Here is a 114,837-nt window from a genome sequence, read left to right on the forward strand (position 1 = left end):
TGAGCACCGCGGCGTTCCGCTGGCTGGAGGATCGCTTCAACCCCACCGCCCAGAAGCTCCAGCCGGTCAGGGATGGCACGGACATGTCCGAGCTCTACTGCCAGGTGCTGGAGCACAAGTGGTTCCTGTCCGAACGGGCGAAGAAGGACGTGGGCCTCCAGCCCGCCATTGACGACTATCTGGAGCTGCGCAAGCGCCAGAAGGATCCCTCCATCGCCGTGCTGCTGATAGGGGGGCCTTCCTCACCCACGCTTCCTCGGCCGGTTCCCCCGATAAGCGCAGCCGATGGGAAGCAAGAGCCAGCGCCCGCTCCCGAGCCCCGCCCCGTCGACAGCCCCTCGGGAGGCCGTTAGTTTGACGGCATGTCCCGCACCTCAATTGATACCCCGCTGGCCGTCGAAGTGGCCATCCGTCAGGAGAAGGCCGGGGCGCTGCGCCGTGTCGGAGACACGCTGGAGAAGATGCTGGTCGAGCTGAAGACGCTCGAGTCCGAGCTGCGCACGCTCAACGGCCCTCCTCGGACGAAGCGGCTCACGCTCTACCAGCAGATCCGCGCGGACGCGGAGTATCAGCGCTGGTGCCTGGTGGTGCAGCGCGAGGCCATGGGCCTGTTCGACCACTCAGAAGTGGATCTGATGTATCCGGTCCCGCCGCAGTTGAAGTGAGCCTCAGCTGCCCGAGCGCCAGACGGCCGCGGCCAGCAGGGCCCATCCTGTCAGGAAGCCCACTCCCCCAATCGGGGTGATGGCTCCCAGCACCCGAACCCCTGAGAGCGCCAGGGCGTAGAGGCTGCCGGAGAAGAGGACGATCCCGGCCAGCATGGCCCAGCCCGAGGCGGAGAGCAGGACAGAGGGCCGGGACTGGGCCACGAGCCCGATCGCGATGAGCCCCAGCGAGTGGTACATATGGTAGCGGGCGCCCGTTTCGAAGATGGTGAGGAGATCGGCGGGGAGCCGGGCCTTCAGCGCATGGGCGCCAAAGGCCCCCGCCGCCACCGAGGCGAACGCGCTCACCGCACCCAACACAATCCATAGCCGCATCGTCGAGCGCCTTTCCATCGAGGGTCCGAGTGCGGCAAGGTACACCGGCTTGGGCGAGGCGTCTCGTCCCAGGTGTTCCTCCATGATTGTCTCCTGCTCGCGATGACCGACTCCACCTCGAAGAAGCCGACTGCCTCCTCCTCCAGCACCGAGAACTCCCAGCCATTCGAGCTGCGGGAGTCTCCCATCCAGGGGAGGGGCGCCTTCGCTACGCGCCGTATCCGCAAGGGCTCGCGCATCATCGAGTACACCGGCGAGCACATCACCCAGGACGAGGCGGACGAGCGCTACGACGACGAGGCCATGGGCCGTCACCACACCTTCCTCTTCACGCTGGACGACAACACGGTGATCGACGCCGCGGTGGACGGCAACGATGCCCGCTTCATCAACCACAGTTGCGATCCCAACTGCCAGGCGCTCATCGAGGGCAAGAAGATCTTCATCTACGCGCTGAAGGACATCGCCCTGGGTGAGGAGCTCGTCTACGACTACGCCTACGAGCGCGCCGAGGGCATGGATGAGGAGTCCGAAGCGCTCTACCTCTGCCGCTGCGGTGCCAAGGACTGCCGGGGGACGATCCTCGCGCCGCCCAAGCCTCCGGCCCGGGCTCGGAAGGCGAAGACGGCCAAGAAGACGAAGCAGGTGAAGAAGGCGAAGCAGACGAAGAAGGCCCCCTCCGCGAAGAAGGGGACCCGGACCCAGCGCAAGACGCGGGGAGGCGCCGGGAGCCGCAAGCGGGCATAGCCCCCGCGGAGCGCGGGTGGCCCCTCGCGGCTACTCGTAGCGGAGCGACTCGATGGGCGTGAGGCTCGCCGCGCGCCGGGCGGGCCAGATGCCGAAGAACACGCCCACGCCTCCAGAGAAGGCGAAGGCGAGCACGATCGACTCGGGCGATACGGCGGTGTTCCACCCCGCCAACTGCTGCAGGGCATACGAGCCGCCCACGCCCAGGATCAGCCCGAGCGCTCCTCCCACCAGACAGAGCACCAGCGACTCGATGAGGAACTGGTACATGATGTCCTGGGGTCGGGCGCCCAGGGCCTTGCGCAGGCCGATCTCTCGGGTGCGCTCCGTCACGGACACCAGCATGATGTTCATGATGCCGATGCCGCCCACTATCAGGGAGATGGCCGCGATGCCCGCGAGCAGCATGGTGAATGTCTGCGTCGTCTCCTGCATGGTGGTGAGCAGCGAGGCCTGATCGCGGATGTTGAAGTCCGCCTCCTGGCCGGCACGCAGCCGGTGCTCGCGCCGGAGGATCTGGTTGATCTCGACCATGGCGTCATCCATCTTGTCCTCGCTCACGGCCTGCACGCCGATGGAGCGCACCCGATCGCTCCCCATGATGCGGAACTGCGCGGTGGCCAGCGGGACGTAGATGCTCTCGTCCGGGTTGGAGAAGCCCTGGGCGCCCTTCTCCGTGAGCACGCCGATGACTTCGAAGGGCACGCCGCCGATGCGGATGCTCTGCCCCACGAGCGAATCGGCCGACACCCCGCCAAGCTGCTGGCCCACCAGCGCGCCCAGCACGGCGATGCGCCTGCGGCCGCGATCCTCGGTGTCCGTGAAGAGCCGCCCGGCGGCCGTCGAGTAGTTGTTGATGCTGAAGTAGGCGGGCCACGTGCCCACGATGGACAGGTTGGCGTTGCTCGCGCCGTGCTCGACCTGGGTCCGGCTCTCCATCTCGGGGGCGACGGCGAGGATGTCCTGGGGATTGGCGCGCAGCGCCTCCGCGTCGTCCACCGAGAGCAGCGCCTGCCCTCGGCCCACGCCGCCCATGAAGGACTGCCCGGGGCGCACGGTGAGCACGTTGGCGCCCAGCGTCTGCAGCCGCGCGGCCACGTTGCGCTGAGCGCCCTCACCCAGGGCCACCATGGCAATCACGGCGGCGATGCCGATGACGACGCCCAGCATGGTGAGCAGGGACCGCAGCTTGTTGGCGATGATCGCGTCCAGCGCGACCCAGAGGATCTCGGCGATCAGCATGGCGCGTTACCTCCCGCCGCCGCGACCGCCACCACCGCCACCGCCGCCACCGGCTCCGGGGATGACTCCGCCAGCGCGCTGCCGCATCCGATCCAGGCTCTGCTGCTGCTGCTGCTGGAGCTGGGCGACGGAGACCAGGTACACCTGCTCGCCCTCCTGGAGGCCGCTGAGCACCTCTGTGTTGTCCCAGTCGCTCAGGCCGAGCATGACGCGCCGGGGCTGGGGGGCTCCGTTCTCCTGCACGAAGATGACGCCCGGCCGCCGGTCCGCGTTGCCTCCGCCCTGGCCTTGGCCACCCCCGCGGCGGGAGCGGAAGCCCCCTTCGCCCGCGGGCCGGCATGCGCGGAGCTTCTCGCGATCCTCATCGGATAGCGCGGCGAAGCCCCCATCGCCCCGGACTTTCTCGAACATCGCCTTGCACTCCGGGGAGGGCTCCGCGGCCGGAGCCTCCGAAGGAGTGGCACCGCCCGAGCCGGCAGGAGCACCTTCGCCCGAGGAAGCGCCCGCACCGGGAGGACCACCTGCGCCCATGCCAGCCCCCGCGGGCCGAATCTGCGCGCGCACGGTGGCCTCATCCAGTCCCAGGGCTGCCGCCGCGCTGGCGGCCTCGCGCATGGCCACCACCGCCGAGTTGGGGATGGCGACGACGCCGTTCCGGCTGGAGATCTCGATGGACACCTCCGCGTTCATCCCGGGCCGGAGCAGCCCATCCTGGTTCTTCAGGTGGATGAGCACGGGGAAGAGGGTCACGTTCTGCTCGATGACGGCCTGCGGCTCGATCTTGATGACTTCACCGGTGAACGTCCGGTTGGGATAGGCCTCCAGCGACACGTGGGCCTCCATGCCCGGCTGGATCTTCCCGATGTCCGTCTCGTCGATCTTCGCGCGGACCTGCATCTCCGACAGGTCCGCCATCTTGAACAGCGTGGTGCCGCCGGACACGTTGGAGGTGGCGGACGCGATGATCTGTCCGGGCTCGATGGTGCGCTCCAGGATGGTGCCAATGACGGGAGCGCGGATCGTCACGTCCTGGCGGCGGATCTTCGCCAGTTGCAGGTTCGTGTCGGCGCGCACCAGGGCCGCGCGGGCCGTCGCCGACGCATCGATCGAGCTCTCCAGCTCCTCCTGCGTGACGACACCGGAGGCGCGCAGCTCCTCCATGCGCTTGCGCTGGGCCTCGACGGTCTGCAGGCGCACGCGAGCGGACTCGAGGTCCGCCTCGGCCTGGGACAGGGCATTCTGGACGTCTCGGGGATCGATCTCCGTCATCAGATCGCCCTGGGCGACGCGCGTTCCCGTCTCGACGAGCACGCGCAGTACCTCGCCGGAGGCCTTGGACTTCACCTCCACCACGCGGATGGGCTCCAGCAGGCCGGAGGCATCCGCCGAGATGGCCAGGTCCATGCGCTTGGCCGTGGTGGTGGGCAACTGCTTGTCAGTCGTCTTCGCGCTGGCGCGGTTGCGCAGGAAGACGACCCCGGCACCGATCAGGGCCAGCACAGCAACGACGATGATCACCTTTTTCAAGTTCACGAGCGCCTCTCCCTCCGCGCCAACTCGCCATGTGGAACCGGCCGGATCATGACTGCCTCCGATCGTCCCGTTCGATCACGCCATCCTTGAGGAAGAGGATCCTCCGGGCGTGCTCGGCGATGTCCTGTTCGTGTGTCACGAGCATCAGGGTTTGTCCCTGGGAATGGAGCTCGCCAAAGAGTGCCATGATCTCCTCGCCTGTCTTGCTGTCGAGCGCACCCGTGGGCTCGTCCGCCAGCAGGAGGGCCGGGCGTGTCACCAGGGCGCGGGCGATGGCCACGCGCTGGCGCTGTCCGCCCGAGAGCTCATTGGGCCGGTGGTCCTTGCGAGACCCCAGGCCCACCTTGTCCAGGAGCACGGCGGCCCGTTCGCGGCGCTCGCGCTTCTTCACGCCCGCGTAGACCAGGGGCATCGCCACGTTGTCCAGGGCGGAGGCGCGGGGCAACAGGTTGAAGCTCTGGAAGACGAAGCCGATCTCCCGGTTGCGGATGCGCGCCAGTTGCTCCTCGCTCAAGCCCGCCACCGGCTGTCCGTTGAGCCAGTACTGCCCGGCGCTCGGGATGTCGAGGCAGCCGATCAGGTTCATGAAGGTGGACTTGCCGGAGCCGGATGGGCCCATGACGGCCACGTACTCGTTGCGGCGGATCTCCAGGTTCACGCCGCGCAGGGCGTGGACCGTCTCGGAGCCCAGCTTGTACGTCTTCGTCAGGCTCTCGACGCGGATGACGACGTCGGCGAACGAGCGTTCTCCCGAGGAGGCTCCGGGCGCTGCCGCGGCGCTCACAGCTCCCTCCCGAGGATGGATTGGAGCTCCGCGCGCGAGAGCAGGTAGTCGAAGCGCAGGCTCACGAGGCTGTTCTGGGCCTCCACGAGGGCGGCCTGGGAGGTGAGCAGCTCCAGGATGGTGGTGGCGCCCAGGCGGTAGCGCTCCTGCTGGACGCGGAGATCCTCCTGGGCCACGGCCACGGCCTGCCGGTTCAGCTCGAGCCGGTCTTCGATGAGCTGGAGCTGGCTCAGCACTCGCTCGGCCTCGGAGCGTACGGAGCGCCGGGTGTCGGTGAGCTGGGCCTGGGCGACCTCCGCCTGGGTCCGTGCGCGCACCATGCTCTCGTCGCGCTGGAAGCCATCGAAGATGTTGTAGGACAGGCCCAGGCGGATGGACCAACTGTTGCGGCTGCCGGTGATCTCGAAGTCCTCGTTGGACCAGTCGTAGCCGCCGGACAGGCGGATGGAGGGATAGTACTGGGAGCGCGCCGTGCCGATGCCCGCCTCGGCTGCGAGCACGGAGGCCTCGGCGGCCTTCACCGTGGGGGCCTGGGCCACGAGCTGGTTCACCACCTCCTCGCGCGACGCCTTGATGGGCGAGGGCTCGAGGGGACCCGAGGGGGCTGGATCCACGGGCCCCTCCACGCCGACGAGCCGGCCCAGGCTCAGGGCGGCGGTGAGGCGCTGGTTCTCCTGCTGGAGCAGGGACTCGCGCGCGGTGTTGAGCTCGAGCTGGGCCCGGAGCAGGTCCGAGCGCGTCGCCGAGCCCACGGAGAGCCGCTTCTCGGCGAAGCCCACACCCTCCTGGGCGCGCTCGATGCGGGCCTTGGCCACGGCCATGAGCTCCTCGGCGCGCAGTCCATCGAAGAAGGAGCGCTCGACGGACTGCTCGACGGAGAAACGCTGGGCGACGAGCTGGGCCTGCGCGGACTGGGTATCGGCCTGGGTGCGCTGCCGCTCGGAGCGGCGGCGGAAGCCGGTGAACACGTCCCACGACGCGGAGAGGCCCGAGCTGTACGAGTCGTTGAAGCCACTGGAGTCGGGACGGTTGATGGTCGTCGAGTAGCCGCCGCCCGTGCTGGCGCTGGCGGAGAGGCTCGGCAGGTAGGCCCCGTAGGCGCTGCGCTCCGCGGCGGCTGTCGTCCGGATGGCGCCTTGCGCCTGGATGAGCTGGGGACTGGTCTTGGCGGCTCGGGAGAGCGCCTCTTCGAGCGTCATGCTCACCCAGGGAGTTTCCTGCTGGGCCTCACCGTCACGCGGAGTGAGTGCCATCGCCAGCAGCGTGGCGAGCAGGGCAGGGAGGTGAGCGCGCGGCCTTTTCCTGGAGGAGGTGGGCATCTTCGGATGAACGTGCAGTTCCAGACGGAGAACCCCTAGACGATGCACAGGTTAAATTTCCCAATTATTTCCGCCTAGAGTGCACACGTGGACGAAATCCTCCAGCACCTTCTTACGACTCCTCCCCAGCCGGGTGCGCTCACGCTCGAGGACTGGTGGCGCGAGCACCTGGGGCTCTCGTCGCGCTTCGCGGTGCCGGTGGACGTAGCGCTGGCGGGCGGGTTCCGGGCGGATCGGCTCGGGTTCGCGTTCGCCTCGGGGTACCACGCGGCCTTGCGCAGTCTCTTCCCGCGAATGCCCGCGAACCACCGCGCCGCGCTCTGTGCCACCGAGGCGGGCGGAGGCCACCCGAGCGCCATGCAGACCCGGCTCTCCGGCGGTGGCGAGGGCCCGCTGCGCTTGTCGGGGACGAAGGCCTTCGTCACCCTGGGCACGGCCGCCGAGACACTCTTCGTGGTGGCGAGTGAAGGGCAGGACGAGCAGGGCCGGAACCGGCTGCGGATGGTGATGATCGACGCGCGGCGTCAAGGCGTGCACCTCCACGCGCTGCCGCCCACGCCCTTCGTCCCGGAGGTTCCCCACGCCGAGCTGGAGCTGCGTGACGTGGCTGTGACTTCGGATGAGGTGCTGCCGGGGGATGGCTACACGCGCTACCTCAAGCCGTTCCGGACGGTGGAGGACTGCCACGTCCACGCGGCGTTCCTGGGCTGGTTGCTCCAGGTGGGGCGTCGCTCGGGTTGGCCGGAGCGCATCCTGGACGAGACGCTCGCGCTGGTGGTGACGGTGCGGGGCCTGGCGCAGGCAGAGCCCTCCTCTCCCGCGGTGCATCTGGCGCTCGGAGGCGCGCTGGATCTCTGCCACCGGCTGGTGAGTGGGCTGGAGGAGTGGTGGCCTCGGGTGGACGCTTCCACGCGTGAGCTGTGGGAGCGGGACAAGGTGCTGCTCGGAGTGGCCGGCAAGGTCCGGGCGAAGCGGCGCGAGGTGGCTCGTGAGCGGCTCGCGGGCGGCTGAGCTCCCAGCATCATGAGCCCTGGGGCATTCCCCTGGCTCGCGCGCTGCGTACCAGGATAGACCCACGGTGTCCTGGCAGATGGGCCCCTGTCGCCCGTTCCTCGGAGCGCTCGGCTTGTTCTGGCTGCGCGAACAGAGCGCCAGTGTGCGGATTACGACGACATCGGCATCAGAGGAGCTCGTGACGCGAGGGCTGCCTCGGGGCGAGGCGCTGGCGGTGGTGGGGGTCTCCTTTCCGAGGGATTGAGCGGTTTCTGCACGAGGGCTGAAAGGTTTCTGGCCGAAGTGGGCTGAGCAGGCGTTGACGAGCGTGGCCAAGACCGCGGCGCAGGCCGAGCAGGCAGAGGTGCTGGGGGTGGCGGAGGTGTTCCGCCGCCATGGGGGAGATGTTGCGCGCTGGGCCTCGCGGCTGGGCGGGCCTGGGGTCGAGTTGGAGGACGTGGTGCAGGAGGTCTTCCTCAAGGTCCACCAGCTTCTGCCGGGCTGGAGCCCCGAGCGTGCGCAGGTCACCACCTGGCTGTACCGCATCACCGAGAACGTCGTGCGGCACCGGCGCCGCAAGGAGCGGATGCGCCGCTGGCTCGGCGGTTCGGCCGTGGACGTAGGACGGGACGTGCCCAGCCCGGCGCGGACCGCCGAGGAGCAATTGGTCGGCCACCAGACGCAGGCGCGCTTCTATCGTGCGCTCGAAGGGATGAACGAGCGCTACCGCGCCGCGTTGATCCTGTTCGAGCTCGAGGGCCTCTCGGGCGAGGAGATCGCCGCGCTGATGGATGCGAAGACGGCCACGGTCTGGGTATGGCTGCACCGCGCGCGGGCCGACTTCCTCAAGAGGCTCCAGCGCATCATGGAAGAGGAGGGCGGGTGATGTCCGACGCTCCGTTCCAGCGCTGGAGTGAACAGCCTCCTTCCTCGGATCCGGTGGAGGCCGAGGCTGCGCGGCTCGCCCGGACGATGCCTCCCGCCGAGGCGCTCTCGCCGGAAGTCTCCGCTCGCGTCCTGTCGAAGATGGGCACGCTGCCGCCTCCTCTGCCTCTTGGGGGAGGACTGCTCAAGGTCCTGTCGTGGCTCGGAGTCGCCAGTGTGCTGGTGGCGGGTTCGGTGCTCTCCCTCCACCTGAAGGGACCGATGGAACCGCCGCCCTCGGCACGCGTGGAGCCCGACTCCAGCCCGGCCCTGGTGGCAGAATCCACGCCTCCCGCGCTCGAGGCTCCTCCCGTGCCAGCTTCACCGCCTCCTGCGCCACCGGCGAGTCCCGAGGTGGCGCCCGAGCCGGCCCCTGCGCCAGCGCCCGGGCCGCGAGAGCCGCGTCCGGCGAATGCGCTCCTGGAGGAGGCGAAGCTGCTCGGCAGGGCAGTGGAGCAACTCCGGCGCGAACAGGATCCGAAGGCCGCCCTCGAGACGCTGCGGCGCTACTTCAAGCGCTACCCCCGAGGAGAGCTCAGCGGAGAGGCGGAAGTCACCCGAGTTGAGGCACTGCTCCGGGATGGACGAAAGGCAGAGGCGCTGCGCCAGTTGGAGCGGCTCTACGGTTCGGGCTTCGAGGGACTCCCGCGTCCGGCCGAGCTTGCGCTCCAGCGTGCCGAACTCCTGGCGGATGCGCGGCGGCACGCGGAGGCCATGCAGGCCTTCTCCGAGGTGCTCTCCGGACACCCGGCGCCAGCGCTCGAGGAGCGTGCGTTGTTCGGCCGCGCTGTGTGCCGTGCACGGGGAGGGGACGAGGCGGGGATGCGCGCGGATCTCGAGGCGTATCTCCAGCGCTTCCCGGACGGACGGTTCGCCCAGGAGGCGCGTGAGCGTCTTTCTGCGGGGGGCCCGTAAGGTTTCAAGGCCATCCGTCCTGAGCGGGCCAGGAATGCGGTCCGCATTTCACTCAAAGGAGAGACGATCATGTCGAACAAGCTCATGGGGATGTGCCTGATGGCCTCGCTGGCCCTGGCGTGCGGTGCGACGCACGAGGTGGGCGAGCAACTTCGCGCGGAGTTCCTGGACGACGGAGGCGCTCAGGACGATGCCGGAAAGCCGAACAACGCAACTCCGCAGGACGCTGGCTCGCTGAAGTCGTGCACGGACTACTCGGACTGCGATCAGGCCACGGAGATCTGTGACACGGGGCTGTGCCGCCCAGGATGTGGCCCCAACTATCCCAACAACGTCTGCGGACAAGGGACGACCTGCGACGACTATATCTGTCGTCCGACATGCGCGGCGGGATGCCCCAGCGGATGGTCGTGCGATTCCCAGAGCGGGATCTGCCGCCCCAGCACGACCTGCTCCGCGCAGAACCCGTGCCCGGCGAACTACGGCTGCGCCAACGGGACCTGTGTTCAGACCGGGACCGCGTGCACGACCCAGAGCCAGTGTCCGTCGACGGAGACCTGCTTCCAAGGCTTCTGCCGGCTGTGGTGCGGCCCGAACTACCCGGGCCACATCTGCCCCAGCGGCACGCAGTGCTGGTCCAACGCGACGTGCAGCTGAGCTGAGGTGACGAGGGCGCTCCCTCGTCAGGATGACCGAGGCTCGCCCCGAAGCGCATGGGGCGAGCCCGTTCCCTGGCGGAGTTCCGCTTCCAGCTCAGGCATTCAGTGCCTGGGCGTGGTGGCGCAGGTGGTCCTCCATGAAGGTGGAGACGAAGTAGTAGCCGTGGTTGTAGCCCTCCTGCTTGCGCAGGGTGAGGGGCTGGCCCGCGGCGGCGCACGCCTGCTGGAAGAGTTCCGGACGGAGCTGCTCGGTGAGGAACTTGTCCTGCGTGCCCTGGTCCACGAGCAGCGGGGGCAGGGGCTGGCGCAGCGTGCGCACCAGCTCGCTGGCATCCCACGCGCGCCACGCCTGCTGATCCGGCCCCAGGTAGCCGCCGAAGGCCTTCTGTCCCCAGGGCACCTGCATCGGCGCGCAGATGGGCGCGAACGCGGACACGGAGCGATAGCGTCCCGGCTGCTTCAGCGCGCAGATGAGCGCCCCATGGCCTCCCATGGAGTGGCCGAAGATGCCCTCCCGGTTCGTGAGTGCGGGCAGGTGCTCGGCCACCAGCGCGGGCAGCTCCCGGGTGACGTACGAGTACATGCGGTAGTGCGAGGACCAGGGCGCCTGCGTCGCGTCCACGTAGAAGCCCGCCCCCACTCCGAAGTCCCAGGAAGCCGTCTCGCCGGGAATGCCGGCGCCCCGAGGACTCGTGTCGGGGGCCACCAGCATCACCCCCAGCTCTGCTGCCACCCGCTGCGCGCCGCCCTTGATGAGGAAGGTCTCCTCGGTGCACTCGAGGCCGGCCAGGTAGTAGAGCACCGGCACCTTGCGCGTGGCCGCCTGGGGAGGAACGAAGACGCCGAAGCGCATCTCCCCCCCGCAGGCCTCCGAGGCATGGCGGTAGGTGGCCACCGAGCCCCCGAAGGATCGGTGCTCCGACACCCGGGTCAGCGCAGCTGTCATGAGTACTTCACCACGCTGCGGATGGCCTCGCCCTGGTGCATCAGATCGAAGGCCTTGGAGATGTCCTCCAGCGGCATGACGTGGGTGATGAGCGGATCGATCTGGATCTTCCCCTCCATGTACCAGTCCACGATCTTCGGCACATCCGTGCGCCCACGCGCGCCGCCGAACGCCGAGCCCTTCCACACGCGCCCGGTGACGAGCTGGAAGGGGCGGGTGCGGATCTCCTGCCCCGCGGCGGCCACGCCGATGATGATGCTCTCGCCCCAGCCCTTGTGGCAGCACTCGAGCGCCTGCCGCATGACGTCCACGTTGCCAATGCACTCGAAGCTGTAGTCCGCGCCGCCCTTGGTGAGATCGACCAGGTACTTCACCAGATCGGTGCCCACCTCGCGCGGGTTCACGAAGTGCGTCATGCCCAGCTTCTCGGCCAGGGCCTTGCGCGCGGGGTTGATGTCCACGCCGACGATCATGTCCGCGCCCACCATGCGCGCGCCCTGCACGACGTTCAGGCCGATGCCGCCCAGGCCGAACACCACCACCTTGCTGCCGGGCGTCACCTTGGCCGTGTACACGACAGCGCCAATGCCCGTCGTCACGCCGCAGCCGATGTAGCAGACCTTCTCGAAGGGAGCGTCCTCGCGAATCTTCGCCACGGCGATCTCCGGCAGCACCGTGAACTGGGCGAAGGTGGACGTGCCCATGTAGTGGTGGATGCGCTCCTTGCCCAGCCGGAAGCGGCTGCTGCCATCCGGCATGAGCCCCTGGCCCTGCGTGCTGCGGATGGCCTGACAGAGGTTCGTCTTCCGGGACAGGCAGTACTCACATTGCCGGCACTCGGGCGTGTAGAGCGGGATGACGTGGTCGCCCTTCTTCACCGAGGTGACGCCCGGTCCCACGTCCACCACCACGCCGGCGCCCTCGTGGCCGAGGATGGCGGGGAAGAGCCCCTCGGGATCCTTGCCGGACAGCGTGTAGTCGTCGGTGTGGCAGACGCCGGTGGCCTTCAGCTCGACGAGCACCTCGCCCGCCTTGGGGCCCTCGAGCTGTACCGTCTCGATGCGCAAGGGCTTGCCTGCCTCGAACGCGACCGCTGCACGAACGTCCATGTCCTCTCCCGTGACGAGGGCCCTCCCAGGAGGGGAGGTGCCGCGGGCGGACTATAGGGGAGCCGAGGCTCAGGCGGTGGTATCGAAGTACACGCCGCGCAACCAGCGGGCGCCGGTGAACGCCGTGCGGGCGTGGAGCATCCGCCAGTTGTCATAGATGAGGAAGTCGCCGGCCTGGAGCTGGAACCGGTACTGGTGGCGCTCGTCGCGCACCAGCCGGGCGAAGCGGTTGTAGGCGCGGTACCAGGCCTCCATCTCGGCGAAGGGGCGCTTGTGGGGCGCGAGCGTGAAGTAGCTGTAGCGGATGCGAAAGCCGCCCGGTGCGTCGAAGTCCAGGATGGGCGAGACGAGCACGCGCTCGAAGGACTTCTGCTTGCGGTGGAACGTCACCGGCACCGAGCGCAGCAGCTCGAAGGCAGGCCGGTCGAGATCGGCCAGGTAGTGGGCCGCTGCCAGCGCATCCACCACGGCGTTGGCGCCGCCTCCGTTCGCGGCGGGCTGCTGGCAGTGCAGGAGCTGGTAGCGCGGCGGCCGGTCCAGGAAGGGCTGGTCCGTGTGGAGCTGGATGGCGCTGTCCGTGTAACCGAGCTGATCGGTGTTCTGGTTGGTGGTGTTGTCGGTGCGCAGATCCTCGATGCGGCCGAAGTGGGTGCCGATGACGGACAGCCCCTCCTTGCCGATCAGATCGATGAGCGCCTCCGTGTCGAGCCCGAAGCCGCGAACGACGAGCAGTCCGGTCCGCGCCAGGGTCTTCACGACGGTGCGCCCGAGCGGCTCCTCGAGGCGGGCGGCGTCCACGGCGATGGTGCTGACATCCGAAGGAGGCGGAGGCGCATGGGCCCGGTCCGCCGCGTACGCGTGGGTGAGCAGCCAGTCCGAGGCGTAGCGGCTCACCTGCCCATCGGCGCGGTCGCCCCAGTCGATGTCGAGCGCCTGCGTGTCCTCGGCGATGCGCACGGTGCGCGGCTGGGGATCCAGGGGCAGCTCGGACGAACAGACGATGCGCTCACGGGTGAGCGGATGACGGTCGAGCTCCGAGTTGTGCCGCAGCCAGAACCAGTGAAAGTCAGCGTGGCGGGGGCTCTCACCGGGGGTGAAGTGGACGCGAAGAAAGTCGTCGTGCGGCTCGATACGGGCGATGGACATGGATGCTCCGGGACGGGGTGTGGGGGAGCCGCGACGAGCACGACCGGACGCGCGAGGGACAGCGGTCAGGCGAAGGCAGCCTTCACGTGCTCAGCGCGGGACGACGAGGACAGTCTCTTCGCGCCAGCGCTAACAACAGACGCCGCGACAACAACAGCCGCGGGCGAAAGTCGTGGAGCGGGCACGGAAGGAGCGCATCGTTGGAACGGAACGGTAGAGAGACGCTCCGTGCGAGTCAAGCGCTCACTCTCGCAGTGGGGGGAACCCAGGAGTACGCTCCCTTCAGCGTGTCCGAGAACCCCCAGACCGACGTGGAGGCCGCGCTCACCCGGGCCAGCGAGGAGCTCGGGCTCCCCTCCTATTATCGCTCCCTGGTCCGCACGCTCCTGCGCGATCCCGAGGGGCGCTGGCCCCGATGCTGTGGTGGAGGCTGTGAACCCTGCGCGCAGACGCTCGTGCGCGTCGCCGCGCGAACCCTGGAGCTGTTGGGCACTCCGCGCCAGGCGCCGCTTCCGGACTGAGCAGGGCCAGGTTCCTCACGCCATCGCCGACTGCTCGGGCTGCGGGGCGGGGATGCGCGGCAGGCGGATGAAGAAGGTGGTGCCCTGGCCCTCGGCGGTCTCGAAGCGGATCTCTCCCCGCATGCGCTCCACGAGGATGCGCGTGAGGTACAGGCCCAGGCCCGTGCCGCGCTGACGGCGGGTATCGGAGCTGTCCGCCTGGGAGAACTTGCGGAACAGCTGCGGCTGGAACTCCACAGGGATGCCGCTGCCATGGTCGCGCACGGACACCTCCAGCCAGTCCCGCTCCACCGTCATGCCCAGCTCGACGGCGCCGCCGGTGGGAGAGAACTTGATGGCGTTGGAGAGCAGGTTGTTCATCACCTGCGCGAAGCGATCCACGTCCACCTCGGCCCAGGTGCCGGCCGTCACGCTCGACAGCAGGGTGAGCGACACCTGGAAGCGCTCGGCATAGCCGCGATTCTCCTCCTGGCTGCGGGCCAGCAGGGGCGCCAGCTCAGCCGGCCTGCACTGCAGGGCCAGGTGCCCGGCCTCCATCTTGTCCACATCGAGCAGATCGTTGATCAGCTGTAGCAGGCGCTGGGCGTTGTTCTCCGCGATGCTGAGCAGCTGTCCGAGCACCTCGGGTTGGGCCACCAGTCCACCTCGGGTGATGAGGCTGAGCGCTCCCAGGATGGAGGTGAGCGGGGTGCGCAGCTCGTGGCTGACGGTGGAGACGAACTCGTCCTTCATGCGGTTGACGCGGGTGCGCTCGGACAGATCGTGCAGCAGGCACACGTATGTCCGCACGCCGCTGGCGGAGGCATTGCTGAGCGCCAGTTCCACAGGTACCTCCGTGCCGTCCCGGCGGCGGGCGGAGCTCTCTCGCCGGAGGCCTGGAGATTCGGGAGGGAGCTGATCCAGCTCGGCGCGCAGCGTGGGCCAGTCCAGGGAGGGCAGTACCTGGGTGAGCGGCAGCCCCTCCCACTCGGCCGTGGTCAACCCCAGCAGCCGGCCCGAGGCCGGGTTGGCGCTGAGTACGCGGCCTCGTTCATCCAGGGTCAGCAGTCCGTCCAGCGCGGACTGCAGGACCGCGCTGAGGAACTGCTCGCGCTGGTGCAGCGTCTGGGTGCGTTCAGCCACCAGTGCCGCCACGCGCGCCTTCTCTCCGCTCTGGTCCAACAGCAGCACCGCCAGCAGCCCGGTGAAGAGCAGTCCGCCGGCCAGCACCGCCCAGGTCTGCCAGCGGCGGGTGGAGTTGGCGAAGCCCTCTTGCGTCTCGTGCACGCGGACGAACCAGGTGCGGTTGCCCACCTTGACCGGCAGCGAGAACATTCGCTCTTCGCCCCAGCTCTGGGGCGCGGCATCGCCGTACATGAGCTGAGGGGCCTGCGGCGCCGTCGCGTCCCAGATGGTGAAGCGGATCTCCGACGAGCGATCCGGGTCCAGGCTCTGCCGGACGATGTCCTCCAACCGCAGCACCATCGTCACCACGCCTACGGTGTTCCCGCTGGGGGGATCCTGGACCGGCAGGATGGCGAGGACCGACCACTGCTCGGGCGTGTCCGAGAGCAGGTGGAGCCGCGCCGTGAGCGCCAGCTCATTCCTGGCCAGGGCAGAGCGCAGGGCCTCTCCGCGGATCGGCTCGGAGAGGATGTCTGCTCCCATGCCCTTGGCAGTGGACGAGCGCAGCTCGATGAAGGTGAGCGGGTAGTACTCCGCACGAGGCTCTACGGGATGGCGCAGGCCATCCTCGGGCCAATCGATGAGCCGGGCTTGTGGGCCGAGGCGGGCCTGCAGACGGGCCTCGTAGGCGGCCACCTCCGACGGAAGCACTCGGGGTGCCCAGCTCACGGCGTGCAGCGCTGGCTGGCGATCCATATCGCCCCTCACGAAGTGATGGAAGTTCTCCTCTCGGTTGCGATCCGTCACCTCCATGAAGCGGCGGGTGGCCTGGGCGGCCTGCAGGTTGCGCGTCAAGTTGGCTTCGACGCTGCGCGCGGCGCGCTCGGCATGGCGCTCGAACTCGGTCTGGGTGCGGTGCTGCTCGGACTGGCTGACCCTCACGAAGAGGAACACGGTGATGGTCAGACACACGAGCAGGGGCCACAGCACGGTGTGGCGGCGGCCCTTCCAGGTCTCCTCGGGCCAGTTGCACGCGGCGAGCGTCATCGGCAGCACGACGAGAACACCCAGCCCATCTCCCACCCACCAGATCAGCCAGCTGAGCGGCCACTCGGCGCCCGAGATGGCGCCCACTCCGAGCAGCACGGAGGTGCCCACGGTGGCGCTGATCAGGCAGGCCACGGGCCCCCCGAGCAGCAGGATCCGGAGGATCTCGTCCAGCTTCTGGAGCAGGGGCCTGGGGCCGGACACCGGGCGGACCAGGAAGAGACCGGCCGCGGCTTGCAGCGCGGCGCCCGTGCCAAGGCAGGCGGAGACCAGCAGGAGCTTGAGCGGGTCCTGGCTGCTTTGCCCCCAGGAGACCCAGAAGTTCATGGCGGTGGAGCCCAGCCAGATCGCGGGCACCATGCGATAGCCGCCCATGAGCAGGCCGGCCAGGGCGATGCCCGCGGAGGGGAAGATCGCCGTGGCGTAACCGGGAGGAATGGCGAGCAGCAGCCCCGCTCGGCCGGAGAGGACGTAGGCCAGTGCCAGCAGCAACGTCGAGAGCCAGTAGGGCAGGGGACGGCGTTGCAGCCAGGTTCTGAGCACGCGCCGCAGCCCCTCAGAGGAAAAGGACTTCCTCCCTATATCACAGACGGCCGTCTGCTCTTTCGTCCCGGTCCCTGTGCTTTCCTCGAGGCGCCCCCACTCCAGGAGAGCGGGGGGAGTGCGAGGTCAGGGCGTCAGTCCGTGAACCCCAGGCCGGGACCACCGCGCCTCGCGATCGAGGCCAGGGCGGCTCAGGGCGAGCAGCCGGCGGACGCGGTCCTCGGTGCGAGGGTGCGTGGAGAACAGGGCGAGGATCCGCTCCGTGCCGGCAAAGGGGCTGACGATGAAGAGGCTCGCGGTGGCGGGCTGGGCGGCGGTGGGGTGCTGCTCCGCCCCGCGCTGGAGCTTGTCCAGGGCGCTGGCCAGCGCCTCGGGGTCTCCGGAGATCTGCGCTCCCGTCTTGTCCGCCAGGTACTCGCGGCTGCGCGAGATGCCCAGTTGGATGAGCGTCGCGGCGATGGGCGCCACCAGGGCCAGGGCGAGCGTCTGGAGCGGAGAAGGGCCCTCCTCGTCGTCCTGCTGACCCCCAGCCATGGCGGACAGCCACCCGGCCGCATGGGCCAGATACGTCACCGCGGCGGCCACGGTGGCGGCGATGGTGGACAGCAGGATGTCCCGGTTCTTGATGTGGGCCAGCTCGTGGGCGATCACGCCTCGCAGCTCGCGCGCATCCAGCAACTCCATGAGGCCTCGGGTGACGGCGACCACCCCCTTCTCGGGGTTGCGTCCGGTGGCGAAGGCGTTGGGCTGCGGATCCTCCATGAGGAAGACGCGCGGCTTGGGCAGGCCCGCGGCCTGGGAGAGCTCCTCCACCATCCGGTGCAGGGTGGGCTGTTCCTCACGGGACACCTCTCGCGCCCCGTGCATCTTGAGGACGAGCTTGTCCGAGAAGAAGTACGCGCCCACGTTGAGCAGCAGGGCGAGCGCGAGCGCGGCATAGGGGGCAATGCCACCCAAGGCGCTCCCGATGCCCACGAGCAGCGCGGACAGTATACCCAGCAACAAGACGGTCTTCAGTTGGTTCTTCATGGCAGAGAAGATGTGCGCCCTGGGGCATTCATCGGCAAATAGATAGTTCGAGCGGAAAACCGGCACGAAAACCGATAGGTACTCTGAGATGGAATGGCTCAACTACCACCACCTGCTGTACTTCTGGACCGTGGTCCGCGAAGGCGGAGTGATGCTGGCGAGCAAGAAGCTGCGGTTGCGCCAGCCCACGGTGACGGGGCAGATCCGGGAGCTCGAGCGTTCGCTGGGCGAGAAGCTGTTCGAGCGTGTGGGCCGCAAGCTGGTGCTCACGGAGGTAGGCGCCTATGTCTACCGCTATGCCGATGAGATCTTCACGCTGGGCCAGCAACTGCAAGACGGTCTCAGGGGGCGTCCCTCGGTGGCGCCTCGCAAGCTGGTGGTGGGCGTGGCCGAGGTGATGCCCAAGCTGATTGCCCACAGGTTGCTGGAGCCAGCGCTCCGGTCGCGCGAGGACGTTCGGCTCATCTGCACCGAGGGGCCGGTGGAGCATCTGCTGGCGGAGCTCGCCCTGCACGAGGTGGATCTGGTGCTCGCGGACTCGCCGGTGCCTCCGGCCTCCAGCGTGCGGGCCTACAACCACCTGCTGGGCGAGTGTGGAATGACATTGTTTGCCGTTCCAAAGCTGGCGGCAGCCCTTCGCCGTGGCTTTCCGAAGTCGTTGGACGGCGCGCCCTTCCTCATGCCATCGGACGCCACCTCTGTGCGGCGGGCGCTCACGCAGTGGCTGGCGGAGGAGCAGGACGTGCGCCCTCGCATCCGGGGCGAGTTCCAGGACAGTGCCCTGATGATGGCCTTCGGGCAGGCGGGGGAGGGGGTGTTTCCGGGTCCCTCGGCCATCGAGGGCGAGATTCGCACCCAGTACGGGGTGGAGGTGGTGGGCCGGGTGGAGGCCGTGCGCGAGCACTTCTACGCCATCACCGCGGAGCGGAGGCTGCGGCACCCGGCGGTGGTGGCGATATCGGAGGCTGCGAGGACCCGGTTGTTCCAGCGCGCATGAGCCCTGCTGGCGCTCCACTGATATGGTTCGCGCGCCGCCAGTCCGGGCTTCCGAGTGCTTCCAGTCCGGTGGGACACCCTCATGAGTTCCTCACCTCTTCCGCTCCTCCTCGTCGACGACGATTCCGCCTTCCGCAAGATCTACGGAGGCCTGCTGCGGGACGCGGGCTATGAGGTCCTCGAGGCCGCGGATCGTTCCTCGGCTCGCGCGGCCGTGGAGGCCCGTGCCTTTCCGCTCGTGCTGCTCGATCTGATGCTTCCACCCGATGGGAGCGTGTCCGCGGGGCTGGAGCAGTTGGGGGCGTTGATCGCCGCGCGGCCGGGCACCAAGGTGATCGTCGTCTCCGGGGCGGGGGACACGCGCCACTCGCTGGAGGCCATCCGCCTGGGGGCCTACGACTTCCTCACCAAGCCCGTGGATCCGGATGTGCTCCTGGTGGTGGTTCAGCGTGCCATGGCCCGTGTGGCGCTGGAGCGCCAGGTGGAGGCCCTGCAGTCCTCGCTGGCCCACGCAGGCGGTGACACCGCCATGGTGGGGCAGAGCTCTCCGTTCCTCGCGGCCGTCTCGCTCGCCGAGCGCATCGCCGCCAGCGATCTGCCGGTGCTCGTTACCGGAGAGAACGGCACCGGCAAGGAGCTTCTCGCACGTTCCATTCACCTCAAGAGCCGCCGCCGCGCGGGCCCCTTCATCCCCGTGAACTGCGGGGCGCTGCCGGAGAACCTGCTGGAGAGCGCGCTCTTCGGTCATGTGAAGGGTGCCTTCACGGGAGCTACGCGCGACCACAAGGGCCTCTTCGCCGAGGCCGATGGCGGCACGCTCTTCCTGGATGAGATTGGCGACATGACGCCTTCGCTCCAGGTGAAGGTGCTGCGCGCGCTGGAGACGGGGGACATCCTCCCGGTGGGAGCGGATCGGCCCTCGCATGTGGACGTGCGCTTCCTCTCCGCCACGAACAAGGATCTGGGCGCCATGCAGCAGGCTGGCACCTTCCGGGAGGATCTCTACTGGCGCATCAAGGGCGTCCAGGTGCACCTGCCGCCTCTGCGCGAGCGCACCGCGGACCTGCCGCTGCTGGCCCGGCACTTCCTCAACCAGTGTGCCCACCTGTGTCCGGATGGCCGCGCGAAGCTGCTCTCGGACTCCGCCACCGAGGCGCTCCTCTCGCACGGCTGGCCCGGCAACCTGCGCGAGTTGCGCCACGAGATGCAGCGAGCCACGGTGCTCGCGGGAGATCGGCGAGAGGTCCAACCCGAGGACCTCTCCTTCACCGGCAGCGAGCGCCCGCGAGCCCCCGCTCCCGGCGCCAGCACGCTCCAGCAGAAGGTGGAGGCGCTGGAGCGCCGAGAGATCGAAGAGGCCCTGCGCCGCTTCAATGGCAACCGCACGCACACCGCCGAGGCACTCGGCCTCTCACGCCAAGGTCTGCTCAAGAAGCTGGAGCGCTACGGGATGACGTGAGCGTCTGGACGGGCTCAGAACAGCCGCGTGCCGATGCCCAACTGGATCTGGTAGCCCAGCCGCGTCACGGAGTCCTCGCGCGGGGCCTTGAAGGTCTCCACGCCCAGTTGCACCGCGGTCAGCAGCGAGATGCCCGAGCCCAGGTAGAGCTCCACGCCGCCGCCGGGGAGCGCCTGGAAGCGCCGCGCTCCCGTGGGGTCCAGTCCGAGATCGATCGGCAAGTCCAGCAACCCCACCACCGCCACTGTCTCCGCCACCTTCCACGTCGCGAGCAGTCCGGGGGTGATGCGCAGCAGCACGCCGCCGAAGTTGTCCGCATCCAGGTACGCACTGCCGGAGTTGAGCACCAATCCCAGCCCCAGCGTCGGCGCGAGTGTCATGGCGCCATCCTTCAGGATGATCCGGCGAGCCCTCGCCTCGAAGATCCCCGCCAGCCGCAGGTAGTCCAGGCGCGCGCGGCCCTCGATCTCGAACTCGGAGAGGCCCTGGCGGTAGCCCATGCCCATCTCGGGCACGCCGATATATCCATATAAGGAGCTGGCTCCCTCGGGCAGGGCCGCTGGCGCCAGCACCGTCCCGAATGCCCCGTCCTGACGAGCCGAGGACGCGGCCCCCTGGGCAGCCACGGGGACCGGGAGCGCGAACACGAGGGTGAGCAGCAAGACGGGACGCGTCATGCGGCCACCTTACGCGTCTCCTACATGTCGTCGATCTTTCCGCCCCGGTTCGCCAGATTCCAGACATCCCCGTGTTTCTTCTAAAAAAAGCGACCCGAGGACTTTCTTAAAAGGTGAGCCTGAGGCAGGATGTGAAGCAAGTTCTACTATTCCGGATTATTACCGCTTGAGCTGACAGTCGACCCCCAGTCCTCCTGCCTGGAGCCCCCGCCCCATGGTTGCTCGCTCTCCTCGCGCGACCATTATCGAGCCAGTCTGCACCGCCACCGGGCTGAGTCCCCGGGCCCGGCGTGGCAAGCGCCTGCGCGTGCTGCTGGTGGAGCCGGACGAGCGGTACCGGAGCTCGCTGGGGACGAAGCTGGCCGAGGCGGGCTTCGAGGTGGTGGTGGTGCCCACGGCGGAGGATGCGCGGGAGGAACTCGCCGCGTCGCCGACTTTGCCGCACCTCGTCGTAGCGGAGACGGAGCTGGCGGGCATGGACGGCTTCTCGCTCTGCAATCAGCTGCGGGCGGAGCTGCGCACGGCGGAATTGCCGGTGTTCCTGATCTCGAGTCGCCGGGAGAAGTTCCACCCCGAGCTGGCGGCGAGTGTGGGTGCGGACGACTACCTGGCCAAGCCGGTGATGGCGGAGGACGTGGTGGCGCTGGCGCGGCTCAAGGCGGGCCGGCGCTCCACGGAGCCGGAGTACGAGGCGCACTCGGCGCGGCTGCCGCTGACGGACATGGTCCGGGCGTTGTTGGCTGGGACGCGGTCGGGGCGGGTGGTGCTCAAGGAGGGGGATGGGTTCTTCGCCTTCCGGGACGGGCGCGTGGTGGATGCGGGCTACCTGGGCGAGCGCGGGGTGCTGGCGTTCCGGCGGCTGCTGAGCTTTGGCAGTGGGGTGTACGGGGTGACGTTCGGCCCCGAGTTGCACCGCGGCACGCTGCTGATGGATCTGGCGTTCCTGCGCCACCAGGTGCTGCCGGGCCTGGAGCGCTTCGCGCGGCTGCGTGAGGTGGGAGTTCCGCTGGCGGCGCGACTGACGGTGGACTTCCAGCGGTTGGCGGAGCAGTTGGCGAAGCTGCCGGATGAGGTCATCTCTCTGGTGCGCCTGTTCGATGGGCGGCGCACGGTGCGCATGGTGCTGCTGGAGTGCCGGCTCACGGAGGTGGTGGCGCTCGAGACGGTGATGCACCTGTTCGTGCTGGGGGTGCTGGGGCCGGCCTGCCACGTGGAGGAGCGCGAGCGGGTGCAGACTGCGCCGCGCTTCTTCGAGCCGGAGACCGAGGCCCTGAGGGTGGCACGTGCACAGGAGGCGCATGACGCCGAGCAGCGTGCGGCCGACGAGCACGAGGCTCGTTTGAACCCGGTTGAGGAGACTGCGGCCCAGGCGCCCGAGGAAGAGCCGACCGAGCTCGAGGTCAGCCTGGCGGACGCGGCGGAGGCTCAGGCTCCGGTGGAGGCCGAGGCGCCGAAGGCAGAGGCCCAGGCTCCAGTAGAGGCCGAGGCGCCGAAGGCAGAGGCTCAGGCTCCGGCAGAGGTTCAGGCTCCAGTGGAGGCCCAGGCTTCGGCTCCAGTGGAAGCTCCTGCTCAGCCCCAGGGTGATACGGCGCAGGCCGCCGCCGAGGCCGATCTGGAGGACGTGGAGATCGTCGTGGAGCCGGAGCCGAGCGCCGAGGAGTTGATCTCCCGGATGCCGATCCCGGTCATCCTGTTCCACCCGAAGCAGAAGGCCCGTCGCCGGGACGACGAGAAGGCAGCGCGGGCGCACTGAGCGCGGACAGTGTTTGACTCGGCGGGTCCGGTTAAGGGACAAGGCGCGGCACTGCCATGTCCGGTCACAACCGTTGGTCGAAGATCAAGCGGCAGAAAGCCGCGATGGGCGCCTCCAAGGGCAAGCTCTACACGAAGGTCATCAAGGAGATCACCGTCGCGGCTCGGCTGGGCGGTGGGGATCCCGCCGGCAACGCCCGTCTCCGCGCCGCCATCACCGCGGCCCGTGAGGCGAACATGCCCAACGACACCATCCAGCGGGCGGTGAAGAAGGGCACGGGAGAGCTGGAGGGCGAGAGCTACGAAGAGGTGATGTACGAGGGCTACGGCCCGGGCGGCGTGGCGGTGCTGGTCGAGTGCCTCACGGACAACCGCAATCGCACCTCGAGCGAAGTGCGCATCAGCTTCAGCAAGGGCGGTGGCAACCTGGGAGCAGAAGGCGCGGTCGGCTGGATGTTCCACAAGAAGGGCGTCATCGCGGTGAAGCCGGGTCCCACGGAGGACCAGGTGATGGAGAAGGCCATCGAGGCGGGCGCCGAGGACGTCATCAACCACGGTGACGAGGGCTTCGAAGTGCGCACCTCGCCGGCCGACCTGCACACCGTGGCCGCGAGTCTGGAAACGGCGGGGCTGAAGCTGGGGGAGCAGAAGTGGAGCTTCTTCCCGCAGACGACCGTGAAGCTCGAGGGCGAGAACGCGAAGAAGATGCTCAAGCTGATGGACGCGTTGGAAGAGAACGACGACGTGCAGAACGTCCACGCGAACTTCGAGATCGACGAAGCGCTGATGGAGTCCTTGCAGTAGCTCGGCCGCTCGGCGGGGGATCGACAGGGGCGGGCTCGCGCGTTACAAGGCTGAACACCCGTCCCGGTGTCGGGGACGGCGTCGGAGTGGGAGAGGCACGTGCGCGTCCTTGGAGTCGATCCTGGCAGCCGCTTCATGGGGTATGGCGTGGTGGAGGAGCGGCGTGGCCGGCTGGCGCACATAGCGCACGGGGTCATCAAGGTGGATCCGGATGCGCCGCTGCACCACCGGTTGATGGTGCTGCACGCGGAGCTGACGGGTCGGCTGAAGCAGTACCGGCCGGAGGCCGTGTCGGTGGAGGGCGTGTTCACCTTTCGCAACGCGCGCAGCGCCCTGGTGCTGGGGCACGCGCGAGGGGTGGCCCTGCTGGCGGCGGCCCAGGCGAACCTGCCCGTGTTCGAGTACCCCCCTGCGAAGGTGAAGCGCTCGGTGGGAGCGGGCGGAGGGGACGGCAAGGATGCGGTGGGCCGGATGGTGTGCTCACTCCTGCAACTCGAAGAGATTGAACGCGCGGACGCGAGCGATGCCCTCGCGGTGGCGCTCTGTCACCTCAACCAGGGACGGGCCGCGGCGCTGGGGGTGGGGAGCTCCCGAGGCGCTCGGGCCAAGCGAAGCAAGGGTGCGGCTGCGCTGCTCGCGGATCGGCTGAGCCCGTCCTATCGGCGCCCGGAGGCGCGATGATCGCGGGACTGCGCGGAACGCTGGCGGAGAAGAGCCTCGAGGAGGCCATCATCGACGTGGGAGGCGTGAGCTACCGCGTCGCCATGTCGTCGCTGGCGGTGGGCAAGCTGCCGGCGGAGGGCCAACCGGTGCAGGTCCGCGTGCGTACGGTGGTGCGAGAGGACGCCCTGGACCTGTTCGGCTTCCTGACCCGCTCCGAGGAGGAGATGTTCCAGCTGCTCAACTCGGTGTCGCAGGTGGGGCCGCGGCTGGCGCTCACGGTGCTGTCGGGGATGGAGGTGGGGGAGCTGGTGGTGGCGCTGAGCAAGGGCGAGGTGGCGCGGCTGACGAAGATCAAGGGCATCGGCAAGAAGACCGCCGAGCGTCTGGTGCTGGAGCTCAAGGACAAGGTGAAGGAGATGCACCTGGAGGCGGTGGCGCAGGGGGCAACGGCGGCGCCACCGGCCGCGGGGCCGATGGCGGATCTCGTCTCGGCGCTGTTGAACCTGGGCTACAAGGAGCAGCAGGCGGAGAAGGCGGCAGAGGTGGCCGGGGAGCGGCTCGGAGCGGAGGCCGCCTTCCAGGCCCTGTTCCGCGAGGCCCTCAAGGTGCTGCGCTCGGGGGCCTGAGTCACCGGTTCAGCGGATCTCCCAGCGGGAGGAATCCTCCGAGCCTCGGGAGTAGACGCCCCCGTTGGGCAGGGCGGTGTAGAAGAGGACGTCTAGCGCGCCTGTTACGGAGACTCCGTCGAACAGCCCCAACTCGCCGTCCTGTGGAATCGTAAAGCCGAGCTCCTTGGGAGCGAGGCGGACCGTGCCGTGAGGCGGCACCACATGCTCGGTCAGCACGGTGCTGGTGCTGGGATCGCGCAGAGAGGAAATCGTCCGCCGCAGGTCCACCGTGAGGACGAGCCCGGCCGTGGAGAGCGCCTGGTCAGTCGGGTTGCGCAGCTCCACCCAGCCCTCGCGAGGGCTGACGGCGTTGAGCTGCAGGGTGGTCGGAGCGGTCCGGAATCGACCCAGTTCCCCGCGCACGAAGGAGGTCCGGCCGCGAGCGTAGGCCTTGAGGAAGGGGACTCCCTCGTGGAACTTGGCCATTCCGTCCGGGTCCGACGGCATGGACTCATCGGGGCCGAGCAGCAGGTACGGGTCGGCGTCCATGTGCGGAGCAATCAGCGCGTACATCGCATCCACCCGAGCGTCGAAGACCTCGGGAGCGAGCAGGTCTTCCAGGCCCTTCTCGACGAGAGCGAACAGGCGCTCGCGCAGCTCGGGGTTGTAGATGATGCGGGTGTTGAGGTTGGAGAAGGCGGGGAGGAAGCCAGGGCGGGTGGCCCGCTTGGCGTACATCTTCGCCACCCAGCCGTCCGAGAGGCTGTAGCCAAACAGCGGGTGATCAACGACGGGCTTCATCCCCAGTCCATAGGTGGGCCACCAGCGCGCATCATTGTTGTTGAGATCCCAGGGCACGTAGGTCCACTTACCGGTGGTCGCGTCGTGGACGAGGTAGCTCTGCGAGTCCTCATGGATGTCATTGGAGATGAGCACGTCGGCCACCATGGCTCGCAGGTAGTGCTCCAGCTCCAGGTTGGCGTCGAGCATGGCAGGCAGGTTCGGCTCGGGGGCGCGGTTGATGACGTACATCAGCGTCATGACGTCGTCCTTGCTCTTCACGCTCTCGTTGGTCTCCTTCTGCCAGTCCTGCTGGTAGTCGGTGCGCCACAGCTTCATTTCGCAGTCCTTGGCACCGCAGCGGTAGATGGTGGGATCCGGATCAGCGAAGCCATGGGCCTCGGCGAAGTCCTTGTCCACGCGCTCGATGTCGAGGAAGACGCCCTGATACTGGCCGTTGATGGAGATGCGCACGAAGCGGGTGCGCGGGGCCGGTAGCCCCATGGCGAGCATCATGTCGAAGGCGAGCTTCTCGGTCATCATCGTCCGGTCCTGGAACTCGGCGATGAGGTTGTGCTTGCGCCGGCCGTCGAACTCGACGCCCTTGGGGAACTCGATGCGCCAGCTCTTCTTCGGGAAGAAGCGCGAGCTGGAGCCGCGCAGCCGCACCATCACTGGCTGGGCCTGGCCCTCGAAGACGAAGGTGGCCGGCTGCTCCTCCGCGTAGGGATCCTGGTCGAACAGCGCCAGCGTCTGCTCGGGGATCTGCAACTCGTAGAGCGGCACTTCCGTCTGCAGCGCCGGATACTCGAAGCGATCTCCCGACTGCTCCTGCTGCTGCGCTTTCTCCTGGCCGCAGCCATTGAGCAGCATCAACAGCATCGTTCCCACCACCGCGATCCAGAGAATGGACCGCCCGTTCTCGTCCTGCCCGCCACCCACCATCGCCGCCACTGCTCTCATCACCGCACCCTCCGTCTCTTTCACATCTCTTGGCTCTCACCCTGGGAAATGAATGAGGGGCCGCTCATGGACGAATCCTGTTTTTGTGGGGGATTTTCCTCCATCTGCCCGTTGTGGCTTGAACACGCTCCTGCTTCCTCCAGAGGTGCCGGGTTGCCTTCCGAAAGAGAGCACCTAGATCCACGTCTGGGGCAGGCCGTTGACGGGGAGGGGCAGGCGTGCAGGTGAACATCGAGGACGCGCTCTGCTCGGGACTCGGCGAGGACGCCGCGGATCGTTGGCTCCTGGACTTTCATGCCGGGCGGCGCTCCGTCCTGGAGCAGTGCTACCGCGAGCTCTATCCCACCGTGCAGCGGGCAGTGGGGCGCGTGCTCACCGGGGCGGACCAGGAGACCGTCATCCACGAGGTCTTCTATCGATTGATCTCCCGCGAGGAGCTGCGCCGCAGTTTCCGGGGCGGATCGTTGAAGGCCTGGATCGCCACGGTGGCCTATCACCAGGCGCTCGAGTACGTGCGCCGCCTGCAGCGCGAGCGGGGAGCGCTGGAGCAGGCGAGGGATCTCGGAGTCGTCGAGGCGGATGCGGTGGAGGCCTCTGATTCCGAGTGCGAGGCCCGCATCCTTATAGAGCGATTCCGGCGCGAGTGCCTGCCGGAGAAATGGCACGCCGTTTTCGAGGCTCGCTTCCTGAAGCAATTGCCGCAGCGGGAGGCGGCTCGGGAGCTGGGCATGCACCGAACCACGCTGGCGTACCAGGAGTTGCGCATCCGCGCGCTGCTGCGCCGGTTCCTGTTGCGCGAAGGGAGTACACCATGAACCCAAGGGTCTGCCCCATGCGCGGCCGTGTCGATGAGCACTTCGCGCGGAAGTTGAAGCCGGCGAGCGAGCACGCGCTGCGAGAGCACCTGCCGGCATGTACCTCCTGCAAGTCTCTGTATGAGCGGCACCTGCTGTTGCGGCGCTTGGACCCGAAGGCGAACGCGGATGCGCAGAGGCGGCTGGGGCAGGGGCTGGGATTGGTGAGGCCGCCGGTGCCGGTGACGCAGGGGGTGGCGGCGCTCGCGGTGGTGGCGTTGCTCGTGGTGGGAGTGGTGGCGACGAGGCCCACTCCGTTCTCGACGGAGGCGGAGGGTTTCACGGCGCGCGGGAATCCCGCGGCGGCCCAGCCGGACAACCTGCGCGTCTTCCGGGTGCGTCCGGGGCAGACGGCGGAGCCTGTCGAGGGTGAATTGCGAGCCGGGGACGAGCTGGCCTTCGCCTACGAGAACCCGCATGGGCGCAAGTGGCTGATGATCTATGCGGTGGATGAGCACCAGCACGTGTACTGGTTCCATCCGAGCTGGTCCGATCCGGATTCGAATCCCGCTGCGGTGCAGGCCTTCGGAGGCGTGGCGCTGCACGAGCTGCCCGAGGCCATCTCGCACGACTTCGATGGAGAGCGGCTGGTGCTGCACGGAGTCCTGGCGGACGAGCGGCTCACGGTGAAGCAGGTCGAGGCGCTGATGCGAGGGCACACACCGGAACAGCCGCTGTCGCTCCGTGGAGCGGAGGAGACGTCGTTCACGGTGAAGGTGAAGCGATGAGGGGAGCGGCCCGGGCGTTGGCGTTCGTCCTCGCCCTGGCGGCGCTGCCGGCCGTAGCGGAGGAACGGCCGCGAGCCGCCTTCGCGTTCATTGTCGGAGTCAACCACAGCGTGGATCCGAACGAGCCACCGCTCCGCTACGCGGATGACGATGCGGCGCGCTACCTGGATCTCTTCCGGCTCCTGGGCGCACGGACGTACTTGCTGGCCCGGCTGGATGAGAACACGGAGCGGTTGCACCCGCAGGCCGCGGCGGAGGCAAGTGTTCCCCGTCAGGCCGAGTGGAACCGGTTGGTGGAGCAACTCGCGCACGACGTGGCGCAGGCGAAGGAGCGCCACCTGGGGACGGTGCTCTATTTCGTCTATGCGGGCCACGGCAGCGTGCGCAACGGCCAGGGGTACGTGACGCTCGAGGATCGGAAGCTCACCGGGAAGGATCTGGCGGATGAGCTGATCACCCGGGTGGATGCGGAGCAGGTGCACCTCATCGTGGACGCGTGCTCCTCGTACTTTCTGGCCTATGGGCGAGGGCCTGGAGGCCAGCGCCGGCCCCTGAGTGGCTTCAGCGAGGTGACCCGCCTGGCGGAGGACGGGCGAGTGGGGTTGCTGCTCTCCACGTCCAGCGTTCGCGAGAGCCATGAGTGGGAGGCCTTCCAGTCCGGCGTGTTCAGCCACGAGGTGCGCTCCGGTCTCTACGGGGCGGCGGACGCGGATGGAGACGGAAGGGTGAGCTACAAGGAGATCGCGGCGTTCGTGCAGCGGGCGAACGCGGCCATTCCCAACGAGCGCTTCCGGCCGGAGGTGCACGCCCGTCCGCCGAAGGATGGACAGTGGCTGGTGGAGCTGGGCAAGGCGCTCGAGCACCGGATCGAGGTGGACGGGAGCGAGTCCGTGCACCTGGAGCTGGAGGACAGCAGGGGCGTGAGGCTGGCGGACTTCCACAACGCCTCGGGTCAGCGGCTCTGGGTGGCGAGGCCCGTGGGCACAGGCCCGCTGTTCGTGCGGCGTGTGATGGATGGGAGCGAATACCGCATCGACGCGATGCCCGAGGTGGTGAAGCTCGCCGCGCTCACGCCGCAGGCGCCTCGGACCGTGGCGCGAGGCGCGGAGCACGAGGCGTTCAGCCTGATCTTCTCGCTGCCGTACGACCAGAAGACCGTCGAATCCTATGACTTCACGATGCCCGTTCCGCTCAAGCTCCTGGAGCCGGGGCGCCCGGCGTGGAGGAGCATCGCGGGCTGGAGCGTGCTCGGAGTAGCGGGGGCTACCCTGGGCGGAGGCGCGTGGACGACGCTGTCGGCGCGGGGACTGCGCTCGGAGAGCACGAGCGGCCTGTCCAATGCAGATGCGCTGCACCGCAACGCTCGTATCCAGAGCCTCAATCGACGCTCTACAGCTCTGTACGCGGCCGGAGCGGCTGCGGGGGTGGTGGGGCTCGGGTTGCTGCTGTGGCCTGGGGCTTCAGCGGAGGCCTATCCGACGGTCTCGCCGAGTGCTGCGGGCCTGCACCTGGAGGGACGGTTTTGAAGGCGTGGCTGCCGGTGCTCGGGTTGCTGCTCGGGGCCTGCGTGGCGCCCGTGTCGCTGGACGAGCGTCCGTGTCCGTGCGGCGAAGGGTGGACCTGCTGCGCGGCGACGCAGATGTGCGTGCGGGAGGCGAACTCCTGCTCCATGCAGCAGCAGCCCTCGACGCCGCCGGATGGAGGGACGGACGGCGGGACGGATGGCGGTCACGACGCCGGGCCGGATGGCGGCTCCGACGGTGGAGTGGACGGAGGGACCGACGGCGGCCCGGACGAGGGGGACGGAGGGGATCCGGATCTCATCCTCCGTTGCTTCGACGAGCACTGGTGTTGGGAGAACCCCTCGCCGCACGCGCGCTACTACGAGGCGGTGTGGGCGGGCGGGCCGGATGATGTCTGGGCGGTGGGCGCACCCGGCATCGCGACTCACTGGGATGGAAAGGGCTGGAAGGTGTACCGCTCGGCCACGCAGCAGACGCTACTGGCCATCTGGGGAACGAGCTCGGATGAGGTGTGGGCCGTGGGCCGCCAGGGCGCGGTGGTGAGGTGGAACGGGAAGGCCTGGCAGCCTGTGGGCACGGGGCTCAAACAGCACCTGGTCGCGGTGTGGGGCAGCGGCCCGAACGACATCTGGGTCGGAGGCTTCGATGGCGCACTGCTGCACTGGAACGGAGCGGAGTGGACTCGGCCCGAGAGCACGCCGCCGCACTACTTCACGGGGCTTTGGGGCACGGGGCCGAACGACGCGTGGGTCATCACCGCGGAGGGAGCGCTGCTGCACTGGGACGGGCAGGCCTGGACACAGCAGCCGAGGTTCCAGAGTGAGCTCGTCCTGAGCCTGAGCGGCGCGGACGGAGTGCTATGGGCGCTGGACCAGACACTCACCACGGGGACGTGGCGTGTGCGTCGCTACGAGGGCGGAGCGTGGACCGTGGTCTACGAGGGGACGGAGCCGCTGAACAGCCTCGTGGCACTGAGCGCGAGGGATGCCTGGGCGGTGGGAGCACACGGCTCGGTCCTGCACCTCGACGCTGAGGGAGCCTGGTGGAGCTCCATGGGCATCTCCGAGGATCTCGAGCACGTCTGGGGCACTGCGAGCATGGGGCTCTGGGCAGTAGGGAGCCGGGGCCAGGCGATGCGGTGGACGGGCGACGAGTGGGTCTCGCTGCGAGAAGGCGCTGACACGGCGATGCTGGGAGGCCGGGCGCTGAGCGCGACGGAGGCCTGGGCCACGGGCGATCGCGGCACGCTGCTGCGCTGGAGCGAGGGCCGGTGGTTGACCCTGACGACCGGCACGCAGGCCGCGTTGAACTCGGTCTGGGGCGCAAGCTCCAACGAGGTCTGGGCCGTGGGAGCGGGTGGGACCCTCGTGCGCTCCGATGGCATGACGGCCGCGCTGTGGCCGGAGTCCGTGGCCATGGAGACGTTGCGAAGCGTATGGGGCTCCAGTGCTTCGGATGTGTGGGCGGTAGGCGATGCGGGCCGCCTCCTCCACTACGACGGACAGAGCTGGGATGTTCGTTCGAGCCCCACCACCGCCACGCTGTACCGGCTCTGGGGCACGGGCGTGGAGAACGTGTGGGCGGTAGGCGAAGCCGGGACACTCCTGCGCCGGAGCAGCGCGGGGTGGAAGGCCGTGACGCTGGATCCGCCCACCTCGCAGACCTTCTATGGCCTGTGGGGTTCGAGCGCGAATGACCTCTGGGCCGTGGGCGCGAAGGGCGTGGTGCGCCACTACGACGGCCAGCGCTGGTCACCCGTGCTCCCGTTCGCGGAGGGAGATCTCCTCGACATCTGGGGCACGGGGCCTGCGGACATCTACGCGCTCGAGCGGAGGGCCGATGGAATGACCCTCTTCCACTACGACGGAACCACATGGCTACCGTCACCCATCCCCTACGGAGGGGACTTCAACTCCCTCTGGGGGATGGGGACGGTGCCGCGGATAGGAGGCTTCGGCGGTTCGATCCTTCGCTACAAGCCCTGAGCGGACCTGAGCGAGAACTCAGGCCTTCTCCACGCGGATGCGCGTGGGCAGGCCGTTGAGGTTGAACTCCTCCTCCTTACCGGTGAGGCCCTGGGGGCCGACGTTGAGTTCGGAAGCGAGCGTCTCGCGGGAGATGAGTTCCTTCGACTCCTGCGCGACGCGGAGCACGCGGGCATCGCCATCCACCCAGACGCGGATGCGGTCGGTGTAGCCGAGCGCCATGTCCTTGCGCGCCGCCTGCACCCGGGCGAGCAGCTCGCGCACAAGGCCCTCGTCCACGAGCGCCTCGGTGAGCTCGGTATGGAGCACGACGACGCCCACGCCCGCACCGGCGGCGGCATAGCCAGGATTGGCCTCGACGAGCACCTCCAGGTCCTCGGTGGGGAAGGCCATGCGCTCACCATCGACGGTGATGGCGACCATTCCCTTGAGCGCGAGCTCGCGCTGGAGGATGCGGCCATCGGCGGAGTCGAACGCCTTGCGCACGGGAGCAAGCTTGGGCCCGAGCCGGCTGCCCACGGCGCGCAGGTTGGGGCGGACCTTGTAGCGGACGACATCGGTCTCCTGGCCAGCCTCCATGAAATTCACCTCATGGACGTTGAGCTCATCGGTGATGAGGTCCTTGTAGACGGCGACGCGGTCCTTGAGCTCCTGGCGCGCGAGGATGACATCCACGCGAGACAGGGGCTGGCGGACCTTGAGGCGGTTGTCGGTGCGGACCTTGAGGCCGAGGGAGACGAGCTCGCGCACGGCGCCCATCTCGGCGGCGAGGCCCTCGTCGATGAGGCGCTCATCGGCGTCGGGGAAGCGGCCCAGGTGGACGCTCTCGGGCTGGGAAACGGGCCAGGGGCGGCGCACGAGGTTGATCCACATCTCGTCAGCGAAGAACGGGATGAAGGGGGCCGAGACAGCGGAGATGGTGGTGAGGGCCTCGTAGAGGGTGAAGTAGGCGTCGAGCTTGTCCTGCTCGAGGCCGGGAGCCCAGAAGCGGTCGCGGCTGCGGCGCAGGTACCAGTTGGACAGCGCATCCACGAGGGCGACCAGACGCTGAGCGGCCTCATAGACCTGGTAGGTGTCGAGCGAGCGGGCGACATCGCGCAGGGAGAGTTGGACCTCGGAGAGGATCCACCGGTCGAGCACGGTGCGGGACTTGGGATCGCGCCAGCCCTGGCTCTTGCGGATGGCGATCCAGGGAGCCTCGGAGGACTCGGCGTTGCTGGTGGCGGGCGAGAAGCCGTCGATGTTCGCGTAGATGGTGAAGAACGAGTAGACGTTGCGCAGCTTGACCTGGAAGTCCTTCTGCAGGAGCCGCACGTTGCTGAGGGAGTGGCGGGTGTTGGACCAGGTGGGGCTGGACGCGTAGAAGAACCAGCGGAACGCGTCGGAGCCGGGAGCCTTGCTGGAGGGGTCCTTGACCGACACGCGCTCGGAGGGAGCGAGTCGAGGCACCTCCACGGGCATCACGTCCACGCCCTTGGCGGACGGGGCCACGCCGAGGGCATCGAGGTCCTTCTTCGCGAGGAGCACGACGCGGCGCTTGAGCTTCTTGTGGACCTTGATGGTGAGGGTGAGGGCGGTGCCGGGCTGGTCGGGACGGAAGACCTGGACCTTGGCGCCCTCCTGGATGTCGAGGCCCTCGAGGTCCTCGCGAGCGATGAGCGCCTCACCGGCGACACCGGGGAGGCCTGCGGCCTTGTCATCGAGCACGGCGAAGTCCATGCGGACTTCATCAAGGATGATCTCGGGAGGGGTGTAGTTGCCCTTGGACTTGGACTCCTTCTTGCCTTCCTTGTCACCGACGTGGCCGAGGACGATGCAGCTCTTGTAGGGGTGGGGCCAGCCGCGAGGCGGCGCGATGTTGAGGCGGCGCTGGGTCTCCTCATCGAAGACGAGCGTGCTGATCATCAGGAGGGAGTAGAACCAGCCACGGGTCTGGTCGATGGCCTCGGAGATGAAGTCAGCGGGGAAGGCCTGGGTGAACTTCTCGTGAGAGCCCGGGGCATGGGGGTAGCCCCACTGCGCGAAGGGCATGCACCCTGAGTCGAACCACACATCGATGACTTCGGGGACGCGGGTGAAGCGGCCGGGGGTACCGGGCTTCTCGAAGGTGATCTTGTCGACCCAGGGTTTGTGGACGATGAGGTGCTCGGCGCTGGTGGCACCGGGCTTCTGGGCGAGGAAGGCCTGGAGCTCGGCCTCGATGGCGGCGACGTTGTTGCCGGGCTTCTCGCGCAGGGCCTGGAGGGAGGAGATGGCCTCGACCTCGCCGGTCTCCGAGTGGACCCAGAGGGGGAGGGGAGTGCCCCAGTAGCGCTCGCGGGAGAGGGCCCAGTCGACGTTGTTGGCGAGGAAGTCGCCGAAGCGACCTTCCTTGATGTGTTCGGGGACCCAGTTGACGGCGCGGTTGTTGGCGATGGCCTGGTCCTTCACGGAGGTGGTGCGGATGTACCAGGCGGGGCGAGCGAACTGGATGAGGGGGTCATCATCGGCGCGCCAGCAGAAGGGGTATTCGTGGCGGTACTGCTCGACGAGGACGAGGGTGCCGCGCTCCTTGAGGGTGCGAGTGATGTCCTTGTCGGCATCCTTGACGAACTTGCCGGTGAGGGAGGGGAAGTCCTCGGAGAAGGTGCCATCGGTGCGGATGGCGCAGAACATCTCGAGGGTTTCGGGCTTGGTGAAGCGGGTGCGTTCGCGGCGGAAGGCCTCGTAGTCGTCTTCGCCGAAGGCGGGAGCGACGTGAACGATACCGGTGCCGCTGGAGAGGGTGACGAAGTCCGCGCCGATGACGCGCCAGGCGGGCGAATCGGAACCGCCGTCCTTGAGGGGCAGCTCGGTGGAGCCGGCGCGCTGGAAGTAGACATCGAAGGGAGGGAAGTAGCGGCGGCCGACGAGGGCGCTGCCCTTCTGAGTCTCGAGGATGGGCAGTTCCTTCTTGAGCTTCTTGGCGAGCTCATCGCGAAGGGCGGCGGCGATGATGAGCTTGCGTTCGCCGGCATCGACGGTGACGTAGTCGACGTTGGGATTGACGGCGGCGAACATGTTGGACGGGAGGGTCCAGGGAGTCGTCGTCCAGATGAGGAGGGCGGTATCGGGCGAGCCTCTCAGGGGGAAGGCGACATAGGCGCTGGGATCATCGACGGTGCGATAGCCCATGCCGACTTCGCCGGAGCTGAGTGCGGTGCCACCCTGGGGCCACCACCAGACGATCTTGTGTCCCTGATAGAGGAGACCCTTGCGGAAGAGTTCGGAGAGGGCCCACCAGACGCTCTGGACGTAGCTCTGGTGATAGGTGACGTAGGCGTCCTTGAGGTCGACCCAGAAGCCGATGCGCTCGGTGAGACGCTCCCACTCATTGGTGTAGCGGAAGACGGACTGGATGCAGCGTTGGGTGAAGGGCTCGACGCCGTAGCGCTCGATTTCAGCCTTGCCGTGGATGCGGAGTTCCTTCTCGACCTCGACTTCGACGGGGAGGCCGTGGGTGTCCCAGCCGGCTTTGCGAGGGACGCGGAAGCCTCGCATGGTCTTGTAGCGAGGGAAGAGGTCCTTGATGACGCGAGTGAGGACGTGGCCGTTGTGGGGGAGGCCGTTGGCGGTGGGAGGGCCCTCGTAGAAGACGAAGACGGGGGCGGAGTCCCGGCCCTGGAGCGTCTGCTCGAAGACTTTGCGTTCCTTCCAGAAGGCAAGGATGCGGCGCTCGTCGGCGGGGAAGTCGATCTCGTTGGGGACCGTGGCGAAAAGGTTCTGAGCCATGACCCTGGACAGATAGCACCCGGCGGGCCCGGATGGGGGGCTTGTGTGAGCTTCTGGAATCAGTTCGGCCACCAGAGGACTCCCGCCTGGGACAGAGGTCCCCGGGACGGGGGAGAGGAACTTCACCCGTCCGGGGCTGGGAGGGGCGAGTAGGCTGTGGATGCCACGCCCGCCCGAGCAGAGGGCGCTCGAGGAAGGAACGGCATGCGCCGGGGATTTGGGGAGATAGCGCTGACCTGGGGGCTGGTGGCGCTGGTGCTCCTGAACGCTTGTGCGACGGTACCGCAGGCCGGAACAGGAGGTAGCGGGCGGTTCGAGCCAGAAGGCACCTACCAGGGTAGCGAGGAGCCATCGGAGGAAGCGCGCGAGGCCGAGTTGGAATCGGCACTGACAGCACTGTGGGGAGTGGCCAGCGAAGTGCGAGAAGTCGGGGCCGAGTTGGAGTTCACCTTCTGGACGGAGCGAGGGGCCTTCACGCTGTTGTCCCTGAAGAGGCGGCAGGGCGGAGCCCCGGGGAAAGCAGCAGCCAGGGAATCCTTCGCGAGCGAGGTGAGGGATCTCCTATCTGCCTGTGCTGAAGGTGCGCCGGGGGCGGTACACCTGATCCTCCGGAGAGACGAGACGCGCTGGCGTGCAGACTTCAAGAAGGACGAGGCCGTGGCCTTCCCTCCGGAGGCCAAGACTTGGCCTGTCCAGCGAGTCGGAACTCGCTCTGAGGAACTGCAAGGTCTGGTGGGGGCAGGGCGGGAGGTGGCTTCGAGGATCTGGGTGCCAACGGGAGCAAGGGTGCGCTGGCAGGTCGAGATCGCACTGGATGACGAGAGAGTAACGGGGCTGGAAACTCGGCCGCCTCGCTCCCTGCCGGGAGGCACGTCGGTGCGAGCGGACCCCGGGCTGATGGGTCCATGGGTGAATGTGCTGGTGCCCTTCACACAGGGCCTGGGGCCTCGGAAGGTCCGGATGGACTGGGAGGGCGAGCACCTCCCGGGCACCCAGCAGTCGCGCTGGAGGATCGTCGCAGCCGAAGTGGTGCGTCCACCACCTCCCGAGCCACGGAACGCGGAGGTAGCGCTCGAATACCGGGCGATGCACGAGCAGATTTTGCGCCAGTGGCGCGAGGAGACGCGAGAGAGCTTCCAGGCGATGGCCGTCATCGGCCTGGAACAACTGGCGCTCTATGTGGTGGGCGGGTGGTTGGCGCGAGGCACAGGTGTGGCGCTGGAAGCGGCTGCGCCGACGATCTCCCGTGTGTTGGCAAGAGGAGGTATGGAGGCGGTGGGGTGGTTTCGTTCCCTGCTTGCCAGAGCTCCCACCGCTGAACGCCAAGCGTTCGCACGATTGGTTGCCAGAATGGAGGCAGAGGGGTTTGAGGCGCTCACCGCTGCTGAGCGCAGCGAACTCAGAGCGTTGTTGCTCCGATTTGAGCGCCTCACGACCACTCCTTTGAAGGAACTTGATGGGGCGAAGGACCTGTTGCGTGACGAGGCAAAGACGCTTTTCTATGGAAAGCGCCATCCCAAACTCGATGCGCTGTTACGAGACATCCACGGTGTGCGCTATGATATCCATCATTGCATTCCATTGGAATATGCTCATCTCTTCCCGCTGAGAGATGTCAACGCGGAGTTGAATCTGGTGGCAGCGGCCAAGCCGATTCATTCGAGTGTCGGTAGCGTGTGGACACGCCTCAGGAAGGCTCCGCGACCACCGACAGCGGAGGAAGTTTTGAGAGTGGAGGAGATCGTCAGAGCCCGCTTCGGACGCTGGTTCAACAAGATTTATGATGAGAGCGCCGGAGCACTTGAAGAGCTCTCACAGGCCAAGAGGCTTGCCACGAATGAAGTCGACGCGCTTGTTGCAGGGATGCGCTGAAGAGTCGAGACCATGTCAACCCACCGTTTACCAGGACTGAATAGGTTGCTAGAGGTTGTGGGCAAGAATGGTCTTCGGGTCGAGACGCTGCCTCCTCGGAGTACTCCGCCTCATGCCGGTGAGCACCTGTATGGAATGCCTGTTGATCCACTGCTGGCCACCGCATTCTCCAGTTGCGGAAAACTGCTGATTGAGGGCAGAGGAGCTGAGAGACTCCTGTTGGTACGTCGCGATGATGAAGTAGATGGGTTTCTCTCGGAGAATCGGGAGTGGCAAAGCTACTTCCCGCACGAGTTCTGGCCGGAGCACTTCCGCACGTTGCTGCTGTTCGGGGGGGAGATGCTCTATCGCTATGCCACGGTGCCTGAACTTGCGAACTCTGAAGGGAGACAGCCCGTGGTTCGCGTGGACCCGTACGAAGAAATTCATGCGCTACCAGTGGCTTCGGGCGTCGACCGTTTTTTTGATACGTATTCGCGCTACATCGAACTCATGGTTAATGACCAGGGATATCAATCGGACGGAATCTCGTGGGTGCGTTTCCCCTATGATGTTCCGGAGCTGATTGCCGAGGACGAAGCGCTGATCGATATGATCAAAGAGGGCCGATTTGATCGCTTGATGTATGAAAGAGACAAGACCGGTTGGCGGGATGAAAGCGTCGTGGCAAGCACCCGAGACTGGGTGGGCAGGCTCATCCGGTGAATATGCCACTCAGAGGCTTCCAGAATCTCGTGGAGGTCTGCCAAGTGCCTGATTTGGTTACCCGGGATAGGCTCTTGATTGATGCATTGCGCGCTGGGCGCTTCAGCAAACTCTTGGGAGATAATGAAGAGAGTCGTGCATGGGTTGATCGAGTCGCTGGAGCGGCGCAGTGAGTTTAGATTCCGCTAGGGCGACGATGTCATGCCGCCCGCCTTGATGCGGTAGACGGCCGTACGTCTCCGAAGTTCGGCGCAGGCAGAACCACCGTGGGTGACAAGCCCGGCGCCAGAATCGATGTCGCCAGCAACGAGGATGGGTGAAAGTTCACATACGCCCCCTCCACCAGCGACGGACCCGCGAACAGTTTCTCCACCACCATCGACGAGTACTGGTCCAGCGAGTGCTCGCGCGTGTTGCCGTTGAGCACCACCTCCAACCCCATGTGCTCGGCGAAGTTACGCAGTCCCGGGATGCCTGACTGCAGCGGCGTGTAGCTCTCCGTCGCCACCCCGTTCTCGCTCACCACGAACACCTCGCGGTCCGTCGCCACCGCCAGCGACATGTTCCCCAAGGTGTGCCCCGGCGTGTACAGGATCGCCGCTCCCGGCCCCAGCCACACGTCTCCATCCAGCAGGATGACCCGATCCTCAGGCACGCCCGCCGTGCCGTTCGGCACGTACCAGACCGTCTGCATCGGATGCAGGTTCTTCGCTCCCTCCCACTCCGTTCGCTGCACCAGCAGCTTCGCCCTCGGGAAGTACGCCGAGGCCCCCTCGCCCCCGAGCCATCCCCGCACGTCCTGGACGTGCAGGTGGTCGAACGCGATGTAGTCCACGTCCTCCGGAGTCAGCCCCAGCGCCGCCAGATGGCTCTGCACCGAGCCGTGCCGGGTCGACATCACCTTGTCGGAGACGAAGTTGCCGTAGCGCTCGCGCAGGCTCCGGAAGAACGGAGCCGCCTGCCCGCGCTCGTAGTCACTCGGGTTGAACAGCAGCGTGCGCCGCTCTCCGCCATCCAGGAACTGCACCACCTGCATCCGGTTCGTCATCATCACGTACGGTGCCGGAGACAGCGCCGCCCCGCTGAACGCGAACTGCGCCGGATACGGGAACGTGATCAGATCGCACGTGGCCACCGCGGCCACCGGTCCTCCCGCCGTGAAGGCCTCTCGGGCCTCCAGGGCCGCGCGGCGGAGGTGCTGCAATCGGAGGCCAGGAACCCGCTCGGTACGGGCCTCGGCGAGGGAGGGGAGGGAACGAAAGATCGAAATCATGCGGTCACCGTCAGGTCGAAAGCCGTCTTCACGGACTGGTAGCGCCCTCGCGCCAGATTTGCCTCGATGGCCTCTCGATACCGAGAGAGCGGGAAGGTATGCGTCACGAGCACGGATGGATCGGGGCCTTCCCGCCGAGCCAGCAGATCCAGTACCAGATCGAACGTGTGCTTGCGCTCTCCGCGGAAGCTCTCTGGCCCGTACACGTAGGAACCGAGCAGCGTCAGTTCATTACGCCACACCGTGGTCCAATCCACCCGCTCCAGCACCCCCGCCGCCCCCACCAGCACCACCCGGCCCAGCGCCCGCGTGTACCGCAGCGAATCCTGCACCGAAGCCGCGCTCCCGATGCAGTCAATCGTCACCTCGAAGCCCCCCGTCAGCGCTGGAGGCCCGATGACCGGCTTGTACACCTTCGCCCCCGTCAGCCGAGCCACCTCCTGGGCCTCCGCCGCGTCATCCCGCACCCGGAACGCCTCCTCCGCCCCGAGCTGCCGAGCGAGCTTCAGCTGGTACTCCTCTGTCGCCAGCAGCGTCACGTGGCTGCGGTGCCCCAGCGCTCGGATGGCCCACAGCGCAGCGAACGCCACCGGACCTCCGCCAATCACCAACACCCGCTCCTCGTCCCTCAGCCCCGCCTTGAGCACGGCATGCAGGCTCACCGCCAGGGGCTCCACCAGCACTCCGGCCTTGTTCGATACCGCGTGCGGCACCTCGTGGAGCTGCGAGGGATGGGCCAGCATCTCCGTCCCCATGCCTCCCGGTAGATCCCTCTGGTAGCCGAGCATCTGCCCGGCTGCCAGGCACCCATCCGCCGTCCGCTCGCACCCGTTCTCCTGCCCCACCGCGCATGGCTTGCACGGAGGCTGGATACCTCGCAGGCGGCAGGGCAGCAGCGGGTTCACCGCCACCCGTTGCCCTACCTCCACGCCTCGGGTCTCGGGGCCCAGCGCCGTCACCTCCGCGAGGATCTCGTGCCCCAGCACTGCTGGAAAGCTATTGAAAGGCTCCAACTGGGGACTGGCCTTGAAGAAGAAGGTCGCCATGTCCGAGCCGCACAGCCCTGTCAGCAGCGGTCTCAGCCGCACCCACTCGGGGCCTGGCGCGGTGGGCGAGGGCAGCTCTCGCAGCGACAGGCAGCTCCCCGGGCCATAGTGGATCTTCGGGTACAGCCTCCCGATTCCCTTGGCCAGCACGTACTTGGGGATGGACAGATCGAAGACGAGGCCCTTCACGTCGCGCGCTCCCTGGCCAACCAGCCTGTGTGGCGCGCGAGTCTATCGTCGGGAGATGGGCGGCGACACACGTGCCGTTCTTGGTAGGGTGGGCACCGCAATGGCTACGAAGCGCAAGTCCGAGACATTGTCCGGAGAGGCCCTGGGGGACGATGTCCGCCTGGAGGCCTCGCTCCGCCCCCGTACCTTCGAGGAGTACGTGGGCCAGGACGCCGTCGTCGAGAAGCTCAAGGTCTACGTACGCGCCGCCGGCCACCGCAAGGACGCCCTCGATCACTGCCTCTTCTCCGGCCCCCCGGGTCTCGGCAAGACGTCGCTGGCCCACATCATCGCCTCCGAGCTGGGCGTGGGCATCCACGTCACCAGCGGCCCCGCGCTCGAGCGCAAGGGAGACCTGGCGGGCCTGCTCACCAATCTCAACGAGCGCGACGTCCTCTTCATCGACGAGATCCACCGCCTCAACGCCTCCGTCGAGGAGTACCTCTATCCCGCCATGGAGGACTTCCGGCTGGACATCACCATCGACACGGGTCCCGCCGCCCGAGCGATGAAGATCGACCTGCCGCCCTTCACCCTCATTGGTGCCACCACCCGCACGGGCCTGCTCACCTCACCGCTCCGGGACCGGTTCCAGATCCAGGAACGCCTCGAGTACTACGAGCCCAAGCACCTGGAGCTCATCCTCAACCGCTCGGCGCGCATCCTCGGCATCCCCCTGGACCGCGACGCCAGCAAGGAGATCTCCACCCGCTCGCGAGGCACACCCCGCATCGCCAACCGGTTGCTGCGCCGCCTGCGCGACTTCGCCCAGGTCGAGGGCGAGGGCCGCATCACCCTGGAGCTGGCGCGTGGCTCGTTGGACCGGCTCGGGGTGGACGCCAGCGGCCTGGACGCCATGGATCGAAAGATCCTGCTCACCATCATCGACAAGTTCGGAGGCGGCCCGGTAGGGGTGGAGACCATCGCCGCCAGCGTGGGCGAGCAGCGAGACACCATCGAGGACGTATACGAACCCTTCCTCCTCCAAGAAGGATTCCTCCAACGGACCCCCCGGGGGCGTATGGCCACACACCGCGCATACGGGTATTTCAAGAAGGCGCCACCTCCCGCCTCACCCCAGGGCAGCCTCTTCTGATAGGAGTCCCTCCCGATGAGCCAGGTACGCGCCAAGGAGCCAGCCAAGACGACGCCCCGCGTCGCGCGCGACTTCTACGCGGATCTGATGCGCACCTCCCAGTCCTCGCGCACCGGCCTGCTCGCCGAGCGCGAGCGCTGGCTGCGCGGCGTCAACATCGAGGGCCGCGAGGAGCAGCTCTTCGAGTTCGAGATGCTCCTGCGAGGCGTGGAGCGCTACTTCAACCTCCACAACGTGGTGGTGGACGCCCAGGAGCGCCCCCTCGTCACCCGGGACTTCCACGAGGAGCTCGAGGACGTCCGCGACGCCATCCACCGCGCCATCCGCATCGGTCGCCGCCTGCTGGACCCAGATTCGGACTCCAAGCGCGTCTTCCGCAAGTACGTGGAGACGCAGCTGGCCGATGATCGCGTCCGTCGCGCCTTCATCGAGGAGGAACTCCACCAGGAGACGCCCCAGGAGAGCCTCTTCGTCCTGCGCGAGGCCTTCGACTCCCTGCGCAACCTGATCGATCACCTGCTCAAGCTGCCCGTGTGCAACCTCGCCCTCTTCAGCGATGTGGGCAACCTGGCGCTGCGGGAGATCGTCCTCAACCGCTACTTCCGCCCTTTCCGGCCGCTCGAGTTCCGCATCGAGTACGACCGCATCCGCTCGGCGCGCATCCTCGATCTGCTCGCCAGCCAGCCGCAGGATGTCCGCGCTCCCTTCACCACCGGGGTCCTCGCGCTCTTCCGGTTGCTGCACTACCTCTCCTATGTGGGCCGCGAGAGCGATGACTCCATCCCCCGGCGCGCGCGCGTCGTGCTCGCCCTGGTGCGCAGCGAGGCCGTGAGCCTGGTCGGCTTCTTCCGCAATGAGCTGGCCACCCAGGTAGGGCCCAAGCGGCTCAAGGCCGCGAGCCTGCGCGCCGCCCGGGACATCGCCAAGGAGACCAACCGCATCGCCCGAGAGGTGCTCGTCGATCTGGAGGGCACGCCGGACGCTCCCGCGGATGCCGCTACCGCCTTCATCGCGCTCTTCCGGGCCCAGGTGGTGGCGCTCGTGGAGGCGATCGACCCGGGGGCCATCTCCGGCGAGGATGCCTTCCAGCAGCTCGTGTCCCAGGAGGCCATGGCCGGGCGCCTGCGCAAGGATCTCTGGGTCTTCGGCCAGCTGTGCCGCGCCACCGAACTGGCGTTGCGCACGGAGGACGTGCCCGCCGCGGAGAGCGCGCTCACGTCCTTCAAGTCCTTCCTCAGCTACTTCCAGGACGTGAGCTACCAACTCCTGCGCTACTCCGACTACGAGCCCTTCGATCGCTTCTCCGCGCTGCTCGTGGAACTCCCCTGGCCGCCCGAAGGCCCCAGCATCCGCCAGCGGCTCGCGGAGGATCTGCGTCAGTTCGTCCCGACGCTGGAGCACGCCTTCACCTCGGTCAGCCGCCGTGTGGCCCTCCAGGGACGCACCTTCGATCGCAAGGAAGCCGAGGCCCTCCGGGACCGCTTCCTGGCGCCCGCCAATCGCTGAAGCTCCAACTTTCTCGGCGCCTTCAGCGCGGGGCTGCCTTCGGGAGGCGCGATTGCCTCGGGGCGACTCTTTGCGCTATGGACCCGCCGCATTGCATCATGACCAGGTGTCGACCAGGCCACAAAACCCGGGAGCCTCTGTGAGGAATCCCGGACACTGATGTCACGGTCGACGAGATGGGACCCAGTGAGTTGAGGGGCGGGGGGCTCGGGCAGGGCGTAAGACTCGCAGTGACACCCCAAAAAGGCCTGCAATTCCAAGGGCCTACGATAGACTTCGCCCACCCTCGGGATGGGGTGGAAATCCGGGAGGATGGTATGTTTTTTGCTCTCCTCAGGACGCCGTACCGGATCCAGCAGTGAACGTTCGAGAGGCGACACCGCAATGCCTTTGTTTCCCGACAACCAGCGCACCATCTCCGAGCCCGTTTCCTGCCAGGGCGTTGGACTCCATTCGGGCGTTTCGGTGAACCTCAGGTTGTGGCCGGCTCCGGCCGATCACGGCATTGTCTTCGTGCGCACGGACACTCCTCGCCAGGTCTCCATCCCCGCGCTCTCCGAGTACGTCGTGGACACGTCGCTGGCCACCACCCTGGGCAAGGATGGGGTGAAGATCGGCACGGTGGAGCACCTGCTGTCGGCGCTGGCGGGCCTGGGCATCGACAACGTGCGCGTGGAGCTGGATGGTCCCGAGGTGCCCGTCATGGACGGCAGCGCCGACCACTTCGTGCAGATGGTGACGGGCGCGGGAGTGCGCGAGCTGGAGAAGCGGCGCAGCTACCTGGTCATCAAGAAGCCCGTCACCGTGACGGAGGGCGATAAGGAGGCCACGATCTCGCCGGCCCGTCGCTTCCGCATCAGCTGCACCATCGACTTCAAGCATCCCCTCATCTCCAGCCAGTCCTTCGAGCTCGAGATGAGCGAGCGGTGCTTCTCCGGTGAGATCGCCCGGGCGCGCACGTTCGGCTTCCTGCGCGACGTGGAGCGGATGAAGAAGCTGGGCCTGGGCCGCGGCGGCTCGCTGGACAACGCCATCGTCGTGGACGAGTCCTCCATCCTCAACCCGGACGGGCTGCGCTTCCCGGACGAGTTCGTCCGCCACAAGATCCTCGATGCCGTGGGCGATGTGTCCCTCTTCGGGCGGCCGGTGATTGGCCACCTGAACGCCTTCAAGACGGGGCACGCGCTCAACCACAAGCTGGTGCAGAAGGTGCTCTCGGATCCCAGCTCCTACGAGTTGGTGCAGGGGCGGCCCTCGGAGATGGAGCGGGCAGAGGTGCGGTTGCCTGAGTTGCCGGGCGGACGGGATCTGGAGCCGCTGGTCGCCTGAACCGAAGTTTCTTTTGCGAGGTACCGGACACCTCGATTAAGACGCCGGACTCATGTCCATGCGTCCCTCCCGTATTGTCCTCGCCGCGGTGCTCGCGGCCTCTTTTGCCGCCGGCTGCAACAAGCAGACGACGCCCGCGGCCTCTCCCACCACCGCTGCTGCCGCCTCCAGCGCCCAGTGTGATCTGCCGCCCGAGCAGGTCATCGCCACCTATAAGGTGGACGGCGCCGAACAGAAGGTCACCTACGGGGATCTTTCCAGCCGCATCGCGCCGCAGCTGAACGATCTCGAGAAGCGCAAGCAGGAGACGCTCAAGCGGGGCCTCGAGGGCTTCGTGATCGAGAAGCTGGTGCAGGCCGAGGCCAAGAAGCGCGGCCTGGCCAACGAGGACGCGCTGCTCAAGTCCGAGGTGGAGGACAAGGTTGCCCAGCCGAGCGATGACGAGATCAAGAAGGTCTTCGATCAGGCCAAGGCCGGTGGCCAGCTGCCCGCCGAGGTGACGATCGAGCAGGTGAAGCCCGAGATCGTCAAGATGCTCACCGAGCAGACCAAGCGCGAGAAGGCGCAGGCCCTGTTCGCCGACCTGAAGTCCAAGGCGGACATGCAGGTGATGCTGCCCGAGAAGCGCGTGCAGGTGGAGGCGACCGGCCCCTCGAAGGGCCCGGACAGCGCTCCGATCACCATCGTGGAGTTCAGCGACTTCCAGTGCCCGTTCTGCGGCCGCGCCAAGAACACGGTGGACGAGGTGGTGAAGAACTACGGCGACAAGGTGCGCCTGGTGTTCCGCCACTTCCCGCTGAGCTTCCACGAGAACGCGCCCAAGGCCGCCGAGGCCGCCGCGTGCGCCCAGGACCAGGGCAAGTTCTGGGAGTACCACGACAAGCTGTTCGCCAATCAGCAGGCGCTCAAGGTGGACGATCTCAAGAAGCACGCCGCGGACCTGGGCCTGGATGCCGCTCGCTTCAACGAGTGCCTGGACTCCGGCAAGAAGGCCGAGATCGTGAAGAAGGACCAGTCTGCGGGTGAAAAGGCCGGGGTCAGCGGGACCCCAGCCTTCTTCATCAATGGCATTGTCCTCTCGGGCGCGGTGCCGGCGGATGAATTCAAGACCATCATCGACTCCGAGCTGAAGAAGACGAAGTAGAGTGGAAGCGTGGCACCTCCACGCCCCAAAGCCACTCCTCGCATCACCGGTGAGACGGCCGCTCTCGAGCTCGAGCGGCCGCTCACTGTCGGCATATCGCCGACGCGTCCCTTCTCGGCGCATTTCCATTCGCCCGAGGGGATGATCCTCCTGAGAGAGCCGCCCGATCTGATCGGCTTCTTCGCCGGCAATCTGGGCTCGCTCTTCATGGAGGATGTCTTCTCCTACGTCCTGTCTGGAATTCGCAGCGGGCAGCTCATCGTCCAGCATGGGGCGATGCGCCGCACCGTGACGTTCCGGGACGGACAGGTGGTGTTCGCCACCTCCACCGAGCGCTATGAGCGGTTGGGTACGGCGCTGGTGCAGTTGGGGTTGCTCACCTCGGATCAGCTCACCCTCGCGGTGAGCCTGGTGACGCCCACGCGGCGCATCGGCCAGGTGCTCACCTCCGAGGGCATCGTCTCCGAGGCCAACCTCTACAACGCCATGACGTTCCTGGTGCGCGAGGTGGTGCTGAACCTCTTCGAGATGATGGAGGGGAGCTTCCTCTTCCTCGAGGCCCAAGCGCCCGTGAGTGACGTCGTCAAGCTGCCCGAGCGCACGAAGGATCTCGTCATCCAAGGCATCAAGCGCGGCGAGGCGACCAACCGGCTGCGCCGCCAGTTCCCCGATGATCTGCGGGTGCGCGTGGGCAAGGGCGGGTTCCCCCCGGGCGAAGAGGCCCTGGCCGCCAAGGCTCGGCCGGGCGTGGCGTTGAAGGAGCTGCGCGCCGCGTACGAGGGCAGCCTCCATGCCTTCTTCACCTGGGTGGAGGAGCGCGTGCGGGGGCAGTCGCTCGTTGTCGAGCCCGAGGCTCCACCTCCCAGGCCGAAGCCCCCGACTCCGGAGGAGTTGATGGCCTCGGAGCGGCTCAACCCCGAGGAGCGCTACAACCTGCTGCTCTCGCTGGTGTACCGGGCCGTCGAGGAGATGGGGAAGGACGTGGGAATGTTCCAGGGCTTCCTCAAGTCGCCTCCCGCGGGGCTCGAGGATGCGTACGCCAGCGTGCTGCTCGACAAGGAGGGCCGCGTGGACGTGGAGCAGATCCGCCGCAACGTGGCCTGTGGAGACGAGGCGCTGTCTCGCGCGCTCACGCTCGAGGCGCTCGATGCGTTCGTCTCGTATGCGCTCTTCTCCGCCCAGAATGTGCTGCCGAAGGATCTGGCGGACCAGCTCGCTTTGACCTACCGCGCCCTCCAGGAGGGACTGACGTGAGCACTTCTCCCGCCGCGCGCGAGCGGCTCGCCCTCGCCGCGGATCTTCCGCTGGAGCAGGGGCTTGCCCTGTACTCCCGCGTGGCTCCGCACATGGGCTACGCCAAGGTGGGGCTCTCGCTCTTCGTCGAGCACGGCCCCGCCGCCGTCCAGGCCTTCCAGAAGCTCGGCGCCAAGGTGTTCCTCGATCTCAAGCTTCACGACATCCCCAACACCGTGGAATTGGCGGCCGCTCGCGCTGGGGGACTCGGTGTGGCGCTGCTCACCGTCCACGCCGCTGGCGGCGAGGCCATGCTGAAGGCCGCGGTGCGTGGCGCTCGCGAGGGAGCCAAGGCCCTGGGGCATGCACCGCCTCGGATTCTCGCGGTGACGGTGCTCACCTCGCTGTCCGCGGAGGATGTGGCGGCGGTGGGCTTCAACGGCACTCCGGAGGCCTCGGCCCAGCGGCTGGCTCGGCTCGCTGTCGACGCGGGAGTGGATGGGCTGGTGTGCTCGCCTCGCGAGGCCGAGGGGCTGCGACGCTTGCTTGGTCCCTCGCCCTTCCTGTGCACGCCAGGCATCCGGCCCGCGGGCGCGGAGAAGGGGGATCAGGCCCGTGCCGAGACTCCGGCCTTCGCCATTCGGGCCGGCGCGGATCTGCTCGTGGTGGGTCGCCCTGTGCACACGGCGGCTGATCCGGTGGTAGCTGCCCGGTCCATCGCAGAGGAAGTTTCCTCCGCCTGACAGCCGGATTGACTCCGGTTGCAGCCCCACTGGCCGCACACACGGCCCGTGCTCACTTTCGCGATCAGGCTTCTGGTCGGGGGTGGGGACATGGGACGGTGGGGTTGGCTGGGGTGTGGCGTGGTGTTGCTGTGCACGGCGTGCGGCGCCTCGCGCGCTTCGGTGGTGAAGCAGCCGCAGGCCCTCCAGGAGGCCCAGGTCTCTCAGGCCGTGGTGGCCTCGGACGGGCCTCACTCCTCGGCGCGCCGCTATGTGGATGAGGATCTGGGCTTCGAGATCGTCCGGCCCACCGCCGAGTGGCAGCTCGACGAGACCGAGGACCAGAACTCTCCCGAAGGGCTCGCCATCCCCGTGGTGCTCAAGCACCGCACGAGCGGCGCCCAGGTGGTGTTGCAGGTGGCTCCCGCTGTGGCCACTCCCACCCAGTTCGCCGAGCGGCTCAACGCGGGCCTTCGCGAGCAGCCGGGCTTCGTCGCCTCGGATCCCGAGCCCCTTCCGCTGTCCGACAGCGCCGTGGGCTTCAACTTCCAGGTGGGGGACGGCGTACGAGGCCGCGTGGCGGTGACGGAGGGAAGCCCCGGGCGCGTCTTCATGATGCTCGCGACGTGGCCGGCGGAGTCTCCCGAGGACGTCTCCCAGAGCGTCGAGGCCCTCTTCGGCGCCGTGCGTCCGCTCCCCGAGCGCGGGTAGCTCGAAACAAAAACGGGGTGGGGCGCATGGCCCTCACCCCGCTCAGCTCACGGAGCAGCGATGGGCTCGCTCAGGCGCGGGCGGTCTTGCTCCGAGCCTTGCCCTTGGCGGGCTTCGTCGGCGCGGCGGTCTCTTCCGCCTGCGCGCTCTCGGGCGAGGCGGCGCGGAGCCTCACGTACTCGACCAGCGTCCGCACGCCGACGCCCGTGGCGCCTTTGTTGAAGTAACCCCGCTCCTTGGGGCTCGTGGACGGACCGGCGATGTCCAGGTGCACCCACGGCGTGTCGCCCACGAACTCCTTGAGGAAGAGGGCCGCGTTGATGGCGCCGCCCCAGCGCTCGCCGGAGTTCTTCATGTCCGCCACCTCCGAGCGCAGCGCGTCCTTCTGCAGCTCGGTCACCGGCATGCGCCAGAACTCCTCGCCCGCCGTCTTGGCCGCCGCGAGCACGTGCTCCACCGTGGCGTCGTGCTCGCCGAACGCGCCCACGATGTAGTTGCCCAGGGCAACCACACAGGCCCCCGTCAGCGTGGCCAGGTCGATGAGGGCGGCCGGCTTGTGCTCCACGGCCCAGGTGATGATGTCTCCCAGCACCAGACGGCCTTCGGCGTCCGTGTTGGTGATCTCCACCGTCTTGCCCAGGCGCGAGGTGAGGATGTCGCCCGGCCGGTACGCGGTGCCCGAGGGCATGTTCTCGCAAGCGCCGATGAAGGCATGCACCGGGAAGGGCGGCTGCAACTCGCCGATGACCCTCATGGCGCCCAGCACCGCCGCCGAGCCGGCCATGTCCGTCTTCATGTCGATCATCGAATCCGAAGGCTTGAGCGACAGGCCTCCCGAGTCGAACGTGATGGCCTTGCCCACCAGCGCCAGCGGCGCGCGCTTCGCGTCTTTCGGGTTCTTCGGCACGTAGGCCAGGTGGATCAGCCGAGGCTCATGGGCACTGCCCTGGGCCACGCCCAGGAACATCCCCATCTTCAGGCGCTCGATCTCCCGGCGCCCGCCGATGGTGGCCTTGAGCCCCGCTGCCTTCGCCACCTCCTGGGCGGCCGCGGCCAGCCGATCCGGGTCCACCACGTTGGGCGGCTCGTTGACGAGATCTCTCGCCCAGTTGGTGGCCTGGGCCACCTGGCGGCCCAGCTCCACCGCGTCCTCGAGCTCCTGGCCCTGGCTCGCGCCCTCCGGCAGCACCAGCCGCACCGTGTTCAGCCCTGGAGCCTTCTTGTCCTCCTTGTTGCCCGACGTCTTGTACCGGTCGAACTTGTACACGCCGAGCATCAGCCCCTCGACGATGACGCGGGCGGCCACGGGGGCAGGGGCCGTGTCCGGCACGATGAAGGTGAGCTCGGTCAGCTTGAGCTTCTGTGCCGTCTTGGCGGCGCGTCCAGCCGCGAGCCGCAGCACCTCGGGGGTGAACTTCGCGCGGGCGCCCAGGCCCAGGAGCATCACGCGCTCCGAGGCCAGCTTGCCCATCGTGTGAAGCACCAGGGACTGGTCCGCCTTGCCCTTGAAGCCCTCCTGGGCGGCCGCGGCGCGCAGCTTGCCTTCCAGGGCCTTGTCCGCGGAGGCCAGTGCGGCGGGTGCGGTGTCCCCGAGGTCGCCATCGAGCAGGGGAACGACGATCATGGCGCCGCCGGCCCGCACGGCGTCACCCGTAACGAAGCTGAAATTCATGGTGAGGATGTACTCCTGGGGGGTAGGAAAAACGGCGCGGACTGTAGCTCCGCCGTTGTTGGTCTCAAAGCTTCGGCTGCACGCGAACGTTGCAATGACACGGCGCGCTGGGTAGCTGTAACGGGTATGCCCACGCTGCTGTTGCACCTCACTGCCATCGAGCAGCTCGCCTCCCACCCGGGCAACCTGCCCGCCGACATCTCCCGGGCCCTGTCCGAGGATCTTCCGTATGCGCGATTCGGAGCGGCGCTGCCGGATCTCCCCCTCTGCGAGGGTCTGCGGGGAGGTCTGACGGCGCTGCTGCCCGAGCGGGAGCTGCCGGCCTTCGCGCGGCTGTATCACGAGCGCGCCCCGGTGGGGCTGGGGCTGAAGATGGGGGAGCTGGTGGCCACGGGCGCCCTGGTGGGCACCGAGCCCGGGCTGGCATTGCTGGCCGGCTACTTCACGCACCTGTGCCTGGATCGGCGGCTGCATCCGGAGGTGGATCGGCTGGTGGCTCGCCATCGCCGCAAGGATGAGAGCGCGCTGGATGCGCACCGGCAGATCGAGTGGGCGCAGACGCTCTTCTATCTGCGCGAGCTGCACGGCATGGAGACGCTGGGCACGCCGCGGCTGCGCGAGCGGTTCCAGGTGACCAAGAGCACGGGATTCCCCTATCGGGGCATTGGCCGAGGCATCTACGAGCTTGTGCGGCTGTCCTCGCAGGAGCGGGTGGGGCAGTCCCCCACCAAGCGGCAGGTGGATGGGTGGGTGAGGGGGCTCTATTTGATGGGGATGGTGCTCTCCAGCCCGCTGGGACGGACGCGATCGCTGCCGGCGTACTCGCAGCTGAGCTTCCACGAGCTGTACCGGCACGACGGCTTCGACTTCGCCGCGGAGGTGGACGCCGCGCTGGAGCAGACGCGCGGCATCCTCCGGCGGCTGCTGGTGTACATGTCGCGAGGCACGTTCACGCCGCGTACGCGTGCACGCTTCCTGGAAGAGTTCCCCGAGGGCACCATCGGCGCCTACGCGGCGTGAGCTTGCAATGGCGCTGACGGGTTTCCAACGTGTGCCCTGTGCGTGCGTCGTACTCCTGAAGTCGAGCAAGGCAGTCGACCAGGCGAGCCCCGGAGCCGAGGGGGAATGCCGCTATCCGAAGCGGGATCGCGCCCCTATCCTCGTGGGCAATGACGGTCCTTCTCCTCATCGCCGCGGGCAGCCTCGCGGGCCTCACGGGCGCATTGCTCGGCATTGGCGGTGGGGTGGTGTTGGTGCCGTTGTTGGTGATGGCCTTCCACCTCCCGTTGGAGGAGGCGGTGCCCGCGAGCCTCATGTGCGTGGTGGCCAGCTCGTGTGCGTCCGCTGCCAGCTATGTGGACAACCGCCTGAGTGACATCCGGCTCGGGCTTACGTTGGAGCTGGCCACGGTGCTGGGGGCCATCGTCGGAGGCCTGACGGCGGCCTACCTGGCTCCGGCCATGGTGGCGGTGGTGTTCGGGTTCTTCACCCTCTATGTCGCCCTGCAGATCCTCCTGGTGCGCTCGCGTGGCCAGGAGCAGGTGAGCACGCAGTACACGCCGGTGAACTACCCGCTGGGCATCTCGGGCTCGTTCATGGCGGGCGGGCTGTCCGCGCTGCTCGGTGTGGGCGGCGGGCCGCTGAAGGTGCCGCTGATGAGCTACGGGATGCGGGTTCCCTTCAAGGTGGCCAGCGCCACCAGCAATCTGATGATCGGCGTGACGGGCGCCGCGAGCGTGGCCTCCTACGCGTGGCGTGGGCACGTGAAGCTGGCGCTGGTGTCGCCGCTGATCGTGGGCGTGCTGGGAGGCGCGTACCTGGGCAGCCGGCTGATGCCGCGTGTGCCCACGGCGGTGCTCAAGAAGCTCTTTGCGATCGTGCTGCTGGTGGTGGCGACGCAGATGTTCTGGAAGGGAGGGGAGGGACTGTGGCCGAGCGTGTGGAAGTGAGCAAGGTCGCGGCACCGACGCCTCCGCCCATTGAGGCGGTGGCCAAGGCGAACGCGGTGGTGGCGGAGACGGAAACCCCAGTGGAAGTGCCCGCACGAGCCCCAGCGCGGATCGGGCGTGCGGTGGCGGGGGAGCGGTGGATCGCCCGCATCCTGCGAGGTGGGGCGCTGATCAGTGGTGGGTTGTTCTTGGCATCGCTGGGCATGGAGGTGCTGCCCCAGTCCGAGACGGTGCAGGTGGCCATCGACACCTTGCGCAAGGGCGCGGCGTCGCTGCTACTGGTAACGCCAGTGGCGCGGTTGGTGGTGGCCGGCACCATGCTCGGGCTGCGCGGCGAGTGGCGCTACACGCTCTACGCCGCCGGAGTGCTCGGGCTGCTCGCGATCGCGGTAGGGGCCGGCATCAGCGCCTGAGTCACGCGCCTTGCGAGGTGAAGTGCGCGAGCACCTTGCGCACCTTCTCTGCCTCTTCGGCGCGGCCCTGCTCCTGGTAGAGCGGGAGCACCGCCTCGAACTGCTCCTTCGCCGCAGCCAGGTCCTTCGACTGGAAGCAGGCGATCCCCAGGTCCCAGCGGGCCCGGGCCTCGAAGACGTGATCGTGGATCTGCTCGTACAACTCCACCGCCTCCAGCAGGTGCGGCCGCGCGGCCTCGTGGTTTCCGAGCAACCCCTCCGCCTCGCCCAGCAGCAACTGGCAGAGCGCCAGCGGCTCCGGCTCCTGGCTCTTCTCCAGGATCGTCAGCGCCTCGAGGAAGCGCTCACGGGCGCGCTTGTAGTCCCCGGTCTCCATGCGGATGTCGCCGATGTCCATCAGCAGCGCCGCCACCCGATCCGTGTTCCGCGTCTGCCGGAAGAGGATGAGCGCCTCCTGGTACTTCTCCTCGGCGCCGTCTCGGTGCCCCAGCGCTCGCAGGCTCTCGCCGATGCACGCCCGGCAGAGCGCCTCGCCCTCCTTGTCCTTCACCTCGTTGAAGAGGGCCGCGGACTGAGCCATCCACTCGATGGCGCCCTTGTGGTCCTCGAACTGCGCGCGCGCCACGCCCAGCCCGTACAGCGCCTGCGCCTGCCCCTTCTTGTGGTGCGCCGTCTTGAAGACGCTCAGGGCCTCCTCGTAATGCTTGCGGCTCGCGGCGTGGTCCTCGAGCATCCCGTGCAGCTCCGCGAGCTGGAGCAGGCCCTGGCCCACGTCCGCCGGGCTCCCGGTGAAGCGCAGGGCGGCCAGCGAGTCCCGCTGCTTCTGGAGGGCGGCTTCGATGTGGGCGCGTTCAGTGTCCGACAGGCTCATGACTCGCTCTTGTTACGGCGTCGGGCCTGCTTGTCCAGCAGATCCTGCCGGCCGTTCTTATCGGCCCCATTCCTTTCACCGTTCTCCCCGCGCTCGCCCTTGTCCCCCTTCTCGTGCACCAGCAGCGGCGAGAAGAAGCAGTCCTTCTTCGTGTACTCGTCGAACGCGAACGCGAAGCGGTAGCTGGCCGCCGCGCGCTGGTTGCAGTCCGTCCGCTCGCAGAAGCGGCAGGTGATACCCGTGGACACCGCGTCCTTGCGCAGATCGTTCGTCGGCAGCCCGTACGCCAGATACTTCGCGTTCTCCGCGTGGGTACCCAGGCCGATCGAGTACGCCGTGCCCTTCACGATCGAGCCCTCGATGGGCTGCAATTGCACCTTCGCGAAGCAGAAGTACGTGGCCCCGTCCGGCATCATCGAGTACTGCCGAGTCAGCTGCCCCGGGTTCAGGAACGCCAGGTGCACCGCCCACTTGCCGCACGAGCCGCCGCCACTGGCGAACTTCAACCCCGTGCCGCTGTAGCGCTTGGAGATGTTCCCCGCGATGTCCGCTCGCAGGAAGTGGAACGGCAATCCCATCCGCTTCGGGTCCGACAGGTTGCACAGGCGGTGCGCCACCGTCTCGTACGTGGTGCCGAAGATGCTCTTCAGCAGCTCCACGTCGTAGCGCGTGCGCTCCACCTCCTTGAAGAAGTCCCCATACGGCAGCATCATCGCGCCGGCGAAGTAGTTGGACAGGTTCACCTTGATGAGCCGCAGCGTCTCCGCATGCCGCGTGCGCCCCGCGCCGACGATGCGCTCCACCATCTTCGTCCGGTCCAGCAGCAGCAGCCCGATCGACGTGGCCACCTGGAACTTCAGCGGCTGCTCCGTCAGATCCGGCGACAGCGTCAGGGTCTTCTCCTCCAGATCCAGCCGCCGCACCACCGACGAGCCGCTCTGCGCCCGCTCGAACCCCACGCGGAACCCGAACTGTTCTTCCAGCACGCGGATGAGCTGGTTGCTGGTCAGCACGCGCTCCAGCTTGAAATCCCGCCGCAGCGAGTCGGCCTGCTCCTCCAACTCGGGGAAGTAGTTGCGGTGGGACTCCAGGAAGTCACTCACCTCGTCGAATGGCGAATAGTCGTACCGCACACCCGAGCCGGGGTTGGACTGCGTGCGCGTGCGCTCCTCGTTGGACAGCTGCGCCAGAACGTTCTCCAGCTGCGTGCGCGTGTTCTTGTACAGGTTGAACAGCGCCGCCACCGTGCCCGCCAGCTTCGGCTCCGCCGACAGGCTCTGCAGCGACTCCGAGTCGATATCCAGGCTCTTGAGCAGCGGCTCATCCAGCAGCTTCGCCAGCGCCTCGTCCACCCGGCCCTCGCCCAGCGAGGACATGAACTGCTCCGGATCCTGATCGAAGTAGCGCAGCGCCTTCCACAGCAGCGGGAAGGGCATCACCCGTTTGCCCTTCTCGATCAGGTTCAGGTACGCCGGGGAGACCCCCAGCTCCTTCGCTGCGTCCGTCTGCTTGATGTTGCGCGCCAACCGCAGGCCTCGCAGCTTCAGGCCCACGTTCGCGTTCAGAGCATTTTCGTTCATTCGCCTTGTCCTGCGTGGTAGCGCTTTCAAGAAGCGCACACCCGGCCCGGCCGCACTCTGCAAATCCTTTTACCGATTTGCAATCAGCGTTTCGAGAGGGGCTCGCCCCTGTCAGAGGGGCAACGGACGAACCAGCCCCGGACAGTCCCGGAACGTTCAATTCTTGGAAAGAAACAGTATTTATAGGGGCTTACATGCACTCAGGGAGTGCGTGCCAAGGCGGCCGTTGACACAGCTGTCAACGGTTTACTGACACGCTGCGCCATGAAAAGCCGGAGGGCTGTCGAGCGTGCGGCAGGCAGGGCAGATGAAGCTCGCATCGAGCGGGCCTTTGGGCCAGCCTCAACTCCGGACACCTACCTGTTCTGATGCCTCTACTCGCCTGGCAGCCGAAGAGTGGGGGAGGGCACCTCGGGCCCTCCCTCCGTCATCTGTGTCTTGTGTTCCTGGTGGGCTTGAGCGCCTGCCGGACGGCGGCGGTGAAGCCGACCTCTTCCGCGGAAGAGCCCGGCACCCTGCGCTACAACGTCACCTTCGTGCGTGATCCCGGACCCGGGCTCGATGTGGAGGTGGTGCTCGGGCGCTATGCGCCGCGCGAGTTCCTCTTCACCATGCCGGGCAGAGTGGACACCGTTCGCGCCTATAGCGCCTCGGGCCAGGTGCGTGAACTCCCCGTGCAGGAGAAGGGCGTGAGTCTGCCCGCGGACACACGCTTCCTGCGCTACCACTATGCGCTGGGGGCCTCGCGCCGCGGGCGTTGGTGGAGCTTCTCCGGCGGTCTCGGTCAGGGAGAGGACTGGCTCCTGGCCGGACGCTCGTGGCTGATCCGTCCACGCGTGGCACGCCCGGACATCCAGGTGGAGTTCTCGCTCCAGGGAGTGGACGCGCAGCTGCCGTGGGAGCGCGGGCCCGGAGGGATCTACCGAATCACGGCCGAGGATCTCGTGGACTCGGGTGTCCATGGCCTCGGAGGCCGGCGCTGCCAGGCCCAGCTTACGGACGCGGTGTTGGATGTGGCCATCGTCGGGAAGCTGTCGCACGTGGATGATGCGCAGGTCTGCGAGTGGCTCCGCCAGACGGCCGAGGAGGTGAAGAAGGTCCGCCGCAACTTCCCTCATCCGCGCGTCACCATCGTCGTCTACCCCGTTCCCCACACCGACGATGCCAACGTCTTCGGCACCGTCATGTGGAGCTCGCCGCCGAGCGTCGCCCTGCTCGTGGGCCAGGACACCACGCTGCCCGCACTTTCCGCGGACTGGGTGGCGCTCCACGAGATGCTGCACCTGACCCATCCCGCGATCCTTCCGCGCACGGCGTGGATCTCCGAGGGACTGGCCACCTATCTCACGGAGGTGGCGCGCGCCCGCTCGGGCAAGCAGTCCCCTGAGCGCTCCTGGCATGAGCTCCTCAGGGGCTTCCAGCTCGGCCGCCGGCAGGCCCAAGGGCGCACCACGCAGGAAATGATCGACGAGGATGCTCCCCCCGGCATCTACTGGGTGGGCGCATACCTCGCGCTGCGCATCGATGTGGAGCTACGGCGCGCTACCGGCAATGCGCGCGGACTCGAGGACGTGCTCGAACTGCTGGCCACACAAGGATCCACTGCCACTGTAGACAGCTACGGCGCCGCGGTGGATGCCGTGGCCGGACGCCCCGTGTTTCGAACCTTGCTCCAAGAGGAACTGCGTCGGCCTGCTTTTGCAGGGCTGGAAGGTTTGCTAGAAGAACTCGGTGTGACGCCCTCCCCGAGCGGCGTCAAGCTTCACCCGGCTCGGGACAGCCTGTTGCGTGATGCATTGGACGGACAGAACGCCGGCAGCGCGCAGTAGTGGACCCGGTGGAATTTTCCGGCGTGTAACCGCCGAAGAGGTCCCTGCGTAGACCATGCATCCACAGTGCGTCCTCAACCGTAGAAGAGAGGCTCTCATGTTCGTTCGTTCCGCCCTGCTGATGCTCGCCACCCTGGTGCCGCTGGCCGCCCCCGCGCAGACCGCGCCTGCTCCCGCCGCCGCCCAGACATTCGTCTACAACGATGACAACCACCGCGACACCGTCACCTTCATGCTCGATGCGCCGCTGGAGGTCATCAACGGCCTGTCCAATGTCGTGAAGGGCTCGGTGGTGGTGCAGAACGGCAAGGCCTCTGGGAAGTTCTCCGTGCCGGTCAATACCCTGAAGACGGGCAACGAGACGCGGGACGGCCACCTGCAGAACGATCGCTGGCTGGACGCGGCGAAGTACCCGGAGATCTCCTTCGAGTTCAAAGATGTGGCGCTGCCCGCCCCGCTCGAGAACGGCAAGCCCCTGAAGGTGCAGACGAAGGGGAAGTTCACCGTTCACGGCGTGACGCGCGAGGAGCCGGTAGAGGTCACCGCCATCTACTTCAAGGAGAGCGCCGAGACGAAGAATCGCGCCCCGGGCGATCTGCTCCGCGTGCGTGCCAAGTTCCGCATTCCGCTGGAGGCCTATGGCATCAAGCGGACGGAGGCGTTGATCCTCAAGGTTGGCGAGATCGCGGAGGTCTCCGTCGACGCCTGGGGCTCCACGCAGTTCAAGCTGTAGTCAGTCTGAAGGCAGTACCCCCAACGCAGTGCGAAAGGAATCACCATGAACGTCAAGGCTCTGGCTGCCATCGTCGGTACCCTCTCTCTCGGCGCGCTGGCCACCGGCTGTGCCTCGAACAAGGCCTCCGAGGGCGCGGCCACGACCGAGGCGAAGGGCACCGACTCCAACTGCAGCCAGAAGGCGGCCGACGGCGCGTCGGGCGACACCAACGCCACCTCCACCCCTGAGAAGGGCAGCGAGGGCAAGTGTGGCGCCAACGGCTGCAAGGGCACCAAGTAGTCTCTGTCGGTAGTTGAATCCGGGCGGCGGGGAGGAGACTTCCTGCCGCCCGTGTTGTTTCCTGTCGAGGATCTCCCCGTGTCCGAGAGCTACGCGCAGCGGTATGGACTCAACCCCCTGGGGTCCGGCATCGGGCTCCGGCGCGACTTCTACGAGACGCTGCCGCTCACCGAGCGGACGGTCGACTGGTTGGAGATCATCCCCGAGAACTTCCTCAGCCTGGGAGGCCGCTCGCAGCGGGCCCTGGATGCGTGCACCGAGCGCTGGAAGGTGCTGCCGCACGGCGTGGGGCTGAACATCGGCGGGCCGGATCCGCTGGACGAGGACTATGTCACCCGGCTCGAGGCGCTCGTGCGGCGGGTGGATGCGCCCTTCTTCTCGGATCACCTGTGCTACTCGCGGCTGGGTGGGGTGTACCTCCACGATCTGCTCCCGCTGCCCTTCAACGAGGAGGCGGTCGAGTACGTGGTGCCCCGCGTGCGCGAGGTGGTGGCGCGGGTGGGCCGTCCCTTCCTGCTGGAGAATCCCAGCTACTACGCCCGCATGCCCGGAGGCACGCTGGCCGAGGCCACCTTCCTGCGCCACGTGGCCGAGCAGGCCGACTGTGGCCTCCTGCTGGACGTGAACAACGTCTACGTCAACTCGCAGAACCACGGGTATGACCCGCGCGCCTTCGTGGATGCGCTGCCGCTGGAGCGCGTGGTGCAGATCCACCTGGCCGGGCACGATCGGTACCCGGAGGTAATCATCGACACGCACGGCGGGCCCGTCTGCAACGACGTCTGGTCCCTCTACCGCTACGTGCTGGAGCGCACCGGGCCGGTGTCCACGCTGATCGAGTGGGATCAGGACATCCCCTCCCTGGAGGCGGTGCTGGATCAGGCGGATCAAGCCCGCGCTCTGCTGAGCGAGGTGAAGCGATGAAGCCCGGCCTGCGGCACTTCTTCGACTCGATGGCGGACTACTTCGGGGGTTCCTCCGGGGTGGATCAGCTGCGCGCGGCGCACCCGGGCTGGGACGCGCCTGTCGCGCGGGTGGCCGTCTACGGCCGGTTCGTGCGGGGCCACGTGCGGAGCACGCTCGAAAAGCTCTTCCCGCTCACCCGGAACAGCGTTGGCGCTGAGCGCTGGACGCAGCTGGTGGAGGGCTACACCGCCACGCGCCCCGGCCGGCACTTCGAGATGAACCGCATGGGTGAGGGCTTCCCCACCTTCGTGGCGGATGTGGCCCAGGCCCAGGGCCTGCCGGCCTTCGCCCCCGCGCTCGCGCGCTTCGAGTGGGCGGACTGGGCGGTGTATGCCTCGGAGGAGCGGGTACCGGAGCAGGTGGAGCAGCTCACGGTGAACCCCACGCTCACGGTGCTCCAGCACCCGTTCCAGCTCTGCGCCTATGTCCGCACTCAGGGCTCGGCGCAGGCGCCTGCCGACGGGGAGGAGATGGCTCTCCTGTGGAGGCACCCGCGTCAGCTCAACACGTGGTTCGTCGCCGCCCAGGAGCGCACCCTGCTCGTGCTGAAGATGGCGGTGGAGGGGCTATCGCCGGGGGCCGTGGCGGCGGCGACAGGGGTGGCGGAGGCCGAGGTTCGCAACGCCGTGGAGGAGTGCTCCCGCCAGGGGATCGTCCTCACCCCGTAGCGGCTCCCGCGATCATTTCCCCGGCTGGCAGAAGTTGCCGTCGCCGAGGGCCTTGCACACGAACTTGTCCGGGCATTCCTCATTCGTGGTGCACGCGAAGGTGCAGCTCTGCTCGCGGCAGATCCCGTTGATGATTCCCAGGGCCACGCAGGCGTTATCGCTCGTGCAGGTGGCTCCCACGGACTCATAGGCGCCGCAGCCGGCGAAGTGCGTCGGGTTGGGCGTGCACCGGCTCTCCTGGCAGACAAAGCCACTTCCGCATTGCTTGTCCTTGTTGCACTTCTCCAGGCACGCGCTCCCTCCGCCGGGGAGCGCCTGGCAGATCGCGTTCCCGTGGCACTTCGTGCCTCCGTCGCACGGAACGCAGACGGCGGTCGCTTCGCACTGGGAACCCAGGCAGACAAACCCCGCGCCGCAGTGGACGTCTTCGAGGCACTCGACGCAGTGGCCGGTCTGCGCGCACTGGTAGTCGTCCGAGCACCCCGTCATGGCGCACCCGCTATGCGGAGGAGGCAGATGAACCTCCACCTCCTTCTGCTCACCGGCGCTCACGCAGGTGTCCGAGTCCACCGCCGGGAAACCGGGCGCGGAGATGTTCAGCGAGAAGCAGCCGTCTGGCAGCGGGCCGACCTTCAGCCAGCCGTCCTCACTCACAGGCAGCTCCTGCACGGGCGTGCCCTTCACGGTGACCTGGGCCTCGCTCACATCCTGGTGCTCGGGAGACTTCAGCCACACTGACAGGTAGCTGGCCTCCTTCGGAACGAGCGCCCCGAGCGTGACGGACTGTCCACCCTGGACGATCAAGGGCTCGCGCAGGGCTCGGGTCGCCGAGGCGACGATGAACAGCTCGGCCTGCCCCGCGGGCACCTTCTCCAGCGTGAAGGAGCCGTCCACCGCCAGGCGGCTGTTCAACTCGGGCTCGCCCATCACCGACACATAACCCACGGAGGGATCACAGTCGGAGATCTGGCCATGCACCGTGCCGAAGAGAAAAGGCGCGTTGGCCAGCTCACCACAGCTGCTCGTGCCCACGGCGAGGAGGAAAACAATCGCGATGTGAAGTCTCTGGCGCATCAGAAGCGATACCCCACTCCGGCGAGGCCGCCGGCGAACCCCACTGCCTGCCCCTTCCCATCCACCACCACGTACGTGAGCATCCACTGCATCTGCGAGATCAGCTCCAGCCTCTCGCTCAGGCGCCACACGGCGCCACCCATGAGCCCGGGGCTGAAGGTGAAATACTCTTGTCCTCCCACGAAGGTATCCACGGCAAAGGACCGCCGCAGATAGAGAGCGGCCACGCGCGGACCTGCGAAGAGCGACAGTCGATCCCATCGCCACAGGTACGGCATGCCCACACCTAGGGAAAGCCGAGTGTAGGCGAAGGGAACCTGCGAGCCGGGCACGAGCTCGAGCTGATGCCGCCCATGGCTTCCCCCCAAGTCCAGCATGAGGGCGAAGTCCTGCAGTGGCCGATCCTCCAGGCGCAACGCCACGCCCACATCGGGAGAGGCGGGCAGCAACTCGGTGCGGCTGCGGCGGTCCACGAACGAGAACATCCCGCCCACCAGCGAGAGGGAACGATGGGGGAAGGCATCCGCCAGCAGTTGCTCCAACGGCAGCCGCTGGCCCTCGGCCACCTCCACCTCACGGCGCACCAGCACCGCATCGCCCTTGGTCAGCTCCACGATGCGGTTCCCTGGCATCACCGCGGTGCCTCCGGGCAGATCCGTGCGCGGCTCGCCATCTACCTTGAGTGTGAAGCCGTCCAGCCGCGGGTTGTACGAGAACAGCTCCGGGCGCCCCAGCCTGTCGATGCTGCCCGAGAGCACCACCGGATCAGCGCCCACCTCGAGGATCTCCGCGGACGGACGTTGGCGCCCCTGGGTGAAGGCGAAGGTGCGGCGGCGCGCGTAGTCGTGCGCCTCGGTGGCGGTGACGGCGCCGTCCGCGTTGCGATCCGCCGAGCCGTTGAGGCCCTCGATGAGGAAGTATGTGTAGATGTCGTTGCGCAGCCCCTCGTCCTCGCGGGCGGTCTCGCCCCAGTCACAGGCGGCGAAGACCATGGAGGCGCGGCTCGACTCCTCCAACGGGCGCGCGTAGAAGCCGGACTTGATGCCGGCCAGCTCCTGCTCCAACTCCTTGGGCAGCAACGACTTGCCGTTGCCGCTGTGACAGGTGGCCAGCACCAGCAGCCGGCGTCGGCTGGGCAGCTTGTCGAACTCCGCCTTCAGCACGTCCATGGGCAGCGCGGTCTGCGCGATGGAGTGGTACGAGGCGTCGTGGGTGACGAGGTAGCGCTTCAGCTCCCCCTGCCCATCCCGAGACAGCGTGCCGTGCGCGGAGAAGTACACCACCACGACGTCATCCGGCCGGGTGGCCTCCTGCTGCAGCTCCCGGAGAGCCGCGAGGATGGACGCGCGCGTCGTCTGCTCGGGGGTCGTGAGCAGCCGCACCTGATCGAAGTGCCCGCGCGCGGGGTCCTGCAGCGCGGCGGCCAGATCCTGCGCGTCCTTCTCCGAGTAGCGCAGGTTGCGCCACTGCGGATCCTGGAACTCGGCGATGCCTACCAGCAGGGCAATGCGCCGCGGGGCGTAGGCGGTCGATAATGTAGCCTCGTCGAGCTTGAGCGGCACCAGGCCGCCCTTCTCGTAGGCAGCCGGGCCGGTACAAGCCACAAGGGCTCCCAGCATCATGAGGACGAGGCGCTTCACGGGTCAGCGCTGATTCTCGCTGTTCTTCACGAAGACGTCGAACCGGGCGGTGGACAAGGGGTTGTCCACGCGGGCTGTCCCTCCCTTCAGGGTGGCTTTGACTCCTTCCTCCGACAGCTCCTCACCTGCTGGTGAGGCGACCAGCCAGAGCGACACCGGGCCCTTTTCCCCGGTGAGGCTCACGCCGGTGAGCCCCTGGGGGCCCTCGAGATCGTGCGTCCCGGCCTCGAGCAGGAAGTTGCCCAGCAGCTCGGGCGCTGCGCTGCCCACCTGCTGGAAGAGCAAGGCGCTGCCGGCCTCGGTGGAGTGGTAGCGCAGCAGCAGCACGTCCTCCGGGCTTACCGCCTCCCCGGGATCCAACCGCCGCAGCCGGCCGTCCGCGCCCCGAGCCGCCGCCACCAGCTCCAGGGTGATCCGGCTGGAGCCCTTGACCCCGGTCCACTGCGGGTTTCCGGGCGGTGCCAGCATCCGGGGGACGAGCACCGCGCCCAGCACGCAAGCAGCCAGCGCGGTCGCCACCCCCACCCAGCGTCCCACGGGGTTGGAGGTGCGCAGGCGCTTCTTGAGGCGCATCCAGCCTACGTCATCTCGAACCACCTCCCGTGCTGGGGCGAGGCTGAGCAGGAACAGGTCCACCTGCCCATCGAGCAGGTCCGTGTCGGGGTGCTGGGCGAGGAACTCCTCACAGGTGTCACATGGGGAGGCGAGGTGCTCGCGGAAGTGCGTCACCGCTTCGGGCTCCCGAGCGGCCAGTGCGCGCAGCGTGTGGGCATCCAGGTGCTTCATGCCATCACTCCCACCGTCCAGCGAGGACGCGCCGCAGCAGCTCCCGCTTGATCCGGGCTCGGAACCGCTCGAGCCGCATGGTCACCGCGCTCTTGCCCACGCCGAGCTGCTCGGCGATCTCGCGCGCGGACAGCGAGCCCTCCAGGTAGAAGAGCTGCACGGTCTTCTTCTCGTCGCCCTCGGGCAGCTCGGTGATGAGCTGCCGTACCACTGCAATGTCACGCTCTACCTGGAGCGCCTCGGGCAGGGCGGGCACCGTTTCGGGCTGAGGATCCTGGGTCTCCTCCTCCATGCGGCGCACGTGCGTCTTGCGCTCCAGCCGGGTGCGCGCCCGGTTGCGGGCGATGGACAGGAGCCACGCCTCGAAGGCGGAGGGTTCCTTGAGCCGGGGCAGCGCCTTGAACGCGCGGACGTATGTCTCCTGAATCACGTCTTCCACCTCGTCCGCGTCCAGCGTGGCGAACCCCGCTGTCAGCCGAGCCACCAAGGGTCTCGTACGCCGGTACAACTCACCAAAGGCGGACTCCTCCCCACGGGCGGCCCGCCGCACACACTGGATCAGTTCCTCAGAGGAACCCACCTGTCCTCCTGACCTCCGGTTTCAACGGTCGGCCACTGCCCCGCGTGAGACCCTGTCTGCTCTTCCTGCTGGCCCCCGAATGCCCGTCGGAGAGAATGGCGGCGCCATTCCCTTCCTAGAGGACACCTGCCATGCGCGTCATCAACTTCAATGCCGGTCCCGCTGGGCTGCCCCTGCCAGCGTTGGAGCGGGCCCGGGAGGAATTACTGGATTTCCAGAATTCCGGGATGTCTATCATGGAACACAGTCACCGGGGCAAGGAGTACGAGGCCGTCCACAACGAGGCCATCTCCCTGTTGACGGAGCTGCTGGGCATCCCGGCGACGCACCAGGTGCTGTTCCTTCAGGGAGGCGCCTCGCAGCAGTTCGCGCAGGTGCCGATGAACTTCCTGAAGCCGGAGGCCTCGGCGGACTACCTGATGACGGGGGTGTGGAGCGAGAAGGCCTTCGACGAGGCGAAGTACTACGGCAAGCCGCGCATTGCCGGCACGACGATCAACTCGGAGAACCGCTACACGCGCGTGCCTCGGCAGGCCGAGATGATGCTGGATCCGGAGGCTGCCTACGTCCACATGACGAGCAACAACACCATCTACGGGACTCAGTGGCACGCGTTCCCGGAGACGGGGAACGTGCCGCTGGTGGCGGACATGAGTTCGGATCTGCTGTGGAAGCCGATCGACGTGAGCCGCTTCGCGTTCCTCTACGCGGGGGCCCAGAAGAACGTGGGGCCATCGGGGATCGTGCTCATCGTTCTCCACAAGGACTTCATGGCGAAGGGGAGCACGGAGATCCCGAAGATCTTCCGCTACAGCACCTACGCGGAGAACAACTCGCTGTACAACACGCCGCCCACCTTCGCGATCTACCTGTGCCGCAACGTGCTGGCGTGGATCAAGGACGTGGGAGGCCTGAAGCAGTTGGAGAAGTGGAACCGGGAGAAGGGCGAGCTGCTCTACGCGGCCATCGATCGGCACCCGGACTTCTACCGGGCGCCGGTGGAGAAGGAGTCCCGCTCGTACATGAACGCGGTGTTCCGGTTGCCCACCGAGGCGCTGGACACGACGTTCGTGGCCGAGGCGAAGAAGGCGGGCATGGTGGGGCTCAAGGGGCACCGTCTCTCAGGAGGCATTCGCGTGTCGATGTACAACGCGGTGACGGTGGACAACGTGAAGGCGCTGGTATCCTTCATGGATCAATTCGCCCAGAAGCACGGATAGGGAGAAACCATGAAAATGACATTGTCCGCCGTGGTGCTGTCCCTCGCGCTCGCGCTGCCCGCCCTGGCCCAGGAGAAGGAAGTGGCGGGAGTGAAGTTTCCCGCGACCCTCTCGGTCGACGGCAAGGAGCTGAAGCTCAACGGCGCGGGGCTGCGCAAGAAGGTCTTCTTCAAGGTCTACGCCGTGGGGTTCTACCTGGAGAACACGACCCAGGATGGGGCTCAGGCGATCAGCTCGGACCAGACGAAGGTGGTCCGCATGTCGATGCTGAGGGATCTGGAGAAGGAGAAGATCACCGAGGCCATCTCCGAGGGCGTGGAGAAGAACAACAAGGCGCAGATGCCGGCGCTGAAGGATCGGCTGGAGACCTTCAACAAGGCCATTCCGGATCTCAAGAAGGGGGACGAGCTGACGCTGACGTACGTTCCCGGCAAGGGCACGCGAGTGCAGAGCAAGGGCGGCCAGGAGATCTCGGTGGAGGGCAAGGACTTCGCGGATGCCCTCTTCGGGGTGTGGCTGGGCAGCAACCCGGTGGATGACGGGTTGAAGAAGGGGATGCTCGGCAAGAACGACTGAGCCGAGCGCGGGGCGCCAGGCTCGGCCTCTCAGAAGAGGCTGAGCTGGGCCGAGGGCCGCGTCGGCCGCTGGAAGGTGGTGGGCGCGCTCTCGGTGGGGGAGGACATCCTCATGCCGACCTTGCGCGCCGTGGTGTCGAAGAGGCGGGTGATGGTCTCCGCGTAGAGGCCCTCGCCGCGCATGCGGTGCTTGAAGCGGGCGTCGGAGAGCTCCCCGTTGCGAGTCTCCCGGATGCGGTGGAGGACGCGCTCGGCGCGCAGGGGCAGCTTCTCGCGCAGGCGCTCCTCGAAGACTTCCTTCACGGGACCGGGCAGGCGCAGCAGTGTGTAATGGGCCCGGGTGGCTCCGGCCTCGCGCGCGGAGGTGAGCACCTTGGCGATGTCCTCGTCATTGAGGCCGGGGATGATGGGGGCCACGGACACCGCCACGTCGATGCCCGCCGCCGCGAGCTTCTCGATGGCCTGCAGGCGCCGCCGGGGCGTGGCCACGTAGGGCTCCATGGCGCGAGCCAGCTCCGGGTTGTGGAAGGGAAGGCTGATGCTGACCCACAGGCGGGCCTCGCGGGCCAGGGTCTGGAGCACATCCACATCGCGTTCGATGAGGACGCCCTTGGTGACGATTCCCACGGGGTTGCGGAACTCGGCGCAGACCTCCAGGCAGCGGCGGGTGAGGCGGAGCGAGGCCTCGAGGGGCTGGTAGCAGTCCGTGACGCCGCTGAAGACGACCGTCTCTCCCTGCCAGCGCGGGCGCTCGAAGGCCTCTCGGAGCAGTTCGGGGGCGTGGGGTTTGACGACGATGCGCGTCTCGAAGTCGGTGCCGGCGCCCAGGCTGAGGTACTCGTGGGTGGGGCGTGCGTAGCAGTAGCCGCAGGCGTGCATGCAGCCGCGGTACGGGTTGACGCTCCAGGTGAAGCAGACGTCCGGGCTGTTGTTGCGAGCGAGCACCTCTCGGCTGTGATCCTCGAGGACCTCGAGCCGCGCGGGGGGGATCTCGTCGAGGTACTCCACCTCGGTGCTCGCCCAGGGGTTGGGCGGATTGGAGACGGGACGCGGCTTCACCTGATCAAGGTGGACCTGAAACTGCGTTCAGTCAAGCCCTCTCGTCTCCCGAACCGCTCACGGCACGGCCAGGCCCGTGTGGCTCCTCCAGAGAGCCAGATCATTCCCGTTGTTGTAGTAGACGAAGATCTCGCTCTGGCCCTGTGTGTACTCCGGATCCGCGGGCTGGCGAGGCTGGCTCGGAGTGCCGCCGTCCACCCGGATCGACGTGCCATTCATCCCCAGCACCCAGACCTCGCCATGATCCTGCGGGCCCGGTGCCGTGGCGCTGGTGCGCATGACGACCACGAACCATGTCCGCAATGCACCCTGGCTGTCACGGGCCTGGAACGTCTCGGGCGAGAACATGTACGGGAGGTCCGAAGGAGGCCTCAGGTCCACGCGCTCGCTGGCGCTCCCTCCCCAGCGGCCGTCCCCGTTCACATCCAGGTAGACGCGCAGCGTGCCGCCGTTCACCACCGCGGCGTAGCGCAGGGCCTGGTTGGCCTCCGCGGCCTGGAACGCGAAGGAATCCTCCTTCTCGTCCAGATCCGAGGTGAGCGTGGTCAGCGTGTCCGTCGCCGTCGACAGCCGCACGAGCTGGTTGACCGCTGGCTGCCCTTGCTTCTGGCAGTACACGAGATCCTCCGAGCCCGGGATCCAGCTCACGGGTGCGACGCCCAGGTTCGCGCCGGGCAGCAGGTGCTCGACGGTGGGCGCGGAGGTGTCCAGCCAGTACACGCCCTTCGCCACTTCACCGGACGACAGCGTCTCCTCGCGCCGGTAGGTCACCTTCGTGGAGAGCTGGGAGGTGAGGATCCCCGTGAGCAGGTAGCGCTTCGCCGGCGGCTGAGTGAGCTGCACGGGTGGCAGGTTGGGACGCTTGAGCCACAGGTTGGGCGTGGCGTCTGTCGTCTTCGTATAGAGGATGCGGTCGCTGCCGCGCACCCACTCCGGTCCTTGGAAGGACTCGATCAGGGGTGTGGCCTGGTTGTCGATGAGCCGGCGCTGCAACTCGTCGATCACTCCCGTCACCGGATCCACCGGTGCCTGCCACACCATGCGGTTGTCGTCCTGGTAGACCGCAGCGGCTCCCTTGAACTCGGGATCCAGGAACTGCCGCGCTCCCCCAATCTGCTCGTCCACTGATTGGGCGGAGGCCGCCAATCCCAGACCCATTGCTCCCACGAACAGCGCCTTCTTCCACGTTCCTTGGCTCACCGGAGATCCTCTCGGAGGTTGGTTTTCCGGGATGAACACGGGGGGCATGAGGAAGTTGCGGGGCGATCGCGTCGGGAGCATCGACGTGTCAGCGCTGACATGGGCGTGTCAAATCCGCTGTGTCAAAGCGGATCGAGACAGCATGTGGAGCATGGGGCCACTGGTGCTTCGACTGAGCGAGGTTGCGGCACAGCCCTTGCTCACTGCGCGGACGCTCGCTGTCCGGAACGAGAGATCGTCTCGAGGGGCTCCGGCTGGCGGGACAGACCCAGCAGATCTGGAGGGACTCATGAAGAAGAGCAATCGAAGTGTCGGGACGCGCAGCCTCAAGCGGATCAGCGGAAGGTTGGCGGCGGTGTTGGTAGCGATGGGAGGTGCGGCCTGCGCCGTGGAGCCGGGCCAAGAAGGCTTGGAGCAGCAGCAGCAGGCCGAGGTGAGCGCGGAGCGTTGCGAGGTGAAACCTCCCTTCAACCCCAGCTTCGATCCCGAGCTGGAGTGGGCATGGACGGGCAACCCGAGCGTCCTGCCCGACCACAAGCAGGTGATGATGACGCCGGTCGTCGTGGAGCTGAACGGCGACGGCATCCCGGACGTGGTCTTCAACGCCTACGTGAACGACGCCAACGGTTGGAACTACAACGGGGTCGTCCGGGCCATCAGCGGCGCGGATGGCAGTGAGCTGTGGACGGTGACGAATGCCGCCTGGCGCGTCCGCGGCGCCGCCACCCTGGCCGCCGGTGACATCGATCACGACGGCAAGCCGGAGCTGTGCACCATTCCGGAGGACGGCAACGGCATCATCTGCTTCGAGCATGACGGCGCGTTCAAGTTCCGCACCTCGGTGCCCGCAAACAACTGGGGCGGAGTCTCCTTCGCGGATCTCGATCACGACGGCAACGTGGAGATCATCGACGGCAACCACGTCTTCGATAACACGGGCACCCTGAAGTGGGTGGGCTCGGATGGCATGGGGGGAGTGACTCAGTCCAATACCGGTCCCATCTCCTTCGCGGCGGACATCGATGGTGACGGCTTCCAGGAGGTCATCAACGACCGGGCCGTATACCGCGCGGACGGGACGTTGAAGTGCATCAACACCCAGATCGGTCATGGCCTGGCGGGCGTGGGCAACTTCGACGCGGACGACCGGGGCGAGATCATCGTGGTCTGGTCGGGCAACGTCTCTCTGCTGGATGACGACTGCTCGCTCGTGTGGACGACTCCCATCCCCGGAGGAGGCGAGGGTGGTGCGCCCAACATCGCGGACTTCGACAACGATGGGCAGGCGGAGGTCGGCGTGGCGGGCGCCAATTTCTACAGCGTCTTCGAGACGAACGGCACGGTGAAGTGGTCGAGCCCCACCCAGGATGCCAGCTCTCGGCGGACCGGCTCCTCCACCTTCGACTTCGAGGGGGATGGCAAGGCCGAGGCGGTCTACGCGGATGAGACGCGCCTGCGCATCTATGACGGCGCCACGGGAGCGATTCGCTTCGAGGTGCCGCACAGCTCCTGCACTACCTACGAGAACCCCGTCGTTGTCGACGTGGACGGAGACGACAACGCCGAGATCGTCGTCGCCGCCAACGTCAGCTGTGGCTATGGCACCTTCGCTGGCATCCGCGTGTTCCGGGACAAGAAGGACGGCTGGGTGAACACCCGCCGCATCTGGAACCAGCATGCGTACTCCGTCACCAACGTGAACGAGGATGGCACCATCCCGGCCAATCCCACGGCCAACTGGCGAGTCCCGGGCCTCAACACGTTCCGCTCCAACAGCCAGGGGTCGGGCGACACCAGCCCCTTCGCTGCCGCGGATCTGGTGGCTTCGGTCGTGACGAGCACGTGTGACACGGAAACGGAGGTCTTGACGCTGAGCGCGCAGGTGACCAACCAGGGTGAGGCCGCGGCGTCGGCCGGGCTCCAGGTAGCCTTCTTCCAGGGCAACCCGGCCTCGGGCGGAACCCTGCTCGGCGTGGCCACCCTGCCTGAGGTGCTTCCGGCGGGCGCCAGCACGCTGGCCTCGATCACGCTGAGCTCGCCTCCCGGTGGTGTCGCCGAGGTCTTCGTGGTGGCGGACTACGGAACTGGCAATGGCCGCGAGCTGGAGTGCCGCGAGGACAACAACACCGCTTCGGCCCAGGTGGAGCTCGCGTGCAGCTCCTGCATCGAGGTGCGCCTGAGCGACTACAACCTGTTCGTGCTCGAGGACTACACGCTGGGCTCGGACGTGGAGGGCAAGGTGGCCGCGGGTGGCAACATCTCCATGAACAACTTCTCGGTCGGTTTCCGGCTGTCGGCCAGCGAGATCGCCGCCACGTTGGTGGCGGGCGGCGACCTCACGCTCTCCAATGGCGGCGTCTGGGGTGATGCCTGGTATGGGGGTAACTACAGCGCCGGCTCCAGCGTGGTCTACCCGCGAGGCACGGTGGCGCAGGGCACGCCCATCGACTTCGCCGCTCGTGGCTTCGCGCTGAACAAGCTGTCTACCCGGTTGGCCGCGCTGACGGCGAACGGCTCGACGACGATCGCTTCCTGGGGTGGCATCACGCTGCACGGCACGGATCCCGAGCTGAACGTGTTCCAGGTGAGCGCCAGCGCCTTCACCGGGGCGAAGCTGCTGCTCATCGACGCTCCGGCGGGCTCACTGGTGGTGATCAACGTGTCGGGGAGCTCGGCCACGTTCACGGGTTTCGGTCAGTCGTTCAGTGGCGGCATCAACGCTCACGGCGTGCTCTTCAACTTCGTGGATGCCACGTCCGTCACCGCGCAGGGCTATGGCTTCTTCGGCACGGTGCTGGCTCCCAAGGCCCACGTCCAGTTCACGGACGGGAGCTTTGACGGCGGAATCTATGCCCGGTCGATGACGGGCAACGCCGAGGGTCACCTCAACGCTCTCGACGATCGCGACATCTGCCAGTAACGGGCAGGCCGCGAAGGATCTGGGAGCGCAAGGAGATTGCCTCCGGTGCGCTTCCAGGTCCTTGCTGAGGCTCCTCGCAGGGACCGGGTGTCCAGGTGACGCCCAGGGTTGCCCCACTCCAGTCGGGGGGCATCCTGGGCGGTCTCGTGGGCCGCTTCTGAGCGCCTGAGGCGCGGGGCCGAGGCCTAACGGATGGCGGGGATGCGGAGGATGATCATCTCGGTGTCATCCGGCCGATTGCGGGCAGTCCAGCGTCCGTTGCTGCCAGGGTAGTTGTTGTCGTTGGCGACCAGCAGCCGCTCGCCATCGAGCACCTCGACACTCTCGACCGACTGGAGCGGGAACTTGAACGGGTCTCCGACTCCATATTCGCCGGACCGGGCCGGCGACGAGAGGCTCGAGGGATCCCGGATCTGCAGCAGGTCGACCACCAGCTGCTTCTCGAGGAACCCGTCGGTGTCGACGCGGCGCAGATCGACCAGGTAGAGCTTCTTCTGGCGGGCCTGCTCTCCCTGGTCGTCGTCACGCTCGATCAGGATGAAGCGGTTCTCATCCACGGCGGTGAAGTCACCGATGACCGCGTTCGGGAACTCCGCGTCGACCCGGTAGTTCCACGTCTTCTCGGTGTACTTGCGCTCCTGCAGATTGAACTGGTGCAGGATCCGCCGCCTCGGGTCGGGATCGTTGCGCAGCGCTCCCTCGATGATGGGATAGAGCCACTTGCCGTCCGTGCTCAGCGCCATTCCCTCGTAGCCGCGGCTGCCGGGGAGCGTCCACGCCTCCGGGTTCGAGAGGGAGGGGTTCTGCGGAGACTGCACGCCTTCCAGCGGGATCGGCGCTTCGAGCACCTTGCCCGTCGCGTCGGTGTGGACGAGGAACGGTCCAAACTCGTCGCCGAACCAGAGCTCACCGTTGCTCGTGCGGCGCACGGACTCGATGTCGAAATCCGCACCCGTCAGCAGCCGGTCGGCCCGGGTGAGCGCAAAGGGGACCTTTCCGTCGGGATCGCTCAGTTGCACGAAGCTGAGCACCGCGATGGTTCCATTGCCGCCCTGGGGCGTCCGGAAGTCGGGACGGACACGGTAGAGACGGAGCAGGAAGTCGGCGGAGTTGGCCTTCGTGCCATAGCCGTTGTCGGGCATGGCCCAGAACTCGCCCCCACCTGCGTCGAGGACGGCCGAGAAGCCAGGGATCGGCTGGCTCGCGAAGGGTGGAGTGACTCCATTGTTGGGGGTGACCTGTCCACCCGAGGGCGGACCGGGCTGGTAGGCGTCCGCGGGGAGGATCGCACGGCCCGCGAGCGTCGGTTCCTTGACGCCCTCAGGAGTCTCCTCCTTGGAGGAACTGCACGCATGGAAGGGTAGCGCGGAACAAAGGGCCGACAGCAGCAGAGCTCGTCTCATCCAGGTGTCTCCCCACGAGTGGCGTTGCGGGGGGAATATCCTCGCTCCCATTCGGCGGAGCGAGGACGGCACCTGCTTTTGACACCCGTGAAGAGTGGGCGAAATCGAAGGTGCGGCTTACTTCCCGATCTTCAATCCATGGGGGCGCGCCAGGAGCCGATCGACATAGGCCTCCAGCTTGGGCCGCTCCGGCTTGCCGCCAAAGCTGCGCCGCCAGATGAACATCGCGCCGATCATCACATCCGCCGCCGTGAACCAGTCCCCGAACAGGTAGGGCCCCGCGCCCAGCTCGCCCTCGATCACGTTCTGGACCGTCTCGAAGTCCGTCCACCCGCGAGCCGGTGGCGTCGGGAGATTCATCATGGTGTCGCCCATGGCGGGCTCGAGCTGCGACGTCGAGTAGACCATCAGCGACAGGTAGCGTCCGCGCTGGGGATCGCCAATCTTGGGCGCCAGCCGGGCTTCGGGGAACTTGTCGGCCAGGTAGAGACAGATGGCCGTGTTCTCGAAGAGCCGAGTATCTCCATCCACCAGCGCGGGCAGCTTGCCAGCCGGGTTGATCTTCAAGAACTCGGGCGATTTGTGTTCCCGTTTCTCAAAGCTGATGGGGACGATCTCGTACTGAGCACCGCACTCGTCCAGCATCCACTTGGTGACTGTCGCACGGCTCTGGGGGTTGAAGTAGAGCTTGATCATGGTGACCTCCTGGGTTGGATGAACCACTGTAACTCAGCCCACCTGCGTTGCGATCCACCACGTGTTCCCCGCGGGATCCTTCACTCCTCCGCGCTTGTCGGGATCGTCCTTCTTCACGGGCTCCTGGACGGAAACGCCTCCCGCGGCGAGGGCGCGGCGGTAGGTTGCGTCCACGTCGGGGACATAGACGTGGAGCCAGACAGGGAAGGCCGGGAACTGTCCTCCACCTTCCGAGAGCATCACCACCGTGTCATCGATGCGGACCTCGGCATGCATGATCTTCCCGTTCGGTCCTTCGAACCGGCGCAGCTCCTCCGCATCGAAGGTCTTCTTCAGGAAGTCGATCACCCGCTGAACGCCGTCGGCCATCATGTAGACCGAGACGCTCGCGTAGCCTTCTGGCTTGTAGGGCTTCTTCATGGCTCCAAGTCCTTGGGAAAAGCGAAGGGCCTGGAACCACCGGAGGTTGTCTCCTGCGATTCCAGGCCCTTTGTTGAGCGGCGGACGGGATTCGAACCCGCGACCCCGAGCTTGGGAAGCTCGTGCTCTACCAACTGAGCTACCACCGCGACCGAAGCGAGCCCAAGGTAGGGGCCTCGCTCGACCTTGTCAACGAGAAGTAACCGGCAAGTCCGCCCGGCTACTCTCCTTCCTCCACCGTCAGCTGGTACGGGTCCTGGAAGTTGGACTCCCGGTTCTTCGCGTCCCTCACCTCCAGCACGTACACCCCCGGCTCGGCGCTGTAGCGGATCGTCTCCGGCTGATCCCCCTTGGCCCGGTCGGACGTCTGCACGAGCGACAGCTTGCCGTCCGGCCCCACCCGGTGCAGGTACAGCCCCACGTCCACCTTCAGGATGCCCAACAGCGTCGCCCGGATGGGTGTGCGCACTGGGCGCTCCGTCAGGTCCAACCGGAAGTAGTCCACGTCCTTCGCCGGGTACACCGTGCCGCGCACCGCCTTGCCGAAGGTGAGGTCCATCGCCCGGTCCGCCGTGTTGTTGGGCTCGCGTTCCTGGCTGCCGTCGTCCGGCACCGCTGTCACGGTGATCCGGTACGGCTGGTCCGCGTTCTCGAAGTCCTTCACCCACTTGCCCTCGACCTTGCGAGACGCCCCCTCCACCTTGAAGTAGCAGCTGCCGTTGCAGGACACGTTGTTGAGGCGCTCGGGCTCCTTCAGGGCGCCGTCGTTCGCCTTCAGCGTCACCGTCTCCTGTGCACTGTCGCTCGCCGGTGCGTCCACCGCCGAGAGCACCAGGTCCAGCCGCTCCACCCCCGACACCTCCACCTTCGCCAGCATGGGCTCCGTCGTCTTCAGCACGTAGTAGTCCACGTCGCTCTTGGGCGCGAGGAAGCCCTCCTTGAAGCCCGAGCCCGTGATGGGCGTGGCCTTGTACAGCTCGTCGTTGGGCTCCAGCTCCGCGTTCGCTCCCGCCTCCTCCAGCGACACGGAGAGGGTGTACGGATTCGTCGCGTTGTAGGCCCGCTTCGCGTCCTTGCCGGTGCCCACCCAGCTGCTCTTCACCACCACGTAGACGACCTGGTCCGTCGCACGTACTCCGATATTGCGCAGCGCGAGCGCCTCGCCCTCCTTGCCCCTGAGGGAGAACAGCGGAGCCTCCGCCGCGGAGAGCACCGCCAGCTCGGGCCGCACGCCCTCGAGTGCGGACAGCTCGATCTTCAGCGCCACTCCCGGAGGCTCCGGAGGCGCTGCCGTGCCGGCATCCTTCACCTGGGCCACGGCTCCCGGCGTACCGGTGGGGCTGCCCGTGGGCGCTCCGTTGGCCGGCGGAGGAGTGGTTCCGTCCGGAGGAGGCGTGGAGCCCTCTGCCGGAGGCGTCTCACCCGTGGGAGCAGGGGAGGGCGTCGCACCCTCTCCCGCAGGGGGAGTTCCCTCGGCCTGCGTGGGCGTGGCTCCCTCCGGAGGCGCGGGAGTCGGGGGCGGAGCCTGAGTTGGAGCCGGTGCCTTCGGGGCAGGGACCGGGGCCTCTTCATCGGGGATTGTCCCCGGAGTGCTCGGCGCCGCCTGCGCGGGCAGCTCGATGCGGTACCAGTCCTCATCTCCCGCATGCCCGATATAGGCCGCCACCGTCTGTCCGAGCGTCAGCGGCGTCGCATCCACCGCCCGGTCATTGGGCTCGCGCTCCTCGCCATCGTTGGGCCGCCGGTAGGTCAGCGTGAGCGTGTAGGACCCGCCGCTGCCCTTGCGCGCCGAGGCCACACGCACGTAGCGCTCCCCTTCGACGAAGAGGTTGGGGAAGTGCTCCGGTTTGTTCTCTCCCTCACTGTTCACGCTGGCCAGCCGGTTGCGATCCCGGTCGTACACCTCGATTTGCACGTCCCCGCCCGGGATGCCGGACACGGTGATGTCCGCCGTGCGAGCGGAGGGCGGCGCCAGCCGGTACCAATCCTCGTCCCCCTTGGCCGGGTCCGCCGAGAGCGCCGCGCTCACCACCGCGTCCCGCGCCAGCGTCAGCGCCTGATCCGGCCGCTCGTTGGGCTCCTTCTCGCTCAAGACATCCGGGCCGGCGTCCACCGGTCCCGCGTCGGCCACCTCTTCTTTTCCTCCCTTGGGGCAGCCGGCCAGCACCGCGCACACTGCAATCCAGCCCAGACGTCGCATCGCGTTCCCTCGCATCGGCCGCCTACTCTTCCCCGTGGGGACCGGGTGTCAAGCATCGCAAACATGCGGGGCCGCGTTTTCATCCACAGCCGTTGTGGACTGGTGAGCCCTTCGTGGACCGATCCACAATGCCATTCCATGCGAAGTCACCTGGTTCTGCTCTCTCTCCTGCTCGTCGCTTCTGCTCCCCTGGCCCTGGCCGCACCCCCAGCCACCGTCGGCTATGCCCAGGCAGGCGACTACCTCGACAAGGATGCCCACCCTGATCGCTTCAGCCCGCTCAACGTGCTCGACGGGCGGGACACCACCGCCTGGTGTGCCCCCGACGGCGAGGGCGCCTTCCGAGGAATGACCATTGGTTTCAAGGGTGTGGCCACCGTGGACGAGGTGCGCGTCTACACGGGCAATGCCACGGAGCGGGACGCCTTCAAGGCCTACCCCCGGGCGAAGAAGATCACTCTGGAGGGCAAGGACACCGCCCGCGGCTTCACGCTCGAGGACAAGCGAGGCCAGCAGACCATCCCCCTCAACCCGCCCGTCTCTGGCGCCTGGATCACCCTCGAGGTGAAGGACGTCTTCCCGGGCTCCGAGGACGGCGCTCCCGTCTGTCTCACGGACGTCATCTTCTACTCGGAGGGCAAGCCGCTCAACGGCACCAAGCTGGCTCCCAACCTCAAGTACGACGCCCGCACGGCGCCGCTGCTGGGCACCTGGTTCGGGGGCCTGGAGGGCGCGCCCGATAGTTTCCTCTCCTTCTATGTGGATGGGACGTACCGCTTCGTCCACGAGCCGCTGGGCGGTGAGCCGAGCGCCTTTACCGGCGCGTACTCCGCCTCGAACTCCAAGCTGTCGCTGGAGCTGCCGAAGAAGGGCAAGGTCTCTGTGAAGTTCACCCGCGAAGAGGCGGACGGCTCGTCCGGTGGATACACGCTCGCCCTGGAGGGCGATCTGCCCGACGAGTGGAAGGAGGCCTTCCGAAGCCGTCCCTGAGCAGGCGGCTCGCGGCCCTGGCGAGAGGGGGAGGGGAGGGCTCTACTCCTCTCCAGGAAGCGGCTATCCAGCAGCGGACTTCTTCTTGGCGCTGAAGGCCTTGAAGAAGTCGACGATCTCCTGGATGGCGATCCGGGTGTCGGTCGCATCCTGGAATTCGGACTCCAGGAAGATTCCGCCACACGACTCGCAGGAGTCGTAGCTCAACGGGTGATTGCGATCACCGCCAGTGATTCGCACAAGATCCACCTGACATTCGGGACACTGACCGGTGAGTGCTTCCGCGTCGACCTTTCCGCCCAGACTCTCCAGACCAGGAAGATTGTTGTGGAGCAGGACCCGATTGAGGTCCGCGACGTCGATCCACAACCCACCGCAGTCTCCACACTTCCGCAACGTCAGTTCATCCCCCTCGAGATCGGCCATCTCGACGTTGCAAGCGGGGCAATTCATGGGGCGGTTCGTTCTCCTGGTTGGGGGAGGCTTGCTCCCCGTGGATTGGAGAATGATAGGGCGCCCAAATTTCAGGATGCAACCGGTCGCGGTCGTTCTGTTGACAGCGAACTTCCGGGTGGCACCTCAGGACTTCACTTCAGGGCTGCACTTCAGGCTTTCACCCGGCGGATGTCCGCTCCCAGGCTCCGCAACTTGCGTTCGAGCCGCTCGTAGCCCCGGTCCAGGTGATAGACGCGAGACACTTCGGTGCGCCCCTCGGCCCGGAGGCCGGCGAGGATCAGCGAGGCGCTGGCCCTCAAGTCGGTGGCCATGACGGGGGCGCCCGACAGCTTCTTGACCCCCTTCACCACGGCCGTGGGCCCCTGGATGGTGATGTCCGCCCCCATGCGGTGCAGCTCTGCTACGTGCATGAAGCGGTTCTCGAAGATGTTCTCCGAGATCACCGAGGTGCCGCTGGCCACACACATCAGCACCATGAGTTGAGCCTGCATATCCGTGGGAAATCCCGGGTGTTCCGTGGTCGTCACGTCCACCGGGTGGATGCCCTTGGGGGCCTTGAGGCGCATGCCCCCATTCTCGGCGGTGATGACACAGCCGGCCTCGCGCAGCTTCATCACCACGGCTTCCAGGTGTTCGGGGACGGCGTGTTTCACCAGCACGTCCCCGCCGCTGATGGCCGCGGCGACCAGGAGGGTACCCGCCTCGATGCGGTCGGGCAGGATGGCGTGGTCTACCGGGCGGAGGGAATCCACCCCGTCAATGGTGATGACGGAGGTGCCCGCGCCTTCGATTTTCGCCCCCATCTTGTTGAGCACCCGGGCCAGTTCCTCGATTTCAGGCTCCCGGGCGCAGTTCTCCAGGACGGTCCGGCCCTTGGCCAGCACCGCCGCCATCATCACGTTCTCCGTCCCGGTGACGGTGATGAGATCGAAGTTGACCGTGCCGCCCTTCAAGTGCTTGGCCCGGGCCTCGACGTAGCCCTCGGTGAGGGTGATCTCCGCGCCCAGGGCCTTGAGCCCCTTGAGGTGCTGGTCGATGGGCCGGGCGCCGATGGCACAGCCGCCTGGCATGGAGACGCGGGCCCGGCCGTAGCGGGCCACCAGCGGCCCGAGCACCAGCACGGAGGCCCGCATCGTCTTCACCAGATCGTACGGGGCCTCGGGGGTGATGTGGCCGTTGACGCCGACCTGGCACACGTTCTTCTGCCGGCCGGTGAGCCGCTCGGCCTCGCAGCCCATGGTGTTGAGCACCTTGAGCATGGTGCCCACGTCCACCAGATCCGGCACGTTGCGGTAGGTGCTCACCCCGTCCGCCAGCAGCGAGGAGGCGAGGATGGGGAGCGCGGCATTCTTGGCTCCCGACACCTTCACCTCGCCCTGCAGCGCGGGGCCTCCCTTCACGATGATCTTGTCCATCGGTTCCGTCTCACGACTGTGGCCCGGTGGCCACAGGCTGTGTCCCAAAAGCCAGGCGGTCTCGCCGCTCCAGGTCCTTCTCCACGCGCGCGTCCTGGAATCCCGCGGCCTGGAGCAGCTCCCGGACGGCAGCCCCCTGGGTCTCCCCTATCTCCATTGCAAGGAGGCCGCCAGGCAGCAGGCACCGGCGAGCCCCCTCGATGACGCGGCGGAGGACGGCCAGCCCGTCCCTCCCACCGTCCAGCGCCAGGCGAGGCTCCCGGCGCACCTCCGCCGAGAGCCCCGGGATCTCCTCCGAGGCGATGTAGGGCGGGTTGGAAGCCACGAGCTGGAAGCGGGCATCCGCCGGCACGGGGGCGAACAGGTCCCCCTGCACCACGGTGACGCGGGCGCCCACACCCAGGGTCTCGGCGTTCTCCCGGGCCAGGGCGCAGGCGTCCGGAGACAGGTCCGTGGCCAGGAGGGAGGCCTGGGGGCGCTCGGAGGCGAGGCTGATGGCGATGCAGCCCGATCCGGTACAGACGTCCAGGGCGCGGCTCGGTGCGTCCTTGGGGAGCACGCGCAGGGCGGCCTCCACCAGCAACTCCGTCTCCGGGCGGGGGATGAGCACCCGCGCATCCACCTTGAAGGAGCGGTTGTAGAACTCCTTCACGCCTGTGAGGTACTGGGTGGGCTCGCCGGCCATGCGCCGCTCGATGAGGGCGCGGAAGGAGGCCAGCTCCTCCTTGGCCAGGGGCCGATCCAGGTCCACGTACAGGCGCACCCGGGTCGTTTTCAGCACGTGCCCGAGCAGGATCTCCGCGGTGAGCCGCGGCGCGTCCACCTGGCGCTTCTCGAAGTGCTGCGTCGTCCAGGTGAGGACCTTGCGGATGGTCCAGGTCTCGCTCATGCGCGCGCGGTCGAGGAGGTGCCCGGGCCCCCGCCCGTCTGCTGCTTGAGGGCCTCGGCCTGGTAGTACGTCCGGCAGGCGGTGATGACCTCATCCACGTCCCCCGCCATGATGGCCGGCAGGTTGTGGACCGTCAGGCCGATGCGGTGGTCCGTCAGCCGGTCCTGGGGGAAGTTGTAGGTGCGGATCTTCTCGCTCCGGTCGCCCGTGCCCACCTGGCCGCGGCGCATGGAGTCGCGCTCGTTGCGGATGCGCTCCTGCTCGATCTCGTAGAGCTTGGCGCGCAGCATGCGCATGGCCTGGGCGCGGTTCTTCGTCTGGCTCTTCTCCTGCTGGCACTTCACGACGATGCCGGAGGGGTGGTGGATGAGGCGCACCGCCGAGTCCGTCGTGTTCACGCTCTGGCCACCCGAGCCCGTCGAGCGCATCACCTGCATCTCGATGTCCGCCGGGTTGATCTGGATGTCCACGTCCTCGGCCTCGGGCATCACCGACACGGTGATGGTGGAGGTGTGGATGCGGCCCTGGGCCTCGGTGGCCGGCACGCGCTGCACCCGGTGTACACCGGACTCGTACTTCATGTGGCTGTAGACGGCCGGGCCCGACAGGGTGACCGTCGCATCCTTCACCCCGCCCGCGCCGCCGGGGCTCATGTCCACGATCTCCGCCGACCAGCCCTTCTGGTCCGCATAGCGGAGGTACATCTGCATGACTTCCTCGGCGAACAGGCCGGCCTCGTCGCCGCCGGCGCCCGCGCGGATCTCCAGGATGACGTTCTTCTCGTCATTCGGGTCCTTGGGCAGCAGGAGGACCTTCAGTTCCTGCTCCTGCTCGTCGCGCTGCTGCTTCAGCCCGGGCAGGGCCTCGCGGGCATAGGCCTTCTCGTCCGCATCCCCGCCCTCCAGCCAGGCCTCGACCTCCTTGAGGTCGTCCAAGACCTTGCGGTAGCCACGGAACGTCTCGACGAGCTTCTCGAGCGAGGCCCGCTCCTTGGAGACCTTCTGGAGCTTCGCCGAGTCCGCGAGCACTTCAGGGTTGGACAGGTCGGCGGTGAGGCGCTCGAACCGGCGCTCGACCTCTTCAAGCTTGTCAATCATCGTCGTACCCGGGGTATTGCCCCGTTGCCCGGCCGCTGGCAAGGGCGGAGGGCGTCAAGAAATTCCTTGGAAGCCTGGGCAGGAGCGTGAAAGAAGGGGCGCCCGTTGCCGCTACACTGCGGCTCAACAACTGCATTGGAGTGCTTGAACATGCCCGCCCAGAAGGGAAATCGCAGCAAGAAGAAGCTGTCCAACCGCGCGAAGACGAAGAAGGCGTCGCTCAAGCGCCGCCGCGTGCGCGCCACGCGTGGCCAGAGCAACAAGGCCCGGCACAAGCGGTAATCCGCCGAGCGAGCCCTCCCTGGGTCGCTAAGGGGGAGGGCTGGCCGGGCGGTAGGGCTCCAGCTCTGGCAGCATCCGGGGAAGCCCGGCGGAGCTGGTCGCCAGCAGCCTCAGCACCTCGTCGGCCTCCGGGCCGGTGACGACGATGGGCTGCATGGGCAGCTCGGGGTAGCGGTCCGTCTTGAGTGGGATGATCTCGCTCGACAGGTAGCCCCCGGGGGAGAAGCGGGCCTTGAGCAGCGCGCTGCGCTTGTCCTTGGGGTTCCAGTTTCCGCCGAAGACGAAGTTCCCCAGCGAGTAGATGGCCGGAGCGCCCTGGTGCAGCTCCATGGCCTGGAGCACGTGCGGGTGGCTGCCGAGCACTCCTGCCGCGCCCGCCTCGATGGCCGCGCGCGCCAGCCGGAGCTGGTAGGGCAGAGGGGTGTAGGTGCTCTCCACGCCCCAGTGGAAGAAGGGCAGCACCACGTCCGCCTGGGCCTTCGCGGCGAGGATGTCCTCGCGCAGCATCTTCTCCATCGCGTCCACGTCCGAGTAGTGGCCGGCCACCCCGGGCGTGGTCTCCGTGGCGTACACCTGCGGCGGCTCGATGTTGCGGTCCCCGAGGAAGAAGTAGCCCAGGAAGGCGAAGCGCACGCCTCCCAGGGTCAGCAGGGCGGGGCGGCGGGCCTCGGCCAGGGTACGGCCCGCTCCGAAGTGGGGGATCTTCGCCTGCTCCAGCGTCATCAGCGTGTCCACGAGCCCCTGTGGCCCGTAGTCCATCATGTGGTTGTTGGCCAGGCTCACCAGGTCCACGCCGCCGGCCAGCAGCGTGTTCACGAACTCGGGCCGCGCTCGGAAGTTGAAGTTCTTGGGCAGCTTGTCGAGGCTGTCGGTGAAGGGGCATTCCAGGTTCACGAGGAACAGGTCGCCCGAGTCCGCCACGGCCTTCACCTCCTTGAAGCCGTAGGCGAACATCTCCTCGCGCGAGCGGCCCTGCGCCACCTGCTGATCGAAATACTCCTCGTAGTGGTAGCCCACCGTCACGTCGCCCCCAATCACCAGGGTGACGGGGCGGGGCGGCGCTCCTGTCTCCGGCTGTACGGTCGCGGGTGTCTTCCCCCCGACATCCGGGTGGGACGGGGGCGCGGTGACGCCCGTTCCCACGGCAGGCGGGGGCGTGGCTCCCGAGGGAGTCTCCGGGGCTGGGACGGGCCGGCGGGAGCAGGCACAGAGCAGGAGCAGCAGGAGGGCGACACGGCGCATATAAGGAGGGAAACTCTACCTTGCGCCCGTCGATTGGCGACGCGTAGATTGCCCGCCGGATTTCATGGCACGGGAAAAGGACAACATCGCACTCTCCGACGAGCACAACTCGCGCGGCATCGAGCTGGCGGATCGCGGGTGGCTGGACGAGGCGATCAAGGAGTTCAAGAAGGCGATCGAGCTGGATCCGGACTCCGCCCACGCCCACGACAACCTCGCCACGGTGTACGCGGAGAAGAAGCAGTTCCGCGAGGCGCTCGGCGAGTACCTCACGGCGCTGAAGCTGGAGCCGGAAAGCGCCACGGCGCATTACAACCTGGCCTGCTTCCTCTCCACCCACGCCGCCGAGATGGCGGTGGAGGAGTACAAGGAGGCCATCGAGCTGGATCCGGAGTACCCGGACGCCCACCTGAACCTGGGGCTCACCTACGCGGACCAGGGGCGGGTGGAAGAGGCGATGCGCGAGCTGCAGACGGCCATCGAGCTGGATTCGCAGGACGCGTTCCCCCGGCACGAGCTGGCCGCGCTGCAGATGGACGAGGGGGATTACCGCTCGGCCATCAATCAGCTCAAGGAAGTCGTGCGGCTGGAGCCCGACAACTTCGAGGCCCAGTTGGATCTGGGCATCTGCTACGCGCAGAAGGGCTTCTACGCCGAGGCCGAGCGGGCCTACGGCAAGGCGCGGGCGCTCAACGCGGAGGATCTGCTGCTCAACTACAACCTGTCCGCGCTGTACGCGCTGTGGGGGCGGCCGAAGGACGCGGTGACGTACCTGCAGAAAGCGCTGGCGGCGGATCGGCCCAAGGTGATGGGCTGGTTGTCCACGGACCCGATGTTCGACGCCCTCAAGGGCGATCCAGACTTCGAAGCCCTGTTCTGACGCCATGGCGAGTGAATGGATCTTCCTGGGGTTGGCGATTCTCCTGGTGTTCGCCAACGGCTTCTTCGTGGCGACGGAGTTCGCCATCGTGAAGATCCGCGCCACGCGGCTGCAGGCGCTGGTGGACGAGGGGACTCCCGGCGCAGGCATGGCGCTGAAGATGGTGGAGAAGCTGGACGCGTACCTGTCCGCCACGCAGTTCGGCATCACCCTGGCGTCGCTGGGCCTGGGCTGGCTGGGTGAGCCGGCGTTCGCGCACCTGATCGAGCCGCTGATCGCGGAGATCGTCCCGGAGACGGCTCGGGAGACGGTGACACACAGCGCGTCGGTGGCGATCGGGTTCGCGATCATCACCTTCCTGCACATCATCATCGGAGAGCTGGCGCCCAAGAGCCTGGCCATCCAGCGCGCCGAGGCCACCACGCTGGCGGTGGCGCTGCCGATGCGCGCGTTCTACTTCCTGTTCTACCCGGCCATCGTGCTGCTCAACGGGATGGCGCGGCGGATCCTGCGCATCTTCGGTCTGGACTCCGCCAGCGAGGCCCATGAGGCGCACAGCGAGGACGAGCTGCGCGTCATCCTCCACAGCTCGGCGGAGGCGGGATCGATCACCACCTCGCGGGCGGAGTTGCTCGAGCGGGCGCTGGAGATGGCGCAGAAGACGGCGCGCCAGGTGATGGTGCCTCGCAACCAGGTGAAGTTCCTGGACGTGGAGGAGCCACTGGATCGGTGCATCGCGGATGCTCGGGCGGCGGGGCATACGTGGCTGCCGGTGTGCCGCGGGAGCCTGGATCAGGTGGAGGGCGTGGTGAACGCCAAGGACCTGTTCTTCCTGCTGTCGAAAGGGGAGCTCCGGACCTTGTCCCAGGTGCAGCGGCCGGTGCTGTTCGTGCCGGAGAACGTGACGCTGGAGCAGTTGCTGGCGGAGTTCCGGCGCCGGCGCCGGCAGACGGCCCTGGTGGTGGACGAGCACGGCGGTACGTCGGGACTGGTGACGATCGCGGACGTGGTGGCCGAGGTGGTGGGGGATGTGGCGGAGCTGGGCCGGCGGATGGAGGAGGTTCGCTCGTTGCCGGGCGGCCGGTTCGAGCTGCCGGGCACGGCGCAGCTGGATGACTTGGAGGAGCGGCTGGACGTCAACTTCGACCTGAGTGAGGACGAGAAGGGCGAGGTGACGACGATCGCCGGCTACCTGATGACGAAGCTGGGGCGGGTTCCGGAGAAGGGGGACAGCCTCAAGCTGGACATGTGGCGCATCCTCGTGGACGAGGTGGATGGGCCTCGGGTGGTGCGAGTGACGGTGGAGCCCCAGTCGATGGCCAAGGCGGCTCCTGCGGCTCCCTCGGATGGCTCGGGTGGCACGACGCTCCCGGGGGCCTCGACGCCTCCCGGTCGCGGAACCGGGTGAGAAGGACGCGCTGCGGCATTACAGTCTCCAGCCTCCCATTCGAGCAGGAGGTGAAGACTGATGAGATGGCCCATGGCGACGGCTTGTGTCGTGGTTCTCGTGCTGGCGGGCGCTGGCGCGTGCTCTTCCGATCCGGACACCCAGACTCCGGAGGACTCGGGTGTATCGGATGGTGGCTCCCTCCCCGGTGATGGGGGGAACTCGTCTCCCGATGGAGGGCGTCCGGATGGTGGCGGCCAGACGACGGACGGCGGGACGGATGGTGGGACTTCGTTTGCCAAGAGTGCCAAGCGGGGGATTGCCTATGACATCGCGACTCCCGCGGACATGGCGGCGCTCTCTCCGGGCGTGAGCTGGTGGTACGACTGGAGCTCGCAGCCGAATGCGGGAGTGCCGTCGGACTTCCGGTCCCGCTATGGCGTGGACTTCATCCCCATGTTGTGGAACGGGAATTTCAACGCGGCCAACATCGAGGCCTTCCTCAAGGCCAACCCGCACATCCAGTACCTGCTGCTCCTCAACGAGCCCAACCTCACGGATCAGGCCAACATGTCGCCCCAGGATGCGGCGGCACTGTGGCCTCGGTACGAGGCTGTGGCGGAGCACACTGGCGTCAAGCTCGTGGGCCCTGCGATGAACTGGGGCACGTTGCAGGGATATTCGGATCCGGTGGTGTGGCTGGATGCGTTCTATGCGGCCTATCGGAGCGCGAACGGGAATCGGGATCCGCGCATCGATTACTTGGCGTTCCACTGGTACGACTACGGGCTGGCGGGGCAGCTCGATCGGCTCAAGAAGTACGGCAAGTCGTTCTGGGTCACCGAGTTCGCCAACTGCCACAGGCAGAATGACGGTGCGCAGATTGACTCGGTGGCCAAGGCGAAGGCCCAGATGACGGAGATGGTCTCTGTCTGCGAGAACCGTGCGGATGTGTTCCGCTACGCGTGGTTCACGGGCCGGTGGACCAATGATCCGTGCTACGCGAGCTTGCTGGGGGCTCCGGGAGTGCTGACGGAGTTGGGCCAGCACTACATCTCGCTTCCCTACAAGTGACGCGCTCCCGGTCCACCTGGGGGACACGGGCACCCTGAAGAGGGAGACCGCCCCTGTCGGCCGCGTTTCGGGCCAACTGCTAGGGCCAGCGTACCAGTGGGTCCAGACCGGCTGGACCGGGACTCCTGTGGAGCTTGACTCCCCCGGGTCTACACACGGCAGGCTGGGGCTCCGAGGTTGGGGAAGGAGCCTGACGTGGGGTTTCGCCGGTACGATGTGCTCATCATCACCGCGCTGCTCGATGAGCTCGACGCTGTGCTTGCTCTCGGTGAGGGCGGCAAGGATGGCTGGGAGACCGCGAAGGATGGGAATGGCTTTCCCTTTCACTTTCGTGAGCTTCCTCGGGAGGACGGTGAGCCTCTGCGCGTGGCGGCTGCCTCGTTCGATGAGATGGGTGGCGATGCCACCGCGCTCCGAGCGACGGCGCTCATCAAGTTTCTCGACCCGGCGTGCCTGGCGATGTGCGGTATCTGCGCTGGGAAGAAGAAGGACGTCTTCCTGGGCGACGTCATCGTCGCGAGCCGCGTCTATCGCTACGACGCTGGAAAGTTCTCCGCTGGCCGGCGCGATGAGGAGGGGCTTCGCGTCGAGGAGTTCTTCCATGACTTCAAGACCTTCAACCTCAAGGACACTTGGCGGGTGGATGCCGCCTACTTCGCACGCGACAAGGACTGGGCTGCCGAACTTGTGAAGACTCGGCCGCTCTCCCTGGAGACTCAGGAGAAGTGGTTCCTTCGAGTACTCCTCGAGCAGGAACTGCACGGCGCAGCAGCCCCGGACAAGCATCCAGATCGGAAGAAGGAGTGCCCCACGTTCAGCACAGTGAGGGATCGGCTCCGGCAACGCGGCCTGCTGGTGAACAAGCCAGGCGTCCTCGCGCTGACCGAGGAGGGCAGGGGATACGCGATTGACCTCTCGCACGAGGATGAAGCACCGAAGGACCCGGAGTTTCGTGTCCACGTGGGACCCATCGCCACGGGCGAGATCGTCCAGAAGGATCCCGAGCTGTTCCAGCGTTTGGAGAAGATCGGACGCAAGACCCTGGGCGCTGAGATGGAGGCAGCAGCGATTGGCCGGGTTGGCGAGCACCTCGGGCGCCCGACGCTCATCGTCAAAGCGGTCTCGGACTACGGGGATGAGGACAAGGATGACGCTTTCCGGAAGTTCGCCACGCATGCCGCGGCGCAGGTGCTGATCCGGCTGTTGCTCCGAAACCTGGAGCCTGTCGCCCAGCAACTCGAAGACTTCTCCGAGGCCGAACCGCACGACTCCAGGGCGCTCCGCTTCGAGCGCATGGGCCTGGATCGCAGGGATGATCTGCTCTCCCAGGTGCAGACGCTTGCCAGGCTGCGCATGGAGACCAGGGGAGAGACGGCGGAAATCGTCCGGGTCCGCGCGCCGGCGCCTTTCGGAGGGTATCTCCGCGTGTCGAAGGTGGAGGGAGCTGTCACGAGCGTCTCTCCGATTGCCGTGGTCGATGCTCTCACCCTTGATGTCCTCGAAGCTTTTCTCGACACGATCGATGCTCGCTATCGGAGGAATGATCCGAGCATCCAGTCCGTGCTGGTCTACGGCGGTGCCCCTCCGTCGGACGACGTGCTCGCCAGGGCCAGGAAGAGGCGCGTCTTCCCTCGCAGCTTCACCGAGTATCAGGGGCTCATCGACTTCCGTGGCTATTCGAACCGCCAGTTGGATCGGCTCGAAAAGGACCTCGTCTACCCGCCCGCGCTCTACGTCGCCCAGCGGGCGGTGATTCACTCGGAAGGCGGTGAATTCAGCACGGCGGACGTTCTGGGGGAACTCAACACCCTGCTGGTTTCACCCCATCCTCGCTTCATCCTGGTGCTCGGAGAGTTCGGCGCGGGCAAGACGTTTCTGCTCCATGAACTGGCCCGCAGGATGATCAAGGATGGAGGGCCGCTCGTCCCTGTTCTCATCGAGATGCGGACGCTCGAGAAGGCGCAGGAGTTGAACGCGCTGGTGAGCCAGCACATGGCCAAGGCGGGTGAGGAGCGGATCGATCTGCCAGCCTTTCACTACATGCTCTCTCATGGGCGGATCGCACTGCTGTTCGATGGCTTCGACGAGCTGGCGCTTCGGGTCAGCTATGAGCGCGCGGTCGAGCACTTCTCCACGTTGATCCAGGCCGCCCAGGGCGAGGCCAAGATCGTCATCACCAGCCGTACCCAGCACTTCTACTCGGATCGGCAGGTGGTGAGCGCGCTCGGGGAGCAGGCCAGCTCCCAGCGAGGATATCGGCTGGTCAAGCTCCAGCGCTTCACGCACGAGCAGGTCCAGGCCTTCCTGGAGAAGCGGCTGGGTGACCCGGTGAAGGCGGCTCAGCGCTTGAAGTTGCTCTCCGAGGTGAGGGATCTGCTGGGGTTGGCGGAGAACCCGCGCATGCTCGGGTTCATCGCGGACATCGATGAGAGGAAGTTGCTGGAGGCCCGGGAGCGCGACAGGGAGATCACCTCGGCCCGGTTGTACGAGATGCTGCTGAGGCAATGGCTCGATTATGAGCGCAACCGGGCTGATGCACCTGGGGGGCTCGTGGGGCTCACGGTGGTCCAGCGTTGGAGGGCGGTCACCGAGGTGGCGATGAGGCTCTGGCACGAGACGAGCCCGAGTCTCAACATCCTGGAACTGCCCGCCGAGCTGACTGCTGCGGTGAAGGAGTTGGCGGAGCACACGCTTAGTTCTGCGGAGGTCCAGCACCAGATCGGCTCTGGGACGCTTCTGGTGCGAGATGAGGGCAACAACTTCTCGTTCATTCACCAGTCGGTGATGGAGTGGCTGGTGGCGAAGGCCGTCTCCGAGGAGATCCTTCAGGGAGGCGCGGCAGTGGTAGTGCTCCGAGCGCGGGAGATGTCTCCGTTGATGGCGGACTTCGTCTGGGGGCTGGCAGGGCGCAAGGAGGCGGAGGAGTGGGCGCGGCAGGTACTCAGGGATGAGGCCCCGAGTGCCATCCAGAAGAATGCCCTCCTCATGTTGAAGCGGCTTGGAGTCGAGGGACAGGTGGGGTTGCGGCTCGCAGGGCTGGATCTCAGCGGCAAGGACTTCTCTGGGCAGGACCTTCGAAATGCCGACCTCACAGGCGCGAATCTCACCGGTGCGAAGCTGGTCGGCACGGATCTGACGGGCGCGAAGCTGACCAAGGCCCTCTTGCGGAGGGCAGACCTGTCGCGGGCCATGCTCACGAAGGCCGATTTGCGAGGCGCGGACCTGCTCGGCGCTCGATTGGTGGGAGCCACTGCCAAAGCAGCTCTCCTCGCGGGTGCCATGCTCCGCCAAGCGAAGTTGAGCGGCGCCTGTTTTGACGAGGGTGCGCTGGAAGGGCTCGACAGACAGGCGTTGTTTGGCGCGGCGAGACCGGAGGTGCTCCATGCCTCGCCAACGGTGTCCTCGAATCTGCCTTGCTATGGCGTGGCGTTCAGCCCGGATGGAATCCTGCTTGCCGCGGGTAATGGCTTCGAGATCCGACTCTGGGATCTGGAGACTGGGAGCATGTTACGCACCCTCTCTGGTCACGACGAACTCGTCAGGAGCGTGTCGTTTTCGCCGGACGGAACCATGCTGGCTTCGGGCTCTGGGGATGGAACGGTGCGCTTGTGGGACATGGCTACAGGCACCGAGCGCCGCGTGCTCCAAGGGCCTGGGGCCAGCGTCATGAGCGTGTCGTTCTCGCCGGACGGAGCCACGCTGGCCTCGGGGGCATGGGGCGGCAAGGTGCGCCTGTGGGACGTGGCCACGGGCACCGAGCGCTGCGTGCTCCAAGGGCCTATGGCCAGAGTCATGAGCGTGTCGTTCTCACCGGACGGAGCCACGTTGGCCTCGGGCTCTGAGGACGGCAAGGTGCGCCTGTGGGATGTGGCCATGGGCACCGAGCGCCGCGTGCTTCAAGGGCCTGCGGCCAGAGTCAGGAGCGTGTCGTTCTCGCCGGACGGAGCCACGTTGGCCTCGGGGGCATGGGACGGAACGGTACGCCTGTGGGACGTGGCCACGGGCACCGAGCGCCGCGTGCTTCAAGGGCCTGCAGCCAGCGTCATGAGCGTGTCGTTCTCACCGGACGGAGCCACGCTGGCATCAGGCTCCGATGACGGAACGGTACGCCTGTGGGATGTGGCCACGGGCACCGAGCGCCGCGTGCTCCAAGTACATGAGGCCAGCGTCATGAGCGTGTCGTTCTCGCTGGACGGAGCCACGCTGGCCTCGGGCGCGGGGAACGGAACGGTACGCCTGTGGGACGTGGCCACGGGCACCGAGCGCCGTGTGCTTCAAGGGTCTGGGGCCAGCGTCATGAGCGTGTCGTTCTCGTCGCACGGAGCCATGTTGGCCTCGGGCGCGGGGGACGGAACGGTGCGTCTGTGGAATGCGGCCACAGGCACCGAGTGCCGCGTGCACCGAGGGCCTGCGGACAGAGTCAGGAGCGTGTCGTTCTCGCCGGACGGAGCCACGTTGGCCTCGGGCGCGGGGGATGGAACAGTGCGCCTGTGGGACGTGGCCACGGGCACCGAGCGTCGCATGCTCCAAGAGCGGACGGACAGAGTCAGGAGCGTGTCGTTCTCACCGGACGGAGCCACGCTGGTTTCGGGCTCTGAGGACGGCAAGGTGCGCCTGTGGGACGTGGCCACGGGCACTGAGCGCCGCGTGCTCCGAGGGCATGCGGCCAGCGTCATGAGCGTGTCGTTCTCGCCGGACGGAGCCACGTTAGCCTCGGGGGCATGGGACGGAACGGTGCGCCTGTGGGATGTGACCACAGGCACCGAACGCCGCGTGCTCCAGGGGTCTGTGGACAGCGTCGTGAGCGTGTCGTTCTCGCCGGACGGAGCCACGTTGGCCTCGGGCGCATGGGATGGAAGGGTGCTCCTGTGGGATGTGGTCACAGGCGCTGAGCGCCGCGTGCTCCAAGGACCTGCGGCTAGAGTCAGGAGCGTGTCGTTCTCGCCGGACGGAGCCACGCTGGCTTCGGGCTCCGAGGACGGAAAGGTGCGCCTGTGGGACGTGGCTACGGGCACCAAGCGCCGCGTGCTCCGAGGGCATGCGGACAGAGTCTGGAGCGTGTCGTTCTCGCCGGACGGAGCCATGCTGGCCTCAGGCTCCGAGGACGGAACGGTACGTCTGTGGGATGTGTTCTCGGCCGAGTTCCTTGCGGCTCTCGTGTCCTTGGAGGAAGGATGGGTGGCGTTCACCACGGATGGTCGCTATCGCTCTGGAGGCAACCTCGGCGGTGCTTTCTGGCACGCCGTCGCCTTGTGCCGATTCGAGCCGGGTGAACTTACCCCCTCGCTCCACGTTCCCGATGAGGAGCCTCTGCATCGGCTTCCGCGTTCCGCTTGATGCTCCGACACGGAGCTTCTCATTCCTTCAACCTCTCGCCACGTGAGTTCTGTCACGGGGCTGGGTCGCTGTGCGGCGCCGTACTCTCGTGAGGCTGGGAGAGCCGTCTCGTGGGTGTTGTTGTGGTGGGACGCTGTCTGGGGGCGACGATAGGCAGGTAGCAAGCGCCTTGGTACATGGAGCCGCCGACTGACTCACACTGCTCTTGCTCGAACGAGGTTTTCATCCAGCAGCTGTTGTTGAGGGCCACCTGCTGCTTGTGAGGGCAGCGTCCCTTCGCATCGGGCTTTGCCTGTCCTGGCTCTGGCTCGGGAGGTGTGTCCGCGACCATTCCCTCTGGAGCAGAGGGCGTAGGCACGTCCACCGCAGAGGCAGACACTGCGGCCTCGCCGAGCCCTACGGGGCCCGCATCCGCTGGGCCGCCCACTGAGGCTGCTCGGGTTTCACTGAGTGTCCCTTCGGGGCCTCCAGGAGCCATCCATGCCGCCAACGTGGCCAGTGTTCCTGCTGCTGCGGCGATCGCAATCCAGGCCCGCCAGGAGCGAGTGTCCGCTCGTAACCCAGGAGGTACGCTGGGCGTTCCGGTGCTGGGAGGCTGCCCATCCCTCGTGTCCTGTGCGTGGAAGTCCACCGACACGCGGGTGCCCAGGGAAGTCGTGGCCGCTCGTTCCATGTCCCGGGCCAGTTGCAAGGCAGTGCCGCGCTGCTCGGGATTCAGCGAGAGCATGCGCAGAATGAGTTCGCGCAGCGGCGCGTCCACCCGAGCCGAGTACAACGACTGGGGAAGCACCAGCGAGTCCACGCTCCAGACACCGTGCTCGTCCCGTTGCGCCTCGCCCAGCTGCGGGTAGGCCCCCGTCACGAGCCTGCACGCGGTGACTCCCAATGCGAACAGGTCATCCGCGGGCAGGGCCCGATACGCCGCAGTGGCCGCCCGGCCGTGCTGAACGAAGAACTGCCAGGCCTCCGGGGAACGGTAGGCCGGAGTCCCCGGTGGCAGCGGCGGCGGAGTGAGGGTGTCCACTCCCGGGTATGTGCACGAGCCGAAGTCGGTGAGGAAGACCCGGCCGTCCCAGCGCCGCACCAGGATGTTGGCCCCCTTCACGTCCCGGTGCACGGCCTCCTGGGCGTGCAAGGCCTGCAGCGCCAGCGCCGTCTGGGCCAGCACCCGGAGCACCTGCTGCGAGTCCGGGCGGTACATCCGCGCCCAGTCGTACAGCGGCACTCCGTCCACGAACTCCATCGCTATATAAGGATGGAGCGGGCCGTCCGGGTGGAGCCACTCCCCATGCTCCACCAGGCGCGGGATGTGAGGGTGGTGCAGCCGAGACAGCAACTCCACCTCTCGCGCAAAGCGCGGATCCCCCGGGAGCATCGCCAGCTTGAGAGCCACCGGTGGGGTCTGCTCGGCGCCCACGCGAACCGCTCGGTAGACGGCGCCGTAGACACCACCGCCTGCCCACTCCACCACGCGCCAGGGCCCCACCTGCGTGCCGAGAGGTAGGAATGCCGGATGCTGGCTCGGAGGGGATGCACTCGTCATCTGGGCTCGGGGAAGGGGAGGGGCTCCCGGGGTGGCCAGTGCCGGAGCCAACTGGCCCTACCAGCATACCAGTGGGTTCGGAGTGCGCGGCCAGGGGGCTGGTGCCGCTGGACTCGCAGGGGACCGCTCACGGCAGGCCAGGGGGGCCAGGTCGTGCAGGGTTGGCAGGGAGACTGCATCCGCTCCTACAGGGTGGGTGTCCAGGAGGAGACCCAATAGGTCAGACCCCTTGCGTAGGGTGTCGGTCATGGCATCTATGCAGCACGAGGGGCTTCTGCTCCTGTTCCGAAATCGCCCCACGCTGGCGCCCGAGCTGCTTCGAGACGCGCTCGGGCTCGAGCTGCCTCCCTACTCCGAGGCGCGAGTGGAGTCCGCCGAGCTGACCGAGGTGGTTCCCACCGAGTACCGAGCGGACCTTGTGGTGCTCCTGCTGGACGGCAAGCCGGTCTTCGCCATCGTGGTGGAGGTGCAGCTGTGGAGGGATGAGGACAAGCGCAAGACGTGGCCGCTGTATCTGACGAGCCTTCGGTCCCGAGTGAATTGCCCCACCGCGCTGCTGGTGGTGGCACCGGATGCGGGGATGGCCCGGTGGTGCGCCCAGCCCATCGCACTGGGCCATCCAGGCTTCGTGCTCCAGCCCCTGGTGGCCGGGCCGGACGCCATCCCAGTCCTTGTCGATGAGCGGGAGGCGCGCAAGGACCCGGAGCTGGCGGTGCTGTCGGCGATGGCCCACGGCCAGGAGAAGGCAGGACAGGCGATCGCGCAAGCAGTCATGGCAGCGGTGGAGGGCCTTGAAGAGGAACGAGTCCGCCTTTACGTTGACCTGGCCCTGTCCTCGCTCAGCGAGGCGGCCCGTAAAGCCCTGGAGGCGCTGATGAGAAGTGGTAGCTACGAGTACCAGAGCGAGTTTGCGCGCAAGTACGTCGCCCAGGGGCGAGAAGAGGGCCTTCAGCAGGGGCTTCAGAAAGGCGAGCAGGCAGCCTTGCTGGAGGTGCTCGACGCCCGAGGCCTCGAAGTGGATGCCGCCGCCCGCCAGCGAATCCTGAGCTGTACTGAACTGGCGCAGCTCAAGGCCTGGGTGCGCAAGGCAGTGATCGCGAAGTCCGTGCAGGAACTCTTCGAGGATGAGCCCACGACCCCCACGGTCGGCAAGCCCGTCCGGAGCTCGAAGGCACCCAAGTCCCGCTCCAAGCGGTAACCCTCAGAGCTGCGCCAGCAGGCCCTGCCCGCATTCCCATGGGGCCAGAGCCCGGCTCCCAGGTGTTGGGGGCCCTTGACTCCCAGGGCACCGCTCGCGACAGGCTAGGGGTTCCAGGCCGTGCAAGGAGCGTGAAGTGGGGACTCGCTCGGACGATGTGCTCATCACTGCGCTGATGGACGGGCTTGAGGCGGTGCTCGCTCGGGGCAAGGTGGGCACCGGGGCCGCGGGGCCCGTCGACCCACCCGAGCACTATGTAACCCAGCGTGCCGTGCTTCATTTGGACTCCGCTGAAGTCCTCACGGCCAATGTCCTGGGGGATCTCTCGGCCCTTTTGGCGGAGCCGGAGCCCCACTTCATTCTGGTGCTCGGGGAGTCTGGCACCGGCAAGTCGGTCCTGCTCCGTGAGCTGGCCCGTCGGATGGCCCAGGCCGGAGGGCCCATTCCGGTGCTTGTGGAGGCCCGGACGCTCGAAACAGCCCCGGAGCTGGATTCGCTCGTGGCCCAGCTCCTGGCCAGGGCGGGCATGACTCGGAGCGAACTCCCCACCTTCCATCGTCTCCTCGCAGAGGGGCGGATCGCACTGCTGCTCGACGGCTTCGACGAACTGGACCTCCGAGGCAGCTACGCGCGCGCGGCCGAGTATTTCTCCACCCTGCTCCAGGCGGCTCGGGGCAAGGCCCGGATTGTCATCACCTGCCGCGCCCAGCACTTCTCCTCGGAACAGCAGGTGAAACGTGCGCTCGGGGAGCAGCTCAGCTCCCAGCAAGGCTATCGGAGGATCAGGCTCCAGCGCTTCACCCCTGAGCAGATCCGCGCCTTCCTGGAGAAGCGGCTCGGAGACACTGCGAAGGCGGCTCGCCGTCTGGAGCTGCTCACCCGGGTGAAGGATCTACTGGGGCTGGCGGAGAACCCGCGCATGCTTGGGTTCATCGCGGACATCCCCGAAGAGAAGCTGATGGCAGCCCGGGTGAGCGCCCCGGGGATCACCGTCTCCAGCCTGTACGAGCTGCTCCTGACCCGGTGGCTCCAGCACGAGGTCGATCGGGCACACCCTCCGGGAGGGCTCCCGGGGCTCGATCTGAGACAGCGCTGGAACGCCGTCACCGACCTGGCGATGCGCCTCTGGACTCGGAATGAGTGGAACCTCGGCATCCTGATGCTCCCCGCCGACCTGTGCGCGATGGTGGCGGAGCTGGGCGAGGTCCCCATCCCCATCGAGGAGGTTCACCACCAGATCGGCTCGGGGACCTTCCTGGTGCGGGACGAAGTTCACACTTTCTCGTTCCTCCACCCGTCGGTCTTGGATTGGCTGGTGGCCAAGGCCCTGGCCCAGGAGCTTCGGCATGGAGGAGAGGTGAAGGCACTCGCGAAGCGGAAGCTGGAGCCGTTGATGGCGGACTTCATCTGGGGGCTCGCGGGGCGCGACGATGCGGAGCGATGGGCCTGGCGGATGATCCGCGAGGTGGTGTCGATCCCGCTCCATTTCAATGCTGTGTTGATGTTGGAGCGGCTCGGAGTCCCGGCGCCGCTCGGGAGGCCGCTCGAGGGGAGGAACCTGAGCGGCCAGGATCTCTCCGGGAAGTACCTCGGGTATGCGAACCTCACGGGTGCGAGCCTCAGGAACACGACGCTGGTGGGCACGGATTTGCGAGGAGCAATCCTGGCCAGGGCTTTGGCGCAGCGTGCGGACCTCTCTCAGGCCACGCTCACGGGGGCTGATCTGGGTGGGGCGGATCTCAGCCGCGCCTGCCTAAGAGGAGCGGTCGTCACCGGAGCGAACCTTGTGGGTGCCAACCTGCGTCAGGCCAAACTGGGGGGCGCCCGCTTCGACCCGGGGGCGCTCGAGAGGCTCGGCAAGCAGGCGCTGTTCGGCGCGGCCATGCCCGAGGCGCTTCAGGCCAAGCCCATGGTGTCCTCGGACTTCCCCTGTCAGAGCGTGGCGATGAGTCCGGATGGGAGGTTGCTGGCTTCCGCTCACGGTCTGGCGATCCATCTCTGGGACGTGGAGGCCTCGAGCCTGTTGCGCATTCTCAAGGGCCACGAAGGTCCCGTCTCGAGCGTGCTCTTCTCCCCGGACGGGGACACGCTCGCCACGGGCTCGTCGGACACCACGGCGCGGCTGTGGGACGTGGTCGCTGGCACCGAGCGCCGCGTGCTCCGAGGGCACGCTCGAGGTGTCTCGAGCGTGGCCTATTCGCCGGACGGGGGCACGCTCGCCACGGGCTCCGCGGATGCCACGGTGAGGCTGTGGGACGCGGCCACGGGCACCGAACGCCGCGTGCTGCCAACCCAGGAGCAACGCGTCTCGAGTGTGTGCTTCTCGCCGGATGGGGCCACGCTGGCCACGGGTTCCGAAGATTCCACGGCGAGACTGTGGGACGTGGCCACGGGCGCTGAGCGCTGTGTCTTTCGAGGACACGCTCAAGGTGTCTGGAGCGTGTCCTTCTGTCCGGACGGCGCCACACTCGCCACGGGTTCGTCGGACGCCACGGTGCGGCTGTGGGATGTGGCCACCGGGGCTGAGTGGCGCGTGCTTCGAGGGCATGCCCAGCGCGTCACGAGCGTGTCCTTCTCACCGGACGGAGCTTCCCTGGCCACGGGGTCCGAGGACTGCACGGTGCGCCTGTGGAACGCCGACACGGGGGCCGAGCGGAGCGTGCACCAAGGGCATGCCCAAGGCGTCACGAGCGTGTTCTTCTCTCAGGATGGAGCCACGCTGGCCTCGGGCTCCGAGGACACCACCGTGCGGCTGTGGGATGTGGCCACCAGGGCTGAGCGGCGCGTGCTCCAGGGGCATGTCCAACGTGTCATGAGTGTGGCCTTCTCTCCGGATGGGTCCCTGCTCGCCGTGGGCTGCGAGGACTCCTCGGTGCGCCTGTGGAACGTGGCCGAGGCGAAGGAGCGCCGTGTGCTCAAAGGGCACTCTCAGCGCGTGTGGAGCGTGTGTTTCTCGCCGGATGGGGCCACATTGGCCACGGGCTCGGCGGACTCTGCGGTGCGCCTGTGGGACGTGGCCGGGGTCGCCAGGCGGGGCGTCTTCGCAGGGCCGGCTCGACGCGTCGGCAGTGTGGCTTTCTCTCCGGATGGGGCCACGCTCGCCGCGGGCTGCGCTGACACGACGGTGCGGCTGTGGGAGGTGGCCACCGGGACCGAGCGTGGCATCCTCTCGGGGCATGCCCGACGTGTCTGGAGCGTGTGCTTCTCGCCGGACGGGGGCACGCTGGCCTCGGGCTCCGAGGACGCTACGGTGCGCTTGTGGGATGTGGCCACCGGGACCGAGCGCCGCGTGCTCCAGGGGCTCGCGTGCGGTGTCTGGAGCGTGAGTTTCTCCCCGGACGGGGCCACGCTGGCCACGGGGTGCGAGGACGCCACCGTGCGGCTGTGGAACGTCGACACGGAGGAGGAGCGCTGCGTGCTCCGAGGGCATGCATGCAGCGTCTGGAGCGTGAGTTTCTCGCCGGACGGCGCTCTGCTCGCCACGGGGGCCGATGACTCCACGGTGCGTTTGTGGGACGCGGCCACGGGCGCCGAGCGGCACATACTCCGAGGACATGCTCAAGGCGTCCTGAGCGTGGCCTTCTCTCCGGATGGAGCCCTGCTCGCCACGGGCTCCGAGGACTCCACGGTGCGCCTGTGGAACGTCGACACGGGCGAGTGCCTCGGGGTCTTCCTCTCCCTCGATGAAGGCTGGGTGGCCTTCACTCCCGAGGGCCGATACCGTTCCTCGGGAACTCTCGGCAGTGCGTTCTGGCACGTCACCGCCTTGTGCCGCTTCGAGCCGGGCGAGCTCACCGCCTCCCTCCGCGTCTCCGACACGGAGCCTCTCTACCGGCTTCCCTGGAGACGCTCGGAGCGCTGATCAGAGCTTCTTCGAGCCCTTCTTCTTCACCGTCGCCGGCTCCGTGGTGGCCGTCGCCGGCCGCTCCACCTTGAGCAACTCCAGATCCGTGTTCCCCCCGGTGGCCACCTTCACGATGCCCACCCCGGGAGCGAACCAGATGTAGCTCTCGATGGAGCGCCCAGGGGAGCCGGAGCGGTGGGCCCGCGCCGTCGTCATGTTCTTCACCTTCAGCGCCTTGAAGGTGCCCGCGCCGACCGTCACCTCTTCCTCACCAACGACGGTCGCCTCCTTGTCGAACGTGCTGGCGAACACCATCCCGGCCGGCATCTTTGACCCTGCGGGTGGCTGCATCTTCACCGACAGCGAATTGCGCCAACTGGCGCCCGGCACCATGTTCGCTGGGGCTGGAACGGCCACGCCTTCGGCGGCGACGACTTCCACCTGCATCCCGGAAGCGGACAGCAGCGTGCCCTCCAGGCCGCCGAGCCCCGTGCGCACTCCCTCCGAGGTACAGAAGGCCTCCGTTTGGCCGCTGCGGCCCTTGAGATCCACCGCCAGGAGTCCCTTCTGTCCTTCCGGTGTGGGTGTCACCTCCCGGGTGGAGATCAGCAGCTCGGAGGATCCCGCCCGGTAGGTCAATTTCAGCCCGTCCTCCAGAGGGAAGTACGGGTTGGGGCAGGGGGCCCCGGCTGAGGGCATGTCAGACCGCTCGGGTAGACCTGCGGGCGCTGCTCCTACGAGGACCGAGAGGACGAGTAAGGGCGCGTGCGTAGGCTTCCTCCAGAAAGATCACCGTGAAGGTAGGGTGCATCTCTCACTTTTCAACCCCTTACCGTTTCGACCCTGACGGTACTTGGCTGCTTTCGAAATGTAGGGTCACACGGTGCATGGTCACGCTTGATCGTGTCACGAGTGACTGATACTCCTGACCACATTCCGGGGCCGATTTTTCGGCCTTGGAGCGATTTCACGCCTCTCGCGCACCAAGCCCTACAGGAGCCCGTTGGATGCGAATCAAGCGCCTGGACATCACCGGCTTCAAGTCCTTCATGGAGCGCAGCGTCTTCAGTTTCGATGACGGAGTGACGGGCATCGTCGGCCCGAATGGCTGCGGCAAGTCCAACGTGGTGGACGCCATCCGCTGGGCCATGGGCGAGCAGAGCGCCAAGAACCTCCGGGGCCGAGGCATGGAGGACGTCATCTTCAACGGCTCGGAGAACAAGCCGCCGCTGTCCATGGCGGAGGTGTCGCTCACCTTCACCATCGAGGAGGCGGATCAGCTGGCGCCCCAGTACCAGGGCTTCCCCGAGATCACCGTCACCCGCCGCCTGTTCCGCAACGGCGACTCCGAGTACCTCATCAACAAGGCCGCCTGCCGTCTGCTCGACATCACCGAGCTGCTGCTGGGCACCGGCGTGGGTACCAAGGCCTACTCCATCATCGAGCAGGGCCGCGTGGGCCTCATCGTCTCGAGCAAGCCGGAGGATCGGCGCTCCATCATCGAGGAGGCTGCCGGCATCACGAAGTACAAGACGCGGCGCAAGGCGGCCGAGCGGAAGATGGAGGCCACCGACGCCAACCTCCTGCGCGTCACGGACATCACCAACGAGCTGGAGAAGCGGCTCGACACGCTGACCCGCCAGGCGAAGAAGGCCGAGAAGTACAAGAAGCTCAAGGCGCGAATGCGGGACATCGATCTGCATGCGGCCTCGCACCGCTACCTGGAACTGCACGCGGAGAAGAAGGTGCTCCAGGCCCGGCTGGAGAGCCTGAGCTCGGAGGAGCGCGCGAACCTGGACCGCGTGCGCGAGCTGGAGGAGGGCATCACCCGCCGCCGCACCGAGCTGGAGTCCGAGTCCGCCGCCCTGCAGAAGCTGGCCGGTGAAGTCCACGCGCTCGAGAGCGCCGTGCAGCGCGACGAGCAGGATCTGGCCTACTGGCGTAAGGATCTAGAGGAGACGAGCGCTCGCGTGGCCACCGCCGAGGGCGAGCTGCACATCCTGCTGGCTCGCCAGTCCGAGGTGGCCGACACCATGGCCGCTCGCGAGGCGGAGCTGTCGGGCATCGCCGGGGCGTGGAAGGAAGATGAAGTGGCCATGCAGGTGGCGCAGGAGGAGCAGCGCCGCGCCACGCAGTTGCAGACGGAGGTGGCCCTGCGCTTGGAGCAGGAGCGGGCCGGGCTGGTGGCCGTGGCCGCGCGCCTGGCCAACCACGAGTCCAACCTCGTCAACCTGGCCCGCCAGCGCACGGACATGGAGGCCCGCCGCGAGAAGAACCGCGTCGAGGCCGAGGCCTTGCGGAACCAGGAGCAGGAGCTGGATCGCGCCCGGAGCCAGGTGCTCCAGATGGTGGAGGACAGCCGCCACAACGCGCTGGAGCTGGCCGAGCGCAAGACGCACGAGGAAGAGGCCCTGGAGCGCACCCGCGCCGAGTTCACCGAGAGCGAGATCCAGGTCATCAGCCTCCGTGAGGAGCTGGCAGATAAGCGCAGTCGGCTCTCCTCTCTGGAGGAGCTGCAGAAGAACTACGAGGGCTTCGATCGCGGCGTGCGCGCGGTGATGTCTCGTGCCGGCCAGCAGTTCCGCGAGCAGGGCATCTTCGGTCTGGTGGCGGATGTCATTACCGCGCCGCCGCGCTTCGAGCGCGCGGTGGAGGCGGTGCTGGGCGAGCGGCTCCAGCACGTCATCGTCGAGAGCCGGGAGAAGGGCTTCGAGCTGGTGGAGTACCTGAAGACGGCCTCCGAGGGCCGCGGCAGCTTTCTGCCGGTGCCGATGCTCGACGGCGTGCCGCCCGTGGTGGAGCCGGACTTCAGCCGTCCCGGGGTGCTCGGGAGCGCCTACGCCGAGGTGAAGTGCGAGGAGTCGCTCCAGCCGGTGGTGCGGTTGCTGCTCGGGGACGTGATCATCGTCCAGGATCTGGCCACGGCGCGGGCCTACGCGGCGGCGGGTGGCCCGCAGTGCACCCTCGTCACCGTGGAGGGCGAGGTGGTGCGCGCGGACGGCACCCTCACCGGCGGTGAGCGCGAGGGCGCAGCCGTGGGCGCCCTGCAGAAGAAGCGCGAGATCGCCGAGCTGGCGGGCGAGGTGGCTCGGGTGGAGGAGCGTTACAACGAGATCCTCACCCGGCACTACACGCTGCAGAAGCAGATGGGTCAGACGGAGAGCGTCCTCAAGGGGCTGGCGAAGAACCAGCACGCCGAGGAGCTGAACCTGGCCAGCCAGGAGAAGGATCTGCACAAGGCCAGCGAGGACCTGGCCCGGGTGCGCGAGCGGCTGGCCTCGGTGGACGCGGAGGAGGCGCAGTTCGCCCACGCGCACGGAGCGCTGGTGCATGAGGAGGAGAACAGCCGCGGCGAGGTGGCTCACGGTCAGGCGGATCGCGAGGGCCGTGAGGAGCGCGTGAAGCAGCTCTCGGCCGAGCTGGAATCGCTCAAGCAGCGCGCGGACGCGGCGTCCGCGCAGCTGATGGCCCTGCGCATCAAGGTGGCCGCTGGCAGCGAGCGCGGCGAGTCGGCCCGCAAGGAGCTGGAGAGCCTCATCTCGCAGCGCAAGGAGATGGAGGAGCGCATCCACCGCCTGCAGGTGACGGTGGGTGAGGGCACCGCGCGCACGGACGAGCTGCGGCGGAAGATCGAGGAGACGGAGGCGGCTCGGACGAAGCGGGCCGAGGAGCACCTGGCGGCGGCCGAGACGCTGGCGGGGCGCCGCGCGGGGCATGTGGCGGTCTCCGCCGAGGTGCGCGAGCAGGACACCCAGTTCCGCGAGCTGCGCGGCCGGCTGGACGAGCTGATGCAGGGCCTGTCGCAGATCTCGCTGAAGGAGCGGGAGATCGCCCTGGAGCTGGAGCACCTGGCCGCTGGCATCCGCGAGCGGCACCAGGTGGAGCTGGCGCACGAGCTGCACAACTACCACCTGCTGGCGCCGCTGGCGCCGGAGACGCAGGAGGAGCTGAAGGATCTGCGAGCCCAGGTGGAGAAGATGGGGGAGATCAACCTCACGGCCATCGACGAGCACGCGGAGCTGACCAAGCGCTACGACTTCCTGGCGGCGCAGAAGAAGGACCTGACGGCCACGCTGGAGCAGCTCAAGGAGGCCATCAACCGCATCGACGCGACGAGCCGCGAGCGCTTCAAGCAGACGTTCGACGTGGTGAACGAGAAGTTCCAGGCCGTGTACCCGCGGCTGTTCGGCGGCGGGCGTGCCAGCCTGATCCTCACCAACGAGGGCCCGGGCGCCGAACAGGGCGTGGAGATCGTCGCCCAGCCGCCTGGCAAGAAGCTGCAGAGCGTCAACCTGCTGTCCGGTGGTGAGAAGGCGCTCACCGCGGTGGCGCTCATCTTCGGCATCTTCCTCATCAAGCCGACGCCCTTCTGCCTCCTGGACGAGGTGGACGCGCCGCTGGATGAGGGCAACGTGGGCCGCTACAACGAGATGGTGAAGGAGATGAGCCGGCAGTCCCAGTTCATCCTCATCACCCACAACAAGCGGACCATGGAGGTGGCGAACACGCTGTACGGCGTGACGATGCAGGAGCCGGGCATCTCCAAGCTGGTGAGCGTGAAGATCAGCCAGGCCAGCGCCGCCAACGACAACGCCTCGGCGGCCTGAGTCCCTCGGGGGCTCACCCCGTTCGCATGAAAAAAGGCGCGGGTCCCAGAGCGGGTCCCGCGCCTTTTGCATTCGAGGCCCCGCCAGCTCATGGCGGAGCCCCGTTCAGCCCCGAGGGGCTACTTCTTGCCCTTGCTCTCCTTGGGGCAGGCGGCCTCGTCGGCCGCGCGGCGCTGCTTCGCCGTCTCCAGGTCCTTCTGCGTGTTGGCGAGCGCGGCCTGGCTGGCCGTCTCCACGTTGGTCCAGCCGTCGTCCTTGGCCTTCAGCTCCTGGACGAGCGAAACCGTCTGCTGCTCGGAGGCCTGCTGGGACTCGATGGCGGCGATCCACTCGTCCGCGGCCTTCACCAGCGCGGCGCACTTGTCCTTCAGGTCCTGCACCATGCCCCAGTTCTTGCTGGGGTTCTTCTTGTACTCGGTGACGATGGCGTCATACGCCTCGGCCGCGTTGGCTCGGACGCCCAGGGCGATGGCCGTGCTGGCCGAGCGCTGACCGCGCACCAGCTCCAGCTGGTAGAAACGCAGCTCGGGCGGCAGGTTCGTCGCCGCCTCGGTGGCCAGCGAGTGGAAGTGCACGAAGCGGTGCGGGAAGGTCAGCTCGTCCGAGGTCAGCTTCGCCGGCAGCGCGGTCATCTTCGACTTCAGGCAGGCGGCCAGTTGCTCGCCCTCGGTGCTGCCGCTCGGCTCGAAGGTGATGTCGGCGGCCGTCGGCGAGGCCTTCTTCAGGGTGATCTTCGCCGTGAGCACCGGCGGCGCCTGGGTGGCGTACGACGCGTAGCAGTCACACCATTGCTCTTGCGCGAGCCGGACCTCGCCGGAAAAGTCCGAGCCCTCGTTGATGCCAAAGGTGATGGCGGGGCTGTTGTTCAGCTCGTGGATGAACTCCGCCTGCGCGTCCACCGGCTGGGCGCCCTTGGCTGTCAGCGGCTGGATGGGGACGGCCTTGTTCACCGCGTCCTGGATGCACTTCTGGCCATCGGGGGAGAGGTTCTCTCCCACGATGGAGTGGGTGGCCTCCGCGTCGGTGATGTGCGTCTTCACCGTGACCTTGGTGGTGCCCGCGGGGCCGCGGTCCTTGGGATCCACCAGACACTCCATCACCTGGGGCCGGGTGGAGATGAGCGCGCCCACCAGGGAGGCCTGGTTGGCCGGCTGGGGCAGGCTGAGCTGGCGCGGGTGGCAGAGCGCCACGTCGAAGACGGGCTGGTTGGTGATGCGCATCCGCTCCTGAACAGAAGCGGCGGCGGCCGGTCCGGCGGCCTTCTGGCCCGCGCAGGCGGCGGTGAATACGACCGAGGCAATGGCAAGACGGCGCAACATGTGTGGTTTCCCCTCCGGTGGGAGTGATGCGGCGCTTACTTCTCGAGGCCCTCGGCGTTCTTGAGGTCCTTGAGACGCAGCCCGTTCTTCTTCAACAGGCGATAGAGGCTCTGCATGGACAGGCCGGTGCGCTGCTCGGCGGCCTTCATGTCGAAGCCCACTTCCTTCATGATCTCGGCGAAGTAGAAGCGCTCGAAGTCCGCGAGCACGCGGTCCTTGGCCTCGTGGTAGTTCATGCCCACCACCAGGGCGCCCACGCTGGTCGGCGGCAGCGAGCCGGCCTCGGGCTTGCGCTGGGGCTGGGCCATGAAGTCCAGCCAGCTGGTGTTGCCCGTCTCCTGCATGAGGGCGCCGCGCTCCAGCACGTTGCGCAGCTCGCGCACGTTGCCCGGCCAGTCATAGCCCTCGAAGAGCGCCAGCGTCTGCGAGGTGAGCTCGAAGTTGGCCTTGAGCGCCTGCAAGAGCGAGTGGGCCAGCACCGGGATGTCCTCGCGGCGGGTGCGCAGGGGCGGCAGGCGCACGCGGGCCACCGCGAGCCGGAAGTACAGGTCCGCCCGGAAGCGGCCCTGGCGCACGTCCTCCTCCAGGTTGCGGTGCGTGGAGGCAATGACGCGCACGTTCACCGGCACCGCGCCGCCGTTCAGCGTGGGCACCTCGCGCGTCTCCAGCACGCGCAGCAGCTTGGGCTGCAGGGGCAGGGGCAGCTCGCCCACCTCGTCCAGGAAGAGCGTGCCGCCTTGGGCCGCCTCGAAGACGCCGCGCACGCCCTTCTCCTCGTCATCCGCCGCGCGCATGGAGCCGAACAGCTCGCGCTCCGCCTTCTCCTCGGTGATGAGGTTGCAGTCGACCACTTTGAAGGGGCCGTGCCGCCGCGCCGAGTGCTGGTGCACCGCGCGCGCCGCCAGCTCCTTGCCAGTGCCCGTCTCGCCTTCAATCAGCAGGTTCATGTCCTCGCGGGCGATGCGGCGCAGATCCGCGAACACCAGCCGCATGCGCTCCGAGGCGCCCACCAGCGAGCCGAACGCGTCCGCCCCCGAGGGCACCTCCACCTCAGTGGTACGGGTGTCTGGCTTGACGGACAGCTTCGTCTTGCCCAGCTGCACCTTGTCGCCGGACTGCAGCACCACCTGGATGATCTGCCGCCCGTCCAGGTACGTGCCGTTGCGGCTGCCGAGATCCCTCAGCACCAGCCCCTTGGCGGTGCGCTCGATCTCCAGGTGACGGCGGCTGACGGTGGGGTCGGTGAGGACGAGATCACTCGCGGCATCCGAGCCCACGCGCACCAGCGAATCCTGGGTGGTGATCTTCTTGCCCTTGTCCGGCCCCGAGGAGACCTCGACCGACCACTCGCGCACCTGGATGCGCACGGGGCGGGCTTCGGCTTCCGTCAGGACGGATTGGGTGACTTCGGGCTTTTCAGTCATGGTGCTCGCCTTCAACCCCGGGCAGAGAACAGCAACCCGGTAACTCTGGGTGCGCCCTGTTTAGGGGGCTTTGGACGTGAGGGGCAAGTCAAACAAACTCAAGGCAGGAGAATCCGAGCAGTTCCTCCGCTCGCTCGCTGCACCTGGGCTTGCACCGGCACGGGCGCCAACCGGGCCCGCGCCAGCACTTGAGGCAGCGCGGGTTGTCCATCGAACTGCAGGATGACGTCGCCCGGAGCCAGCTTGCCCGTCTCGGGTGCGGACAGGACGTACAATCCCGCGGGCAATCGAGCCATTCGATCCAGCAGGCTTGTCTCCAGTGCAGGATTGGCGAAACGCAAGCGTTGCTGGCGGAGCAATTCGGCATCCAGCGGGTCCATCGTCGCGAGTGCCGCGACGTGGGCTGGCCGGCCCTCCTCGGAATACTCGAAGGCCTGCCAGGGGACGAGCGCCACCCGGGCCAGGGCAGGGGAGGGCTCTCGGGGCGCGTGCAGCTGATCCTCCAGGCCCCGGAGCGCCTCGCGGGTGAGGTTCTCCATGAGGCGGGTGAGCTCTGGCGCGGAGTCCGCGCCGTCGTCGGGGTGCTCGGCGAACGGGTCGGCCTTGGCCTCGCCCGAGATTTCCAGGACGCGCTGATGGGTGGAGGGGTGCAGCACCTCCACGTGGCCCAGGTAGGTGGTCTCCTCCACCGTGTTCTGGCCCACCGCGCGGCCCTTGGCATCGAGCACCTCGCCCTGCGCGGACTGGATGCGCCGCTCGGCCCAGGCTCGCAGCACCAGGGCCTGCTCGGGGCGGACTCCGTAGGGAGGCAGCAGCGTGACGGCGTTGCTGGCCGCCCAGGCGTTGTCGTCCTCTGGACGGTAGACCTTGAACTCCGAGGGGCCAAAGAAGAAGGCCCGCTCACCGGCCTCGGCCAGGGCCACGTCCAGCAGCCGCTCCGAGAGCTCGAAGGAGCGGTAGGCGGGCTCCGGCCACCGGAAGAGGAACGGGTACACCACCACCGCGGACGCGGACAGCTCCGCGGGGACTGCGCGCTGGACCTTGTACGCGGACCCGCACGCCGAACCCACGAGGGCCAGCATCAGGACCGCACCCACGAGCGAAAGATCGGCACGTTTCACGGCAGGTGAGTGAAGACCATCCGCCCCGTGGAATCCAGCCGGACGGTGCGGAGCGAGGAGGGCCCAGGTTCTCTCCCGCATCCCGAGGGTCCCCCTCTCGGGCGGGACCTTTCCGAACCTGTCTGCTTGTTGGACAGGTTTGGAAAAAGTCCGCGCCGAGGGGGCTGCCTGACGGACCTGCTCAGTACTTCGCGGATGCGTCGCTCGCGGGGAAGGACTCCATGGACTGCTCGTCCACGAGATCGTCCTTCTCTCCGCCGCCGGAGCGCACGTTGGCGTTGGTGACGTCGCGCAGGTCCTGCTTGTTCCGGGCCTCGATGCCGTGCGCCAGGCCCTTCTTGCGCTGGCTGATACGGGCTCCCGCGTGGACCATCCGGCCGCTGAGCAGGTTCTTCGCGCGCTCGGAGAAGTTGCGCTGCTCGTCCTGCCAGTCCCGGAAGAACTGGACCAGCTCCTCGTCACCCGCCTGCTGGGCATCCCGGATGTACTGCTCCACGGTCGCCGCGCCCTCGAGCAGGTGGTACAGCACGCTGATCAGGTTGTAGTGCTCGTCCCGAGTCCCCGTCTGCTGCTCTTCGCCGGCCATCTGGCTGCCTCCGCGTGAAATTCCTGTGGTTCCAGGAACCTATTCACGCAGCGGCAGCCCTGAGGCAGCCTGCCTGCCCGCCTGCTCAGTTCTGGAGCATGGGGTCCAGCTTGCCGTCGCGGTCCAGCGCCGCCAGGTCCGAGTAGCCGCCCACATGCGTGTCGCCGATGAAGATCTGCGGCACCGTGCGCTGGCCACTGCTCATCTCCACCAGCTTCTCGCGAGCCTCATCGTTCCCGGTGACGTCCACCTCCTCATAGGTGACGCCCTTGCGCTTGAGCAGGTCCTTCGCCCGGACGCAGTAGCCGCAGTAGTTGGTCGTGTAGATCTTCACAGGCTTCACGGAATCCTCCTGATTGTCGTCCCTCCAACTTAAGGGGGAGGAGGGACGCGCGCCACCGAGGCCAGAAAAGCAAACGGCCCCCGGCTCCACGAGGGAACCGGAGGCCGTGCTCACCCTGGCGTTCGGGGCGCCGAGGGAGGGGGCAACTACATGCCCATGCCGCCCATGCCACCCATGCCGCCCATGCCACCGGCGCCGGGAGCGGCCTTGTCGTCGTCCGCCTTCGGACGCTCGGCCACCATCGCCTCGGTGGTCAGCATGAGCGAGGACACGGAGGCCGCGTTCTGCAGCGCCGTGCGGCTCACCTTGGCCGGGTCGATCACGCCCGCGGCCAGCAGGTCCTCGTAGACGCCGGTCGCGGCGTTGAAGCCGAACGAGCCAGTGCCCTCCTTGACCTTGTTCGCCACCACGCTGCCCTCGAGGCCACCGTTGCCGACGATCTGGCGCAGGGGCTCCTCGACGGAGCGGCGGATGATCTCCACGCCGAACTTCTCGCCCTCGTCCACCTTGATCGAGTCCAGCGCCTTGACGCAGCGCAGGTAGGCCACGCCGCCGCCGGGCACCACGCCCTCCTCGACGGCCGCGCGGGTCGCGTTGAGCGCGTCCTCCACGCGAGCCTTCTTCTCCTTCATCTCGGTCTCGGTGGCAGCGCCCACGTTGATGACGGCCACGCCGCCCACGAGCTTGGCCAGGCGCTCCTGGAGCTTCTCGCGGTCGTAGTCGCTGGTCGTCTCGGCGATCTGGCCGCGGATCTGCTTCACGCGAGCCTCGATGTCCTTCTGCGCACCGGCGCCGTCCACGATCGTGGTGTTGTCCTTGTCGATCGTGATGCGCTTGGCGCGGCCCAGGTCGGCCAGCGTCAGGGTCTCCAGCTTGATGCCGAGGTCCTCGGCGATCATCCGGCCGCCCGTCAGGGTGGCGATGTCCTCGAGCATGGCCTTGCGGCGGTCACCGAAGCCCGGCGCCTTCACGGCCGCCACGCTCAGCACGCCCCGGATCTTGTTCACCACCAGGGTGGCCAGGGCCTCGCCCTCGACTTCCTCGGCGATGATCAGCAGCGGCTTGCCGCCACGAGCCACCTGCTCGAGGATCGGCAGCAGGTCCTTCATCGACGAGATCTTCTTCTCGTGGATGAGGATGTACGGATCGTTGAGGACAACCTCCATCCGGTCCGGATCCGTCACGAAGTACGGGGAGAGGTAGCCGCGGTCGAACTGCATGCCTTCGACGACGTCCAGGGTGGTGTCCAGGCCCTTGGCCTCCTCCACCGTGATGACGCCCTCCTTGCCGACCTTCTCCATCGCGTCCGCGATGATCTGGCCAATGGTGGCGTCGCCGTTGGCGGAGATGGTGCCGACCTGGGCGATCTCCTTCTTGTCCTTGGTCGGCTTGGCCAGCTTCTTCAGCTCGGCCACGATGGTCGCCACGGCCTTGTCGATGCCGCGCTTGATGTCCATCGGGTTGTGACCGGCGGCCACCAGCTTCGCGCCCTCGCGGAAGATGGCCTGCGCCAGCACGGTCGCGGTGGTGGTGCCGTCGCCGGCCACGTCAGAGGTCTTCGAGGCGACCTCCTTCACCATCTGCGCGCCCATGTTCTCGAACTTGTTCTCGAGCTCGATCTCCTTGGCCACCGTCACACCGTCCTTGGTGATGGTGGGGGAGCCGAAGCTCTTCTCGATGACGACATTGCGGCCCTTGGGGCCCAGGGTGACCTTGACCGCGTCGGCCAGGATGTTCACGCCGCGGAGGATGGCCTCACGCGCACGTACGTCGAAAACGATGTCCTTCGCCATTGTGGAATCCTCGGGAGGAAAAAGGGGAAAGCGGTGGGGGGATTACTTCTCGATCACGCCCAGCACATCCTCCTCACGGAGGATGAGGTGCTCCTCACCGTCGAGCTTGATCTCGGTGCCCGCGTACTTGCTGAACAGGATGGTGTCGCCAGCCTTGATGTCCATGGGGCGAACCTTGCCGTCGTCCAGCACCTTGCCGTTGCCGACCGCGATCACCTTGCCCTCGAGCGGCTTCTCCTTGGCGGTGTCGGGGATGAACAGACCGCCCTTGGTCTTGTTCTCCTCGGCGAGGCGCTTGACGATGATGCGGTCCTGCAGGGGGCGAAGCTTCGTGGCCATGTGTCGTCTCCTTGAGTGCTTCAGGCGCCCGGCGGAAACCGTGCGTCTGGGTGGGATAGGGGGCCTGAGGGCCCGGGGCCTTTAGCACTCATAACCACCGAGTGCTAATGCTCAAGCGCGGCGGATAATAACCAGTGAAGTCACACCGTCAAGCGACCCGCGTGCGGGTCCTTGTATCCGGCTAAACAGCCGTCCTGACTGGCATTTTCCAGGCCGCTCCGGCTCCGGGCTGTTGCGACTCCAGGGCACTCACATGTTCGCGGATTGGCACTCTACCGTCACGAGTGCCAGCGTAAGTGCCTGAAATGATTGGGGTCTCTTTTGCGACCTGAAATCTACGTTGGTACCATTTCCCGTATCCCCGGACTCGTGGGGGACGGAGGTGGCTGTTCATGAGTGAACTGGTGACCGGTTCTTCTTTGAAGGAGTTCTTCAGGTCGGTCCTGGACGAGGTCATCCGCCGGCAACGCGTCGTCATCGCGGAGCTGACCGAGTACTACCTGGTCAACCTGCTCACCGAGTTCGCTACCAGCGACAAGCTGTTCAGCCAGGAGCAAGAGGGGCGCAAGGACCACGAGCCCCTGGCGCTGCTGTACCACCGGGCGCTGCAGCAGGAGCGGGAGGAGCGCATCCGCACGCTGCGCCGCCTGGGGGACGTGTCGCTGTACAAGGCGGGCTTCTTCGCGGGCGCGCTGCAGAGCAGCGTGGTGGGCTCGGACTACTACATCCAGATGGGCGGCACGGCGTACGGGCAGGTGGCCGAGCTGTCCCCCGGGGCTGGCTTCGCCGAGGTGTACCGGGAGCTGTGCTCGAAGTTCCGGGCGCTGGTGGAGGTGCTGGAGGAGATCTCCGCTCGCGGCATGGTGCAGGGAGGGTCCACGGGCACCTTGAAGGTGTACGAGACGTGGGTGCGCACCGGCAGCAACAAGCTGGAGCGGGTATTGGTGGACGCCGGAATGCTCACGCCCAAGGGGCACCTGCCCAACTAGCCAGGAGCGCGAATGATCGGTCGAATCCAGGATCACCTGGAGGCCATCTACGGCTTCACCTGCGAGGCGCGGGCGGAGACCTTCGTGGTGGATACGGAGGCCGCCGTCCAGCTGGGCGGGACGGGGCGCTCCGAGGAGGAGCTCCTGGTGAGCGAGGGGGAGGGCGAGCTGGAGCTGGCCCTGTACCTGGCTCCCTCGCTGCTGGACCGGCTCAAGCCGTACGAGGCGGGGCCGGTGGGGCACCTTCTGGACGGGGACCTGGACGGGTACTGCCAGGTGGCCGAAGGGGTGTCCCACTTCCTTTATGTGGCGCACACGGCGGCGCACGGGCGGGCCCTGTCGCTGCTGGAGTTGGAGGCCCAGGCCGAGGTGGACAAGTTCGCCGTCTGCCTGCTCCACCGTTGGGGCGAGGGGGTGAAGGGCTGGGCCGAGGAGCTGCTGCACCGGCTCTTCGAGCGCGTCTCCTACCGGCCGCGCCTGTCTACCCAGGAGCGCTGGCGGTACGAGGAGGCCAACCGCCTGTCCCACTCCTTCTGCCTGCGGCTCATGGGACATGTGGGGCAGCGCCGGCTGGAGCGCCTGCTGTCCGAGCTGCGGTATGCCTACCGGCTGGGGGCCGAGGCCAAGCTCCGTCATTTCTCGCAAGGGATATGAGCCACCGGCGGCCCGCTTCGGGGTAGGGTGCTCCCCGTATGCCGCGCGAGGCGTCCGCCGGAGGAGTGGTCATCCGCGAGAACGCGGGGAGCTGGGAGGTGGCGGTGATCCGCCCCCACGGCCGCAACCTATGGGCACTGCCCAAGGGGCACGTGGATCCCGGAGAGACTCCCGAGCAGACCGCCGCGCGCGAGGTGCGTGAGGAGACAGGCCTCACCGCCTCGCTCATGGCCTCGCTGGGGGAGATCCGCTACGTCTACCAGTTCCGGGGGCAGCGCATCTTCAAGCGCGTGCACTTCTTCCTGTTCCGCTACGAGGCCGGGGAGCTTGGAGTGCTTCCGCCTGGACCGCGCGTGGAGGTGGACGAGGTGCGGTGGGTTCCGCTGGCACAGCTCGTCCCGGCGCTGGGCTACAAGGGGGAGAAGTCCATCGCCGCACGCGCGGTGAGGCTGCTGCGCGCGGGAGACTCGACTCCCCCGGGTGGGCTCCCGGAGGGAACCCGGGGTTAGACGCCCAGGGGCGGAAGCGCCGGAGGCGTCGCGGGAGCGGCAGGGGCGGGGGCGGCCTGGCCCGCGGCGGCCGCGGCCTTGGCCTCCTCGGAGGTGTACTTGCCGGACAGCGCCTCGCGCACGTCACGGTCGAACTTCACGCGGCCGGTGGCAATCTCGCGCAGCGAGAGCACGGGCGGCTTGTTCTTGGAGATCTCGAGGATGGGGCGGGCGCCGGCCATCAGCTGGCGGGCGCGCTTGGCGCCGAGCAGCACCAGGGCAAAGCGGTTGTCGACGAGGGGGAGGCAGTCTTCGACGGTGATGCGGGCCATGGAAATCCTTCGGCTTCTTCTGAGGAAGACTCGGAACCTAAAGAGCACGCCCGGCTGAGTCAAGGAATCCCAGCAGGGGAGGGCAGGCAGGCAAGCAGGTGCCGGCCTGCCCCAGGGGACTGCAATCGCGGAACTAGTCCTTCTTCTTCAGATCCCCGCGGATCTCGCCATTGGCGTCCGTGACGGCGTCCTTCTTGGAGTGGATGTTGACGTACATCTTCCCGTCCTCGAAGTACTTCTTCTCGTCCTCGGTCGGCTCCTTGTCGGCACACGAGCCCGCGCCCTCGCCGGCCTTGATTTCACCGCTCGTCCCGCTCGGCACGTTGAGGTCGCAGTACACCACGCCAATGCCATCCGCGCCCGCCGGGCCGTGGATGTGGGCCTTCGAGGCGTTCGCGGTCAGGCCCGAGAAGTTGCCCTCGACCTCGATCTTGTCGCCGACAGTGACCTTCACGGTTCCCGTCGCGCTGGTGGCGATCGGATTGGGCTTCTCGGCGCCGCCGCTCAGAGTGGCGGAGTACTCGGTGCCTCCACCGCACGCCGCCAGCGAGAGGGCCGCGACACACGCGATGAAAAGACGATTCGCCTTCATTGTGTAGATCCTCCTGAGTGAGCCACCCGCACCGGACTCCGAGATGCCAGGGGCATGGCGCGCCGCCATACCCGATCCCAAGAGGACCGTACGGGAGTCGGTCGGGTGGGGTTGCCTCCCTAACAATCAGGCTCAACGCAGGCCAATTTTTCGCTCGGGCACCGCGTGTCATTCAAAGCCGGACACGTCCGTGCAGCTGCTCTGGAGTCCGATGCCGAACAGCTCCCAGCTGCTCTTGGCGAACGTCACTTTGTTCTGGGCATCCCAGCACTCCTTGTAGCTGGCGCCCATGAGGTCTCCGGCGCGGATCTCGAACGTTCCCACGCCCCCGCGGTCCGGCGTCCACCGGCTGGTGATCTCCACATCCTCCAGCAGCCCGCCGGGCACCGCGTCGATGGCCTTCTCCAGGAAGCGCAGCTCCCCGAAGCCTCCCGGCAGCTCGCGGTAGTTGAAGCGGACCTCGAGGGGAGAGGAGGGCAGCGTGGGCGGCGCCGTAAAGATCATCTCCACGCGCGTGGGCAGATCCTTGTTCTGGTACCCGATGTCCAGCCGCGTGAGCCCGTTCAGATCGTTCACGTCGAGGCCATGGCTCATCGCGTCCGCGACGAAGAGGTGCAGCTCTCCCTCGCCGATGCGGATGCCCGCGCTGGCGTTGAAGGAGCCCTCCAGGAAGGACCACCAGTCGGCCTCGCCGCCCTTCGTGGGCTTGTACTGGAGGTGGTAGTCGAAGAAGTCGCCGTCACGGGTCATCACGAAACGCACGTCGTTGCCCGGATGCTGGTTGTCCCGGTACGGGCCCCAGGTGCGGCGGTCCGGCTCGCGCGTGGTGGGGGGCACGGTGCGGATGTTCTCGAGCGTGCTCAGCAGCACGTCCAGCCCACCGTTGAACTCGGCCGAGGTCTTCTGCGTGTCGCGGAAGATCGGCGAGAGCTCTCCGACGACGAGCCGGTCCTGACGCTGGGCCAGACCGCTGCCCGAGTTCGTTCCACTGCCGGGCAGCTTGCTGGCGAGCACCTCGCGCGTGGGCAGCGCGTTGAGGTACTCGAGGTCCTCGTTGGAGATGTTGCCGCCGCACGCGGCGAGGAGGCAGAGGAGTGCGGGCCAGACGTTTCGCATCGCTCGCTCCTTAGAGTTCATAGGTCACCAGGGCCGCGAGTTCCCAGTAGGCCAGGGAGCTGGGTGGATCCTGGATGGCTCGCTCAGAGGCATTGGGGTCCGAGGTCCCGGCCCCCTGCTCGTGGATGTTGTAGGTCAGGTAGTGGAGTCGGCCCCGCGCGGTGAGCCGCAGGCTGCGCAGCAGGCTCAAGTGCAGGCCCGCCACGGCTCCCGGAGAGAAGGCCGCGTAGAACTGGGCCGGGAAGACGTCCCCGTCGAACTTGCGGCCCGTATAGAGATAGGTGAGCCGCGCTCCGATGAAAGGCGACAGCCTGCCCAGGTGCCACTCGGTGGTCAGGGACGTTCCCAGGTTGACCACTGAGTAGCGGTAGGTGGCACCCGACAGGGTCGACAGGTTCAGCTTCGTGTCGCGGCCGCCCAGCGCCACGTCGAAGCTCCACACCCAGTCCTCGCGGAAGTAGTTGTGGAGGTTCGCCTCGGCGCCGATGAGCGGCACAGAGAGGAACAGTGTCCGCCGCGCGTTCTCGTTGAAGAAGGAGTGGTAGCCGCCGGTCAGCCCCACCGTCCAGAACGAGCCTCGGGGCCCGGCTCCCTTCACCGGATCATCCGAGAAGGGCGCGTCCCGGAACCGTGCCTCGTCCAGCACCGTCTCCTGGCCGCGCCGCACATCCACCTCGCCGATGCGCAGGCGATCCTCCAGCCGGCGCTTCACCCGGTACGTGCCAGCAGCCAGCGCCACCCGGCGCTCCGTGTCTGGAGCCTTCTCCAACTCCGCCACCACCAGCCCGGCCGGATCCACGAAGTAGTACGCCCCCGCGGGCGCCGTGCGCGGCACCACGAGCCCCTCGGACGCGCGCAGATCCGTGAGCACCAGATCGCCGTTGCCCGCGAGATCGTAGCTGAAGGTGGGGTGCTGCGGCCCCGCGCTGCTCGCCGCCGTGTCCGCCACCGTCCGCGCGTACGCGTGCGAGTACGCCTCGAAGAGCGTCACCCGCCCGTCCCCCGAGCGGTCCGCGTCTCCCAGAAGCCCGCTGGCCAGATGGTGCGAGAAGTAGCTGCCGCCGATCACGTCCGACTCCTGAGAGTCCTCGTCCGACGAGCTCGAGGTGAGGATCACCATGCCCCGCGCATCCCGCGTGGCCCCGGAGTCGATCTCGAAGGCAGGTGCGCGGCGGGCTCCCTTGGTCCGCGTGAGCGCCCCGGAGCGGCACGAGTCCAGGATGGCGATGCGGATGTCCGTGGGTGCCTCGGACAGCCGCCGCTTGAATGCGTCGAAGGGCAGCCGCGTGTCCCCGAGCCTCAGTGCTCCATCCTTCGCGTGTCCCGAGTAGTAGATGAGGAGCGCGGTGCGCTCGCCCCGGGCCTGGGCCGCGCGAGCCTGGGTCTCCAGCTCCGCCAATGCCGCGAGGACGTCCTTCGCATCCTCGTTCAACAGCAGCCGCGCGTCCGAGGGCGCCACTCCGCCCAGCCGCGACAGCAGGCCGTGCATCTTGCGCGCGTCCTCGCGGGCATAGCGCAGGGGCCGCGTGTCCGAGCCGCCCTCGTCGTTGCCTATCACCAGCGCGAAGCGGCGCATCGGCTCGGCCCACGCGGCGGTGGCCAGCAGCAGCAGAAGGGCGAGGACGCCCCGCTGTCGTCCCGATCGCATCACGGCTTCAGCAGCATCCAGTGGGTCTGATCCCCGTCCACATCCAGCGGCTTCATCTGCTCCACGTTCCGCCCGCTCGCCTCGAAGGACTGGCGCGCGGCGGCCATGGCCGCGTTCATCTCCACGGGAGCGTCACTCAGCAGCACCACCACTCGCTCGGCGCCCGAACCCGTGAACTCGAGGCTGCCCGGCAGCCAGTGCGTGCCCGGACCCGGCTCCACCGGCAGGCTCTGGCCGGCCTCGGGGTAGAGCGGGGTCACCTCGCCCGCGGCGTCCACCGAGAGCGCCAGGACATACTTGCGCGCGTCCGGAGAGTAGCCCAGGCGCACGAGCTCACCGGCCTTCAACGGTTCGGGGACATCCGTCCGCGCCTCCCGCTGCGCGCCCTCGCCGCCGATGCGCAGCTCTGCCTCTGCGCCGCCCTTGGTTCGCACGCCCGCCGACAGGCTCGTGTTCAGCACGGGCCTCACCGCCACCGCTACCAGCACCATGGCCGCCAGAGCGAACACCGGGCCCACCCACCGCTGGCGCGAGGTGCGCTCCGCTAAGTCCTCCTTCCGGAGCCGCTCCTCCGCCTGCTTCACCCCCGCCTCGAAGCGCTCGAAGGGCAGGGCGGATTCGAACTGCTGCTGGGCCTGCGCGGCGTCGCGGAGCACCGCGGTGCACTGCTCACACGTGGCCGCGTGGGTCCGGGTCCGGGTCGCCTCGTCCACGGGCAATTCACCCGCGTGCAGGCGGCGCAGCGTCCACTCTGTTGGATGCTCTGACAGTTGCGCGCTCATGGGACCCTCAACTCTTCTCCACCCAGCTCCGCGAAGTGCTCCAGCCGCTTGCGCACCGTGGGCACCGAACGCCCCAGCGCCGCAGCCACCTCCTCCAGCGTCATCCCATCCACGTGATAGTGGATGACGGCGGCCTGTGTCTCCAGATCCACCTTGGACAGCAGCCGGCGCACCAGATCTCGCGTCTCCAGGGACTGCGGACCTCCGTGGCCCTCCGGCTTCGCCGCCTCTTCCCGCTCGAACCAGCGGCGCCAGCCCGCCCGCTCCGAGCGGAGCTGGTTCAGGCAGTGGTTCGTGGCGATCTTCATCAACCACGTCAGCGGCGA

The 114,837-nt window shown here is 67.5% G+C and carries 98 protein-coding genes and 1 tRNA gene (2 of these 99 running past the window's edge); 50 read left to right on the forward strand and 49 right to left on the reverse strand.

From position 1 onward, the window contains the following. Positions 1-353, forward strand: partial view of a DUF4032 domain-containing protein gene (locus KY501_RS35530; RefSeq protein ID WP_224368225.1) — the 3' portion only. It extends 1,012 nt beyond the left edge of the window; only the last 353 of its 1,365 coding nucleotides appear in the window; the start codon falls outside the window, past its left edge; the stop codon is at positions 351-353. 9 nt (positions 354-362) lie between these two features. Further along, positions 363-665 (forward strand): hypothetical protein, encoded by a 303-nt coding sequence (locus KY501_RS35535; protein ID WP_224368226.1) that lies wholly within the window; start codon positions 363-365, stop codon positions 663-665. Between the two features lie 3 nt (positions 666-668). Here KY501_RS35535 and KY501_RS35540 read toward each other — a convergent pair whose 3' ends face one another. Then, entirely contained in the window at positions 669-1,040 is a 372-nt protein-coding gene (locus KY501_RS35540) for a DUF423 domain-containing protein (protein WP_224368468.1), read from the reverse strand. Between the two features lie 102 nt (positions 1,041-1,142). On the opposite strand from KY501_RS35540, the gene KY501_RS35545 reads away from it, so the two are divergent. Then, positions 1,143-1,787 (forward strand): SET domain-containing protein, encoded by a 645-nt coding sequence (locus tag KY501_RS35545; protein WP_224368228.1) that lies wholly within the window; start codon positions 1,143-1,145, stop codon positions 1,785-1,787. A 30-nt stretch (positions 1,788-1,817) separates the two neighbouring features. Here KY501_RS35545 and KY501_RS35550 read toward each other — a convergent pair whose 3' ends face one another. Genes KY501_RS35550 through KY501_RS35565 form a run of 4 tightly spaced genes read right to left on the reverse strand, consistent with a single transcriptional unit; the run spans position 1,818 to position 6,545 of the window. Then, positions 1,818-3,029, reverse strand: a complete 1,212-nt coding sequence (locus KY501_RS35550; protein WP_224368230.1) for an ABC transporter permease — start codon at positions 3,027-3,029, stop codon at positions 1,818-1,820. 6 nt (positions 3,030-3,035) lie between these two features. Next, on the reverse strand, positions 3,036-4,562 hold the full coding sequence (locus KY501_RS35555) for an efflux RND transporter periplasmic adaptor subunit (RefSeq protein WP_224368232.1): 1,527 nt from the start codon (positions 4,560-4,562) through the stop codon (positions 3,036-3,038). A 46-nt stretch (positions 4,563-4,608) separates the two neighbouring features. Further along, positions 4,609-5,346, reverse strand: coding sequence for an ABC transporter ATP-binding protein (locus tag KY501_RS35560; protein WP_224368234.1), 738 nt, complete (start codon positions 5,344-5,346; stop codon positions 4,609-4,611). Then, the gene (locus KY501_RS35565) at positions 5,343-6,545 is read right to left on the reverse strand and encodes a TolC family protein (protein ID WP_224368469.1); all 1,203 of its coding nucleotides are present in this window, start codon (positions 6,543-6,545) and stop codon (positions 5,343-5,345) included. Before KY501_RS35565 ends, KY501_RS35560 begins: the two co-directional genes overlap by 4 nt. A gap of 207 nt (positions 6,546-6,752) precedes the next feature. Here KY501_RS35565 and KY501_RS35570 point away from each other — a divergent pair, with 207 nt between their 5' ends. From KY501_RS35570 to KY501_RS35585, 4 genes are all read left to right on the forward strand, one after another. Next, complete coding sequence (locus KY501_RS35570) at positions 6,753-7,676, forward strand: acyl-CoA dehydrogenase family protein (protein WP_224368236.1); 924 nt, start codon at positions 6,753-6,755, stop codon at positions 7,674-7,676. A 310-nt stretch (positions 7,677-7,986) separates the two neighbouring features. Then, a complete protein-coding gene (locus KY501_RS35575; protein ID WP_224368238.1) occupies positions 7,987-8,544 on the forward strand; it encodes an RNA polymerase sigma factor in 558 nt (185 codons plus the stop codon). Further along, positions 8,544-9,497: a tetratricopeptide repeat protein gene (locus KY501_RS35580; protein ID WP_224368240.1), complete on the forward strand. Its 954-nt coding sequence runs from the start codon at positions 8,544-8,546 to the stop codon at positions 9,495-9,497. The genes KY501_RS35575 and KY501_RS35580 overlap by 1 nt, the downstream gene beginning before the upstream one ends. Positions 9,498-9,566: 69 nt before the next feature. Further along, on the forward strand, positions 9,567-10,154 hold the full coding sequence (locus tag KY501_RS35585; protein WP_224368241.1) for a hypothetical protein: 588 nt from the start codon (positions 9,567-9,569) through the stop codon (positions 10,152-10,154). A gap of 96 nt (positions 10,155-10,250) precedes the next feature. Here KY501_RS35585 and fghA read toward each other — a convergent pair whose 3' ends face one another. The 3 genes from fghA to KY501_RS35600 form a co-directional block, all read right to left on the reverse strand. Continuing rightward, complete coding sequence (gene fghA / locus KY501_RS35590; RefSeq protein WP_224368242.1) at positions 10,251-11,102, reverse strand: S-formylglutathione hydrolase; 852 nt, start codon at positions 11,100-11,102, stop codon at positions 10,251-10,253. Continuing rightward, positions 11,099-12,211 carry an S-(hydroxymethyl)glutathione dehydrogenase/class III alcohol dehydrogenase gene (locus KY501_RS35595; protein ID WP_224368243.1) on the reverse strand — a complete coding sequence of 371 codons (1,113 nt, stop codon included), beginning with the start codon at positions 12,209-12,211 and terminating at the stop codon, positions 11,099-11,101. Before KY501_RS35595 ends, fghA begins: the two co-directional genes overlap by 4 nt. A gap of 69 nt (positions 12,212-12,280) precedes the next feature. Beyond that, positions 12,281-13,357 carry a TauD/TfdA family dioxygenase gene (locus tag KY501_RS35600; RefSeq protein WP_224368244.1) on the reverse strand — a complete coding sequence of 359 codons (1,077 nt, stop codon included), beginning with the start codon at positions 13,355-13,357 and terminating at the stop codon, positions 12,281-12,283. A 287-nt stretch (positions 13,358-13,644) separates the two neighbouring features. Between KY501_RS35600 and KY501_RS35605 the strand changes: the two genes are divergently transcribed. Beyond that, complete coding sequence (locus KY501_RS35605) at positions 13,645-13,878, forward strand: hypothetical protein (protein ID WP_224368245.1); 234 nt, start codon at positions 13,645-13,647, stop codon at positions 13,876-13,878. Between the two features lie 15 nt (positions 13,879-13,893). On the opposite strand, the gene KY501_RS35610 is transcribed toward KY501_RS35605, so the two are convergent. Both KY501_RS35610 and KY501_RS35615 read right to left on the reverse strand, forming a co-directional pair. Then, positions 13,894-16,572, reverse strand: coding sequence for a CHASE domain-containing protein (locus KY501_RS35610; protein ID WP_224368246.1), 2,679 nt, complete (start codon positions 16,570-16,572; stop codon positions 13,894-13,896). Positions 16,573-16,698: 126 nt separating this feature from the next. After that, the gene (locus KY501_RS35615) at positions 16,699-17,601 is read right to left on the reverse strand and encodes a zinc metalloprotease HtpX (protein WP_224368247.1); all 903 of its coding nucleotides are present in this window, start codon (positions 17,599-17,601) and stop codon (positions 16,699-16,701) included. 88 nt (positions 17,602-17,689) lie between these two features. Between KY501_RS35615 and nhaR the strand changes: the two genes are divergently transcribed. Together nhaR and KY501_RS35625 are read left to right on the forward strand one after the other, a co-directional pair. Continuing rightward, positions 17,690-18,598 carry a transcriptional activator NhaR gene (gene nhaR / locus KY501_RS35620; protein WP_224368249.1) on the forward strand — a complete coding sequence of 303 codons (909 nt, stop codon included), beginning with the start codon at positions 17,690-17,692 and terminating at the stop codon, positions 18,596-18,598. 81 nt (positions 18,599-18,679) lie between these two features. Then, the gene (locus KY501_RS35625; protein ID WP_224368251.1) at positions 18,680-20,056 is read left to right on the forward strand and encodes a sigma-54-dependent transcriptional regulator; all 1,377 of its coding nucleotides are present in this window, start codon (positions 18,680-18,682) and stop codon (positions 20,054-20,056) included. 14 nt (positions 20,057-20,070) lie between these two features. Here the strand turns inward: KY501_RS35625 and KY501_RS35630 are convergent, their stop codons facing one another. Further along, positions 20,071-20,733, reverse strand: coding sequence for a hypothetical protein (locus KY501_RS35630; RefSeq protein WP_224368253.1), 663 nt, complete (start codon positions 20,731-20,733; stop codon positions 20,071-20,073). Between the two features lie 214 nt (positions 20,734-20,947). Here KY501_RS35630 and KY501_RS35635 point away from each other — a divergent pair, with 214 nt between their 5' ends. The 4 genes from KY501_RS35635 to ruvA all read left to right on the forward strand — a co-directional run bounded on the left by KY501_RS35635 (position 20,948) and on the right by ruvA (position 24,578). After that, positions 20,948-22,486, forward strand: coding sequence for a response regulator (locus KY501_RS35635; RefSeq protein ID WP_224368256.1), 1,539 nt, complete (start codon positions 20,948-20,950; stop codon positions 22,484-22,486). Positions 22,487-22,542: 56 nt separating this feature from the next. Further along, on the forward strand, positions 22,543-23,289 hold the full coding sequence (locus KY501_RS35640) for a YebC/PmpR family DNA-binding transcriptional regulator (RefSeq protein ID WP_224368258.1): 747 nt from the start codon (positions 22,543-22,545) through the stop codon (positions 23,287-23,289). A 99-nt stretch (positions 23,290-23,388) separates the two neighbouring features. Next, entirely contained in the window at positions 23,389-23,970 is a 582-nt protein-coding gene (ruvC, locus tag KY501_RS35645) for a crossover junction endodeoxyribonuclease RuvC (protein WP_224368260.1), read from the forward strand. Then, positions 23,967-24,578: a Holliday junction branch migration protein RuvA gene (gene ruvA, locus KY501_RS35650; RefSeq protein WP_224368262.1), complete on the forward strand. Its 612-nt coding sequence runs from the start codon at positions 23,967-23,969 to the stop codon at positions 24,576-24,578. The genes ruvC and ruvA overlap by 4 nt, the downstream gene beginning before the upstream one ends. 9 nt (positions 24,579-24,587) lie before the next feature. Here ruvA and KY501_RS35655 read toward each other — a convergent pair whose 3' ends face one another. Beyond that, positions 24,588-26,303 carry a CotH kinase family protein gene (locus tag KY501_RS35655; RefSeq protein ID WP_224368264.1) on the reverse strand — a complete coding sequence of 572 codons (1,716 nt, stop codon included), beginning with the start codon at positions 26,301-26,303 and terminating at the stop codon, positions 24,588-24,590. 218 nt (positions 26,304-26,521) lie between these two features. Between KY501_RS35655 and KY501_RS35660 the strand changes: the two genes are divergently transcribed. The 4 genes from KY501_RS35660 to KY501_RS35675 are packed head-to-tail and all read left to right on the forward strand — an operon-like array spanning position 26,522 to position 31,393. After that, on the forward strand, positions 26,522-27,118 hold the full coding sequence (locus tag KY501_RS35660) for an RNA polymerase sigma factor (RefSeq protein ID WP_224368265.1): 597 nt from the start codon (positions 26,522-26,524) through the stop codon (positions 27,116-27,118). Beyond that, complete coding sequence (locus tag KY501_RS35665) at positions 27,115-27,885, forward strand: hypothetical protein (RefSeq protein ID WP_224368266.1); 771 nt, start codon at positions 27,115-27,117, stop codon at positions 27,883-27,885. Before KY501_RS35660 ends, KY501_RS35665 begins: the two co-directional genes overlap by 4 nt. Next, positions 27,882-29,411, forward strand: a complete 1,530-nt coding sequence (locus tag KY501_RS35670; protein WP_224368267.1) for a caspase family protein — start codon at positions 27,882-27,884, stop codon at positions 29,409-29,411. Before KY501_RS35665 ends, KY501_RS35670 begins: the two co-directional genes overlap by 4 nt. Continuing rightward, positions 29,408-31,393: a beta propeller repeat protein gene (locus KY501_RS35675; protein WP_224368268.1), complete on the forward strand. Its 1,986-nt coding sequence runs from the start codon at positions 29,408-29,410 to the stop codon at positions 31,391-31,393. The genes KY501_RS35670 and KY501_RS35675 overlap by 4 nt, the downstream gene beginning before the upstream one ends. An 18-nt stretch (positions 31,394-31,411) precedes the next feature. Here KY501_RS35675 and ileS read toward each other — a convergent pair whose 3' ends face one another. After that, positions 31,412-35,143 carry an isoleucine--tRNA ligase gene (gene ileS, locus KY501_RS35680; RefSeq protein ID WP_224368269.1) on the reverse strand — a complete coding sequence of 1,244 codons (3,732 nt, stop codon included), beginning with the start codon at positions 35,141-35,143 and terminating at the stop codon, positions 31,412-31,414. 204 nt (positions 35,144-35,347) lie between these two features. Between ileS and KY501_RS35685 the strand changes: the two genes are divergently transcribed. Together KY501_RS35685 and KY501_RS35690 are read left to right on the forward strand one after the other, a co-directional pair. Next, on the forward strand, positions 35,348-37,015 hold the full coding sequence (locus KY501_RS35685) for a hypothetical protein (RefSeq protein WP_224368271.1): 1,668 nt from the start codon (positions 35,348-35,350) through the stop codon (positions 37,013-37,015). A gap of 12 nt (positions 37,016-37,027) precedes the next feature. Beyond that, complete coding sequence (locus KY501_RS35690; RefSeq protein WP_224368273.1) at positions 37,028-37,720, forward strand: hypothetical protein; 693 nt, start codon at positions 37,028-37,030, stop codon at positions 37,718-37,720. A 199-nt stretch (positions 37,721-37,919) separates the two neighbouring features. Here the strand turns inward: KY501_RS35690 and KY501_RS35695 are convergent, their stop codons facing one another. Beyond that, positions 37,920-38,993 (reverse strand): MBL fold metallo-hydrolase, encoded by a 1,074-nt coding sequence (locus KY501_RS35695; protein ID WP_224368275.1) that lies wholly within the window; start codon positions 38,991-38,993, stop codon positions 37,920-37,922. After that, the gene (locus KY501_RS35700; protein ID WP_224368277.1) at positions 38,990-40,228 is read right to left on the reverse strand and encodes a zinc-dependent alcohol dehydrogenase; all 1,239 of its coding nucleotides are present in this window, start codon (positions 40,226-40,228) and stop codon (positions 38,990-38,992) included. The genes KY501_RS35695 and KY501_RS35700 overlap by 4 nt, the downstream gene beginning before the upstream one ends. A gap of 100 nt (positions 40,229-40,328) precedes the next feature. On the opposite strand from KY501_RS35700, the gene ruvB reads away from it, so the two are divergent. The 7 genes from ruvB (at position 40,329) to KY501_RS35735 (ending at position 48,008) form a co-directional block, all read left to right on the forward strand. Next, positions 40,329-41,363 (forward strand): Holliday junction branch migration DNA helicase RuvB, encoded by a 1,035-nt coding sequence (gene ruvB, locus KY501_RS35705; RefSeq protein WP_224368279.1) that lies wholly within the window; start codon positions 40,329-40,331, stop codon positions 41,361-41,363. A 15-nt stretch (positions 41,364-41,378) separates the two neighbouring features. Next, positions 41,379-42,869 (forward strand): hypothetical protein, encoded by a 1,491-nt coding sequence (locus KY501_RS35710; RefSeq protein WP_224368281.1) that lies wholly within the window; start codon positions 41,379-41,381, stop codon positions 42,867-42,869. Positions 42,870-43,253: 384 nt separating this feature from the next. Continuing rightward, positions 43,254-44,198, forward strand: a complete 945-nt coding sequence (gene lpxC, locus KY501_RS35715; RefSeq protein WP_224368283.1) for a UDP-3-O-acyl-N-acetylglucosamine deacetylase — start codon at positions 43,254-43,256, stop codon at positions 44,196-44,198. 52 nt (positions 44,199-44,250) lie between these two features. Next, entirely contained in the window at positions 44,251-45,342 is a 1,092-nt protein-coding gene (locus KY501_RS35720; protein WP_224368286.1) for a DsbA family protein, read from the forward strand. A gap of 9 nt (positions 45,343-45,351) precedes the next feature. Further along, on the forward strand, positions 45,352-46,596 hold the full coding sequence (locus tag KY501_RS35725; protein WP_224368288.1) for a DUF4388 domain-containing protein: 1,245 nt from the start codon (positions 45,352-45,354) through the stop codon (positions 46,594-46,596). Then, positions 46,593-47,318: an orotidine-5'-phosphate decarboxylase gene (gene pyrF, locus KY501_RS35730; RefSeq protein ID WP_224368289.1), complete on the forward strand. Its 726-nt coding sequence runs from the start codon at positions 46,593-46,595 to the stop codon at positions 47,316-47,318. The genes KY501_RS35725 and pyrF overlap by 4 nt, the downstream gene beginning before the upstream one ends. 90 nt (positions 47,319-47,408) lie before the next feature. Then, entirely contained in the window at positions 47,409-48,008 is a 600-nt protein-coding gene (locus KY501_RS35735) for a hypothetical protein (protein WP_224368291.1), read from the forward strand. Positions 48,009-48,078: 70 nt separating this feature from the next. On the opposite strand, the gene KY501_RS35740 is transcribed toward KY501_RS35735, so the two are convergent. Then, positions 48,079-49,680: a leucyl aminopeptidase gene (locus KY501_RS35740; protein ID WP_224368292.1), complete on the reverse strand. Its 1,602-nt coding sequence runs from the start codon at positions 49,678-49,680 to the stop codon at positions 48,079-48,081. A 126-nt stretch (positions 49,681-49,806) separates the two neighbouring features. Here KY501_RS35740 and KY501_RS35745 point away from each other — a divergent pair, with 126 nt between their 5' ends. The 3 genes from KY501_RS35745 to KY501_RS35755 all read left to right on the forward strand — a co-directional run bounded on the left by KY501_RS35745 (position 49,807) and on the right by KY501_RS35755 (position 52,042). Then, on the forward strand, positions 49,807-50,700 hold the full coding sequence (locus KY501_RS35745) for a hypothetical protein (RefSeq protein WP_224368293.1): 894 nt from the start codon (positions 49,807-49,809) through the stop codon (positions 50,698-50,700). A 149-nt stretch (positions 50,701-50,849) separates the two neighbouring features. Next, entirely contained in the window at positions 50,850-51,629 is a 780-nt protein-coding gene (locus tag KY501_RS35750; protein ID WP_224368294.1) for a sulfite exporter TauE/SafE family protein, read from the forward strand. 56 nt (positions 51,630-51,685) lie between these two features. Further along, a complete protein-coding gene (locus tag KY501_RS35755; protein WP_224368470.1) occupies positions 51,686-52,042 on the forward strand; it encodes a hypothetical protein in 357 nt (118 codons plus the stop codon). A 1-nt stretch (position 52,043) separates the two neighbouring features. On the opposite strand, the gene KY501_RS35760 is transcribed toward KY501_RS35755, so the two are convergent. Then, positions 52,044-52,913, reverse strand: a complete 870-nt coding sequence (locus tag KY501_RS35760) for a tetratricopeptide repeat protein (RefSeq protein WP_224368295.1) — start codon at positions 52,911-52,913, stop codon at positions 52,044-52,046. Beyond that, positions 52,910-54,493 (reverse strand): helix-turn-helix domain-containing protein, encoded by a 1,584-nt coding sequence (locus KY501_RS35765; RefSeq protein ID WP_224368296.1) that lies wholly within the window; start codon positions 54,491-54,493, stop codon positions 52,910-52,912. The genes KY501_RS35760 and KY501_RS35765 overlap by 4 nt, the downstream gene beginning before the upstream one ends. 479 nt (positions 54,494-54,972) lie before the next feature. Here KY501_RS35765 and KY501_RS35770 point away from each other — a divergent pair, with 479 nt between their 5' ends. From KY501_RS35770 to KY501_RS35790, 5 genes are all read left to right on the forward strand, one after another. After that, entirely contained in the window at positions 54,973-56,322 is a 1,350-nt protein-coding gene (locus tag KY501_RS35770; RefSeq protein ID WP_224368297.1) for a hypothetical protein, read from the forward strand. Between the two features lie 97 nt (positions 56,323-56,419). Beyond that, on the forward strand, positions 56,420-57,055 hold the full coding sequence (locus tag KY501_RS35775) for a YceI family protein (RefSeq protein WP_224368298.1): 636 nt from the start codon (positions 56,420-56,422) through the stop codon (positions 57,053-57,055). A 45-nt stretch (positions 57,056-57,100) separates the two neighbouring features. After that, positions 57,101-57,337, forward strand: a complete 237-nt coding sequence (locus KY501_RS35780; RefSeq protein WP_224368299.1) for a hypothetical protein — start codon at positions 57,101-57,103, stop codon at positions 57,335-57,337. 78 nt (positions 57,338-57,415) lie between these two features. Next, entirely contained in the window at positions 57,416-58,261 is an 846-nt protein-coding gene (bufB, locus tag KY501_RS35785; RefSeq protein WP_224368471.1) for an MNIO family bufferin maturase, read from the forward strand. Continuing rightward, the gene (locus KY501_RS35790; RefSeq protein WP_224368300.1) at positions 58,258-58,971 is read left to right on the forward strand and encodes an HvfC/BufC N-terminal domain-containing protein; all 714 of its coding nucleotides are present in this window, start codon (positions 58,258-58,260) and stop codon (positions 58,969-58,971) included. The genes bufB and KY501_RS35790 overlap by 4 nt, the downstream gene beginning before the upstream one ends. A 12-nt stretch (positions 58,972-58,983) precedes the next feature. Here the strand turns inward: KY501_RS35790 and KY501_RS35795 are convergent, their stop codons facing one another. The 4 genes from KY501_RS35795 to KY501_RS35810 are packed head-to-tail and all read right to left on the reverse strand — an operon-like array spanning position 58,984 to position 63,051. Beyond that, on the reverse strand, positions 58,984-60,045 hold the full coding sequence (locus KY501_RS35795) for a carboxypeptidase regulatory-like domain-containing protein (protein ID WP_224368302.1): 1,062 nt from the start codon (positions 60,043-60,045) through the stop codon (positions 58,984-58,986). After that, positions 60,045-61,685, reverse strand: coding sequence for a caspase family protein (locus tag KY501_RS35800; RefSeq protein WP_224368304.1), 1,641 nt, complete (start codon positions 61,683-61,685; stop codon positions 60,045-60,047). The genes KY501_RS35795 and KY501_RS35800 overlap by 1 nt, the downstream gene beginning before the upstream one ends. Positions 61,686-61,688: 3 nt before the next feature. Continuing rightward, positions 61,689-62,471: a hypothetical protein gene (locus KY501_RS35805; RefSeq protein WP_224368306.1), complete on the reverse strand. Its 783-nt coding sequence runs from the start codon at positions 62,469-62,471 to the stop codon at positions 61,689-61,691. A 4-nt stretch (positions 62,472-62,475) separates the two neighbouring features. Further along, complete coding sequence (locus KY501_RS35810; protein ID WP_224368308.1) at positions 62,476-63,051, reverse strand: RNA polymerase sigma factor; 576 nt, start codon at positions 63,049-63,051, stop codon at positions 62,476-62,478. 131 nt (positions 63,052-63,182) lie between these two features. Here KY501_RS35810 and serC point away from each other — a divergent pair, with 131 nt between their 5' ends. Both serC and KY501_RS35820 read left to right on the forward strand, forming a co-directional pair. Then, positions 63,183-64,271, forward strand: coding sequence for a 3-phosphoserine/phosphohydroxythreonine transaminase (serC, locus tag KY501_RS35815; RefSeq protein WP_224368310.1), 1,089 nt, complete (start codon positions 63,183-63,185; stop codon positions 64,269-64,271). A gap of 9 nt (positions 64,272-64,280) precedes the next feature. Continuing rightward, positions 64,281-64,847: a chalcone isomerase family protein gene (locus KY501_RS35820; protein ID WP_224368312.1), complete on the forward strand. Its 567-nt coding sequence runs from the start codon at positions 64,281-64,283 to the stop codon at positions 64,845-64,847. Between the two features lie 29 nt (positions 64,848-64,876). On the opposite strand, the gene KY501_RS35825 is transcribed toward KY501_RS35820, so the two are convergent. Then, the gene (locus KY501_RS35825) at positions 64,877-65,905 is read right to left on the reverse strand and encodes a PA0069 family radical SAM protein (RefSeq protein WP_224368314.1); all 1,029 of its coding nucleotides are present in this window, start codon (positions 65,903-65,905) and stop codon (positions 64,877-64,879) included. A 57-nt stretch (positions 65,906-65,962) separates the two neighbouring features. Continuing rightward, the gene (locus tag KY501_RS35830) at positions 65,963-67,105 is read right to left on the reverse strand and encodes a hypothetical protein (RefSeq protein ID WP_224368316.1); all 1,143 of its coding nucleotides are present in this window, start codon (positions 67,103-67,105) and stop codon (positions 65,963-65,965) included. Between the two features lie 289 nt (positions 67,106-67,394). Here KY501_RS35830 and KY501_RS35835 point away from each other — a divergent pair, with 289 nt between their 5' ends. After that, on the forward strand, positions 67,395-70,025 hold the full coding sequence (locus KY501_RS35835) for a choice-of-anchor A family protein (protein WP_309243024.1): 2,631 nt from the start codon (positions 67,395-67,397) through the stop codon (positions 70,023-70,025). Positions 70,026-70,210: 185 nt separating this feature from the next. Here KY501_RS35835 and KY501_RS35840 read toward each other — a convergent pair whose 3' ends face one another. The 5 genes from KY501_RS35840 to KY501_RS35860 form a co-directional block, all read right to left on the reverse strand. Continuing rightward, positions 70,211-71,428: an esterase-like activity of phytase family protein gene (locus KY501_RS35840; RefSeq protein WP_224368317.1), complete on the reverse strand. Its 1,218-nt coding sequence runs from the start codon at positions 71,426-71,428 to the stop codon at positions 70,211-70,213. A 117-nt stretch (positions 71,429-71,545) separates the two neighbouring features. Next, a complete protein-coding gene (locus KY501_RS35845) occupies positions 71,546-72,124 on the reverse strand; it encodes a glutathione S-transferase family protein (RefSeq protein WP_224368318.1) in 579 nt (192 codons plus the stop codon). 33 nt (positions 72,125-72,157) lie between these two features. Next, positions 72,158-72,544 (reverse strand): VOC family protein, encoded by a 387-nt coding sequence (locus tag KY501_RS35850; protein WP_224368319.1) that lies wholly within the window; start codon positions 72,542-72,544, stop codon positions 72,158-72,160. A gap of 76 nt (positions 72,545-72,620) precedes the next feature. Then, positions 72,621-72,693 (reverse strand) — tRNA-Gly (locus KY501_RS35855). Positions 72,694-72,764: 71 nt separating this feature from the next. Beyond that, positions 72,765-74,744: an ABC transporter substrate-binding protein gene (locus KY501_RS35860; RefSeq protein ID WP_224368320.1), complete on the reverse strand. Its 1,980-nt coding sequence runs from the start codon at positions 74,742-74,744 to the stop codon at positions 72,765-72,767. 138 nt (positions 74,745-74,882) lie between these two features. Here KY501_RS35860 and KY501_RS35865 point away from each other — a divergent pair, with 138 nt between their 5' ends. Further along, positions 74,883-75,734 (forward strand): NADase-type glycan-binding domain-containing protein, encoded by an 852-nt coding sequence (locus KY501_RS35865; RefSeq protein ID WP_224368321.1) that lies wholly within the window; start codon positions 74,883-74,885, stop codon positions 75,732-75,734. 63 nt (positions 75,735-75,797) lie between these two features. On the opposite strand, the gene KY501_RS35870 is transcribed toward KY501_RS35865, so the two are convergent. From KY501_RS35870 to prfA, 4 genes are all read right to left on the reverse strand, one after another. Further along, entirely contained in the window at positions 75,798-76,187 is a 390-nt protein-coding gene (locus tag KY501_RS35870) for a zf-TFIIB domain-containing protein (RefSeq protein WP_224368323.1), read from the reverse strand. A 152-nt stretch (positions 76,188-76,339) separates the two neighbouring features. Further along, positions 76,340-77,605 carry a UDP-N-acetylglucosamine 1-carboxyvinyltransferase gene (murA, locus tag KY501_RS35875; protein WP_224368324.1) on the reverse strand — a complete coding sequence of 422 codons (1,266 nt, stop codon included), beginning with the start codon at positions 77,603-77,605 and terminating at the stop codon, positions 76,340-76,342. Between the two features lie 10 nt (positions 77,606-77,615). Then, positions 77,616-78,494, reverse strand: coding sequence for a peptide chain release factor N(5)-glutamine methyltransferase (prmC, locus tag KY501_RS35880; RefSeq protein WP_224368326.1), 879 nt, complete (start codon positions 78,492-78,494; stop codon positions 77,616-77,618). Then, positions 78,491-79,591 carry a peptide chain release factor 1 gene (prfA, locus tag KY501_RS35885; protein ID WP_224368328.1) on the reverse strand — a complete coding sequence of 367 codons (1,101 nt, stop codon included), beginning with the start codon at positions 79,589-79,591 and terminating at the stop codon, positions 78,491-78,493. Before prfA ends, prmC begins: the two co-directional genes overlap by 4 nt. 150 nt (positions 79,592-79,741) lie before the next feature. On the opposite strand from prfA, the gene KY501_RS53365 reads away from it, so the two are divergent. After that, positions 79,742-79,873, forward strand: a complete 132-nt coding sequence (locus KY501_RS53365) for a hypothetical protein (protein WP_255637100.1) — start codon at positions 79,742-79,744, stop codon at positions 79,871-79,873. Positions 79,874-79,900: 27 nt separating this feature from the next. On the opposite strand, the gene KY501_RS35890 is transcribed toward KY501_RS53365, so the two are convergent. Continuing rightward, a complete protein-coding gene (locus tag KY501_RS35890; RefSeq protein ID WP_224368330.1) occupies positions 79,901-81,115 on the reverse strand; it encodes a CapA family protein in 1,215 nt (404 codons plus the stop codon). A 64-nt stretch (positions 81,116-81,179) separates the two neighbouring features. Here KY501_RS35890 and KY501_RS35895 point away from each other — a divergent pair, with 64 nt between their 5' ends. The 4 genes from KY501_RS35895 (at position 81,180) to KY501_RS35910 (ending at position 89,793) form a co-directional block, all read left to right on the forward strand. Beyond that, positions 81,180-81,995, forward strand: a complete 816-nt coding sequence (locus tag KY501_RS35895) for a tetratricopeptide repeat protein (protein WP_224368332.1) — start codon at positions 81,180-81,182, stop codon at positions 81,993-81,995. Between the two features lie 4 nt (positions 81,996-81,999). Continuing rightward, positions 82,000-83,403, forward strand: a complete 1,404-nt coding sequence (locus tag KY501_RS35900; protein ID WP_224368334.1) for a hemolysin family protein — start codon at positions 82,000-82,002, stop codon at positions 83,401-83,403. Between the two features lie 72 nt (positions 83,404-83,475). Further along, a complete protein-coding gene (locus KY501_RS35905; RefSeq protein WP_224368336.1) occupies positions 83,476-84,456 on the forward strand; it encodes a glycoside hydrolase family protein in 981 nt (326 codons plus the stop codon). 195 nt (positions 84,457-84,651) lie between these two features. Continuing rightward, on the forward strand, positions 84,652-89,793 hold the full coding sequence (locus KY501_RS35910) for a WD40 domain-containing protein (RefSeq protein WP_224368338.1): 5,142 nt from the start codon (positions 84,652-84,654) through the stop codon (positions 89,791-89,793). Positions 89,794-89,845: 52 nt separating this feature from the next. Here the strand turns inward: KY501_RS35910 and KY501_RS35915 are convergent, their stop codons facing one another. Further along, positions 89,846-91,336: a serine/threonine protein kinase gene (locus tag KY501_RS35915; RefSeq protein WP_224368339.1), complete on the reverse strand. Its 1,491-nt coding sequence runs from the start codon at positions 91,334-91,336 to the stop codon at positions 89,846-89,848. A 247-nt stretch (positions 91,337-91,583) separates the two neighbouring features. On the opposite strand from KY501_RS35915, the gene KY501_RS35920 reads away from it, so the two are divergent. After that, the gene (locus tag KY501_RS35920; RefSeq protein WP_224368341.1) at positions 91,584-92,534 is read left to right on the forward strand and encodes an RpnC/YadD family protein; all 951 of its coding nucleotides are present in this window, start codon (positions 91,584-91,586) and stop codon (positions 92,532-92,534) included. A 136-nt stretch (positions 92,535-92,670) separates the two neighbouring features. Then, positions 92,671-96,396 carry an NACHT and WD40 repeat domain-containing protein gene (locus KY501_RS35925; protein ID WP_224368343.1) on the forward strand — a complete coding sequence of 1,242 codons (3,726 nt, stop codon included), beginning with the start codon at positions 92,671-92,673 and terminating at the stop codon, positions 96,394-96,396. Here the strand turns inward: KY501_RS35925 and KY501_RS35930 are convergent, their stop codons facing one another. Beyond that, complete coding sequence (locus KY501_RS35930; RefSeq protein ID WP_224368345.1) at positions 96,397-97,077, reverse strand: TapB family protein; 681 nt, start codon at positions 97,075-97,077, stop codon at positions 96,397-96,399. A gap of 308 nt (positions 97,078-97,385) precedes the next feature. Here KY501_RS35930 and smc point away from each other — a divergent pair, with 308 nt between their 5' ends. Further along, the gene (smc, locus tag KY501_RS35935; protein WP_224368347.1) at positions 97,386-100,985 is read left to right on the forward strand and encodes a chromosome segregation protein SMC; all 3,600 of its coding nucleotides are present in this window, start codon (positions 97,386-97,388) and stop codon (positions 100,983-100,985) included. Positions 100,986-101,104: 119 nt separating this feature from the next. Here smc and KY501_RS35940 read toward each other — a convergent pair whose 3' ends face one another. From KY501_RS35940 to groES, 7 genes are all read right to left on the reverse strand, one after another. Next, positions 101,105-102,304: a hypothetical protein gene (locus KY501_RS35940; protein WP_224368349.1), complete on the reverse strand. Its 1,200-nt coding sequence runs from the start codon at positions 102,302-102,304 to the stop codon at positions 101,105-101,107. 35 nt (positions 102,305-102,339) lie between these two features. Further along, positions 102,340-103,728, reverse strand: a complete 1,389-nt coding sequence (locus KY501_RS35945; RefSeq protein WP_224368351.1) for an FHA and sigma-54 interaction domain-containing protein — start codon at positions 103,726-103,728, stop codon at positions 102,340-102,342. Positions 103,729-103,826: 98 nt separating this feature from the next. Beyond that, entirely contained in the window at positions 103,827-104,810 is a 984-nt protein-coding gene (locus KY501_RS35950) for a hypothetical protein (RefSeq protein ID WP_224368353.1), read from the reverse strand. Between the two features lie 220 nt (positions 104,811-105,030). After that, positions 105,031-105,435 carry a hypothetical protein gene (locus tag KY501_RS35955; protein ID WP_224368355.1) on the reverse strand — a complete coding sequence of 135 codons (405 nt, stop codon included), beginning with the start codon at positions 105,433-105,435 and terminating at the stop codon, positions 105,031-105,033. A gap of 85 nt (positions 105,436-105,520) precedes the next feature. Then, positions 105,521-105,778 (reverse strand): glutaredoxin 3, encoded by a 258-nt coding sequence (gene grxC, locus KY501_RS35960; protein ID WP_224368357.1) that lies wholly within the window; start codon positions 105,776-105,778, stop codon positions 105,521-105,523. Positions 105,779-105,924: 146 nt separating this feature from the next. Continuing rightward, entirely contained in the window at positions 105,925-107,571 is a 1,647-nt protein-coding gene (gene groL, locus KY501_RS35965; protein ID WP_224368359.1) for a chaperonin GroEL, read from the reverse strand. A gap of 42 nt (positions 107,572-107,613) precedes the next feature. Continuing rightward, entirely contained in the window at positions 107,614-107,910 is a 297-nt protein-coding gene (gene groES / locus KY501_RS35970; RefSeq protein ID WP_224368360.1) for a co-chaperone GroES, read from the reverse strand. Positions 107,911-108,302: 392 nt separating this feature from the next. Here groES and KY501_RS35975 point away from each other — a divergent pair, with 392 nt between their 5' ends. From KY501_RS35975 to KY501_RS35985, 3 genes are read left to right on the forward strand one after another with little or no spacing between them, the layout of a single operon-like run. Continuing rightward, complete coding sequence (locus KY501_RS35975) at positions 108,303-108,899, forward strand: hypothetical protein (protein WP_224368362.1); 597 nt, start codon at positions 108,303-108,305, stop codon at positions 108,897-108,899. 12 nt (positions 108,900-108,911) lie between these two features. Continuing rightward, positions 108,912-109,553, forward strand: coding sequence for a hypothetical protein (locus tag KY501_RS35980; RefSeq protein WP_224368364.1), 642 nt, complete (start codon positions 108,912-108,914; stop codon positions 109,551-109,553). Between the two features lie 38 nt (positions 109,554-109,591). After that, complete coding sequence (locus tag KY501_RS35985) at positions 109,592-110,062, forward strand: NUDIX hydrolase (protein ID WP_224368365.1); 471 nt, start codon at positions 109,592-109,594, stop codon at positions 110,060-110,062. On the opposite strand, the gene rpoZ is transcribed toward KY501_RS35985, so the two are convergent. The 6 genes from rpoZ to KY501_RS36015 form a co-directional block, all read right to left on the reverse strand. Then, positions 110,059-110,373 (reverse strand): DNA-directed RNA polymerase subunit omega, encoded by a 315-nt coding sequence (gene rpoZ, locus KY501_RS35990; RefSeq protein ID WP_224368367.1) that lies wholly within the window; start codon positions 110,371-110,373, stop codon positions 110,059-110,061. The two genes, KY501_RS35985 and rpoZ, sit on opposite strands and share 4 nt — an antisense overlap. Positions 110,374-110,506: 133 nt before the next feature. Beyond that, positions 110,507-110,965, reverse strand: a complete 459-nt coding sequence (locus tag KY501_RS35995) for a CHRD domain-containing protein (protein WP_224368369.1) — start codon at positions 110,963-110,965, stop codon at positions 110,507-110,509. 168 nt (positions 110,966-111,133) lie between these two features. After that, a complete protein-coding gene (locus tag KY501_RS36000) occupies positions 111,134-112,081 on the reverse strand; it encodes a hypothetical protein (protein ID WP_224368371.1) in 948 nt (315 codons plus the stop codon). Between the two features lie 10 nt (positions 112,082-112,091). Then, positions 112,092-113,729 carry a caspase family protein gene (locus KY501_RS36005; RefSeq protein WP_224368373.1) on the reverse strand — a complete coding sequence of 546 codons (1,638 nt, stop codon included), beginning with the start codon at positions 113,727-113,729 and terminating at the stop codon, positions 112,092-112,094. Then, on the reverse strand, positions 113,729-114,511 hold the full coding sequence (locus tag KY501_RS36010) for a DUF4384 domain-containing protein (protein WP_224368374.1): 783 nt from the start codon (positions 114,509-114,511) through the stop codon (positions 113,729-113,731). Before KY501_RS36010 ends, KY501_RS36005 begins: the two co-directional genes overlap by 1 nt. Continuing rightward, on the reverse strand, positions 114,508-114,837 hold the 3' portion of the coding sequence (locus KY501_RS36015) for an RNA polymerase sigma factor (RefSeq protein ID WP_224368381.1). It continues 210 nt past the right edge of the window; only the last 330 of its 540 coding nucleotides appear in the window; its start codon lies off the right edge, out of view; its stop codon occupies positions 114,508-114,510. Before KY501_RS36015 ends, KY501_RS36010 begins: the two co-directional genes overlap by 4 nt.

The sequence above is a fragment of the Hyalangium versicolor genome (assembly GCF_020103695.1).
Taxonomy (GTDB): Bacteria; Myxococcota; Myxococcia; order Myxococcales; family Myxococcaceae; genus Hyalangium; species Hyalangium versicolor.

Coding starts and splice junctions, on each gene's coding strand:
- KY501_RS35535 (WP_224368226.1), top strand. CDS start 363: ATGTCCCGCACCTCAATTGATACCCCGCTGGCCGTCGAAGTGGCCATC.
- KY501_RS35540 (WP_224368468.1), bottom strand. CDS start 1,040: ATGCGGCTATGGATTGTGTTGGGTGCGGTGAGCGCGTTCGCCTCGGTG.
- KY501_RS35545 (WP_224368228.1), top strand. CDS start 1,143: ATGACCGACTCCACCTCGAAGAAGCCGACTGCCTCCTCCTCCAGCACC.
- KY501_RS35550 (WP_224368230.1), bottom strand. CDS start 3,029: ATGCTGATCGCCGAGATCCTCTGGGTCGCGCTGGACGCGATCATCGCC.
- KY501_RS35565 (WP_224368469.1), bottom strand. CDS start 6,545: ATGACGCTCGAAGAGGCGCTCTCCCGAGCCGCCAAGACCAGTCCCCAG.
- KY501_RS35580 (WP_224368240.1), top strand. CDS start 8,544: ATGTCCGACGCTCCGTTCCAGCGCTGGAGTGAACAGCCTCCTTCCTCG.
- KY501_RS35585 (WP_224368241.1), top strand. CDS start 9,567: ATGTCGAACAAGCTCATGGGGATGTGCCTGATGGCCTCGCTGGCCCTG.
- fghA (WP_224368242.1), bottom strand. CDS start 11,102: ATGACAGCTGCGCTGACCCGGGTGTCGGAGCACCGATCCTTCGGGGGC.
- KY501_RS35595 (WP_224368243.1), bottom strand. CDS start 12,211: ATGGACGTTCGTGCAGCGGTCGCGTTCGAGGCAGGCAAGCCCTTGCGC.
- KY501_RS35600 (WP_224368244.1), bottom strand. CDS start 13,357: ATGTCCATCGCCCGTATCGAGCCGCACGACGACTTTCTTCGCGTCCAC.
- KY501_RS35615 (WP_224368247.1), bottom strand. CDS start 17,601: ATGAAGAACCAACTGAAGACCGTCTTGTTGCTGGGTATACTGTCCGCG.
- nhaR (WP_224368249.1), top strand. CDS start 17,690: ATGGAATGGCTCAACTACCACCACCTGCTGTACTTCTGGACCGTGGTC.
- KY501_RS35625 (WP_224368251.1), top strand. CDS start 18,680: ATGAGTTCCTCACCTCTTCCGCTCCTCCTCGTCGACGACGATTCCGCC.
- KY501_RS35630 (WP_224368253.1), bottom strand. CDS start 20,733: ATGACGCGTCCCGTCTTGCTGCTCACCCTCGTGTTCGCGCTCCCGGTC.
- KY501_RS35635 (WP_224368256.1), top strand. CDS start 20,948: ATGGTTGCTCGCTCTCCTCGCGCGACCATTATCGAGCCAGTCTGCACC.
- KY501_RS35640 (WP_224368258.1), top strand. CDS start 22,543: ATGTCCGGTCACAACCGTTGGTCGAAGATCAAGCGGCAGAAAGCCGCG.
- ruvA (WP_224368262.1), top strand. CDS start 23,967: ATGATCGCGGGACTGCGCGGAACGCTGGCGGAGAAGAGCCTCGAGGAG.
- KY501_RS35655 (WP_224368264.1), bottom strand. CDS start 26,303: ATGAGAGCAGTGGCGGCGATGGTGGGTGGCGGGCAGGACGAGAACGGG.
- KY501_RS35665 (WP_224368266.1), top strand. CDS start 27,115: ATGAACCCAAGGGTCTGCCCCATGCGCGGCCGTGTCGATGAGCACTTC.
- KY501_RS35670 (WP_224368267.1), top strand. CDS start 27,882: ATGAGGGGAGCGGCCCGGGCGTTGGCGTTCGTCCTCGCCCTGGCGGCG.
- ileS (WP_224368269.1), bottom strand. CDS start 35,143: ATGGCTCAGAACCTTTTCGCCACGGTCCCCAACGAGATCGACTTCCCC.
- KY501_RS35685 (WP_224368271.1), top strand. CDS start 35,348: ATGCGCCGGGGATTTGGGGAGATAGCGCTGACCTGGGGGCTGGTGGCG.
- KY501_RS35690 (WP_224368273.1), top strand. CDS start 37,028: ATGTCAACCCACCGTTTACCAGGACTGAATAGGTTGCTAGAGGTTGTG.
- KY501_RS35695 (WP_224368275.1), bottom strand. CDS start 38,993: ATGATTTCGATCTTTCGTTCCCTCCCCTCCCTCGCCGAGGCCCGTACC.
- ruvB (WP_224368279.1), top strand. CDS start 40,329: ATGGCTACGAAGCGCAAGTCCGAGACATTGTCCGGAGAGGCCCTGGGG.
- KY501_RS35710 (WP_224368281.1), top strand. CDS start 41,379: ATGAGCCAGGTACGCGCCAAGGAGCCAGCCAAGACGACGCCCCGCGTC.
- lpxC (WP_224368283.1), top strand. CDS start 43,254: ATGCCTTTGTTTCCCGACAACCAGCGCACCATCTCCGAGCCCGTTTCC.
- KY501_RS35720 (WP_224368286.1), top strand. CDS start 44,251: ATGTCCATGCGTCCCTCCCGTATTGTCCTCGCCGCGGTGCTCGCGGCC.
- KY501_RS35735 (WP_224368291.1), top strand. CDS start 47,409: ATGGGACGGTGGGGTTGGCTGGGGTGTGGCGTGGTGTTGCTGTGCACG.
- KY501_RS35740 (WP_224368292.1), bottom strand. CDS start 49,680: ATGAATTTCAGCTTCGTTACGGGTGACGCCGTGCGGGCCGGCGGCGCC.
- KY501_RS35745 (WP_224368293.1), top strand. CDS start 49,807: ATGCCCACGCTGCTGTTGCACCTCACTGCCATCGAGCAGCTCGCCTCC.
- KY501_RS35750 (WP_224368294.1), top strand. CDS start 50,850: ATGACGGTCCTTCTCCTCATCGCCGCGGGCAGCCTCGCGGGCCTCACG.
- KY501_RS35760 (WP_224368295.1), bottom strand. CDS start 52,913: ATGAGCCTGTCGGACACTGAACGCGCCCACATCGAAGCCGCCCTCCAG.
- KY501_RS35765 (WP_224368296.1), bottom strand. CDS start 54,493: ATGAACGAAAATGCTCTGAACGCGAACGTGGGCCTGAAGCTGCGAGGC.
- KY501_RS35775 (WP_224368298.1), top strand. CDS start 56,420: ATGTTCGTTCGTTCCGCCCTGCTGATGCTCGCCACCCTGGTGCCGCTG.
- KY501_RS35780 (WP_224368299.1), top strand. CDS start 57,101: ATGAACGTCAAGGCTCTGGCTGCCATCGTCGGTACCCTCTCTCTCGGC.
- KY501_RS35790 (WP_224368300.1), top strand. CDS start 58,258: ATGAAGCCCGGCCTGCGGCACTTCTTCGACTCGATGGCGGACTACTTC.
- KY501_RS35795 (WP_224368302.1), bottom strand. CDS start 60,045: ATGCGCCAGAGACTTCACATCGCGATTGTTTTCCTCCTCGCCGTGGGC.
- KY501_RS35805 (WP_224368306.1), bottom strand. CDS start 62,471: ATGAAGCACCTGGATGCCCACACGCTGCGCGCACTGGCCGCTCGGGAG.
- serC (WP_224368310.1), top strand. CDS start 63,183: ATGCGCGTCATCAACTTCAATGCCGGTCCCGCTGGGCTGCCCCTGCCA.
- KY501_RS35820 (WP_224368312.1), top strand. CDS start 64,281: ATGAAAATGACATTGTCCGCCGTGGTGCTGTCCCTCGCGCTCGCGCTG.
- KY501_RS35835 (WP_309243024.1), top strand. CDS start 67,395: ATGAAGAAGAGCAATCGAAGTGTCGGGACGCGCAGCCTCAAGCGGATC.
- KY501_RS35840 (WP_224368317.1), bottom strand. CDS start 71,428: ATGAGACGAGCTCTGCTGCTGTCGGCCCTTTGTTCCGCGCTACCCTTC.
- KY501_RS35845 (WP_224368318.1), bottom strand. CDS start 72,124: ATGATCAAGCTCTACTTCAACCCCCAGAGCCGTGCGACAGTCACCAAG.
- KY501_RS35850 (WP_224368319.1), bottom strand. CDS start 72,544: ATGAAGAAGCCCTACAAGCCAGAAGGCTACGCGAGCGTCTCGGTCTAC.
- KY501_RS35860 (WP_224368320.1), bottom strand. CDS start 74,744: ATGCGACGTCTGGGCTGGATTGCAGTGTGCGCGGTGCTGGCCGGCTGC.
- KY501_RS35865 (WP_224368321.1), top strand. CDS start 74,883: ATGCGAAGTCACCTGGTTCTGCTCTCTCTCCTGCTCGTCGCTTCTGCT.
- KY501_RS35870 (WP_224368323.1), bottom strand. CDS start 76,187: ATGAATTGCCCCGCTTGCAACGTCGAGATGGCCGATCTCGAGGGGGAT.
- murA (WP_224368324.1), bottom strand. CDS start 77,605: ATGGACAAGATCATCGTGAAGGGAGGCCCCGCGCTGCAGGGCGAGGTG.
- prmC (WP_224368326.1), bottom strand. CDS start 78,494: ATGAGCGAGACCTGGACCATCCGCAAGGTCCTCACCTGGACGACGCAG.
- prfA (WP_224368328.1), bottom strand. CDS start 79,591: ATGATTGACAAGCTTGAAGAGGTCGAGCGCCGGTTCGAGCGCCTCACC.
- KY501_RS53365 (WP_255637100.1), top strand. CDS start 79,742: ATGCCCGCCCAGAAGGGAAATCGCAGCAAGAAGAAGCTGTCCAACCGC.
- KY501_RS35890 (WP_224368330.1), bottom strand. CDS start 81,115: ATGCGCCGTGTCGCCCTCCTGCTGCTCCTGCTCTGTGCCTGCTCCCGC.
- KY501_RS35895 (WP_224368332.1), top strand. CDS start 81,180: ATGGCACGGGAAAAGGACAACATCGCACTCTCCGACGAGCACAACTCG.
- KY501_RS35900 (WP_224368334.1), top strand. CDS start 82,000: ATGGCGAGTGAATGGATCTTCCTGGGGTTGGCGATTCTCCTGGTGTTC.
- KY501_RS35905 (WP_224368336.1), top strand. CDS start 83,476: ATGGCGACGGCTTGTGTCGTGGTTCTCGTGCTGGCGGGCGCTGGCGCG.
- KY501_RS35915 (WP_224368339.1), bottom strand. CDS start 91,336: ATGACGAGTGCATCCCCTCCGAGCCAGCATCCGGCATTCCTACCTCTC.
- KY501_RS35920 (WP_224368341.1), top strand. CDS start 91,584: ATGGCATCTATGCAGCACGAGGGGCTTCTGCTCCTGTTCCGAAATCGC.
- KY501_RS35930 (WP_224368345.1), bottom strand. CDS start 97,077: ATGCCCTCAGCCGGGGCCCCCTGCCCCAACCCGTACTTCCCTCTGGAG.
- smc (WP_224368347.1), top strand. CDS start 97,386: ATGCGAATCAAGCGCCTGGACATCACCGGCTTCAAGTCCTTCATGGAG.
- KY501_RS35940 (WP_224368349.1), bottom strand. CDS start 102,304: ATGTTGCGCCGTCTTGCCATTGCCTCGGTCGTATTCACCGCCGCCTGC.
- KY501_RS35945 (WP_224368351.1), bottom strand. CDS start 103,728: ATGACTGAAAAGCCCGAAGTCACCCAATCCGTCCTGACGGAAGCCGAA.
- KY501_RS35950 (WP_224368353.1), bottom strand. CDS start 104,810: ATGCTGGCCCTCGTGGGTTCGGCGTGCGGGTCCGCGTACAAGGTCCAG.
- KY501_RS35955 (WP_224368355.1), bottom strand. CDS start 105,435: ATGGCCGGCGAAGAGCAGCAGACGGGGACTCGGGACGAGCACTACAAC.
- groL (WP_224368359.1), bottom strand. CDS start 107,571: ATGGCGAAGGACATCGTTTTCGACGTACGTGCGCGTGAGGCCATCCTC.
- groES (WP_224368360.1), bottom strand. CDS start 107,910: ATGGCCACGAAGCTTCGCCCCCTGCAGGACCGCATCATCGTCAAGCGC.
- KY501_RS35975 (WP_224368362.1), top strand. CDS start 108,303: ATGAGTGAACTGGTGACCGGTTCTTCTTTGAAGGAGTTCTTCAGGTCG.
- KY501_RS35980 (WP_224368364.1), top strand. CDS start 108,912: ATGATCGGTCGAATCCAGGATCACCTGGAGGCCATCTACGGCTTCACC.
- KY501_RS35985 (WP_224368365.1), top strand. CDS start 109,592: ATGCCGCGCGAGGCGTCCGCCGGAGGAGTGGTCATCCGCGAGAACGCG.
- rpoZ (WP_224368367.1), bottom strand. CDS start 110,373: ATGGCCCGCATCACCGTCGAAGACTGCCTCCCCCTCGTCGACAACCGC.
- KY501_RS35995 (WP_224368369.1), bottom strand. CDS start 110,965: ATGAAGGCGAATCGTCTTTTCATCGCGTGTGTCGCGGCCCTCTCGCTG.
- KY501_RS36000 (WP_224368371.1), bottom strand. CDS start 112,081: ATGCGAAACGTCTGGCCCGCACTCCTCTGCCTCCTCGCCGCGTGCGGC.
- KY501_RS36005 (WP_224368373.1), bottom strand. CDS start 113,729: ATGCGATCGGGACGACAGCGGGGCGTCCTCGCCCTTCTGCTGCTGCTG.
- KY501_RS36010 (WP_224368374.1), bottom strand. CDS start 114,511: ATGAGCGCGCAACTGTCAGAGCATCCAACAGAGTGGACGCTGCGCCGC.